Below are 85729 nucleotides of genomic sequence, written 5' to 3'. Positions count from 1 at the left end.
GCGGCTCTGAAACGCGCGGCGCCTCCTACCGTGTTCTACCCATGCACTTCGGCGAGCATTACCACTACAAGCCGGACGCGCGCCGCACCAGAATGTCTGAAGGGCGTATCGCCGCATGGCGCGGTGACGTGGGAGGAGCCATGAGAAGGGTCTATTTTCTGTTGCCGACGACACAATGCGCGCAGTCGGTCATCGGCGAACTGCTGTCGCTGCGAATCGAGTGGCGCCATATCCATTGCCTCGCGAATCACGACGTGATGCGCGACGGGTTGCCGGAGGCGACGCTCGCGCAACGCAGCGACCTGCTGCCGTCGCTCGCGCGCGGCACCGCGGTCGGCTTCGGGACCGGCATGCTGCTCGGGCTGCTCGTGCTGGTGTTCCCGCCCGACGGTTTGCGGATCGGCGGCGGCATCGTCGTGGCGATCACGCTGTTCGGCGCGGCCTTCGGCGCATGGGTGGCGACGATGATCGGCGTCGACGTGCCGAGCACGCGCCTGAAGCGCTTCGAGGACGGCATCGAGCACGGCGAATTGCTGATGATGATCGACGTTCCGACCGATCGCGTTCACGAGATCGAGGACGCGATCAAGCTTCATCACACGGATGCACATCTGCAGGGCGAAGATCCGACCATCCCGGCATTTCCCTGATCGTCACCTGACCCGTCGGCCGGTGTCGTGCCGGCCGCGGATCGTACGCGCGGCGCCGGCGTTTCAATTCGCGGCGAGGAGCCGTTTGTAGCGCGCAAGTACGCGAGGCACGTACTCGCGTGTCTGCGGAAACGACGGAATGCGATAACCGGCTCGAATCACGGCGTTCTCCCCGGCATTGTAGGCAGCGAGCGTGAGCTCGACGTTTTCCTTGAACAGGTCGAGCAGGAAGCGCAGATACCGCGCGCCGGCCAGCACGTTGTCGCGCGGATCGAGCATGTCGCCGCCCGAAAAGCGCCGGGCCGTGTCCGGCATCAATTGCATGAGCCCGCGCGCGCCTTTGTCCGAGACCGCCTTCGGGTTGTATCCCGATTCGACATCGATCACCGCGCGAAGGAGTTCGGGCGGAACATTGAACGACCGGCTCGCCTCGGCGATCACGTCCGCGAACGACGACGCGACCGCCGATTTCGGCGCGGCACGCTTCGCTTCCGATGCGGCCGGCGCTGCGGCCGCGACGATCACCTTCAGATTGGCCGTGCCGGGTTCGTTGGTCAGGACGATGGCACCATTGCTCGCCACCGCGCCGAAGATCTGCGCGTGCGCGGCGCACGACCATGCCGAGCCGAATCCCACGCATGCGGCAACGAGCGCTGTTCCCAATCCGGATGAACGGTGGCGGTGCATCTTTCTGGCCTCCTGCACTTGCATTGTTGTGGCCGGTTCATCGGATCGGCAATGGGGCGACCTCCTACACTTCGATGCCGCAAGAGCACCCCGCGGCGGCGATGCAAAACTGTTACGCAAGTAATCGCAGGTAACGCCTGGTAACCGGGAGAAGTTGACGATTCTTACGCGGAACAGTTGTTTTCTGCTCAATGCGCGCGTCGTCGCGGAATGAATCGTTTCCGGCGCGACGGAAGCGATCGGATAGTCCCGCTATCCGTAGTCCTACCGATGCGACGCACAACGTCAAATCGATTCAACTCTGAAACATTCAGGCCGTTGCGCCGCATGTAGGCGGGCGCATGTCGGTCGCGGATGCTCGCGCGCGGCGCACTGGCGCGATCCTTGCTCCGAGCACGAGTGTGACCCGTCGCTCGCGAGATGGGGCGCCAGACCGGATGAAGCAACGAACGAGCGTCCGGCACCGTGCAAACGAGGCGTCGAGATCCGGCGTGGTGCAAGCGCGGAAAAAACTTGGGGGAAGTCGTGAATACTAAATATCGCGTCATGATTGCAGAGGATCACGATCTGCTGAGAAACGGGCTGCGGTCGATGCTTTCCGCACAAGGCGATTACGAAGTCGTCGGCGAAGCGCGAGACGGCAAGGAAGCGTGCCACCTGGCCATGACGCTCGCGCCGGACCTGATCCTGATGGATCTGTCGATGCGCGGGATGAACGGTATCGATGCGAGTGCGACGATCAAGCGGCGGGCGCCGACGATCCGGATCGTCGTGCTCACCGTGCATCAGAACGAGGAGTACGTGCGCGAGGCGCTGCGTGCAGGCGTCGAAGGCTACGTGCTCAAGGATGTTTCGTTTGACGAATTGCTGCTCGCGATGCGCATGGTCATGCAGGGAAAGCGGCACCTGAGCGCGGATGTGTACGGCTACATGGTCGACTCGTTCGTGACCGGCCGCGAAGCGCCCGCGCCCAAGAAGGCGTGGGACATCCTGACCGCGCGCGAACGCAGCGTGCTGAAGCTGATCGCGGAAGGGCGTACGAACCGGCAGGTCGGCCAGTACCTGAACCTGAGCCCGAAGACGATCGAGAAGTACCGGGCGAGCATGATGCACAAGCTCCATCTCGCGAATCTGACGGAACTGGTGCTCGTCGCGATGAACATGGGTCTGCTGACCACGCTCGCGTCCAAGTGCGCGGAACCGAACGTGACCGACCTGCCGGCTCACCCGATCGTCGACGGCGTGCAGGCGCCCGATGCCGTCGCGCGGCTGGACGACTATCCCGCCGGCGGGGCAAAACACTGAGCGTCGCCGGTGTCAGAGCGGCCAGGTTGCCGAGACGCGCGTGCCCGTCGTGGCGGACGACTGGATCGCGAACGTGCCGCCGTGCGACTCGATGCGATGTTGCATGCCGATCAGCCCGAGCCCCGCCGCGCGCGCGTCGTCCGTCGCAAGTGGATGACGCTCGTAGCCGGCGCCGTTGTCGTCGATCGTCAGCAGCAGCCCGCCTGTATCGTGTCGCAGGCCGAGCACGATTTCGGTGGCCTGCGCATGTTTGACGACGTTGTGCAGCGCTTCCTGCGCGACCCGGAACATGTCCGCCTTCAGATGCTCGGGAATGTCGTCGTCGTCGACGTCGCAATTGAACTCGACCGACAGCGGGCTCGCGTCGCGCTCGATGCGGCGGCACAGCGACGCGAGCGCGGCCGGCAGCCCGAGCCGGTCGAGCATCGGAGGCTTCAGTTCGCCGCAGATCTGGCGCACTTCGCCGATCGTCTCGCGAATCCGCAGCACCGCGACGTCGAGCAGATTCGTCGCGTCGGCGATCTCGCCGCGACGAAGCCGCATGAGTGCGTCCTCATTCATCAGCTTGATCAGCGTCAGTGCCTGGCCGAGCCCGTCGTGCAATTCCGCGGCGAGCCGATGGCGTTCCTTCTGCTGGCCCATCAGCAAATAGGTGTGGCATGCATGCACGCCCGCATCGTTGGCCGCGTCGCCGCGTCGTACGGGTTCGGGCATTGGCGGTTCTTCGAACAGCGTCAGCGACAGTCGGGTGCCGGGCAGTGCCTGCTGATGGATGACGAATTGCACGGGATGGCCGCTTCGCCCGCCGAGCATCGCCGTGAACGAATGATGCTGAAGAGCCGCGCTCGTGGACAGCTCGTTCGCCAGCCCGAGATGGGCGTCGTCGGGTGCCAGGTCGAGCAGGTGCCGGCCGACGAGTTCGGTGGTCTTGTAGCCGAACAGCGCAGCGGCGCTGCGATTGACCGATACGAACGCGCCGTCGTCGGCGAGAAGGGCGAGCGCGGCGCCCCGTGCATCGGTGACGACGGTGGTGCGGCGATCGTCGTGACGAAGCGCACTGCGCAGCTTGCGCATCGCATCGATCAGATCGAGCAGCCTGATCCGTGGCCCGTCGGGCTGGCGTTCAGTCATGGTGGCTCCCGAGGTGCATCTTCAGGAAAACGTAAGGTTTCGATCATTCTAGGACGTGACCGACACGGGCCGCAACATGGGGATTTCGCGCGTTCGTCATAGGGAAATGCCTGCCGCCCGCATCGGGGAACGCGCCGAGCGGGCATGTCCTACCGGCCTTTGGGGGGCGTCATCCCATGACGCTCGCGGGCAACTTCATGACACTTCATGGACGGGGCACGGAATTGTCCGCTGCCTGGCTCGTGTCATGGAGGCTGGTATGAACAGGATCGCCAGATCGACGATGGGCGCATTCGTGGTCGCGAGCGTCGCGCTTGCCGCGGCGCCCGCGTGGTGTGCGTCCGATGGCGGCGCGATGGAGAACGCCGGGGCAGCGGCGGCCGAAGGTGCGGCGGCGAACATGAGCGCGACGGAAAACCCGGCGCCGGATGCCGTCGACAGCCTGATGGGAAAGGACATGCAGAACGGTGCCGAACATCCTGCCGCAAACGCGGTGGACAGCGCCGCCGGGGATGCCGCCGGGAGCGCCGCCGACAGCGCAGCGATGCCCGCGATGGGGCACGGGATGGAACACGCGATGGAGCCGGCGGCCGAGCCTGCCGCCGAGCCCGCAGCGGGATCCGCGATGACGCCCGCCATCGACGTCCCGGCACAGCCCGCTCAGCCCGCACCGGCCGCGCCTGCCGGTAACGCGGTCGACAAGGCCGGCACACCCGGCACACCCGGCACGCTCGGCACCCCCGTGACCGAGGGCGCGACGGAAGCCGCGGGCATGCACATGCATCACGCGATGATGCCGGGCACCCTGCACACGATGGTCCAGTATGCGACGCCGACGGTTCAGCTCGTGCGCGACGACGGTCAGTCCGTCTCGCTGGCCAAGGAACTCGACGACGGCCGGCCGGTGATCCTGACGTTCGTCTACACCAGCTGCACGACCATCTGCCCGATGATCAGCCAGACGCTCGAGCAACTGCAGGGTGAACTCGGCGCCGACCGCGACAAGGTCCACATCATGTCGATCTCGATCGATCCGGAGGCGGACACGCCCGAGCGGCTCAGGACCTACGCGGCGCGCTTCGATGCCGGCCCCGAATGGCAGCACTACACCGGGACCGTCGATGCGAGCGTGGCCGCGCAGCGCGCGTTCAACGTGTATCGCGGCGACAAGATGAACCACACGCCGGTGACGTTCGTGCGGGCCGCGCCGGGCCAGGCGTGGCTGCGGATCGACGGTTTCGCGACGCCCACCGAGCTGCTGGCGGCCTATCGCGACGTCGTTGCGTCCAACTAGGGCCCGCTCCCGCGAATCACGGGTTTGCGCCGGCCCCACGAATGAATTTTTCCAGACAGGGAGACGTATCTTTCCGCCCGCACGGCGGCATCGTTCGTCGTTGCAATGGCTACGGCTGTTGCGACCGCTTTCTCCTTGCACGCGCCCAGCTGAAGTCCCCTCGGGGGACGCGCGGAAAGGCACGTTCGCAAGCCCGTCATTAGCGGGAACCGGCCCTGGGCGCCGCGTTTCTGCGAGGGAGCGTCGAAATTGGACAACAAGCATCGTGTGCTGATCGTCGAGGACCAGCATCTGTTGCGGATCGGCCTGAGTCACCTGGTTTCCGAGCTGGCCGACTACTGCATCGTCGGCGCGGCGAGCGGCGGGGTCGAGGCCTGTCATCTCGCCGAGAAGACCCGGCCCGACCTGATCCTGATGGATCTGTCGATGCCGGGCGGCAGCGGCTTCGAAGCAATCGCGACGATCAAGCGCGACGTGCCGCATGTGCGGATCATCGTCCTCACGGTTCATCGCAGCGAAGATGACGTGAGCGACGCTTTCGCCGCCGGTGCGGACGGCTACGTGCTCAAGGACGCGCCGTTCGCCGACCTGGTGCGCGAGATGCGCTTCGTGATGCAGGGCAAGTGCGTGGTCAGCCTCGACGCCTATCGCGCCCGCGTCGGCCTGCATGGGTTGCGCGACGCGAACGCGCACAAGGCGCGCCTGTGGGGTGCGCTGACCAGTCGCGAGCGCACGGTGTTGCGCCTCGTCGTCGAGGGGCACACGAGCCGGCAGGTCGGCGAGTGCCTGAAGGTCAGTCCGAAGACCGTGGACAAGCATCGCGCCAATCTCATGCGCAAGCTCGGCATCGCCAACCTGACCGGCCTGGTTCACTTCGCGATCGACATCGGCGTGCTCGCGCTGAACGACGACGACCATGTGTGAATCCCCTCCATCGGCAGGTTTCCCAACTGGGGGGGAACTACCCATGGGGATGGACGGCACCTCCTACTTCTGGCGCGTACCGGCGTGAACAAGAATGCAATCAACGGCATCGGCAGCGCCGACGCCGCGGGTCGATACAGGGAGGGAAGCCGTGAGCCATGAATCGTCCTCGATACCGGCCGGCGGGCCGGGCCGGCGGCCGCGCGACGAACGAAGCGTGTGCCGTGCATGCGCGAGCCGCGGCTTCACGTTGCTCGAATTGCTCGTCGTGATGGTCATCATCGGGTTGCTGGCAGGGCTCGTCGCGCCACGGTACTTCGAACAGGTCGGCAAGTCGAACGTGAAGATCGCGCGCGCGCAGATCGTGTCGCTCGGCCAGGCGCTGGATCAATACCGGCTCGACGTCGGTTCGTATCCGACCACCGAGGAAGGGCTCGATGCGCTCGTGAACAAGCCGCAAAGCGCAGCGCGGTGGAGCGGCCCCTATCTGCAGAAAGCCGTCCCGGTGGATCCGTGGGATCGGCCCTATCAGTATCGTTCACCGGGCGAACACGGCGACTACGACCTGTTTTCGCTCGGCAAGGACGGACGCGGCGGCGGTACCGGCGAGAACGTGACGATCTCGTCGTGGTAGGGGCGTGGCCACTGTGCACGGCATGAGCAGACCGCAAGGAGAGTCGACGTGAAATTCGTGCTGCGGGTATTCGATACGAGCGGCTCGGTGCAGACGCTGCGAATCGACAGCGATTCGCCGGCGAACGCCGCATCGCTTGCTCGCGCGCGCGGCCTGCGCGTCGTGTCGGTCAACGCGGACGCCGCGCGGCAGCGGCACGGCGCGAAGCGGTTCGGCATGCCGCGTGCGCGCTTCGACGTCGACATGTTCGCGCGCGAGCTCGCGGCGCTGCTCGACGCGGGTGTCGGCCTCGTCGACGCATTGCGCACGCTCGGCGGCAGCACGCGGCGCGAAGCGTCCGCGCAGGTGTATCACGACCTGCTGCGACATCTCGAGGAAGGGCAGTCGCTGTCGATGGCGCTCGAGCACGCGAGCCCGATCTTTCCGCCGGTGCTGGTGGCGTGCGTGAAGGCGAGCGAGCAGACCGGCGGACTGGCCGACAGCCTCACGCGCTATTCGGCCAACAGCGCGACGCTGCGCGAGCTGCGCGCACGGGTCGTGTCGGCGGCGATCTACCCGACGGTGCTGCTGTTCGTCGGCGCAGCCGTCGTGCTGTTCCTGCTCGGCTTCGTGGTGCCGCGGTTCGCGACGCTGCTCGAACACAGCGGACGCGAACTGCCGCTGATGTCGCGGCTGCTGATGGCGTGGGGCGGCATGGTGCACGCGCACGGCGCCGGGCTGGCGGGCGGCCTGGCCGTGCTGGCGGTCGCCGCCGGCGTCGCGCTGCGGCGGCCGGCCCTGCGGATCTGGATCGCCGACCGGCTGCTGGCGCTGCCCGGCATCGGCCAACACTTCCGCGTGTTTCGCCAGTCGCAGTTCTATCGCACGACCGCGATGCTGGTCGACGGCGGCATTCCCGCCATTCGCGCGTTCGACCTCGCGCGCGGCCTGGTCGGCCGCGCGGATCAGGCCGCGCTTGCCGCCGCGCTGCAGCAGATCCGCAACGGCGCGAAGATGTCCGATGCATTCCAGCAGGCCGGCCTCGCGAACGCGATCGGCTATCGCCTGCTGACGGTGGCCGAAAAGACCGGCGGGCTCGGGCCCGTTCTCGACCGGATCGCCGCATTCCAGGAAGCGCAGGTGTCGCGCACGATCGACCTGATTTCGCGGCTGATCGAACCCGCGATGATGATCGTGATCGGCGTGGTGATCGGCGGCATCGTCGTGTTGATGTACATGCCGATCTTCGAGATCGCATCGAGCATTCAGTAGACCGTCCTGGAGACGCACGTGGACATCGTCACTTCTCCCCTCGATCCCGATCCCGACGCGGATGCCGGCCTGCGCGACCTGCTTCGGACGCTCGGCGAACGCCACGGTTCCGGCATTCGCGCACTCGAGGCGTTGGCGGCGCACACGGCGCTGGGCGCGGACGACATCCGCGAGCGGCTCGCCACGCAGTTCCGGATGAAACCGATCGGCATCCGCGAGCTGAACCGCCTGGAGCCGGATTTCGAGCTCGTGCCGTTCGTCGAGGCGATGGCGCGTCTCTGCGTGTGCCTGCGCGATCCCGACGGCGGCGCGCTGCTGTTCGCGATCGCCGATCCGCTCGATGCGCGCACGCGCGGCTGGATCGAACACCGGATGCGTGTGCACCCGGCACTGCCGTACGGATGGGCGCTCGCGAGCGCGGGCGACCTGAGCGCGTATCTTGCGGTGCGCGAGAAGGACATCCGCGCGATGGATTCGCTCGCGTTCGACGACCCGATCCAGTGCGCGCCCGATCCGGCGTCGCTCGCGCTGACGCTGCAGGGCATCAGCAGCGACGACAGCCCGGTGGTGCGCCTGCTCAATTCGACGATCTACGATGCGCTCAAGATGCTGGCGAGCGACATCCACCTCGAATGCCGGGCGGCCGGCCTGATGATCAAGTGCCGCGTCGACGGCGTGCTGACGGTGGTGGGGCGCGTGGAGGGCCGCGACGTCGCGGATCAGGTGCTGTCGCGCGTGAAGGTGATCTCCGAGCTCGATATCGCGGAGCGCCGCATCCCGCAGGACGGGCGCTTCAAGGCGATGTACGCGGGACGCGAGATCGATTTTCGCGTGTCGATCATGCCGAACCAGTTCGGCGAGGACGCGGTGTTGCGGATTCTCGACCGCTATCAGCTTTCCCAGGCGTCGGGCGGCCTGACGCTCGAGGCGCTCGGGTTCCAGCCGGCCGACACGCGCTTCATGCGGTCGGTCGCGTCGATGCCGTACGGCATGCTGCTCGTCACGGGCCCCACCGGCAGCGGCAAGACCACGACGCTTTACGCAATCCTCACCGAAATCAACAACGGGCTCGAGAAGATCGTGACGATCGAGGATCCGGTCGAGTACCAGCTGGGCGAGATCCTGCAGATCCCGGTCAACGAGGCGAAGGGCCTGACGTTCGCGCGCGGCTTGCGGTCGATCCTGCGGCACGATCCGGACAAGATCATGGTCGGCGAAATCCGCGATCCCGAAACCGCGCAGATCGCCGTGCAGGCGGCGCTGACCGGCCATCAGGTGTTTACCACCGTGCATGCGAACAACGTGTTCGACGTGATCGGCCGGTTCACGAACATGGAGGTCGATCCGTACAGCTTCGTATCGGCGCTGAACGGCGTCATCGCGCAGCGGCTGCTGCGCCAGTGCTGCACGGACTGTCTCGACGAGGACACGGTGGACGCGGATGCGCTCGTCCGCTCGGGCATCGACCCCGATACGGCCGGCAGCTACCTGTTTCGACGCGGTACCGGGTGTGCGATGTGCCGCGGCAGCGGCTATCGCGGCCGGCGGGCGATCGCGGAGGCGCTGCGCATGAACGATGAACTGCGGCAACTGCTGTCCGAGCGCGCACCGCTCGGGCATATCAAGGCCGCGGCGCTGCGCTACGGGATGACGACGTTGCGGGCGTCGGCGATCGACCTGGTGAAGCGCGGCGAAACGACGCTCGAGGAGATCAATCGTGTCACCATGGTCGAATGAATCGCTTGCCGTGGGCGTCGGTACGCGCGAGATCGTCGTCGGCGTCCGTACGCGCGCGCCGTGGCGGCCGGGCCGTCGCGGGTTCGTCGCCGAGCCGCTGAGCGTCGTCATTCCCGACGACCAGTTCGGCAGCGAGGCGGGGATGCTCGACGCGCTGCGTGCCGCGCTGGCTCCCGCGCTCGGTGCCGATGCCGATGCTGGCGCGAAGCGGGCGCCGGCGCGCGGTGCGCACATCGTGCTCGACGACTTCTGGTGTTGTCACGCGATCCTGCGCGGAGACTTCCGCGCGCTGCACGCCCGCGAGCTCGAGGAAATCGCACTCGCGCATTTCTCCGACACGTACGGCGTCGCCGCCGAGTCGCTGGTCGCGCGCTTCGACGTGCGGCACGGCGGCCGTGCGCTCTTTGCCAGCGCGCTGCCGCGCACGCTGTACGACGGCATTCTCGGTACGGGCGCGTCCGGCGACGTGCGGATCTGCTGCCTGCGCGCGGCGCTGCCGGAGACGCTCAACCGGTTCGCGGCGAAGCCGGACGGCGACGCGATGCTGCTCGTCGTCGATGAAGCGCTGCTGCAGGCCGTCATGATCGAGCGCGGCGAGTGGATCGCGTACGACACGCAGCGCCTCTTTCCGGGCGAGTCGGGCGACGCGTCGCGGCTCGCCGAGCTCGCCGAGCAGCTGTTCGAGCGCTCGGCGATGCGCACGGGCCTGAAGCGTGATGCCTGCAAGGTCTATCTGTCCGGCGTCGACATGGATGCCGCGCCGTTCGACGCGCGTTTCGCCGCGGTCGCGCTGCCGGGCCGCGCGGCGCTCGATGGTTCGCCCGCGCGCCGGTTGCTGGAGTACGCGCCATGATCCGCACGCTCGACATCGATTTTTGCCGGCGCCGCGCGCGCATCGGCACCCGCGGCGCGATCCTCCTCGGTATCGCCGCGTTGCTGTGGGGCGCGTGCGCCGTCCGGCTCTGGTACGCGTACGCGGAGAACGATCGCGTCAGGGACAGCCAGGCGGTCGTCCAGCATCGCATGTTCGTGCAGCAACACGTCGCGAAGGCGCCGCCCACCGCGGCTGCCAAGCTCGCGGAAAAGCAGAGCCAGGCCGTGCTGCGCGAATTGACCGTGCCATGGCAGACGCTCTTCTCGATCGTCGAGGACTATCCGGGCCACGACGTCGCACTGATCGGCATCGACCAGAATCCCGCGCAGGGCCAGATTCGCATCACGGCCGAAGCGAAGGACCCGGACGCGATGATCGCGTACCTGAAGTATTTGCAGACGAGTGTCGTGCTGCGCGAGGCGACGCTCAACGGCCATCTCGTCGAGGAGAACGTGGCGGGCAAGCCGGTGCGTTTCCAGATCACGGCCGTCTGGAGGAAATCATGAAAGCCGATCGTTTCGCGGACCGCCTGCTCACGCTTCGCTTCGAGTGGCGGCGCGCATTCGGCCTGCCGGGCCTCGCCGGGCTGCTGATGCTCGGCGCCGCCGGCATCACGTGTGCGGCGATCGCGGGCGTCGAGTCCGACACGCACGCGATGCTGGCGCCGGCCGGGGTGGTGCGCGCGGCCCACGGCCATCGTCCCGCCGAGGTGCGCGACACGGCCGCGGATGCGACCACGCTCGACGCGCTGCCGACGCTCTTTCCGGCTTCGTCGCAAAGCGCGGACGACATCGCATCGATCTTCGAACAGGCACGCGACAGCCATCTGACGCTCGGGTCCGCCGAGTACCAGATGACGACGGAGTCGGGCGGACGCTTCGCGCGCTACCAGGTGCTGCTGCCCGTGAAGGATCAGTACGGCGCGATCCGGCATTTTCTCGCATCGGTGCTGAACAACGTGCCGAACGCGGCGCTGCAGGAAATCCACGTCGAGCGTCCCGCGGTGGGCAGCAGCATTCTCGACGCGCGGGTGCGTTTCGAACTCGTCTATCGGAGCGCCCAGCCATGATCTCCGCCGTCATGAAGCCTGCTTCGCGCCATCGGCTCGCACTCGCGCTCGCGCTGGGTTGCCTCGTCGTCGCCGGCGCCGGATATCGCGTGCTGGTGGCGGCGATGCAGCAACCGGCACCGGTTGCTGCAAGCATCGTGGTCCATCACGACGGTGCGCACGTGGCGTCCGCGCCGACCCGCGCGCGCGTCGCGCCGGCCTCTCATGCCGCGGCGCCTGCGCCCGCGTCGCACGCAGCGGCGGCGACGCCGCGCGACAGGCTCGCCGCGTTGCGTGCGCCTGTGTCGGTCGAAGCCGCACACGATCCGTTCACGGCGTCGTCGTGGCTGCCGCCGCCGCCCGTCGTGCCGCCGCCGCCCGAAACGCGTCCGGCGCCGCCTACCGCGCCACCGGTGCCGTTCGTCTATCTCGGCCAGCAGGATGCCAAGGCGGCGAAGCCGCAGGTGTTTCTCGGCAACGGAGACCAGTTGCTGATCGTTTCGCCGGGTGACGTGATCGGCGGCCAGTATCGGGTCGATTCGGTATCCGAATCGAACGTGGTGCTCACCTATCTGCCGCTGAACCAGGTCCAGATGGTGCTCATTCCAGTGGAAGGAAAGTAAATGAAAACCATACGCACACGGGATGCGCGCCGCGACGGGGACGACGGCCGGTCGACATGCCTTTGCTCCGCCCCCGCGGCCGACGCGCGATCGGTGCCGCCGGTCAACCGGTGCGCGACGAAGCGCGCGCTGGCGATCGCCGTGGCGCTGCTCGCCTGCGGCGGCTGTGCGCATGTACCGAACCTGCACGACGATCCGACCAATGCGCAGGTGAAGATCGACGCATTGCACGACCGCAAGGAAGCCGTCGACGAGCTGCTCGACAATGCGGACGCGTTTCGCCAGAAGAACGAGTTCGACGACGCGGCGCGCTCCGTCTACATGGCGAAGCAACTCGATCCCGCCAGCGAGCGCGCGCGCCGGATCGGCACGATGATCGACCAGGACCGCAAGCATCTTGCGATCCTGCAGGAAGCCGACCGCATGATGAAGCGCGGTTCGTACGCGCAGGCGGCCGAACGCGTGCATCGCGTGCTGGTCGAGGATCCGGCCAACACGATGGCGGCGCAGATGCAGGCGGAGCTCGACGAAAAGCGCCGCCAGCAACATGCGGATCGCGACGACAAGCTCGCGGCGTCGTCGATCATGCGCACGCCGGTGTCGCTGCAGTTTCGCGACGCGAACGTGCGGATGGTGTTCGAGGCCTTGTCGCGGACGTCCGGGCTGAACGTCATTTTCGATCGCGACGTGCGCGCCGATCTGAAGACGACGATCTTCGTGCAGAACGCATCGCTGCAGGACACGGTCGACATGATCCTGTTGCAGAACCAGCTCGACAAGAAACAGATGAACGCGAACACGCTGTTCATCTACCCGGCGACGCCGGCCAAGGAGCTCGAATACCAGGAGCTCAAGGTGCGTACGTTCCAGCTGTCGAACGTCGACGCGAAGCAGGTCCAGTCGCTCCTGAAGAGCCTGTTGAAGGTGAAGGAGGCCGTGATCGACGAGCACGCGAACACGGTGACGATCCGCGGCACGCCGGACATGATCAAGGTCGCCGAGGAGATGATTGCCGCCCAGGACTTGCCGGAGCCGGAAGTGATGCTCGAGGTCGAGGTGCTGGAGGTCTCGCATGACCGGATGTCGCAGCTGGGCATCAACTGGCCCAGCTCGTTTACGGTGTCGACGCCGAGCTCGGCCGATACCTGGGGTGTGCTGCACCATCTGCCGATCAATGCGCTGAACGTCAGCAGCCTGTCGGCCACCGCGGACTTCAAGCTCACCGATACCGACGCGAACCTGCTCGCGAGTCCGCGCATCCGTGCGCGCAACAAGGAAAAGGCGCGCATCATGATCGGCGACAAGGTGCCGGTGATCTCGAGCTCGAGCACGCCGAGCACCAGCGGCCCGTCATTCACGCAGATGATCCAGTACCTCGACGTGGGCATCAAGCTCGAGGTCGAGCCGCAGGTCTATCGCGACGGCGACGTCGGCATCAAGCTGAATCTCGAAGTGAGCAACATCACCAACACGATCTCGAGCGGCAACTCGCAGGGGCTGAGCTCGCTCGCCTATCAGATCGGTACGCGCAGTGCGTCGACCAGCCTGCGGCTTCGCGACGGCGAAACGCAGATCATGGGCGGCCTGATTTCGGACGAGGACCGCCGCAACGCGAACAAGGTGCCGGGTCTCGGGCAGCTGCCGGTGCTCGGCCGACTGTTCTCGGATCACGGCGGCGATCACAAGAAGACCGAGATCGTGCTGCAGATCACGCCGCATATCGTCCGGCCGCAGGTTGCGGCGGATGCGGACACGCAGGAAGTGTGGTCGGGCACCGACGTCAACGTGCACGCCGACCAGCTTCGACTCGATCCGGTGATGCTGAGCGCGGAGGCGGCGCCCGCGGCGCCGGAGGCCAAGGTCGTTCCGGGCAGCGTGGGCGGCGGGACCTCGGGTCGTGCGGCGCCGTCGCCGCTGGAGGCCGCGGCGAACCGCACGCAAGCGTCGCCGGGGACCGGCGCGTTCGGGCAGCTGCCGGCCGCCCCGCGCACGACGCCGCCGCCTGAACCTTACGGCGGGCGGTTCTCGCGTCCTCAGCCGGCGCTCCCCGCGCCGGCCGCCGGGACCGGTGGGGCCGCCGCGGCGGAGCAGCCGGCCGCATCGGCGGGCAACGAAGTCGCGCCCGCGCCGGGCACCACCGTGACGCCGGTTGCGTCGCCTGCGCCGGCCGAGCAGGCTGCCGCGGCGGCCAATGCACCGGCCGCCGCACCGGCGGCCCCGCCCCCGACGCTGCAGATGCCGGCGGGCGACATTCCGAGCGAAAACCCGCTTCGCCCGGTCGGGAAGTGAGCCGTGGCCGCGCGCAATGCAGCGACTTGCGTGGGCCGCGCCAGCCGCATCGGCCAGCGCGGCTTCACGCTGATCGAGATGGTCGTCACGCTCGCGCTCGTGGCGATCCTCGCGCTCGCGGTCATGCCGTTCTCCGAACTGCTCGTGCAGCGGCAGAAGGAGCAGGCGTTGGGTGCCGCGTTGCGCGAGATCCGCACGGCGCTCGATGCGTACAAGGAGGCGAGCGACGCGGGGAAGATCGAAAAGGAAGCCGAAGCGTCCGGCTATCCGCCGTCGCTCACCGTGCTCGTGACGGGTGTGAAAAACGCCCGCGACCCGAAGGGCGGCATGCTGATGTTCCTGCGCCGCGTGCCGCGCGATCCGTTCTTCACCGGCGACGCCGATACGCCGGACGAGGACACCTGGGACGTGCGTGCGTACGGCACGCCGCCTGAGCCGGCGGCCGACGGGCCGCCTGGCGGCATCGAGCCCGGCAAGGACGTGTTCGACGTGACGTCGAAATCGGCGCGTATCGGCATCAACGGCATTCCGTACAAACAGTGGTGACGGGGTTCATCATGAAACTCGCTCGCATCCGCCGGATCCGCGGCTTTACGCTGATCGAAATCGTGGTCGTGATGGCCATCATCGGACTGCTTCTGACGTTGGCCGTGCCGCGCTACATGCACAGCATCGAGCGCGGCAAGGAGCAGGTGAGGCTGCAGAACCTCGCGGTCATGCGCAATGCGATCGACCAGTATTACGGCGACAACGGGCAGTATCCCGAGACGCTCGACGAACTGGTCGCGAAACACTATCTGCGTGCGGTGCCGGTCGATCCGGTCAACGGCGACGACAAATGGGCGACGATCGCATCGCCGGACGAGACCAAGCCCGGCGTGTACGACGTCGGGCCCGCGAGCGACGCGCAGGGCGTGCCGCCGGGCGTCGCGGCAACGGCAACGGTTGCGGCCGGGGCGGCGAAATGAAGTGGGCCGGGCGCCGCGTCGCGCGCGCGCCGCATGCCCGCCGCCGCGGGCGGCAGCGCGGGCTCGTGCTGCTCGCACTGCTGATCGCGCTGATGCTGATGTCGATCGCACTGGCCGGCGCGCTGGACGTCTGGTCGCTGCAGCGGCGCCGCGAGCAGGAGCGGCAACTGCTGTTCGTCGGCGACCAGTACCGGAAGGCCATCATCGGGTATTACCGGCTCGCGCGCGCATACCCGCAAACGGTCGACGATCTGCTGGAAGACACCCGCTTCGCGAAGCCCATGCACCACCTGCGCCGTGCGTATCCGGACCCGGTCAGCGGCAAGAACGACTGGTCCTTCCTGTGGCGCGCCGACCGCTTCTACGGCGTGTTCAGCAGCTCGGACGACACGACGATCAAGCGCGCGGGATTTCCCGATCGATACATGGACTTCGAAGGGGCCGAGACCTATCGGCAATGGAAGTTCCTGTACCTCGCCCCCGGGCTGTCCGCGCCGGTCGCCGACGCACCGGCGGGGGCCCCGGCGATGCCGGCCAGTGCGCCGAGCCTGTCCGGTTTTCCGGGCGGTGCGCTGCCGGGGCGGAGCCCGGCCGGCCTGCATTGACGCGCTGGCCACACGCAAAAAAGCGCGACGCCCGTCACGGGCATCGCGCGTCAAACGGCGTGGAGCGCCGACGAATGAAACGTGATGAAGAAAGCGCGCCGGGGGCACGCGGCCCCACGGTGCCGCGGGTCAGGCCTTCGCGAGCTTGATGCCGGTCTGCTCGGCCGTCAGGTAGCCGACGCTGGCGCCGAAGCGGTCCTTGAAGTTCGCGCGCACGAGCGGATCGAGCGTCGGCTTGACCTTGTCGTGCAGCGGCGACTCCCAGTCGCCGGCGTGCTGGAAGTTGCTCATGATGTAGGTCCAGCCGTTGATCTCGTCGACCGCGTGCAGGCCCGTCGATTCCGCGCCGGCCGGGCACGACAGCACGCGCGCGAGCGTCTTCGTGTCGACGTTGTACGCCCACAGGAAGTTGTTCACGTGCATGCCCGAGTCTTCGCCGATGAACAGCGTGCGCAGCTTTTCGGAGAACTTCAGGTTGTCCGGGTTGGCGATCCTGTCCGGGTTCGCGAGGTTGCCGAGGCCGTCGGCCGCGGCGAGATCCTCGCCGACGAGCGCGGCCGGCGCGCCCATGTCGACCGGCACCCATTCGCTGTCGATCGAGCCGCCCGTCGTGTCGCGCTGGCCAGCCTTCAGGTTCAGCGCGTAGACGGCGCCGGCAGCGATCTTCTTGTCGACCGCGACGTCGCGCGACACCGCGTTGCCCTTGACCATCGACGTCTCGATCCGCGACATCGCCGTGTAGACGATCTTGTCCTTCGCGTTCACCGTCGTGCCCTCGAGCTTCGTGAAGGCCATGCTGCCGCCGAGCAGTGCCGCGTAGCGGTGCGTCTCGAGGAATGCGGCTGCCTTTTCCATCCCCGGCTTCACGCGCATCCAGTTGAACTTGCCGCCGAAGTGGATCTTCGTGTAGCTCGCGTCGTTCGGGTCGGCGGTCACCAGGTCCATGATGTCCGACGCCTTCAGCGTGTTCGCGAGCGCTTCGATCTCGCTGCTGGTCGCGTGGCCGATCCTGATCCACGTGAGCGTCGCGGTGCCGGCGCCGGCCGACGACGTCTGCGTCCACTTCGCGACGTACAGCGTGCCGGCCGACAGGTCGGCCGCCTTGTCGGCGACGAACATGAACAGGCCGCCGTTGGTCGCATCGTCGCCCATCATCACCGTGCGCTGGTCCGGCATCACCTGGATCAGCTCGTGCGAGATGCGGCCGAGGCAGTAGTGCTTCTTCACGGTGCCCGTGCCGTCCGGGTTCACGGTGATCTCGGGCAGGTGGCCGTAGTGGTAGGGGTTCGCCTTCGTCTCGTCGCCGAACGTGTTCTTGCTGAACGCCTTGAACTGCGCGTCGGTGGCAGCCTTCGTCGCGTCCGGCTCGTATTCCTCGCTCGACAGGTGGGTGCCCCACGGCGACAGGCTCGCGCCGCAGGTGATCCACAGGCCGTGCGCCTTCGACGTGTCGACGTTGTGGTACTTCACGACCTTCAGCGCGCCGGTGGCCGGATCCTGGTCGAGCGTGAGCACCGCGATCGGCGACGGCAGCTGGCCGTACTGCGACGCGCTCGCCTGGTCGCGCGTCGTGTATTCGAACTGCACGACCGCGAACACCGTGTTGCCCTTCACGCCGGGCACGTTCGCGTTCTTCAGCGTCAGCAGCGAGCTGCCGTCCGGGCAGTCGGAATAGAACTGGCGTTCCTTGCCGGCGACCGAGCGATCGATGATCGGCTGGTTGTTGATGTCGTAGTAGCCGCCCGCGAGCGTCGTGCCGCCCTTGCCGTCCGGCACCATGTCGCCCGTCACGAAGAACGGCCGGTACGCGAGCTTGAAGTTGCGCGACGAGCCGTCCGAGAACGACACCGACAGCGTCGAGCCGACCGTCGTCGTGGCCATCGCGGCTGCATTGTCGAGCGTCGGCGCGGCCATCGCCGAGAAGGCGGCCGACGTATAGGCGGCGGCCACCGGGGCCGGCGTCGATGCGGGATTGTCGTCGCCGCCGCAACCCGTCAGCAGGGCCGGCAGCGCGAGACCGGAAAGGGGAAGCATCGGCGCGCCGGCAAGGATCTTCAGGGCCTGACGACGGGCAGCATTGGGCAACGCGGGCATGTGGAGTCCAGTTTCAGTTGTTGGAGGAATGGCCGACGCGAAGCAGGCGGTCGGCAAGCTTCGCGAAGGCAAATTGAAAACTGGACCGAAGTGTAAGGACGCTATATGAAAGTTTTTTGAATTGAAAATGTAATGATGCGCCGGGTGTTCGTCGGCGGATCGCGGATCAATCGCGCTCGGGCGTCGCCGAGATGCGATGGAGCGACAGGTCGGCACCGTCGAACTCGGCTTCGCGGTCGAGGCGCAGTCCGACGGTCGCTTTCAGCGCGCCGTAGACGAGCGTGCCGCCCGCGGTGGCGATCACGATGCCGCCGAGCGTGCCGACGAGCTGCGACAGGAACGACACGCCGCCGAGGCCGCCGAGCGCAGGCAGGCCGAACACGCCGGCCGCGAGGCCGCCGAGCGCGCCGCACATGCCGTGCAGCGGCCACACGCCGAGCACGTCGTCGATGCGCCACCGGTTCTGCACGCAGGTGAACATCGCGACGAACAGCGCGCCGGCGGCCGCGCCCGTGACGAGCGCGCCGATCGGATGCATCACGTCGGAGCCCGCGCAAACCGCGACGAGGCCGGCGAGCGGCCCGTTGTACGTGAAGCCCGGGTCGTTGCGGCCGGCCATCCATGCGGCGAGCGTGCCGCCGACCATCGCCATCAGCGAGTTCACGGCGACGAGGCCGCTGATCTTGTCGAGCGTCTGCGCGCTCATCACGTTGAAGCCGAACCAGCCGACCGCGAGCACCCATGCACCGAGCGCGAGGAACGGGATGTTCGACGGCGGATGCGCGGCGATCCGGCCGTCCTTCGCATAGCGGCCGTGGCGCGCGCCGAGCAGCAGCACGGCCGGCAGCGCGACCCAGCCGCCGAACGCGTGCACGACGACCGAGCCGGCGAAATCGTGGAACGGCGCACCGAACGCGTGCGTGAGCCAGGCCTGTACGCCGAAGCGCTCGTTCCACGCGATGCCTTCGAAGAACGGATAGATGAAACCGACGATGATCAGCGTCGCGACGAGCTGCGGGTTGAACTTCGCGCGCTCGGCGATGCCGCCGGACACGATCGCGGGAATCGCCGCCGCGAAGGTCAGCAGGAAGAAGAAGCGCACGAGCGCGTAGCCGCTGTGCTGCGACAGCGTGCCGATGTCGTCGAAGAACTCGACACCGTACGCGATCGTGTAGCCGATGAAGAAATACGCGAGCGTCGACACCGAGAAGTCGACCAGGATCTTCACGAGCGCGTTGACCTGGTTCTTCTTGCGGACCGTGCCGAGTTCGAGAAATGCGAAGCCCGCGTGCATCGCGAGCACCATGACGGCGCCGATCAACAGGAACAGTGTATCGACGCCGGATTTCAGACCATCCATGCCGTGGCTTCCTTGCGCAAAAAACGGGCAAGGAATGCAAGTATCGAGCCAACTTGGTGAGCGGCTGCGTGGAGTTGGTGCTCAGGTGCCGTGCGGTGCGGTATTTCGGTGAATCGTGCACGGGATGGGGGCGTGGCCGGAGGCGATCGGCGACCACACGCGGTGCACGCGCATGGTGCAGCGCGTGCTGAACTGGTGCGTCGTGCGGGCGAGGTGATGCGGTGTGGTGCGCCGATGCGCACCGACCTGGCGCGTCAGTGGCGGGCGAACAGCGCGGGCGGCCGGCGCAGCCGCAGCGCGCATGCCGACCAGTAGGCGGCGACGGTCGACAGCCCGAGCGCGGCGAACGCGAGGGCCGCGAAGCCCACAAGCGACTGGCCGTCGCCGTCGGGGCCGAGGATGCCTTCCGCGACGATCAGCGCGGCCGTCCAGAAACCGATCACGGCCTGCACGAGCAGGCGCGCGGACGCGACGCGGCGCGGGCGTCCGGATTCGGCCAGGCGGCGCGCTGACGGCGCGCGCAGGCACAGGAACAGGGTGGCGGCCAGCAGCGCGGCGAGGACGATGAACCAGTCGACGAGGAAAGCCATAAGAAAAAGGGGACGCGTACGAAACGGATTGGAGCGTGCCCACTTTAGTCACGTAGCGCCTGCGATTGAATCAGACGAGTCCGAAATTGAAAGGCATTTTTAATAACGGGTCGTTATTTGGCCTGTTCCACAGGCGGTATCATCGACACCGGTCCAACCCACCATAAGGCTGTGCGATGCGCGGCCGGAGATTGCTGATGAACATGAAGACATCGCGGGCGCGTCGCGTGCCCGGGTCCGTGCTGGCGGCCGTGGCCGCCGGCGCGCTGCTGTTGCTCGCGGGCTGCGAGAAGTCCGGCACGCCGGTCGCCCAACCCGATACGGCCGCGAGCGCGGCCGCCGATGCCGCGAACAATGCGGCCAAGGCGCTCGATCAGGTCGCGAGCACCGTCAACCAGCAGATCAATGCCGCAAAGGCCGGCATTGCATCCGCGGCGTCGGCCGTGCCGCCGCTGTCCGCGAGCGGCATCGCGTCGGCCGCGCAGGCGCAGATCGACGCGGCTGCCTCCGCGGTCGTCGCGCATGCGGCTTCCGAAGCGGGCGCGAAGATCGCGGAAGCCGGCAAGAAGCTCCAGCAGTGGAGCCAGCAGAACGCGTCGGGTGCCAAGCCCGCCAGCGGCGAATGACGCGGGCTTGCACGATCCGCAAAATGTAATTATCATGGTTACACATGTCGCCGGTTGCGGGTCGGACCGGCGTCGCCGAGTGAGTGAGCAATGAATACCAGCAGCCGGTTCGCGTTTGCCGTCCACGTGCTCGCCTTGCTGTCGATGCAGGAAGGCGTGCCGTTGTCGTCCGACATCATCGCGGGCAGCGTGAATACGAATCCGGCGCTGATTCGCCGGTTGCTGTCGATGCTGGCAGCCGCGGGGCTGACCACGTCGCAGCTCGGCGCCGGCGGCGGCGCGCTGCTGGCGCGCGAGCCCGGCGAGATCACGCTGCTCGACGTGTATCGCGCGGTCGACGATGCGCAGCTGTTCGCGCTGCATCGCGAGGCACCGAATCCCGCGTGCCTCGTCGGGCGGCACATCCAGGGCGTGCTGACCGGCTATATCGGCGATGCGCAGCGCGCGATGGAGGCATCGCTCGCCACGCGCACGCTCGTCGACGTGACGGCCGACATGCTGGATCTCGAGCAGCGCACGCAACAGGCAGCACGCGCCGCCGGCAGATAGCCGGCAGCAGGCAAGGCAGGAAGCCGGACGGCGCGCGGCGCGGTGTCCGGTGCAACGGGGGCTTCGCCCCGTTTTTTTCGGTCTTATGTGTAATTAATTGTGTTACATATTTTTCTTACTGGAGAATCGTCATGACGCAACGTTCCTTGAATATCGCGCTGTTCGGCGCCACCGGCATGATCGGCTCGCGCATCGCGGCGGAAGCCGTGCGACGCGGCCATCGCGTGACCGCGCTGTCGCGCCATCCGGGCGCATCGGATGACGGCATCACCGCGAAGGCGGCCGACCTGTTCGACGCGGCCAGCATCGCGGCCGCGCTGCCGGGCCACGACGTCGTCGCAAGCGCGTACGGCCCGAAGCAGGACGACGCGGCGAAGGTCGTCGCGGCTGCGAAGGCGCTGGTCGCCGGCACGCGCCAGGCCGGCCTGAAGCGTCTCGTCGTGGTCGGCGGCGCCGGCTCGCTCGAAGTCGCGCCGGGCAAGCAGCTCGTCGACACCGAAGGTTTCCCGGACGCGTACAAGGCGGTCGCGCTCGCGCACCGCAACGCGTTCGACTACCTGGAGACGGTCGCCGATCTCGACTGGACCTTCTTCGCGCCGGCCGCGCTGATCGCGCCGGGCGAGCGCACGGGCACGTTCCGCACGGGCGTGGGCAAGCTGATCGTGGACGCGCAGGGCAACAGCAAGATCTCGGCAGAAGACTACGCAGTCGCGTTCGTCGACGCGCTCGAGCAGGACAGCTTCGTGCGCGAGATCGCGACGGTCGCGTATTGAGCGGCGCGACGGCCGGCGGCGCATGCGCGCCGGCCCGGCCGGAACGCTGCCGGCAGGCTGCAGCGCGCAGCGATTTCAGGCGACTCCACCTTGACGGGCGGAGTCGCCTGTTTCGTTTGGCGACGAAAGGTTGGCGGCGGAATCGTTCAGGATTGGTATTTATACCGGTCGACGCACGGAAGCCGTTTTCATATTGTTCCCCGTTGTGCAAGATGAATAGAATAAATTTCTATCTACGAGGGACTGGAGAAATGGACGCCATCGATCGCAAGCTGCTGGAACTGCTGCAGGCGGATGCCACACTGCCGATCGCGGAACTGGCGCAGCGCGTGAACCTGTCGCAGACGCCATGCTGGAAGCGCGTGCAGCGGCTCAAGGAAACCGGCGCGATTCGCGCGCAGGTTGCGCTGTGCGATCCGCGCAAGCTCGGCGTCGGCACGACCGTGTTCGTCGCGATCCGCACGAACCAGCACACCGAGGAATGGGCGCAGCGCTTCACGCAGGCCGTGCGCGACATGCCGGAAGTGGTCGAGGTCTACCGGATGAGCGGCGAGACCGATTACCTGCTGCGCGTCGTGGTGGCCGGCATCGACGACTACGACCGCGTCTACAAGCAGCTGATTCGCACGGTGCCGCTGTTCGACGTCAGTTCGTCGTTCGCGATGGAGCAGATCAAGTATTCGACCGCGCTGCCCGTGCGCGATCTTGCCGAGCCGGCGTAGCCTGCTTCAGCGGCCGCGCGCCAGGGCGCGCGCGCGTTCGTCGGCCAGCGCGTCGCGGCGCACGAAATCCGCGACGAATGCGCTCGCCGGATGATGGTGCAGCGCGTACGGCGTGTCCCATTGCGCGAGCCGGCCGTCCTTCATCACGCCGATCCGGTCGGCGATCGCGAACGCTTCGGCCTGGTTGTGCGTGACGAGGATCGCGGTGTGGCCCGTCCGCTTCAGGATGTCGCGCAGCTCGAACGCGAGCCGCTCGCGCGTATCGACGTCGAGATTCGAGAACGGCTCGTCGAGCAGCAGCAGCTCCGGCGACGGCGCGAGCGCACGGGCGAGCGCGACGCGTTGCTGCTGGCCGCCCGACAACTCGTGCGGATAGGCGCCGCCGGCATCGGCGAGGCCGACGAGGTCGAGCATTTCGGCGATCCGCATGCGCCGTTCGGCCTTCGGCATGCGCCGCAAGCCGAACGCGACGTTGTCGGCCGCGCTGAGGTGCGGGAACAGCGCGTAATCCTGGAACATCATGCCGATGCGCCGCCGCTCCGGCGGCACGTCGAGCGACGGCGCCGCGACGGGCGCGCCGTCCAGCACGATGCGCCCCATGCGCACGGGTTCGAAGCCCGCGATCGCACGCAGGACGGTCGTCTTGCCGCAGCCCGACGCACCGAGCAGGCAGCCGATGTCGCCGCGCGGCAGCGCGAGGCTCAGCCCGTCGACCACCATGCGGCGGCCGTGCGGCGTGTCGTAGGCGACGCAGAGATCATCGAGTTCAAGCAGGTTCACGGGTTCAGGCTCCGATCTTGTGGCGGGTGCGGGCGAGCAGGATCACGGGCACGAGCCCGGCCAGCACGATCGCGAGCGCGGCGACCGCGCCTTCTTCGTAGGTGCCGCGTGCAGCTTCCGCATACAGCCAGGTCGCGAGCGTGTCGAAATTCAGCGGGCGCAGCAGCAGCGTGGCCGGCAATTCCTTCATCGCGTCGACGAACACCAGCAGCGCGCTCGTCGTGAGCGCGGGCCGCAGCAGCGGCAGGTGGACGCGGCGCAGCGTGCCGCCGGCCGTCTCGCCGAGCGAGCGCGCCGCGTGTTCGAGCGACGGCGGGATGCGCGCGAGGCCGGCCTCGATGCTGCCGGCCGGGATCGCGAGAAAGCGCACGGTATACGCGATCACGAGCGCGGCGACCGAGCCCATCAGCAGCAGCCCGTCGCGGCCGAGCGCCGCACCGAACAGCCGGTCGGCCGCCGCGAACGGGATCAGCAGGCCGATCGCGAGCACGGTGCCCGGCACCGCATAGCCGAGGCTCGCGATCCGCGCACACAGGCGGGCAGGGCCCGCACGGGCGCTGTCGCGTTGCGCGCGAGCGGCCCACGCGACGACGAGCCCGCACGCGAGCGTCGCGGCGGTGGCGGCGGTAGCGATCGTCAGCGTGTTCGCGAGCCCCGTCATCAACTGGTCGGATACGCCGCCGACCAGATGCAGCCGCTTGCCGGTCTCGACCGCGAGGTACGCGGCCGGTGCGCCGAAGCCGAGCAGCACGGGCAGCCAGCCGAGCACGGCGGCGCCGAGCGCGGCCGCGCCGGTGAGACGACGCGGCGAGACCGGCCGCATGCGCCGGCCGTGCGCGTAGCGCTGGCGGCGGCGCCCGTAGCGTTCGAGTGCGATCATGCCGACGACGATCGCGAGCATCGCCAGCGCGATCTGCGCGGCGCCGGCGAGGTCGGAGCGCGTGATCCACGTCGTGTAGACGGACACGGTCAGCGTCTGCACGCCGAGGAATTCCGACGCGCCGATGTCGTTCAGCGTTTCGAGCAGCGCGAGGCTCACGCCGACCGCGATCGCGGGCCGCGCGAGCGGCACGACGACGCGCCAGAACGTCGCGATGCGTCCCGCGCCGAGCGTGCGCGCGGCTTCGAGCAGGCTCGCGGACTGCGTGACGAACATCGCGCGCGTGCTGAGGTACACGTACGGATACAGCACGAAGCCGAGCACGAAGATCGCGCCGGGCAGCGAGCGCAGGTCGGGCAGGCGGAACTGGCGCGGGCTGTCGAAGCCGAGCAACCAGCGGATCGTGCCCTGGACGGGGCCGATCGGGTGCAGCAGGTCGAGATACGCGAATGCGACGATGTAGGTGGGCACCGCGAGCGGCAGCAGCAGTGCCCACGTCAGCATCCGGCGGCCGGGGAAATCGTACGCGGTGACGAGCCACGCGCAGCCGGTGCCGACGATTGACACGATCGCGCCGACCCCCGCGAGCAGCAGCAGCGTATTGACGAGCGCCTGCGGCAGCACGAATGCGGCGAGATGGCGCCAGTGCGCGAGATCGGCATCGAGCGCGGCGGCCACGAGCACCGCGAGCGGCGCAGCGACCGCCGCGGCGATCACCAGCGCCGTGAGCAGCCACAGGCTGCCCGCGCGCGGCCGCAGGCGCGGCCGGGATGGCTCGCGGCATGCGCCGGCCGGCGACGCGTCAGTTGTCAAAGCCGACCTTGTCGACGAGCTGGCTGGCCTGCTGGCGATGCTTCGCGATGTCGGCCAGCGGCAGCGGATCGACCTTCAGCGTACCGAAGCTCGCGATCACCGGATCGAGCTTGACGTTCGCGCGCACCGGGTATTCGTAGTTCGCCTGCGCATACAGCGCCTGCGCTTCCGGCGACACGAGGTATTCGAGCAGCTTCACTGCGTTGGCCTTGTGCGGCGCGTGCTTCGCGACCGTCGCGCCGCTGATGTTCACGTGCGTGCCGCCGCTCTTCGCGTTCGCGAACGTCGGGCGCACGACCTTGATCGCGTCGCCCCACTTGCGCGCGTCGCTGCCGGCTTCCGCGTTCTTCATGTGACCGACGTAGTACGCGTTCGCGAGGCCGACGTCGCAGATGCCGCCGAGGATGTCGCGTGCGACATCGCGGTCGCCGCCCGTCGCCTTGCGCGCGAGGTTCGCCTTCACGCCGCGCAGCCACTTTTCGGTCGCGGCTTCGCCGTCGTGCGCGATCATCGCCGCGACCAGCGCCGTGTTGTACGGATGCTGGCCCGAGCGGATGCAGACCTTGCCCTTCCATTTCGGATCGGCGAGGTCTTCATAGCGGAACGCATCGACCTTCAGGTCCTTTTCGACGTACAGCACGCGGTCGCGCAGCGACAGCGCATACCAGTCGCCGTTCGCGCCGCGCAGGTTCGCGGGAATCGCGTCGTCGAGCGCCTTCGAGCGCACCGGCTGCGTGAGCCCGCCGTCGACGAGATCGAGCAGGTTGCCGACGTCGACCGTCATCAGCACGTCGGCCGGCGACTGCGCGCCTTCCGCCTTCACGCGTTCGAGCAGGCCGTCCTTCACGAACACCGTGTTGACCTTGACGCCGCTCTGCTTCGTGAATGCATCGATGAGCGGCTGGATCAGCTTGGGTTCGCGGGTGGTGTACAGGCTCACTTCCTCGGCTGCCTGGGCAAGCGGCGCGAAAGCGGCCGCAGCCAGGGCGAGGGCGCCGGCGAGCGGCAGCAGGCGGGTGCGCGGATTCGACATGGAGACTCCGGTGGGACAGGTGGACGAAGAAAATATTACAAAATGAAAGACTTTGGATTCTAGATCGAAATGGGAATGATTACCAACTGAAAGCTCGCGGAAAGCGGCGGGATCGATGAAGGCGGGGATCGGAAACGGCGCGTCGCAGCGGCGGCGCAAGCGCGTAGAATGCCCGCTTCGATGAATTTGACGAGACGCACCGACCATGAACGATCAGCGCAAGAAGAACCCTGTCCGCAACGTGAGCATCCTGATCGTCGTCGCCGTGCTGCTCGTGATCGGGACGATCCTGTACAACGCGATTTCGCAGAAGCGCGCGTACGACGAAGCCCATCCGGCCGAGGCCGCGAGCGCGGCATCGCACTGACGTGCCGGTGCGCGGCCCGGCCGGGCCGCGTGCGCGAGGCATGAGAAGGGAGGCCATCCGCGGCTTCCGGCGCGGTTGACGCCGCGCGGAGCCGGGGCAGCAGCGGGCGCCGATGAAGGCGCGCCGCGTATTCAGGTCAGCCGTGCGTCAACGTGACGCAGGTGCAAATTTCGGGCGGATCCGTGCGTAGAACACGGCCGCGAGCAGCGCGAGCCACGCCGCGCCGACATACAGCGCGACGCGCGTATCCTCGAACCAGCCGAGCATCACGATCACGAAACCCATGAACGCGATCGTCAGCGCCGGCGCGACCGGCCACAGCGGCACCTTGAACTTCAGTGCGGCGACTTCGGCGCTCGACAGGCGGCGACGCATCGCGACCTGCGACAGCAGGATCATCAGCCAGACCCACACGGTCGCGAACGTCGCGATCGCGGCGACCACCAGGAACACGTCCTTCGGCATCAGGTAGTTCAGCACCACGCCGACGAGCAGCGCGCCGGCCATCACGAGCACCGTGACCCACGGCACGCCGTGCCGCGAGGTCGTCGTCAACACGCGCGGTGCCTGGCCCTGTCGTGCCATCCCGAACATCATCCGGCCCGCGCCGAAGATATCGCTGTTGATCGCCGAGATCGCCGCGCTGATCACGACCAGGTTGAGGATCGTCGCGGCCGACTTCACGCCGAGCGCCGAGAAGATCTGCACGAACGGGCTGCCGTCGCTGCCGACGCCCGTCCACGGGCTGATCGACATCAGCACGACCATCGTCAGCACGTAGAACAGCAGGATGCGCGCGGGCACCGCGTTGATCGCGCGCGGAATCACGCGTTCCGGGTCCTTCGCCTCGCCGGCGCTCATTCCGATCACCTCGATCCCACCGTACGCGAAGATCACGACCGACAGCGACGCGATCAGCCCGCCAATGCCGTTCGGCAGGAAACCGCCGTGGTTCCACAGGTTCGCGAACGTCGGGACATCGGCCGAGTGGCCGAAGTGCATGCCGGCCAGCAGAATTGCGACGCCGCCGCCGATCATCGCGACGATCGCGCCGACCTTGATGATCGACAGCCAGAATTCGAGCTCGCCGAACACCTTGACGTGGCACAGGTTCAGCCCGCAGATGACCGCGACGACGCCGAGCACCCAGATCCATTGCGGGACATCCGGAAACCAGAAGCCCATGTAGATGCCGAACGCGGTGATGTCGGCGATCGCGACGATCACCATTTCGAGCGTGTAGGTCCAGCCGGTGACGAAGCCCGCGAACGGGCCGAGGTTTTCGGTCGCGTAGTGGCCGAACGAGCCGGCGACGGGTTCGCGCACGGCCATCTCGCCGAGCGCGCGCATCACCATGTAGACGGCCGCGCCGCCCAGGATGTACGCCAGGATCACGGCCGGGCCCGCGAGCTGGATCGCGGACGCCGAACCGTAGAACAGGCCCGTGCCGATCGCCGAGCCGAGCGCGAGAAAGCGGATGTGCCGCGCGCTCAGGTGGCGCTGCAAGTTTTTCATCGAGTCTCCGATATCGTTATGCGACGAACCGGGCGAGTGGAACCGGCCCGATTGCGCCAAGTTGTCTATACAACTTGAATGTGAACGAATGATAACAAGCCGGGCGCGGTGACCGGAATCGGGTATTCCCTGACTGGCGCGGCGAGCGGAATGGGGCATGGGGCGGTCGCGCGATACTGGCGCGGGCCGCATGGAACAGGCAGGTCATGCTTCGGGGATCGTTGAATCGCGGTGCGCCGGTGGCCGGTCCGCGGCGTGCGCGGGCCGGGCCACCGGCGCGGACATTCGGGTTCAGGCGGGCAGGCGGATCACGCTCGCATCCTTGCGGATCAGCAGCGACGACGCAAGCATCTGCTTGCACTGGTGCGCGAGCACCTTCAGGTCGTGCGTGAGCTCGGCGCCGACCGCATCGGATTTTTCCGCGGACACGACCATGGCGTCGAGATCGCGCGTGATCTGTTTCGATGCGTCGATCTGGTCGGCAGGCGGCGGCTCGCCGGCTTCGGCCTTCTCGAGATTGTCGAGTACGGCGGCAAGGCCGCGCTGCAGCGCGTCGTCGTGCAGGATGCCGCCGTCGGCCGCGCACGCGGTGCGGATCAGCGGTGCGGCGGCCGTGATCTGCGCGCCGAGCACGTGCGTCTGCACGAGCAGGTCGTTCAGTTCGGGCACGAAGTGCTGGTGCGCCTTCGGCTCGATCATCATGCGCTGGAACGCCTGCCCGAGGTTCGCGAACGCGATGTGCACGTCCTTGCGGGCAAGGCGGTAGCGATAGTCGTCGTCGAGGCTCGCGGCCGGCGACTCGACCACGGCCGCCACGCCCGGGACGACGGCCGCGCCGTCGGCAGCCGGGACCGGCGGCGGCGACATGCCGCGCCCGGCGCGCCACACGGCTTCGAAATACTTGCGAGTGGACGTCAGCATGTCGGTCACGAGCTTGCCCATCAGCCGGTATTCCCAGTACGGGAACAGCCGGCTCGCGGCGATCGCGATCATGCAGCCGACCACCGTGTCGATCGCACGCTCGCCGATGATCCGCATGCTGCCCGGCGCGAGCAGGTGGAACATCAGCAGCACGTACGACGACGTGAAGACCACGCTCGCCGCGTAGTTGAACAGCAGCAGGCTGTAGCTCATCACCATCGACCCGAACATGATCGCGATCAGCAGGTGCGTATCCTTGACCGTGTAGATCAGCGCGACGCTCGCCGCGCAGCCGATCAGCGTGCCGACGATACGCGCCGCGTTGCGCTGCTTGGTCAGCGAATAGCCCGGCTTCAGGATGATGATGGTCGTCATCACGATCCAGTACGCGTTCGTGAGCGGCAGCAGGCGGCCGATCCAGAAGCCGACCGCCACCGCGATCGTCACGCGCAGCGCGTGGCGAAAGCTCGGCGAGCGCATGTTCAGGTTCGAGAAGATCAGGAGCGGCGACATCCGGCGGCGCTGCAGGAAGCGCGTGAGCGCCTTGTCGATCTTCAGTTCGGTTTGTTGCGGATCGGCGTGGCCCGACAGGTTGCGGCGCATCCGGTCGATCAGGCGCGTCGCACTCCAGATGCGCCGGAACGTCGCGAGCACGGCCGCATACGCTTCCGCGTTGGTGGCCGCGAAGTTCTTCTTGCGCATCAGCTCGATCTCGTACTCGATCGCGCGCAGCTCGGCCTTCACGCTGATGTGCGAATGCGGCGCGCGGTTCTCGAGCACCGCGAGGCCGACCTCCTCGAGATCGGCCGCGGCCTTGCGGATCAGGTCGCGGTAGAAGATGATCAGGTCCGAACCGCCGAACGTGTTGCGCACCAGCGGGTAGTCGGTGTGCGCGCCGACGAACAGCTCGTGCAGGTCGACGCTGTTGATGAACAGGTTGTACATCGCCGTGCGGCCGGGATCGAGCTTGCCGCGCCGCAGTTTCGGCAGGTTGCGCAGCACGATGTCGCGCGCGGTCTCCTGCGTTTCGACCGCGGTGATCTGCCGGGCGACCAGATTGCGGTAGCACTCGTCGAGATCGGCGTCGAGATCGTAGAACTGCGCGCGTGCGAGCAGGTAGTCGGCACAGGCGAACAGGCTCTCGGCCAGCGCCTGCTGCTCGATCCGGCGTGCCTGCCATTGCGACACGAGCGTGGCCCAGTACGTGTACCAGAGGCCGCCCGCGAGAATCCAGCCGGCGTTGACGAACGCCTGCAGCGGCGTGAACTTCTCCTCGAGCGTCATCACCATCATGAACAGCGTCGCGAAGCTGATCTGCGGCCAGCGGTTGCCGTAGACGACGATCAGCGACAACACGAACGTGAGCGGCACGATCGTGAGCCACAGCGCGAAGATGTTCGGGGTGGCGAGGCCGGTGGCGAGCGCGGCCAGGAAGCCGATCACGCTGCACGCGAGCATTTCGTTGTGCTTGTACTTGAGCGGGCCCGGCATGTCGACGACGCAGGCGCCGAGCGCGCCCGTCGAGATCGTGAAGCCGAGTTCGCGGTTGTGAAACACGATCAGGCACAGCACGGCCGGCAGCGAGACGCCGACCGCGATCCGCAGGCCGCCGAAAAAGTATTGGCTGTAGAAAAACTTTCTAATTTCGACCGAATAGCGCATCGATGGGCTGAATGGCAGACGAAGAGGCCCGGGGGCGGCGTATTGACTGGCGACGAGTCTATCGTATTTCGCGGTCCGCAAAACCTGGCTTTCCGGCCGAGGTTCGCGGCGGCGGTCCATTTGCTATCCTTGGTGATCCTGTTCGCCCGGTCCGGCCGGTGCGAGGTTCCGACGCCTGCTTCATGCTCCATCTCTTCTATTCGAATCGTCACGAAACGCTGGCCGACGCGCTGCTCGAGGATCTGGCCGCGTTCCCGGCCCGCAACGGCCCGTGGGCGCCGCAACAGGTCATCGTGCCGAGCGCGGCGCTGCGCCGTCGCCTCGAGCTCGACATCGCCGCGCGCAACGGCGTGTGCGCGAACGTCGAGTTCACGTATCTCGCGCAATGGCTGTGGGCGCAGATCGGCCGCGTGATGGAGGTCCCCAAGCGTTCGCCGTTCGCGCCCGACCGCCTCGTGTGGCGCTGCTACCGGCTGTTCGCGCAGGCGGCCGGCGGCGCGCCGTGGCTCGCGTCGCCGCGGCTGGCCGCGTATCTGTCCGCATCCGACGATGCGATGCGCTACGAGCTCGCGCACCGCGTCGCGGCCGTGCTCGATCATTACCTGACCTATCGTCCCGAATGGCTGGCCGCGTGGCAGGCCGGCGAATCCGTGCTCGCGGGCGACGCCGCGCCGCGCGGGATCAGCGACGCCGCGCGCGACGACGAGCGCTGGCAGGCCGCGCTGTGGCGCGCGCTGCTCGCCGAGCTGAGCGACAGCGGTACGCCGCCCGCGCACCGCTTCCTCGTCGAGGCGCGCCATCTCGACGCTGAAACGATCGCACGTGCGGACTGGCCGGAATCGGTCAGCGTGTTCGCGCTGCCGACGATGCCGCCGCTGCACGTCGCGCTGCTGCGCGAGCTGTCGCGCTGGATCGACGTGCGCGTCTATGCGCTGAATCCGTGCCGCGAATTCTGGTTCGACATCGTCACGGCCGCGCATGCCGAGGCGCTCGACGCGGCCGGGCGCCTCGACTACCAGGAAGTCGGGCATCCGTTGCTCGCCGAGTGGGGCAGGCAGACGCAGGCGCAGCTGCACATGCTGCACGAACTGACTGAAAGCGCCGCGTCGGGCGATGCATCGCGCTTCGTCGAGAATCCCGGGTCCACGTGGCTTGCACGCGTGCAGAACGCGATCCTCGAACTGGAGCCGGAGGCCGAAACCGGCGGCACGCCGGCCGAGCGCGGCATCGAGGTGCACGTGTGCCACAGTCTCGCGCGCCAGCTGGAGGTGCTGCACGACCGCCTGCTCGCGTGGTTCGACGCCGACGCGAGCCTGCAGCCGTCCGACGTGGTGGTCGCGGTGGCCGACCTTGCGGCGGCCGGGCCGCTGATCGATGCCGTGTTCGGCACGGCCGGTGCCGGCGGCGCGCGCGTGCCTTACCGGATCACCGGCCTGCCGCCGTCGCAGGCAAACCCGGTCGCCCGCGTGCTGCTCGACTGGCTCGCATTGCCGGAACGGCAGGTCGGCGCGCCGGAGCTGGTCGAGTGGCTGCGCGTCGACGCGGTGGCCGCGCGCTACGACATCGACGCGGCCGCGCTCGAGACGGTGCAGACCTGGCTCGCGGCCGCCGGCGCGCGGCGCGGACTGTCGCCGCTCGCAAGCGACGACGCGGCCGTGCCCGCGCCGCGCCACACGTTCTCCGATGCGCTCGCGCGGCTCTTTCTCGGCTATGCGATGCCGGAAGGCGCGGCGCCGATCGGCGCGTGGCTGCCGATCGAGGCGGCCACGGGCAGCGAGGCCGAACTGCTCGGCCGGCTTGCACGCTTTACCGACGATCTCGACGGCTTTGCGCGTCGCCTGGCCGAATCGCACACGCCGGGCGGCTGGAGCGAACTGTTCGCCGACACGCTCGCGCGCTTCTTCGATTCGGGCGCCGCGCATGCGGATGCGCTGGCCGGCGTGCGCGACGCGCTCGATGCGATGCTGGCCGCGATGACGGAGGGGGCGCCCGACGAAGCGTTGCCGGCTGCCGTCGTCCGCGCGGGGCTGGCCGCGGCGCTCGACGATCCGGCGCGCGGCGGCGTGCCATGGGGCGGTGTCACGTTCTCGTCGCTGACGAGCCTGCGCGGGCTGCCGTATCGCGTCGTCTGCCTGCTCGGGATGGACGACGGCGTGCTGCCGAGCCTTGCGCGCGCGGACGAGTTCGACCTGATGGCCGTGTTGCCGAAGCTCGGCGACCGGCAGCGCCGCGACGACGAGCGCAACCTGTTTCTCGACCTGCTGCTCGCCGCACGCGACCGGCTGCTGATCGCCTATACGGGGCGCAGCATTCGCGACAACGCGCCGTTGCCGCCGGCCGCACTCGTCGACGAATTGCTCGATCATCTGGCGATCGTCACGGCCGGCCCCGACGCTGCCCCCGACGAGGTCGATGCCGCGCGGCGCGCGTTCATCGTCGAGCATCCGCTGCAACCGTTCGCGGCCGCGTATTTCCAGCCGGGCAGCGCACTCGTGTCCTATGACGCCGAGCGGGCGACGCTTGCGTCGCTGCTCGCCGCCGAGGCGTCGCGTGACGGCCCGCGCGAGTTGCCGTTCTTCGCGCAACCGCTGCCGGCCGAACCGGTCGAGCCCGTCGCGTTCAGCGAATTCGAGCGCTTCTGGCGTCATCCGGCGCGCGCGTTGCTGCGCGGCCGGCTCGGCATCGTGCTTGCCGACGCGCAGGCCGAACTGCTCGATACTGAGCCGTTCTCGCTCGACTTCGCCGGCAGCGATGCGCTCGCCGAGCGCGTGTTGCCGCTGTTGATCGAATCGGACGAGGGCGGCGTGCACGATCATGCGTTGCGCATTGCCGACGCGAGCCCCGAACTGCCGGGCGGTGCGACGGGCGCGGTGTGGCGCGACCAGGCGCTCGGCTCGATGACGCAGCTTGCGTCGAGCGTACGCCGCGCGCTGGCCGACGGCATCGAGCGGCGGCCGTACTCGCTCACGGTCGTACCGGCGTGGCCCGATACCGAGCAGGCGTTGTTCGGCACCGACGACGCGATGCTGTCGGCCGATGCGGTAAGCGCACCGCTCGAACTGCACGGCACGCTGAACCGGTTGACGCCGGCCGGCCAGATCATCTATCGCTATGCACGGCCGAGTGCGCGCGACTATCTGTCCGCGTGGCTCGCGCATCTCGTCTATTGCGCGGTCGAGCCCGACGGCCCGCGCCGAACGCTGTGGTTCGGCAGCGGCGGTGCGTTCGAACTGACGCCCGTCGCGGCGCCGCTGGAGCGGCTTGCGCCGCTTGCCGCGCTGTTTCGTGCGGGGCGGCGCATGCCGCTGCGGTTCTTTCCGCGCAGCGCGTGGGCGAGGGTGTCCGACGGCGACGCCAAGGCCGCGAGTGTCTGGATCAACGAGCGCGTCGTGAGCGAAGCCGACGATCCGGCCATCGCGATCGCGTGGCGCGGTGCGCACCCGTCGCTCGACGAGCCGTTCGGCACGCTCGCGCGGCTCGTGTTCGAACCGCTCGTCGAGCATCTGAAGGAGGTCGCATGAGCGCCGTGTCGCAGCCGCAGCAGGCGCTCGAACTCGACGTGTTCGCGTGTCCGCTCGACGGCGTCAACCAGATCGAGGCGTCGGCCGGCACCGGCAAGACCTGGAACATCTGCGCGCTGTATGTACGCCTGCTGCTCGAGAAGGATCTCGGCGCGGACGAAATTCTCGTCGTGACCTTCACGAAGGCGGCGACGGCCGAGCTGCACGAGCGGATTCGCAGCCGGCTCGCGCAGCTTGCGCATGCACTCGACACGGGTGACGACGGCGGCGATCCGTTCATCGCACGCCTGCTCGACACCACGCTCGGCGCTGCCGGTGCGCTCGATCCCGAGACGGCCGCGAAGCGGATCCGGCGTGCGCTGCGTGCGTTCGACCAGGCCGCGATCCATACGATCCATGCGTTCTGCCAGCGTGCGCTGCAGGAAGCGCCGTTCGCGGCCGCGATGCCGTTCGCGTTCGACATGGAGGCCGACGATGCATCGCTGCGCTTCGAGCTCGCGGCGGATTTCTGGCGCACGCGCGTCGAGCCGACGGCCGCACGCTGGCCGGGTTTCGCGACCTGGCTCGTCGAATCGGGCGCCGGCCCGGCCGCGCTCGATGCGCAGCTCGCGCGCCGGCTGAAGAAACCGCTCGCCGCGCTGCGCTGGGACGGCGTGACTGAGCCGGACGAGTCGGCCGAGGCCGCCGCGGCCGAATGCTTCGCCGAGGCGGCGCGGCTGTGGGCGGCCGAGCGCGATGCAATCGATGCGTTGCTGCGCACCGCGCAGCCCGCGCTCAACCAGCGCTCGCACAAGCCCGATGCGCTCGCCGATGCGCTGGCCGCATGGGCCGCGCATTTCGCACAGGGCGATGCGACGGCCGCGCTGCCGAAAGCGGCCTTGAAGCTCACGCAATCCGCGCTGGTGAAAGCGACGAAAAAAGGCGGCGCGACGCCCGAGCACGCGTTCTTCGATGTCGCCGACGCGCTCGAAGCCGCGGTGGCCGCCGCCGAGGCCGCGCAGCGCGCGCGCTGGCTCGCGCTGATCGCCGACTGGCTCGACGTGGCGCCGGGCGAGCTGGCCGAGCGCAAGCGCACGCGGCGCGTTGTGTCGTTCGACGACTTGCTCGCGAACCTGTACCACGCGCTGCATGCGCATCCGTGGCTCGCCGAGACGCTGCGCGCGCGCTATCCGGCAGCATTGATCGACGAGTTCCAGGACACCGACCCGCTGCAGTTCGCGATCTTCGACCGGATCTTCGCGCCGGGCGGCCCGCTGTTCCTCGTCGGCGATCCGAAGCAGGCGATCTACAGCTTCCGCGCGGCCGACCTGCATACCTATCTCGCGGCGCGCGCGCGGGCGAGCGCGTGCTACACGCTCGCGGTCAACCAGCGCTCGACGCCCGCGATCGTCGAGGCGTGCAACCGGTTCTTCATGTCGAATCCGCGTGCCTTCGTGCTCGACGGGCTCGACTATTACGCGGTGCGCGCCGGCACGCGCGTGCGCGCGCCGTTCGTCGACGAAACCGATCCGGGCCCGGCCGGTGACTTCCGGGTCTGGGCGTTGCCGGGCGGCGAAGGCACGTTGCTCAAGCGCGATGCACAGGCACAGGCCGCGCAGGCCTGCGCCGCCGAGATCGCGCGGCTGATGCGCGGCGCGCGCGAAGGGCATGTGCGGCTCGGCGAGTCGCCGCTGTCGCCGGGCGACATCGCGGTGCTCGTGCAGACGCACCGGCAGGGCAGTCTCGTAAAGCGCGTGCTCGCCACGTGGGGCATCGGCAGCGTCGAGCTGGCGCAGGCGTCGGTGTTCTCGACCGGCGACGCCGAGCAGCTCGAGCGCGTGCTGGCGGCGATCGATGCGCCGGGCGACCTGCGGCGCCTGCGCGCGGCGCTCGCGTCCGACTGGTTCGGCCTCGATGCCGGCGCGCTGTGGCGGATGGAGCAGGGCGACGGCGACGCACGAAGCGAAGCATCCGACGGCACCGACGCGATGAGCTGGGTCGAGCGCTTCTCGCGATATCGGCTGCTGTGGCGCGAGCGTGGTTTTGCGGTGATGTGGCGCACGTTCACGCGCGAGCTGCGGATCGCCGAGCGCCTGATGGCCGGTGCGGACGGCGAGCGCCGCGTGACCGACATCAACCATCTGGCCGAGCTGACGCAGGCGCGCGCGTCCGCGCAGCCGGGCATCGCGCCCACGCTGCGCTGGCTCGCCGCGCAACGGCTCGACGGCGGCGGCGAGGAAGCGCAGTTGCGGCTCGAATCCGATCGCAACCTCGTGCAGATCGTGACCGTGCACAAGTCGAAGGGGCTGGAATACGCAATCGTGTTCTGTCCGTTCCTGAACGACGGCGGATTGCGCGAACCGCCTTCGTCCGCGCTGCCCGATGCGCGCGAGTATCACGACGAGGCGGGCGACGCCGTGCTGCATTACGGATGCGACGACGAGGCGGCCGCGCACGCGGCGCGGCAGGCGTTGCGCGAGCAGGCCGCGGAACGCGCGCGGCTCGTCTACGTGGCGCTCACGCGCGCGGTCTACCGTTGCTATGTCGTGGCCGGCCCGTACCTGTCGTCGCGCTCGACGCGTGAAGCGCGGCGCAGCGTGCTCAACTGGCTCGTCGCCGGCGCCGGCCAGTCGTTCGATGCGTGGCTCGACGAACCGCCCGACGAAGCGGCGCTCGAAACGGCGTGGCAGGCGCTCGCGGGCGGCCCCGTGAGCGTCGCGCCGCTGCCGGCGCCTGCGCGCCGCGAGCGTCTCGCGGCCGGGCACGATGCGTCGCAGACGCTCGCGGCGCGTCATGCGACGCGCGTGCTGCGCGACGCGTGGCGGATGGCGAGCTTCAGCTCGCTGACCGCGTCGATGGCGCGCGAGGAAGCGGGCGTCGCGGCCGTCCCCGACGACGAGCTGCGGCCCGATCACGATGCGCTTGCCGAGGTGACGCCGGACGGCGAATGGATCTTCGCCGAGCCGGCCGCGGCCGAACCGCCGGACGACGACATCCTCGTGTTCCCGCGCGGCGCGGCAGCCGGCGAATGCCTGCACCGGCTGTTCGAGCTCAGCCGCTTCACCGAGCGCGAGTCGTGGCACAAGGCCGCGCTCGGTGCGCTGCACGACCGGCCGGTCGAGGCGGTGCCCGAGCTCGCCGCGCGGTTGCCGGCGATGATGGCGCAGCTGGTCGACGACGTCGTGCACACCGAGCTCGTGCCGGGCATGCGGCTCGCCGATCTCGATCCGGCGAAGCGGCTCGACGAAATGGGCTTCCTGTTCCCGGCGCCGTCGCTCGACCTGATGGCGCTGCGCCGCTTGCTGGTCGCACACGGCTATCCGGACGTTGCACTGGAGGCGGGCATGCTCGCCGGTTTCATCAAGGGTTTCATCGACATGATCGTCGAACACGACGGCCGCTTCTGGATCGTCGACTGGAAGTCGAACCATCTCGGCACGACGCCGGATGCCTACGGCCCGCGCGCGCTCGACGTCGCAATGGCCGATCACGCGTATCACCTGCAGGCGCTGCTCTACACGGTCGCGCTGCATCGCTACCTGCGCGCGCGGCTGCCCGACTACGACTACGACACGCACATCGCGGGCTACCTGTACCTGTTCGTGCGCGGCGTGCGGCCCGACTGGCGCAGCGGCGGCGAGCCGTCCGGCGTGCATGCGCGCCGGCCCACACGTGCGCTCGTCGATGCCCTCGACCGGATGATGGAAGGGGGGCGCGCATGAAAGCGTCGGACGACACGCTCGAATTTACCGGCGGCCTCGTCGCGCGGCTGCCCGAGCCGGCCGATTTCGGCATCGCGCTGGCGGAGGGCTTCGCGCGTCGCATCGGCGACCTCGCGCGGCGCGCCGGCGCACCGTCCGCAGCGGCGCGCTGGGCGGCACGCGCCGCGTTCGCGGCGAGCCGTGCGACGGCCGGCGGCCACGTCTGCGTCGCGCTCGGCGCGCTCGCGCAGCGCTACGAAGCACCGCTCGACGAGGTGCGCGCCGCGCTCGCCGCGAGCGTCGTCGTCGCGTTCGGCATGCTTGCGCGCGGCGACGAGCGGCCGCTGATCGTCGACCGGCACGATCACCTGTATCTGTCGCGCTATTTCGATTACGAACGGCGGCTCGCCGATGCGCTCGTCGCGCAGGCCGGTGTGGCCGTGCCGGACGAAGGCCTGTCGCCCGACCGGCTGCGCGACAACCTGGCGCGCTACTTCGGGCCGGCCACCGGCGAAGTCGACTGGCAGCGCGTGGCGGCGATCGTCGCATTGACCGGCCGCGTGACGATCGTCAGCGGCGGCCCCGGCACGGGCAAGACGACGACCGTCGTCGGCGTGCTGGCCTGTCTGCTCGACGCGCACCCGGGGCTGCGCATCGCGCTGGCCGCACCGACCGGCAAGGCCGCGCAGCGGATGCAGGAAGCGCTGCATGCGCGGGCCGGCGACCTGCCGCCCGAGCTGGCCGCACGCCTGCCCGACACGTCGTATACGCTGCATCGGCTGCTGGGCGGCGGCGGGGCGGCCGGCTTCCGCCATCATCGCGACAATCCGCTGCCGTACGACCTGATTGTCGTCGACGAGGCGTCGATGATCGACGTCGCGCTCGCCGCGCACCTGCTCGACGCGCTTGCGCCGGGCGCGCGGCTCGTGCTGCTCGGCGACAAGGACCAATTGGCCGCGGTCGAAGCGGGCGCCGTGTTCGCGGAACTGAGCGCGCGGCCTGCCTTTACGGCCGCGGCGCGCACGCGTATCGCACAGGCGCTCGGCATCGACGAGGCGGCGTTCGTCGCGGCGTTGCCGGTGCCGGACGAAGCGGCAGCCGCAGCGATTCCGGCTGCGAGTCCGGCTTCTGCTTCAGCCCCGGCCTCGGCATCGGTTTCCGTTGCACGCAAACCGGCGCTCCGATCGAAGGCCGATCCGCGACAGGCGTCGCTTTTCGACGACGAGCCGCAGGATGACGAAGTTTCGTCGGCCGGAATCGCGTCGGCGCTACCCGTTGCGCCGATGCCGGCCGATACCGGCACGGCGGGCGACACTACCGCATGGATCGAAGCCGACGAACTCGCGTGGCTCGATGCCGTCGAACTGCCGCCGTTCGACGCGGGCGACGCGGCGCTTGCGTCGGTGACGGCGGCTGCATCGGCATCGATATCGAGCGGAGCAACCGCCGCCGCGTCCGCCGTCGCCGCGCCGGCCCCGCTCGCGGACTGTGTCGTCTGGCTCGAGCGCAATTACCGTTTCGGTCTCGATTCGCCGATCGGGCGGCTGTCGCTCGCGATCCGCCGCGGCGACGTGCAGGCCGCGCTCGATGCGCTGCCCGCCGACGACGCGGCCGCCGCGTCGTTCGTCGACGATGCGGGCGATACGCTTGCCGCGTCGACGGTCGAGCGGCTCGCGCGTCGCTTCGGCGCGTACCTCGACGCGTTGCGCGACGCGCTGGCCGCGCCGGTGCCCGATCCGCTGCCGCTGTTCGACGCGCTCAACCGGTTCCGGATCCTGTGCGCGACCCGCAACGGCTCGCGCGGCGCGGAGCACGTCAATGCACTCGTGGCCGCCCATGTGCGGCACGCCGCGCGCGTGCCGCTCGCGGTCGGCGCGCACTGGTTCACCGGGCGGCCGATCATGGTGACGCGCAACGACTATGCGCTCGGGCTGTTCAACGGCGACATCGGCATCGCGTTACCCGATGCGCACGGTGTGCTGCGCGTGTGGTTCAGGCGCGCGGACGGCACCGCACGTGCGGTGTCGCCGGCTGCGCTGCCGCCGCACGAAACGGCGTTCGCGCTGACCGTCCACAAATCGCAGGGCTCGGAATTCGACGAAGCCGCGCTCGTGCTGCCGGCCGCGTTCAGCCGGGTGCTCACGCGCGAGCTGGTCTACACGGCCGTCACACGTGCCCGCACGCGGGTCCAGGTGATCGGGCCGAGGCGCGTACTGGCGCAGGCGGTCGCGACACGCACGCAGCGCGATTCGGGGCTCGCGGCGCGCGTCGACGAAGCGCTTGCACGACGTCGCACGGAGATTTCGCGATGATGATCCGCTATACGCTCGATCCGGCCGAGGTCGAATGGACGGCCGTGCGCGCGCAGGGCGCGGGCGGGCAGAACGTCAACAAGGTGTCGAGCGCGATTCACCTGCGTTTCGACATCCGTGCGTCGTCGCTGCCGCCGGTCATCAAGGAGCGGCTCCTCGCACTGTCCGACCAGCGCATCACGCGTGACGGCATCGTGGTGATCAAGTCGCAGGAATACCGCACGCAGGAGAAGAATCGCGAGGCCGCGCTGGCGCGGCTCGACACGCTGATCGGCAGCGTCGCGTTCACGCCGCGCGCACGCGTGGCGACGCGGCCGACGCGTGCGTCGAAGGAGCGGCGGCTCGAGCACAAGTCGCGCCGCAGCGTGGTGAAGTCCGGAAGAGGGAAGGTGACCGACTGACGCAGGAGCGGCCGGCGGCCCGCGCAGGCCGACGTCCGCGGCTCGCGCTCGCTAGCGCATCACCGTGCCCGCGCTGTCGAGCACGAAGTCGACGCAGAACACGACGAGCCGGCTCTGCGCGCGGATCGCGACGGCGGCCGTATAGCAGTCGCGGCCCTCCGTCAGCGAGAAGTGCGGGCCCATCAGCGCGACGCGCCCGGGCGCGGCGATCGCGCGCTGGAAATACGGGCGCCGCGACCAGTTGCTGTGGGTTTCGGGGAACAGCGGCGCGAGGCGGGTGGTGCCCGCCAGGCCGTCGTCGGTGCGGGCGCCGATCGACGGCAGGAACTGCTCGCCGGTCTCGTCGGTGACGAACACCCGGCGCGCGGTCGGTACCGCGAATACGCGTTGCGCGGCGTCCTGCAGGTCGCCGCTCGCGGAAAACGCGGCCGCACCGGTGAGCACGAGCCGTTCGATCGCGTCGAAGCCCGGCTGTTCGGCGACGACCGGCGTATGTCGCTGGCCGATGAAGCGCCGCCACGCGGCGTCGAGCATCGCGGGCGCGGCCGCGCTCGCGTGCGCGATCGACGCATCGGGCTGGCCGAACCGGAAACCCTGCACGAAATCGATATCGGCTTCCATCAGCGCCTGCAGCGCGTCGTCGCTTTCGACGCCTTCGGCCAGCACCATCGCGCCGGCCTGGTGCAGCATCGACACGAGGTGATGCATGATGCGGCGATCTTCGGCCGACCCGGTCGAGCGCTCGACGAGCGAACGGTCGAGCTTGACGATATCGGGCCGCGCGCGCCATACGCGGTCGAAATTCGAGAATCCGGTGCCGAAATCGTCGATCGCGATCAGGAAATCGCGATGCTGAATCATGTCGATCGTGCGGGCGAGCGCGGCTTCGTCGCGCGCCGGTTGCTCGACGACTTCCAGCACGATGCGGTTCGGCGGCAACGAGAAATGCCGGCACAGCGCCTCGACGAACTCGCGCTGCACGAGGCCCGTATCGAGCACGCGCGGCGTCACGTTCAGGAACAGCCAGCCGTCGCCGATGCCTTGCGCGACGAAGTTGGCCGTGTGCAGGCAGCGCGCGAGCCGGTCGAGTAGCAGCGCGTCGGCGTCGCCGCGCGTCCGGTCGAACAGCGCAGTGGGCGACACCAGCGCGCCGTTCGCGTCGACGACGCGCAGCAGCGCTTCGTAGCCGACGACGCGCTTGTGCGTGATCGACAGCACGGGCTGGAACACGCTGCGCAGCGTCGTGGTGCGATAGGTGGCGAGCCAGCCGCCGGGTGTCGGCGTGAGGCGTTCGAGCAGGGAGTCGAGCGACAGGTCGCGGGCGGGCTTCATGTCAACGGTGCCCGGGGGCGAGCGGCGGGGCGGGAGCGAGCCGCCACGCCGATGCAGTCGCATGCGCAGGCGGACGCGAAAGAACGTGGAGCATCGAGGCCGCCTTCTGCGGATAAGTGTTTCGAGTGTAACGGGATTGCAGCGTCGCGCGTATCAGGGTAACTCCAGACGCAAACGGTATACGCGCGTCCGCGGCCTGCGCGCGGCGCCTCAGGCCGCTTCTCCGCCGCGCGGCCGCAGGCCGGGAATCCGCTTGATCACGCCGGTCGCGAGCGCGGTGCCGACGAGCACGATCGCGCAGCCTTCGATCATGACGGCCGACACGTGTTCGCCGAGGAACAGTGCGCCCCACAGCAGCCCGAACACGGGAATCACGAACGTGACGGTAATTGCGCGGGCGGGGCCGACATGCGCGATCAGGTGGAAGAAGATGAAGTACGCGACGCCCGTGCATGCGATGCCGAGGGCGAGTACCGCGCCCCATGCGTGTGCACTGACCGGCGCGGCCGGCCAGGTGGCGATCGCGAACGGCAGCAGCAGGATGGACGAGCCGATCATGCTGCCGGCCGCGTTGACGAGCGGATCGACGCCGCCGAGCTTGCGCTTCGTGTAATTGGCCGCGATGCCGTACAGCAGCGTCGCGCCGAGCGCCGCGGCGGCAGCGAGCGCGGTCGCGCTGGCGCCCGTGTCGCCGTGCGCGTTCGCGATCTGGTTCCATACGAGCGTGAGCACGCCGGCAAAGCCGATCACGAGGCCGAGCGCGCGCGGCAGCGACAGCTTGTCCTTCAGCCACAGGTACGCGACGAGCGCCCCCCACAGCGGCGTCGTTGCATTGATCACCGACGTCAGGCCGGCCGACAGCGTCAGTTCGGCGAACGCGAACAGGCAGAACGGGATGCCCGAGTTCAGCGCGCCGACGACGAACAATGGCCACGCATGGCGGCGCAGCCGCGCGCCGAGGTCGGCGGGTTTGAAGCGCGTCAACGCGAAGCCCGTGAGAAACAGCGCGCCGATGCCCACGCGCAACGCCATCAGCGGCGCGACGCCTAGATCGATCACGCCGATCCGGATGAACAGGAATGACGCGCCCCACAGGGCAGCGAGCACGGTCAGCAGGAAGGCGTTCTTGGGCGACATCGATCGTGAGGGCGGGGACGGGATGCGATGAATCTTACACCGCGTTACCGCGCCGTCGTTTCACGATCCGATGAAATGACAAGAAGCGGGAAAGTCGCCGGTGGCAGGGGCCGGGCGGCCGTCCGTCGGCGGCCGCGTCCGGTCAGTGATGGTGGTGCCAGCCGCCGCGTCCGCCGAAGCCGAAATTGAGCGACAGCGCCGGTCCCCAATAACCTCCCCACGCGGGCGCATAGGCCGGCGCCGGGTAGTAGTAGGCGGGGGCCGGATCGACGTACACGGGTGCCGGCTGCACCGGCGCGGCCGTGTAATAGCCGCCAGGATAGTACCCGTACGGGTAGTAGCAGCCGGCGAGCGTCGTGCAGGCGAGCGCCGCTGCGACGAGGGTCCTGTTCATGATGTCTCTCCGGCGGAGCCGGCAATCGGCAGATGCTTAAGCTTAGGCCGCGCGCGGATGACACGGTGTGCGAAACGGTAACCGATCATTTCCGGGGCGCTGCCGGAGATATTGCGGTGCCGCATGCGAAAACGGCGCTTCCGCTTCGCGGAAACGCCGTCTGGACGAAGGTTGCGCCGGGTCCGGCCGGCCGCTTACTTGCCGACCTGGTTGCCGATGATGCCGCCGGCTGCCGCGCCGCCCAGCGTCGACAGCGCGTTGCCGCCGATCGCCGCGCCGGCGACGCCGCCGACACCCGCGCCGATTGCCGTGTCGCGCTGGCGCCGCGTCATCGAATCGCAGGCCGACAGGCTGGCCACCGTCGTGACGAGGAGCGCGCATACCCCAATACGCCGAATCGAAATCATGATCGTTGTCCTTGTGGTAGTGAACGGAGGACGCGCGACCGGCTGGCGGCCGCGCATGTCCCCAATCTACGCGCCGCTCCGCGGTGCTGCTGTAAGGACTTGTTAAGGCTCGCGCGGTTTCGTAATCAATTGTTTCCCGTGCGTCGGCAGGCACGCGACATGCGCAAAAAAGCCCGCTCGAAAGCGGGCTTCGTGCATCGCGAAGCGACCCGCGGCGGGTCGCTGTCTGCGCTTACTGACGGTGGTAGATCTCGGCGCCGGTCTTGACGAACTCGACCGCCTTCACTTCCATCCCTTTCTTCAGCGCTTCGGTTTCCGACACGCCCTGCTGCGCCGCGAACTCGCGCACGTCCTGCGTGATCTTCATCGAGCAGAAGTGCGGGCCGCACATCGAGCAGAAGTGCGCGACCTTCGCCGAATCCTTCGGCAGCGTCTCGTCGTGGAATTCGCGTGCCTTGTCCGGATCGAGACCGATGTTGAACTGGTCTTCCCAGCGGAATTCGAAGCGTGCCTTCGACAGCGCGTTGTCGCGCACCTGCGCACCGGGGTGACCCTTGGCGAGGTCGGCGGCGTGCGCGGCGAGCTTGTACGTGATGATGCCTTCCTTCACGTCGTCCTTGTTCGGCAGGCCGAGGTGTTCCTTCGGCGTCACGTAGCACAGCATCGCGGTGCCGAACCAGCCGATCATCGCCGCGCCGATGCCCGACGTGATGTGGTCGTAGCCCGGTGCGATGTCGGTGGTGAGCGGCCCGAGCGTGTAGAACGGCGCTTCCTTGCACCAGTCGAGCTGGAGATCCATGTTCTCCTTGATCAACTGCATCGGCACGTGGCCGGGGCCTTCGATCATCACCTGCACGTCGTGCTTCCACGCGATCTGCGTGAGCTCGCCGAGCGTCTTCAGTTCGCCGAGCTGCGCTTCGTCGTTCGCGTCGTAGATCGAGCCGGGACGCAGGCCGTCACCGAGCGAGAAGCTCACGTCGTACGCCTTCATGATCTCGCAGATCTCTTCGAAGTGTTCGTACAGGAAGCTTTCCTTGTGATGCGCGAGACACCACTTCGCCATGATCGAGCCGCCGCGCGACACGATGCCCGTCATCCGGTTCGCGGTGAGCGGCACGTACTGCAGGCGCACGCCCGCGTGGATCGTGAAGTAGTCGACGCCTTGCTCGGCCTGCTCGATCAGCGTGTCGCGGAAGATTTCCCAGGTCAGGTCCTCGGCCTTGCCGTTGACCTTCTCGAGTGCCTGGTAGATCGGCACCGTGCCGATCGGCACCGGGCTGTTGCGGATGATCCACTCGCGCGTTTCATGGATGTGCTTGCCGGTCGACAGGTCCATCACCGTGTCGCCGCCCCAGCGGATCGCCCACGTCATCTTGTCGACTTCCTCGCCGATCGACGACGTGACGGCCGAGTTGCCGATGTTCGCGTTGATCTTCACGAGGAAGTTGCGGCCGATGATCATCGGCTCGGATTCCGGGTGGTTGATGTTCGCGGGAATGATCGCGCGGCCGCGGGCGATTTCGTCGCGCACGAATTCCGGCGTGATCTCGGCCAGCGCATTCGCGCCGAAGGCGGCTGCGCCGAACGCCTGGCCCGGGTGCTGGCGGCCCATCATCGCGGCGAGCTTCGCGCCGTTCGGGCCGCTCGACTTCAGACTCTCGATGTACTCGGCGCGGCGCTGGTTCTCGCGGATCGCGATGTATTCCATTTCCGGCGTGATGATGCCCTGACGCGCGTAGTGCATCTGCGTGACGTTCTTGCCGGCCTGGGCGCGGCGCGGATTGCGGTGCAGGCCCGGGAAACGCAGGTCGGCCGTGGCTGGATCGGCCGCGCGCTCGAGGCCGTACCGGCTCGACAGGCCGGAGAGCACTTCGGTGTCGCCGCGCGCTTCGATCCAGCGCTGGCGCAGCGCGGGCAGGCCCGCACGGATGTCGATCTTCGCGTCCGGGTCGGTGTAGGGGCCCGACGTGTCGTATACGTAGATCGGCGGGTTCTTTTCGCCGCCGAAGCCGGTCGGCGTGTCGGCCTGCGTGATTTCGCGCATCGGCACGCGGATGTCGGGCTGCGAGCCGGTGACATAGACCTTGCGCGAATTCGGCAGCGGCGCGACAGCCGCGGCGTCGACGTGGGCGTCGGCGGACAGAAACTTCGGATTGGCGTTCATGCAATCTCCTGTGTGAGCGCCGGACAGGCGCTTCGGCGCTTGCCCGGAGCCCTTGACGAATGTGGGGCTCGAGCTAAGCAGGAGACGAGGCTTGGTGAGGCGGCGGATTTCGTCAGAAGGATGGCGGCGAAATCCGTACGCTTCCCTGCGCTGGCATTATCCAGATCAGGTTCAAAGGGTATTTCTCACCCGCAATGCCGGTAACTTGACCAAGCGCATTGCAGGACCCCCGCGTTAGCAAGGGCACACGATACACCGGCTTGGCGGCGGTTTCAACCGGGAACGGATCGGATGCCGCCGCGCAATCGCCGTGCCGCCGCCGGCGAACCGGCCAGGGTGCGGCGCAGCAAGCGCGGCCGCCGATCCGCGTCCCGGCCGAGCCGGAAAGCGCCGAGCGGTGCAGCATTCCGCCCTTTCATTTCAGGCGTCTAAAATTTTTTCTACATCGCTGTCATTTCCGGCGATGTGCTCCGTCTATTCGGCTCCTAAACCCATGTAGTGGAGAGATGTCATGAAAAACGTATTCCTGGTTGCCTGTGTCGCCGCACTTGCCACGATCGCAACGGGCGCGTATGCGCAGAACGATGCGATGTCGAAGGATGGCATGTCGATGTCGAAGGACGCGATGGGCCACGACGAGATGGCCAAGGACGGCGCGATGAAGAAGGACGGCATGAAGAAGCACGCGATGAAGAAGGACGCCATGAAAAAGGACGCGATGGGCCACGACGCGATGTCGAAGGGCGACGCGATGAAGAAGGACACCATGAGCCCGTCGAACTGATCGATGCGCGCGGGGCGCGGCCGGCCGGCTGCGGGCGCATCGCGTCCCGTCGCATCATTCCGGGAGTCTTCATCATGCAAACGGTTCCTGTCACGGATCGCGCGAGTACGACGCCGCCCGCGCCCACGATCCATCCGCCGTGGGTGCGCGTGAGCCACTGGCTCAACGCGCTCGCGGCGATCCTGATGGCGCTGTCCGGCTGGCGCATCTACGACGCGTCGCCGATCTATCCGTCGTTCACGTTCGCGCACGGCATCACGCTAGGCGGCTGGCTCGGCGGCGCGCTGCAATGGCATTTCGCGGCGATGTGGCTGCTGGTCGGCAACGGGCTGTTCTATCTCGCGATGTCGATCACGACGGGGCGCTTCGCGCGCAAGCTGTTGCCCGTCACGCCGGCGTCGGTGTGGCGCGACGTGCGCGCCGCGCTCGGCGGGCGGCTGGCGCACGACGACCTGAGCGTCTACAACGCGGTGCAGCGCGCCGCGTACCTGACCGCGATCGTCGATCTCGTCGTGCTCGTGCTGTCCGGGCTCACGATCTGGAAGTCGGTGCAGTTCCCGCTGCTGCGCGAACTGTTCGGCGGCTACGACAATGCGCGCGTCGTGCATTTCTGGGCGATGTCGCTGCTCGTCGCCTTCTTTGTCGTTCACGTCGCGATGGCGCTGCTGGTGCCGCGCTCGCTGCTCGCGATGCTGCGCGGTCGCTGACCGCCCCATCGCGGGCGAAGGAAATCATCATGTCGGAATCCGAAAAAAGCCGCGACGAGCCGCGCTGGACGCTCGACCGGAAGTCGCTCGAACTCGACGTGCGCCGCGAGCTCGAGATGCCGTCGCGGCGGCTCTTCAACCGGCGCGTGCTGACGCTCGGCGGCCTCGCGATGCTGACCGGCTGCACGTTGCAGGACGATGCGTCGGTCAACACGTTCCTCGAGAAAGTGTCGCGCATGAACGATCGCGTGCAGGCGTGGCTGTTCAACCCCGACCGGCTCGCGCCGACCTACACCGAAGCCGACATCACGCGCCCGTTCCCGTTCAACGCGTACTACGGGATCGACGAAGTGCGGCACGTCGACGAGTCGACCTATCGCCTCGTCCTGTCCGGCCGTGTGACGGGCAAGCGCGTGTGGACGCTCGACGAGCTTCGCGCGCTGCCGCACGCGGAGCAGATCACGCGACACATCTGCGTGGAAGGATGGAGTGCGATCGGCCGTTGGGGCGGCACGCCGTTCGGCGCGTTCCTCGCGCGTGCCGGCGCCGACACGCGCGCGAAATACGTCGGCTTCAAGTGCGCGGACGATTACTACGAAAGCATCGACATGCCCACCGCGCTGCATCCGCAGACGCTGCTCGCGCTCGAGTACGACGGTCGCCAGTTGCCGCCGGAGTACGGCTTCCCGATGAAGCTGCGGATGCCGACCAAGCTCGGCTACAAGAACCCGAAGCACATCATGGAAATCTTCGTGACCGATACGTTCCCGGGCGGCTACTGGGTCGATCAGGGGTACAACTGGTTCGGCGGGTCGTGAGCGGCGCGCGAGGCGCGCTCGTCCGTCACGCGGATTCGCGCACCTGCAGATCGACGCGCAGGCCGACGGCCGCAGCCATGTTCACGAGCGCGTCGAGCCCGAACAGGTTGATCTTGCCGCGCAGCAGATCGGACACGCGCGGCTGCGTGACGCCCAGCTGCTTCGCGGCCTGGGCCTGACTGAGTTCGAGCTGCGCGATGCGCTGCTTGAGCGCGATCATCAGTTCGGAGCGCAGCTTCATGTTCTCGGCTTCGGCCGGCCGGCCCTCGATTGCGTCCCAGACGCTCGTGTAGCGTTCGTTGGTCGTCACTTCTTCAACTCCATCGTCAAGGCGCGATAGCGCCGGGCGGCCAGGTCGATATCGGCCTGGTTCGTGCGCGCCGATTGCTTCCGGAAGCAATGCAGCACGTAGATCGCTTCGGCGAACGTCGCGACGTAGACGATCCGGAAAGCGCCGCTCGTATCGCGCACGCGGATTTCCCGCACGCCGGCGCCGATCGTGCGCATCGGTTTCCAGTCGTCGGGCGCGAGGCCGCGCTGTACCTGGTCGATCTGGTGGCCGGCTTCGCGCCGCGCGGGCAGCGGAAAGCCGCGGAGATCGCCCAGTGCGCTGCCGACGAACACGACGGGCTTCGGCGGAAGGATGGTGGAATTATACAAAATTTTGTATGGATGTGCGGGTTTCGAAAAGCGGCTCTGGACGGCAAGAGGCGGGCACGTCGCCCATCACGATAGGCGTGACGGGAAGCACCGGCGTGCATGACTGGCCGTTCGGCCGACGCCCGATCCGACGCCTGCGGGTGGCGATCGCGTGTGTGCGAAACCGGCGCCGGCAACGTGTGCGTCCTGCGCATCCGGCCCCGGATTTCACGCGCCCGCCGGCCGAATAATGTCGCGCCGAAACGTCAGTCGTTATCCTTTCAGACAGGTCTGACGATGCTTTCGAATCCTTGGTGCCATAATGCCGAGCGTGTGCAGCCGAAGTGGCTGCGCACGTTTTTTTTGTCCCGTTTTTTGCCCCATTGCCGCCGCTCGCCGGTTCTCTTTCGTCGCCGTTCGCACTGCCATGTCGTCCCGCACGTTCGCTCTGCCTTCCCGGTCCCGCCAGGACCGTTTGCCGGCATGGCCGGCGCCTTTCAGCGGAGCACGCGGCGTGACGTGCGGGCAGGCCGCACGATGACGCCGCTCGACCGCCTCCTCGATTTCTTCGCGCGCTTTTCGTTCCGGATCCGCCTGCCGCAAAGCCGCGGCGGCCGCGTCGCGCTGGCGCTCGTGTTCATCTATTTCGTATGGGGTTCGACCTACAGCGGCCTGCATTTCGCGCTGCAGTCGTTCCCGCCGCTGCTGCTGTCGGGGCTGCGCAACCTGCTCGGCGGGATCGGCCTGTTCATCTTCGCGCTGCGGCGCAAGCCCGAATGGCCGACGCTGCTGGAAATCCGCAACGCGGGGATCGTCGGCACGATGCTCGTCGCGCTGTCGTCGGGCACGATCGCGCTCGGGATCAGTTCGGTCAGCAGCGGCTCGGCCGCGGTGATGGTGGCCACGGTGCCGCTGTTCGCGACCGTCATCGCGGCGGTGGCCGGCCGGCCGGTGACGAAGGGCGAATGGGCGGCCGTCGCGCTGGGGATGGTCGGTATCGTCGTGCTGAATTCGGGCGGCGCGGCCGCCCAGAATTCGGCGCTCGGCACGATCTGCGTGCTGGCCGGCGCGCTGTTCTGGGCAGGCGGCGCGCACCTCGCGACGCGGCTCAAGCTGCCGTCCGACCTGTTTCTGTCGACGTCGCTGCAGATCGGCCTCGGCGGCCTGATCTCGACGCTCGTCGCCTGGCTGATCGGCGAACGCATCGAGCACGTGATGGCGGGGCCGGTGTTCGCGTTCCTGTACCTGATGGTGTTCTGCACGATGGCCGCGTATGTCGCGTACGGCTACCTGATCCGTCACACGAGCCCGATCATCGCGAGCAGCTGCATGTACGTGAACCCGATCGTCGCGGTCGCGCTCGGTGCGCTGCTGCTCGGCGAACCGGTGACGATGGCGACCGTGGTCGCGACCGTCGCGATCCTCGGCAGTGTGGGGCTGTCGTTCGTGTTCGATCCGGCCCGCCGGCCGGCGGCGCGCGCGGCTGCTGCCGGTCCGACGGCCGCGACGGCCGCGGCGGCCGAGCAGGTGTCGGCAGCGGACCCTGCGTCCGCCCCCGAGCAGATCGCGATTCCCGAAGCGGCGCCGATCCTCGCGCCGTCCGCCGTCCCGCTTGCGGTGCCGACGCCGGCGGCCGTGATGGATCCCGCCGCGGTGGTGGATCCGGCACCGGCGTTCGCGCCGCCGCCCGTCGACGAACCGGTCGCGCCGCGCGCCGACGCGTAACGCCGTCGTGGCCGGCCGCGCTCAGCCGTGCCGTCCGCCGCGAAGGTGGGACCCGCCCGCGAGCGCGGCAAACAGCAGCCCTGTCGCGCACATGCCGGTCCAGCCGAACACATGCCATGCGGCAACGCCGGCCGATGAGCCGAGCGCGCCGCCGATGAAGTAACACACCATGTACACCGTGTTCACGCGGCTGCGCGCGTCGGGCTTCAGCGCGTAGATGCGCGACTGGTTCGAGATCTGCGCGGCCTGTACGCCGACATCCAGCACGATCACGCCGATCACGAGCCCGACGAGGCTCGACGCCGACAGCGCGAAGATCACGAACGACAGTGCGAGCAGCGCGATCGCGACCGAGATGGTCGCGCGCGGGCCGCGCTTGTCCGCGGAGCGGCCCGCGTACGGTGCGGCGAGCGCGCCCGCTGCACCGACGATCCCGAACAGGCCGGCGGCCTGCGGGCCGAGATGGAACGGTGCGCCGGCGAGCAGCAGCGTCAGCACGGGCCAGAACGCGCTGAACGCCGCGAACAGCGCGGCGCCCGTCAGCGACGCCTCGCGCAGCCCGCGCAGTTCGACCGCCAGATGCCACATCGAGCCGAGCAGCCTGCCGTACGACAGCGTCGACGTCGGCGAACTGCGCGGCAGCCGCATCACGATCACGGCGGCGAGCGCGACGAGCGCCGCGACCGACGCGGCGAACACCGCGCGCCAGCCGAAATACTCGGCGACGAAGCCGGCGGCCGTGCGCGCCAGCAGGATGCCGAGCAACAGGCCGCTCATCACGGTGCCGACCGCCTGCCCGCGTTCGGCGGGCGGTGCGATTTCGGCGGCGAACGGCACGGCCTGCTGCGCGATGGTCGCGAGGATGCCGATCGCAAGGCTCGCGACGGCAAGCACGGCCAGCGACGGAGCGGTGGCCGCCACGATCAGCGCGACGGACAGGCCGGCGATCTGCATCAGGATCAGCCTGCGGCGATCGAACCGGTCGCCGAGCGGCGCGAGCAGGAACATGCCGGCGGCATAGCCGAGCTGCGTCGCGGTCGGCACGACGCCGATCCATGACGCGCCGTCCGGGAAGGCCGAGCGGAAGCTGTCGAGCAGCGGCTGGTTGTAGTAGATGTTCGCGACCGACACGCCCGCGATCGTCGCGAGCAGCAACAGCAGGCTGCGCGAGTAATGGGGCGAGGCGGCGTCGGTCGGACGGTCGGTGGAGGCGGTGGACATGGCGGCGCGGACGAAGTTGGGCGGCGTGGCAAGCGGCGCACGCGTCGGGTGCGCAGGCGGGCCGGGCGCCGGTCGAGGCTGCCGATCATACCGGAGCGTCGCGAATCCTGCCGGGCGCGCGGCGAACCGGCCGGCGGCCGTCATCGTGCGCGCCGCCAGCCATCAGCCACCAGCTATCCGCCGCCGGCCATCAGCCGCCAGCCGTCAGTCGACCAGCTCGCCCGTCGGTTCGTAGAACGGATACGGGCCGGCGCCTTCGTCGACGTACACGTGGTGCGACGTCATGCCCGTTTCGGGCGTGTAACGATGGACCGCGAACGCGGGCGGTTCGAGCCGGAATGCCGACGGCGCGTCGGTCCGCAGGTCGAATGCGACCTGGTGCGCGGGCGACGGCACCGCCGACGCAAGCGTGCCGCCGAAGCGCGTGAACATCGTGCGGTGCACGTGACCGCACAGCACGCGCTCGACGTTCGGATGACCGCGCAGCAGCGCGTCGAGTTTCGCGGAAGCGGCGGGCGCGAGGCGCAGCTTGTCCATGTGGCCGATGCCTGCCACGAACGGCGGGTGATGCAGCGCGACGATCACCGGCCGGTCGCGTGCGGCGTCGAGCTGGGCGGCGAGCCAGGCGAGCCGTGCGTCGCACAGGTCGCCGTGGCTTGCGCCGGGCACCTGCGAGTCGAGTGCCAGCACGCGCACCGCGCCGACGTCGAGCGCGTACTGCACGAATTCGCCGTCGTGCAGTTCTGCGCGCTCGGCAAACGCGCGGCGCAGCCCGGCGCGGTCGTCGTGATTGCCGATCATCAGGTAGTACGGAATCTCGAGCGCGGCGAGCAGCCCGCGCAGGTTGCCGTACTCTTCATCGTGGCCGAAGTCGGTGAGGTCGCCGGTGACGAGCACGGCGTCGGGGCGCGGCTCGAGTGCGTTCAGCTTCGCGATGCAGCGCGCGAGCGCGGCCGCCGTGTCGACGCGCCGGTACGCGAGCTGGCCCGGCCGCTTGATGTGGAGATCGCTGATTTGAGCAAGCAGCATCGAAGTTTCTCGGAATCGTCTGGTTGTTGTGGGGGCGGCGTCGTGCGCCGCCGTGGGGTGCTGCATGAATGATGCCCGAACGACGGATTACGCGCCGAGCGCGATCAGGCCTTCCGGCGCGATCGTGAGGCCGACCGCCGTGCCGCGTGCGAGCGCGATGCGGCCGGGCACGTCGATCACGAGCGCGTCGGGCGCCGCATGCTCGATCGTGAGCCGCGTGCGCTCGCCGAGGAACGCACACGCGCCGACCGCGCCGCGTAGCGGCGCATGCGCGGGATCGGCGAGCTGCGCGTCCTCGGGGCGGAAGAACCATTCGTCGGCGGCATGCGGCGTTGCGATCGCGCCGCCTGTCGTCACCAGCGCGCCGTCGCGCCATTGTCCGGCCAGCCGGTTCAGCGTGCCGATGAACTGCGCGACCGTGCGGTTCGCCGGGTGGTAGTAGATGTCGCGCGGCGTGCCGATCTGCTCGATGCGGCCCGCGCCCATCACGACGATCCGGTCGCCGAGTTCCATCGCCTCGGCCTGGTCGTGCGTCACGTAGACGGTCGTCACGCCAAGCTCGCGCAGCAGCGCGTTCATCTCGCGGCGCAGCACGTCGCGCAGCTTCGCATCGAGCGCGGTCAGCGGTTCGTCGAGCAGCAGCACGCGCGGCCGCACCGCGAGCGCGCGCGCCAGCGCGACGCGCTGCCGCTGGCCGCCGGACAGCTGATCGACCGGTTTGTCCGCATGTGCGTCGAGCCGCATCATCGCGAGCAGCTCGTCGACGCGTTCGCGCAGCGCGCGCGGCTCTGTCTTGCGGATCTTCAGCCCGTAGCCGACGTTGCCGCGCACCGTCAGGTTCGGAAACAGCGCGTAGTTCTGGAACACCATGCCGACCTGCCGGCGCTCGATCGGCAGCGCGGTGACGTCGTCGTTGCCGAACGCGATCGTGCCGCCGGCGTCCGGCGTGTCGAGGCCCGCGATCAGGCGCAGCGTCGTCGTCTTGCCGCAGCCGGACGGCCCGAGCAGCACGAGTGTTTCGCCCGCGCCGATCGACAGGTCGAGCGGTTCGAGCACGCGGATGCCGCGGAACGTTTTTGCGCAGCGGGTCAGCGTGATGGGAGTGGAATCGAGTTTCATGTCTGCGAAAAATTCAGCGCGGGCGCTTCTTGAGCGCGCGCGTGCCGGACGGATCGACGCCGAGCCACTGCATCGCCACGAGCAGCGGCAGCGTCATCAGCAGGAACAGGATCGTGTACGCGCTGCCGACTTCGAGGCGCAGCGACGCATAGGTATCGGCGAGCCCGACCGGCAGCGTCTTGGTATCGGGCGTATGCAGCATCCACGTCAGGTTGAATTCGCCGATCGACAGCGTGAGCACCGCGAGCGCGCCTGCCACGATGCCGGGGCGCAGGTTCGGCAGCACGATCGTGATAAAGCGCGTGACGAACGACGCACCGAGGCTCGCCGCGCCTTCCTCGAGCGTGCGCAGGTCGGCACCGGCCGCGACGGCGGCCACCGCGCGCACCATGAACGGCAGTGTGAACACGACATGGCCGACGACGATGAACCACAGGCTCATCCGGAACGCGGTGAAGCCGCCGTACACCACCAGCAGCGCGAGCGCCGAAGCCAGCCCCGGCAGCGCGACCGGCAGCACGAGCGCTTCCTCGATCGCACGGGCGACGCGGTGCTTGCTGCGCGCGAGCGCATAGCCGGCCGGTACGCCGGTGACGAGCACGATCGCGAGCGTCGCGAATGCCACGTAGAACGACAGCGCGACCGAGCCGTGATACTGCTGCCACACCTGTTCGAGCCAGCGCAGCGTGAGGCCGCTCGACAGGCCGCGGAAATAGTTGACGGTCAGGCCCGCGAGCACGGACATCACGACAGGCACGATCAGGAACGCGCACAGCAGCAGCGTGACGCCCCATTGAAGCGCGGCGATCGCGCGTGCACCCGTGACGCGCGGCGCGCGGCGCGCGACGCCGTTCGCCTGCGCGGGAGCGGGCGCCGGTGACGGTGACGGTGACGGCGCGGAAGAGCCGGAAAGCGATTGCATGCGTAAATCCTCAGGCCGCGGCGGCGGCGGTGTGGCCGGTGAAACGGCGCGCGAGCGCGAGCACGGCCCAGGTGACGATGCCGAGCACGATCGACAGGCCGGCCGCCGTCGCGATGTTCGCGTTGAGCGTGAACTCGGTATAGATCGTCATCGGCAGCACGTTCAGGTCGGTGGCGAGCGTGAACGCGGTGCCGAATGCGCCCATCGCGGTCGCGAAGCAGATCGCGCCGGCCGCGATCAGGCCCGGCGCGAGCGCGGGCAGCACGATGTCGACGAAGATGCGCCATGGCGACGCGCCGAGCGAACGGGCGGCTTCCTCGAGCGACGCGTCGAGCTTCGACGCCGCCGCGATCACGGTGACGATCACGCGCGGAATCGAGAAGTACAGGTAACCGATGAACAGGCCCGCAACCGAGTACGCGAATACCCACTTGTCGCCGGTGAGTTTCGCCGACAGCATCCCGATCAGCCCCTGGCGGCCGGCGAGCATGATCACCATGAAGCCGACGACGACGCCCGGGAACGCGAGCGGAAACGTCAGCAGCGCGAGCAGCACGCGCTTGCCGGCGAATTCGCGGCGCGCGAGCAGGAGGCCCGAGATCGTCGACAGCGCGAGCGTCGCGAGCGTGACGCCCGCGGACAGCGCCACCGTCTCGCCGAGGCTCCTCATGTAACGTGCATTGCCGAGCAGCGCCGCGTAGTGCGAGAAGAACGCGCCGTCGGCGGACACTTGCACGAGCGACGCCATCGGCAGCAGCCAGAACGCGGCGAACACCGCCAGCGCCGGCGCGACGAGCGCGATGCGCCAGCGCAGCGGGAAAGTCAGGTCGAGCATCGGTTGCGTCCCGCGGCTTACTGCATGATCTGCAGGTACTGCTGGCCGAACGCTTGCTGGCCGGCCGCCATCTTGCCGAAGTCGACCGGCTTCGCCCGTGCGTATTCGCTCGCCGGCAGGAACTTCGCGGCGATGTCGGCGCCGAGCGTCTGCGCGCGCACCGGGCGCAGGTAAGCGTTGGCCCACTGCTTCTGACCTTCGTCGGACAGCACGAAGTCGAGCACCTTCTTGCCGTTCGCATCGTGCGGCGCGCCCTTCACGAGGCTCATCACATACGGCACCGCGATCGTGCCTTCCTTCGGAATCACGAACTCGACGTTCGCGTTGTCCTTGTACTTCGCGCGATACGCATCGAAGTCGTAGTCGAGCAGGATCGGAATCTCGCCGGACAGCACGCGCGCATAGGCCGTTTGCTTCGGCACGATCGGCGCGTTCGCCTTCAGCTTGTGGAACCAGTCGAGGCCCGGCTTGAAGTTGTCGAGGCTGCCGCCGAGCGCCTGGTTGACGGCGACCGCACCGGCGTAGCCGACGAATGCGCTCGACGGATCGAGATAGCCGACCATGCCCTTGTATTCGGGCTTCAGCAGATCGGCCCACGAACGCGGCACCGGCTTGCCGTCGAGCGCGTCCTTGTTCACGAAGAAGCCGAGCGTGCCCGAGTGGATCGCGAACCAGTAGCCTTGCGGATCCTTCAGGTTCGCGGGGATGTCGTTCCAGTGCGCGGGCTTGTACGGCGCGATCACGCCCTTGTCCTTCGCCTGGAACGCCGACGACACGCCGAGGTAGACGACGTCGGCGACCGGGCTCTTCTGCTCGGCGATCAGTTGCGCGATCGACTGGCCCGAGTTCTTGTTGTCGAACGGCACGCGGATGCCGGTCTTCTGCTTGATCGCCGCGATCTGCGCGGCCCAGTCGGCCCATTCGGGCGGGCAGTTGTAGCAGATCGCCGTTTCGTCGGCGTGGGCGGCAGGCGCGCCGGCGATGAGCGCGGTGCAGGCGAGCGGCGCGGCGAGCGCGCGCAGCAGCGAGGTCAGGCGAAAGGACACGGTGAATCTCCGGGCGAGTGGGTGTGACGCTGGGGTGGTGTGGTTATTGGGTATGTGTGGCCGCGCGGCGCGTGCGTTCGGCGCTCAGGCGTTGCGCAGTTGCAGGTCGGTGGCCGGCGGCGCAATCGTCGCACCGTCGCGCACCGTGTGCGGCAGGATCGTCGACGTGCGCTCGATCGCCGCGCCGCCGATACATTCGACGAGGCGCTGCCACGCGTGGCGGCCGATGTCGCGGTTCGGCGTCGCGACGCTCGCGAGCGGCGGCGCGAGCAACTCGCCGATCGCGATGCCGTCGAAGCCGAGCACCGACAGGTCGTCGGGAATCGAGAAACCCGCGCGGCGCAGGCCGCGCATCACGACCATCGCGAGCAGGTCGTTGCTGCAGAAGAGGGCGGTCGGACGCGTGGCGTGCGCGGTGAGATGCGCGAGCACCGCATCGGGCAGCTCGGGCGCGTTGAAGTCGACTTCGACGGGCGGCAGCGCGGCCACGCCGACTTCCTCGAGCGCCTGCGCATAACCGAGATGACGCTGGCGTGCGCGGTCCGACGCGGCGAGCGAGCCGGCCAGCATCAGCACGCGGCGATGGCCGTGCGCGGTCAGCCGTTGCACGCCGTCATACGCGGCGCGGCGGTTGTCGACCGATACCGACGGGCGGCGTTGCGTGTCGTTGTGCATCAGCACGTAGTGCGGCCCGTCGCGGTCGAGCATGTCGAGCAGCGGGTGCGTGTCCGCATCGGCGACGGTGAGGATCAGCCCTTCGACGCGCTGCTCGCGCAGCGTCTCGATCGCGTGACGCTCGCGCGCCGCGTCGTATTCGGTCGTCATCAGGATCAGCTTGAAACCGGCCGCGGTCGCGAGCGCGTCGATGCCTTGCAGGCAGTCGGCGAACACGGGGTTCGACAGCGTCGGCACGACGACGCCGACGAGCCGCGTGCGCTCGCCGCGCAGTTGGCGGCCGAGCGGGCTCGGGCGGAACTGCAGCGTTTCGATCGCGGTGCGGATCGTTTGCAGCGTGGCGGGGCTGACGGTATGCGGGGCATTGATCGCACGCGAGACGGTGGCGATCGAGAAGCCCGCGAGGGCAGCGACGTCCTTGATGGTCGAGGTCATGAAGTCATGCGATGTAAACGTTTTCGGCCGGGAAATTATCGAAAACGTTTGTGACTTCGCGATGACGCAAGCGACGCTTGTTTCGCAAGAAGCACGATACAAACGTCAGACGGTTGGGGCCGTCGGACGACGCGGACCCGATTGTATCGGGGATGTTGCGGCGCGGGAGAAAATCGGCGGATGTGTCGTATCGGTGGTGATGACACGCGCCGGGCGCGAGGAGCGCGGCGGAATAAGGGAACGCATGCGCAAGCAATGGTAGAATCGCGTCCGCCCTCTTGCCGGGGTGATGAAATTGGTAAACATAGCGGACTTAAACGATTGAGTGCCCGGTCGGAAACGGTCGGTGCAGAACCCTTCAAATTCGGCGAAACCCCTGATGTGCGCATCGAGGCAACGCCGAGCCAAGCCTCGCGGTATTCGCGAGGAAGGTGTAGAGACTAGACGGGGGGCGCCTAAGGCGCACGGGCAGCGGTCACGCCCGCGCGCGACGGTGAAGGCATAGTCCAGCGCACGAACGGCATCGCTCACGCGACGCCGGCTTTGAAAGAAGCAGTGTGACGAAAATCCGCCGCCTTAACTGGCTTGCCGGTTCAAGTCCGGTCCCCGGCACCATCGATTGCGTTGACGCGAATCGATTCGATGTAGGTGAAAAAACCCGCGAGAAATACAGCGCTCGCGGGTTTTTTTATTTGGCGCAGGCATCTGCCGCGGCACGCCAGCGCGGTTCACGATGCACTTCACTGCGCCGAAAGCGACACCATGTGATACTGGCACGCACGTCGCACCGGCGCCTGCGTCGCCACCGCCAAACGCGTTCCGCCGACGGCTTCCCCGTCGTTCGCCTCTCGCCATCCGATCCGTCATGACCGACTCGACCCATCACTATTACGAACCCTCGCAAGGCCACGGGCTGCCGCACGATCCGTTGAACGCGATCGTCGGTCCGCGCCCGATCGGCTGGATCTCGTCCCGCGGCAGCGACGGCACGCTGAACCTCGCGCCGTACAGTTTCTTCAACGCGTTCAACTATCGCCCGCCGATCATCGGTTTTTCGAGCACCGCCGCGAAGGACAGCCTGCGCAACGTGCAGGAAACCGGCGAGTTCGTGTGGAACCTTGCGACGCGCGATCTCGCCGAGCGGATGAACCAGACCTGTGCGGCGGTGCCGTACGACGTGAACGAATTCGAACTCGGTGGCTTGACGGCGGTGCCGTCGCGCCTCGTCGACGTGCCGCGCGTCGCGGAAAGCGGTGTGAATTTCGAATGCAAGGTGACCGACGTGATCCGCCTGCGCGATCATCGCGGTGTCGAGACGCCGGCCACGCTGGTGCTGGGCGAGGTCGTCGCCGTCCATATCCGCCGTGATCTGCTGAAGGACGGCATCTTCGACACGTTCGGCGCGGGCATCATTCTTCGTGCGGGCGGCCCGTCGGCCTATGCATACGTGACGCCCGACAGCCGCTTCGACCTCTTGCGCCCCGACGCATGATCGATCGCGCGCCGCAATAAGCGGGCAGGCAGGAGCATGCCTCTTTCGCACGCATGACGACCCGATTCAGGCGGGCGGCGTACCGGACACCGGGCCGTGCGGCTAGCGTCGTCGACGCAAACCGGCGCCACGCCTTCAGATCAGGCCCATTGACGATGCCTTGAGCGTCGCTGCTGCGCGCGTCGAACAGCCAAGCTTGCGAAACACGCTTTCGACGTGCGTGCGTACCGTGCTCGGGCTGATGGTCAGTTCCCGCGCAGCCTCCTTGTTGCTCGCTCCGCGCGAGATCACACGCAGCACGTCGATCTCTCGCTCGGACAGGCCGGCACCGGCCGGCGCGTTTCTGGATACGCGTCGGGCGACGGGGATCGATGCCGACGTCAGCACGCCGACCGCTTCGCCGCATAGCCGGCCATTGGCCGCTTCGTCCCGCAGCAGGCGGGTGGCCGCGTCGTCGGGCAGCGCGGCGCGCCAGGGGCGCGGCGATCGCAACGCGACCCACGCGACCGACGCCGCCAGTACGCGCGCTTCCAGCGTCAACGCCGGGGCGTGAGCGCCGCGGAAATATCCTGAACCGTCCAGCCGCTCGTACGCAAGCGACGCAAGCAGGGCGGCCTGGCTCAGCGCGCCGGATTGCTTGCCGGCGCGTTCGGTCCAGTACGGTACCAGCCGCACCTTCTCCCACGCGCTTGCCGGCAGCGTCGCGGGCAGGTTCCATACGTCGTTCGGCACGGCGGCCCTGCCGATGCCGTGAATCAGTCCGGCCAGGTAAACGAGCGAACGCCCCGCATCATCCGGTTTGAGTCGCGCATGACAGTCGGCCGCCGTCGTCGCGACGGCACGTGAAAACCCCGTCATCCACGGCAATTTCAGGTCGACGATGTCGGCGATCAGTTCCGCGGATGTCATCCGCTGCATATCGGACGTTGCCAGTGCGATATCGAACTCGGCCGGCGACGAGCGCGCCAGTTCCGCCAGCCAGGCCTCCGCGTGACGAACCGTCGTATCGACGAGGTGCGCCGGATACCGCGAGTCTGCACGCTGCCTGATCAGCCCCAGGGCCGGCTCGACGCCATATGTGCGACTCAACACCTCCAGATCGCCGGCAAGCGCAACGACCGGCACGGCAACGGGTACCTGTTCGCGTGCGAGTTGTGCCGGGAAGCCGTTGCCGTCCCACGCCGCGAAAATATGGCGCAGCGCCGTTTCCGTCGCTGTCGAGAGCCCCAGTATTTGCGCGACCTCGCCGGATACTTCGCAGTGAATCCGTGCGAGTTTCATCATCGACGCGCCGGCGCTTTCGATTGCCTCGGCCATGCCGGCCCTGTTCTCGAGCATCGCCGTGCGGATCGCGATGTCGTCGCCGAACACTTCCGCGAAACCGGGTGCATTCGCCGTGCAACCCGACCAGCGAAGCAGCGACGCCTCACGAACCGTATTGCAAACCGATGCGCCCAGTCCTGCTGCGTCCGCGAGGCGTACCCCCAGCCACGCGGTGCGAAGCGAGTGGTCGGTCGGTTGTCCCATGCTCAGGTCGCCGATGAAAGCGATGGCCTTCACGGAATCGAATATGCGCAGTGCGGCGTGGCTGGCTTCGGTGTTGAACATCGGGTTCGGCTTGGAAAATCGCGGGGACGAGTGACCGATCATACGCGACAGCGCGGGGCCCCCAGTTGCGTGACGCTGTCCGGGGTCGGTCATTTGACCGATCCCGGAGAGCCCGCACGATCGGGACAATCTGGCTGCATGCGGAGCAAGTGAAATGCAAGGCCGCTCGAATGCTTCCGTGTGCCGTGGGGGCACCCGTGTCGCGGCGATCGGGGCCGATTTTTTCAGAAGGAGTCGTCGTCTTATGCCTCATCCCATTTCCACTCTGGGTGCCGGTCACACCATCGTCAGCCTCGCGACGTTCGCCGCGGGCCTCTACAGCTTCGCCCGATATCAGAAGATCGACAGCACGACGCGGTCAGCCAGGCTTTACGTCGCAGGAATGGTGATATCGGTGTTCACGTCGTTTGGCTTGTCCAGCACGGGCGGCTTCAATGCCGGGCATGCCCTCGGCATCCTGGCGCTGATCGCGACAGCGGGCGGACTCCTCGTTCCGCGCATCGAAATGCTGGGGCGCGCGCGGCCGTACCTGGCCCAGTTCGCATTTTCGTTCAGTTTCTTTCTGTTGCTGGTTCCCGGGATCAACGAGACGCTGACGCGGTTGCCGATCGGTCATCCGCTTGCGGACGGTCCCGAATCTCCCATCGTGCGCGGGTCGCTCGTCGCGTGGCTGGGCATCTTCGTGCTTGGTGCCGTGTTGCAGGGTGTGCAGTTGCGGTCGCGCCGCAGCACCTGAACGCGCGGCGAGCGGGCTCCCTATCGTTTCGTTATTCGGGGCGCCCGGCCGCGCGGCGTTCCGGACCGGCGCTTGCCGACTGAACCCTCAACGTGTCGATCAGCGCGCGCAACCCGCCGGAAACATGGCGATGGCCGGGGTAATACAGGCACAGTCCCGGCATGACCGGACACCAGTCGGTCAACACACGTTCGAGATGCCCGTCGCGCAGTGCATCGTGGACGAGATGATCGGGCACGAACGCGATCCCGATGCCGTCGATCGCGGCATCGACCATCAAGGGCTGGTCGGTCAGCGTGAGCGGGCCGCCGACATTGACCGTTTCAACGACGCCACGGCGCTCGAACTCCCAGCGGTAGATCGCGCCGCTGTCGAAGCGAAAGCGAATGCAGTCGTGCCGGTGCAGATCCTGCGGGACGCCGGGGCGCCCGCGCGCGGCGAAATAGGCCGGTGAAGCGACGGCGGCGAACCGCACCGGTTCGGACACGCGAACCGCGATCATGTCTTGCGGCACGGCTTCGGCCAGCCGGATCCCCGCATCGAATCCGCCGGCGACGATGTCGCCGAGTTTCCCGTCCGTCACGATGTCGAGATGAACCTGCGGGTAGTCGCGCAGGAAGCGCGCGAGCACCGGCTTCAGCACCATGCGGATCGCGCCTTCGCTGGCGTTGATGCGCACGGTGCCGCTGGGCGTGTCGCGCATCCCGTCGACCGCGAGCATCGCGTCGGCCACCGACGAGATTGCCGGACGGAGTTTCTCGAGGAGGCGCTCGCCGGCATCCGTCAGCGACACGCTGCGGGTCGTGCGGTTGAACAGGCGAACGCCCAGGCGCTGCTCGAGGCTCTTGATCGAATGGCTGATCGCAGACGGCGTGACGTCGAGCTCGATCGATGCCGCGCGAAAGCTGAGGTGCGTTGCCGCGGCAAGGAACACGTTGAGCGAGAGGAGATCGCCGCTTTTCAATTGATGAGCGGAATTCATCGTGACGTAAAGATTGGCGAGATTGTCATGATAATGCGCCTTATTTAGACTAGGGCGTCCGTCAACGCAACGGCCGGCTGCGGCGCCCGCGCCGCGGCGGCTGCGTGCGCAGGCGGACCAATGCACCCTACGTTCGGTTGAAAAGGAGCAAGCAATGAAGATGAAGGCGGTCGTGATGACCGGCGCCAATCGCCCCTGGGAAGTGTGGGAAGTGCCGGTGCCGGTAGCCGGGCCGGGGCAGGTGCTGGTGAAGGTTCATGCGTCGGGGATGTGCTACACGGATGTCTGGGCAACGCAAGGTTACGGCGGCGACATTTACCCGCAGACACCCGGCCACGAGGTCGTCGGCGAAATTGTCGAAGTCGGTGCCGGCGTCCATGCGCGCAAGGTGGGCGACCGGATCGGCACGACGTGGGTGCAGTCCGCATGCGGGCGCTGCGCGTACTGTCGCGAGAATCGTCCGCTTTCCGGTCAGACGGCCGTGAACTGCGACGCGCCGCGGACCACCGGGTTTGCTGCGCAGGGCGGACATGCGGAGTACATCGCCGTCGCGGCCGAGGGGACGGTGCTGCTGCCCGACGGACTGACCTATGTCGATGCCGCGCCGATGATGTGCGCCGGCTACACGACGTGGAGCGGCTTGCGCGACGCGGCGCCGCAACCGCATGAGAAGGTCGCCGTGCTCGGCATCGGCGGATTGGGACACGTGGCGCTGCAGCTGTCGCGGGCCTGCGGTTTCGAGACCATCGCGATCACGCACTCCGAGGACAAGCGCGAACTGGCGATCCGGCTGGGCGCGGACCAGGTCGTCGCGAACGGCGAAGAACTTCGCGAGGCAGGCGGCGCAGACGTGCTGCTCGTCACGACCAACGAATTCAGTACTGCAGAGGAAGCGATGGCCGGGTTGCGGGTCGACGGCCGCGTGATCCTCTGCGGGCTCGACTTCACGAAGCCGTTCTCGATCGCGTCGGCGCGCAAGCCGTTCCACATGATGCGTCAGCAGGTCATCGGCTCCACGCATCGCGGTTTGCGCTATCTGAGCGAAGTGCTGGAGCTTGCCGCCAAAGGCCGGGTCAAGCCGATCGTCGAGACATTCGCACTGGACGACGCGACCGAAGCCTACGACCGCCTCGCGTCGGGGAAGATGCGCTTTCGCGGCGTATTCACACCTGCACAAGGACACTGAACCCGAAGTTTGCCCGGAGGCGGGGAGGTATCCCCCCGGGCAAGCTCGAGATTCGTCCGACCTGGCCGCCACCGGCTGCGGCACGCTCATTGTCTGCCCATTCCCGTCAACGCTCGATGCAGCGCAGCATGGCATCGAGCGGCCGCCAGCCGGGACAGGCCCGCCGGGCCTCCCTCCCGCGCCCGACATGGCAAATCTGCTCACTGCAATCGAGCGGCTTGGACATCGACGTCCGGCGCCGCAAGGCATAGATTTCCAAGGTTGACGTGCTTATCCGCGCGTCAGCCCGCGCGCAGGCCGGCAACCGGCCGCGCGTTCCTAATCAGCGTGAGACACAATCGAGCGTGGAGACGACACGATGAGCCTGTCAGAGCCATTGCGTCTGCATGTGCCGGAGCCCACCGGGCGCCCGGGCTGCAAGACGGATTTTTCCTATCTGCATCTATCGCCGGCCGGCGCAGTCCGCCGCCCGCCGATCGACGTAGCCGCGGCAGACACCGCCGACCTCGCCCGCAGCCTGGTGCGCGTGCTCGACGACAGCGGCAAGGCCGTCGGCCCGTGGGCGCCCGATCTCGACGATGCGCGACTGATCGCCGGGCTGCGCGCGATGCTCAAGACCCGCATTTTCGACGCGCGCATGATGATCGCGCAGCGCCAGAAGAAAATCTCCTTCTACATGTTGAGCCTCGGCGAAGAGGCGATCGGCACCGCGCACGCGATGGCGCTGCGCGACGGCGACATGTGCTTCCCGACCTACCGGCAGCAGAGCATCCTGATCGCGCGCGACGTATCGCTCGAGCGGATGATCTGCCAGCTGATGTCGAACGAGGGCGACCCGCTGAAGGGCCGTCAGCTTCCGGTGATGTATTCGGATCGCGAAGCCGGCTTCTTCTCCATTTCCGGCAACCTCGCGACGCAGTTCATCCAGGCGGTCGGCTGGGCGATGGCGTCGGCGATCAAGGGCGACACGAAGATCGCGTCCGCGTGGATCGGCGACGGCGCGACGGCCGAAGCCGACTTCCACACCGCGCTGACGTTCGCGCACGTGTACCGCGCACCGGTCGTGCTGAACGTCGTCAACAACCAGTGGGCGATCTCGACGTTCCAGGCGATCGCGGGCGGCGAGGGCACGACCTTCGCCGGGCGCGGCGTCGGCTGCGGGATCGCGTCGCTGCGCGTCGACGGCAACGATTTCCTCGCGATCTACGCGGCGTCGAGCTGGGCGGCCGAACGCGCGCGCCGCAATCTCGGCCCGACGCTGATCGAGTGGGTCACCTACCGTGCGGGGGCGCACTCGACGTCGGACGACCCGACCAAGTACCGGCCGAGCGACGACTGGTCCCATTTCCCGCTCGGCGACCCGATCGAGCGCTTCAAGCGTCACCTGATCGTGAAGGGCATCTGGTCGGACAGCGCGCACGACGCGCTGACGGCCGAGCTCGAAGCCGAGGTGATCGCCGCGCAGAAGGAAGCGGAGAAATACGGGACGCTGGCCGACGACCGGATTCCATCGCCGGCCTCGATGTTCGACGACGTGTACAAGGAGCTGCCCGCGCACCTGCGCCGTCAGCGCCAGGAACTGGGAGCATGATCATGGCGCAACACGAGACAGGTACGGCGACGCAGCCGATGACGATGATCCAGGCGCTGCGCTCCGCGATGGACGTGATGCTCGGCCGCGACAGCGACGTGGTCGTGTTCGGGCAGGACGTCGGGTACTTCGGCGGCGTATTCCGCTGTACCGAAGGACTGCAGAACAAATACGGCAAGTCGCGCGTGTTCGATGCACCGATCTCAGAAGGCGGGATCGTCGGCGCGGCGGTCGGGATGGGCGCGTACGGGCTGCGCCCCGTGTGCGAGATCCAGTTCGCCGACTATTTCTACCCTGCGTCCGACCAGATCGTGTCGGAAGGCGCGCGGCTGCGCTATCGCTCGGCCGGCCAGTTCACCGCGCCGATGACGATCCGCATGCCGTGCGGCGGCGGCATCTACGGCGGCCAGACGCACAGCCAGAGCCCGGAGGCGATGTTCACGCAGGTGTGCGGGCTGCGCACGGTGATGCCGTCGAATCCGTACGACGCGAAAGGGTTGCTGATCGCATCGATCGAAAACGATGACCCGGTGATCTTCCTCGAGCCGAAGCGGCTGTACAACGGGCCGTTCGACGGTCATCACGAACGGCCGGTCACGTCGTGGCTCAAGCATCCGGCGAGCGCGGTGCCCGAGGGCTACTACACGGTGCCGCTCGATACGGCCGCCATCGTGCGGCCCGGCAGCGACGTGACGGTGCTGACGTACGGCACGACCGTGCACGTGTCGCTCGCCGCGGCCGAGGAGACGGGCATCGATGCGGAGGTGATCGACCTGCGCACGCTGTGGCCGCTCGACCTCGACACGGTCGTCGCGTCGGTGCGCAAGACCGGGCGCTGCGTCGTCGTGCACGAGGCGACGCGCACCTGCGGTTATGGCGCGGAACTCGTGTCGCTGGTTCAGGAGCACTGCTTCTATCACCTCGAAGCGCCGGTCGAGCGCACGACAGGCTGGGACACGCCGTATCCGCATGCGCAGGAATGGGCGTACTTTCCGGGCCCGACCCGGGTCGGTGAAGCGTTGCGACGCGTGATGGAGGCGTGAGATGGGGATTCATGTCATCAAGATGCCGGATATCGGCGAAGGGATTGCCGAGGTCGAGCTGGTGGCCTGGCATGTGGAAGTCGGGCAGGTAATCAAGGAAGACCAGCCGCTCGCCGACGTGATGACCGACAAGGCGGCGGTCGAGATTCCGTCGCCGGTGACGGGCAAGGTGCTCGAACTGGGCGGCCGGATCGGCGAGATGATGGCGGTCGGCAGCGAGCTGATTCGGCTCGAGGTCGAAGGCAGCGGCAACCTGAAGGCCGGCGCACCGGTGCGAGAAACAAAGGTGGAAACCGCACCGGTCGCGGTCGCGGCGGCGCCGTCGAAGCCGGCGGCCGAGGTGCCGGCCGAACCGCCCGCCCGGCCCGCGCCGCAGCGCGCACCCGCGGAGCCGCGTCGTGCGGCGCAATCTACGACGCAGCCGCGCGCGGCGCTCGCGCCGGGCGAACGGCCGCTCGCGTCGCCGGCCGTGCGTCAGCGCGCATGGGACATGGGGATCGAGCTGCGCTATGTGCGCGGCACCGGTGAAGCAGGGCGGATCCTGCATGCGGATCTCGACGCATATGCGGGCTCCGGCGGTGGCGCGGCGCGTGCGTCGCACACGCATGGCTACGAGGAGCGCAACGACGAAACGGACGTGCCGGTGATCGGCTTGCGGCGTGCGATCGCGCGCAAGATGCAGGAAGCCAAGCGCCGCATCCCGCACTTCAGCTACGTCGAGGAAATCGACGTCACCGAGCTCGAATCGTTGCGCACGGAACTGAACCGGCGCCACGGCGATACGCGCGGCAAGCTCACGCCGCTGCCGCTGCTGATCCGCGCGATGGTGATCGCGCTGCGCGACTTCCCGCAGATCAACGCGCGCTTCGACGACGAAGCGGGCGTCGTCACGCGCTACGGTGCGGTGCACATGGGCGTCGCGACGCAGACGGACGGCGGCCTCACGGTACCCGTACTGCGGCATGCGGAAGCGCGCGACGTGTGGTCGATCTCGGCGGAAATCGCACGGCTCGCCGATGCAGTGCGCGCGAACCGCGCGCAGCGCGACGAGCTGAGCGGTTCGACGATCACGATCTCGAGCCTCGGTGCGCTCGGCGGCATCGTGTCGACGCCGGTCATCAATCATCCGGAGGTCGGCATCGTCGGCGTGAACCGGATCGTCGAGCGGCCGATGATCCGCGACGGCGCGGTCGTCGCGCGCAAGATGATGAACCTGTCGTCGTCGTTCGATCATCGCGTCGTCGACGGCGCGGACGCGGCCGAATTCATCCAGGCCGTGCGCGCGGTGCTCGAACGCCCGGCCCTGCTGTTCGTGGAGTGAGCGCGATGAAGAACGAACACACCACCTTGCTCGTCATCGGCGGCGGCCCGGGCGGCTACGTCGCCGCGATCCGCGCCGGCCAGCTCGGCATCCCGACCGTGCTGGTCGAGCGCGAACGGCTCGGCGGCACGTGCCTGAATATCGGCTGCATTCCGTCGAAGGCGCTGATCCACGTGGCCGACGCGTTCGAACAGGCGTGCGGTCATGCGGGCGAGGGCGCGCTCGGGATCCGCGTGCGCACGCCCGAGATCGACATTGCGAAAAGCGTCGCGTGGAAGGATGGCATCGTCGACCGGCTGACGCGCGGCGTCGGCGCGCTGCTCAAGAAGAACGGCGTGCGCGTGCTGCATGGCGATGCACACGTGGTGGACGGCAAGACCGTCGATGTCGTCACCGGCGGCCATTCGGTGCGGATCAGTTGCGAACACCTGTTGCTCGCGACCGGTTCCGAGCCGGTCGCGCTGCCGACGATGCCGTTCGGCGGGCACGTCGTGTCGTCGACCGAGGCACTGTCGCCCGCGACGCTGCCGAAGCGGCTGGTCGTCGTCGGGGCCGGGTATATCGGGCTCGAACTCGGGACCGTCTATCGCAAGCTCGGGGTCGACGTCAGCATCGTCGAAGCGGCCGACCGCGTGCTGCCTGCGTACGATGCGGAACTCGGGCGGCCGGTGGCCGATTCGCTCGCACGGCTCGGGGTCAGGCTGTGGCTCGGCCACAAGGTGCTCGGGCTGGCGGAGCACGGCGCGGTGCGCGTGCAGGCTGCCGACGGCGCCGAGCAGGTGCTGCCGGCCGATCGCGTGCTGGTGGCCGTCGGCCGCCGGCCGCGCGTCGACGGTTTCGGGCTCGAGACGCTGCAGCTCGATCGCAACGGCCGCGCGCTGCGGATCGACGACGAATGCCGGACGTCGATGCGCAACGTGTGGGCGATCGGCGATGTTGCCGGCGAGCCGATGCTCGCGCATCGCGCGATGGCGCAAGGCGAGATGGTCGCCGAGCTGATTGCCGGCCGGCGCCGCCAGTTCGTGCCGGCGTCGATCCCGGCCGTGTGCTTCACCGATCCCGAGATCGTGACGGCCGGTTGGTCGCCGGACGATGCGCATGCAGCCGGCGTCGATTGCCAGAGCGCGTCGTTCCCGTTCGCGGCGAACGGGCGCGCGATGACGCTGCAGGCGACCGACGGGTTCGTGCGCGTCGTCGCGCGGCGCGACAATCACCTGATCGTCGGCTGGCAAGCCGTTGGGCGCGGCGTGTCGGAACTCGCCGCGGCGTTCTCGCAGTCGCTCGAGATGGGCGCGCGGCTGGAGGACATCGGCGGCACGATCCATGCGCATCCGACGCTCGGCGAGGCGCTGCAGGAAGCCGCACTGCGTGCGCTCGGCCACGCGTTGCACATCTGACGGGCAAGCCTGACAGGCGCTGCCGATGCGTCACGCACGCATCGGCGGCGCTTGGGCCGTCCATGCCGATTCGTGCTGCGGCGGCGGCACATTCGATGACCATGCACTCGCCGCGCAATGCGTGAATGCGCGCGACACGCGGACCGGTGCGCATGTCACGCCAGCCAAGCCGCATTCCATCGCGCCGGCCCCCACCTGATGGCGCCGTAATTTTTCGAGACGAGGGGAGGGTTGCCGGCGCTGCGCCAGCCGACGATCATGTCGATAGCCGGAAACCGGGCCGCATCGGGCCCGCCAACGCAGGCTTCACACGGAAGAAGCGGACATGAAACTGCTGCTTGTCGGCGCGACCGGACTCGTCGGGCGCCACGTCCTCGAAGTCGCGCTTGCCGATTCGCGGGTCGATCAGGTGGTCGTCCTCGCGCGCCGGCCGCTGTCGCCGCATCCGAAGATGCGCGCGCTGGAGGTCGATTTCGACCAGTTGCCCGACGCGGCCGACTGGTGGCAGGCCGATGCGGTCGTTTGCACGCTCGGCACGACGATGCGGGCCGCCGGCTCGCAGGCGGCCTTCCGGCGCGTCGATCGCGACTATCCGCTGGCGGTCGCGCGCCACGCGCACCGGCACGGCACGCCGACCTATGTGCTGAATTCCGCACTCGGCGCGGATGCCGCGTCGCGTATCTTCTACAACCGCGTGAAGGGCGAGGTGGAGCAGGCACTGGCCGGCGTCGGGTTTGCATCGCTCACCTATGTGCGGCCGGGCCTGATCGGCGGCAGCCGCGATGAATTCAGGTTCGGCGAACGGCTGTTCGTGTTTGCGCTGAACGCGCTCGGGCCGGTGCTGCCGGCGAAGTGGCGCGTGAACCCCGCGTCGCGGATCGCGCGTGCGCTGGTCGATGCCGCGATCGACGCGCGGCCGGGCGTTCACGTCGTCGCATCGGACCGGCTCGTCTGACGCGCAACGGGCTGCGCGCGACGGCATCGAGCGGCCGGCGCGCGGGTCGTCGTCGGTTTGTAAAACTGTTTCGTCATACAAAGCGATAGTGCCGTCCCTGCATGTGCGCTGATCTACGATGGAGACATTGCGTCCATCGTCCGCCCGACCGTGTGCACTCACTACCGCGCTCCCGGTGAAGACCCGGGCATCAGCGAACTGAAGATCGGCATCGGCGATCTGTATCGTCGCGACCCGTGGGCACCCGACGTGTATCCCGATTACGCGGCGCCCGTCGCCTGCGCCGACGGCAATGGTCTCGCGGTCGTGGCGGCCGTGTTCGGCTTCTGGCCGAAATTCATGCAGCCCGAGCGGCTCGACGAGCACGGCCGGAAGAAAAAGAAGCTCGACACGGTGAATGCGCGCACGGAAACGGTCGGCACGTCGCGTCTCTACGCGAATGCCTGGCGCAGCGGCCAGCGCTGCCTGATCCCGGTGCGCTGGATCTGCGAGCCGTGCTACGAGACCGGCCGCAACGTGTGGCACCGGATCGGCATCGACGGCTGGCAGCCGTATTGCGTCGCCGGTATCTGGCGCCGCTACGAAGACGGCGACGGGCGCGCATGCATCGGCATGACGATGCTCACGGTGAACGCCGACGCTCATCCGCTGTTCGCGCGAATGCATCGGCCCGGCGACGAGAAGCGCGGCGTCGTGATCCTGCGCAGCGACGATTACGACGAATGGCTGCACACGCGCGACGTCGAAGCCGCACGGCGCATGCTGAACCTGTTTCCCGCCGGCGACATGACGGCCGAGCCTGACCAGGCAGCACCGGCCGGTACCTGACCTTTCGTTTTCACGATGCCCGACTGGCGGCGAAATGGCCCGCCTGCGCGACGCTTGCTCGGACGATTTCGAAAATCGGTCGATTCCGGGTAATTACCGATATCTCGCAAGTTGTATATACAAGATCATCCGCTGGCAATGTCGGCACACGTCGTGCCGCTTGCGCGCCAGCGTGCTGACCGTGCGTGCGTGGCGCATGCCGGCGATCCACGGCGCCCCGCACCCGCAGAGCCGAAAGGGCGGCTCGCAGCATCCTGTCCCGTTCAAACCATGTGTGGTCCTGAGTATTTTGGAGATTGACCCGTGTCAACGAATTCCAGTGGAAAAGCCGGCGGACTGATCGAGGTACGCTCGATCGACTTCATTCCCGATTCCGAGCGCCATGGCGGCCTGCTGAGCCAGTTCACGCTGTGGCTGTCGGCGAACATGCAGATCACGGCCATCGTCACGGGCGCACTCGCGGTCGTGCTCGGCGGCGACGTGTTCTGGTCGCTGGTCGCGCTGCTGCTCGGCCAGCTCGTCGGCGGCGCCGTGATGGCGCTGCACGGCGCGCAGGGGCCGCAGCTCGGGCTGCCGCAGATGATTTCGAGCCGCGTGCAGTTCGGCGTATACGGCGCGATGATCCCGATCGTCCTGGTGTGCCTGATGTATATCGGTTTTTCCGCGAGCGGCTCGGTGCTGGCCGGGCAGGCCGTCGCACAGCTGCTGCACGTCGACGACGCAGCCGGCATCCTGCTGTTCGCGGCCGTGATCGTCGTGCTGACCGTGTTCGGCTACCGCGCGATCCACTTCGTCGGCCGGATCGCCAGCGTGGTCGGCATCGTCGCGTTCGTCTACATGTTCGCGCAGCTGTTCGCGAACCACGACGTCGGCGCGTTGCTCGCCAACCGTCATTTCTCGCTCGCGAGCTTCCTGCTGTCGATGTCGCTGTCCGCGTCGTGGCAGATCGCGTTCGGCCCGTACGTCGCCGACTATTCGCGCTACCTGCCGCGCTCGACGTCGTCGGTCGCGACGTTCCTCGCGGTCGGCCTCGGCTCGGTGATCGGCGCGCAGGCGGCGATGGTGTTCGGCGTGTTCGCGGCCGCGCTGGCCGGCAGCCAGTTCGCGCACCATGAAGTGTCGTATATCGTCGGGCTCGGCTCGACGGGCGCCGTGGCCGCGCTGCTGTACTTCAGCATCGCGTTCGGCAAGGTGACCGTGACGGCGCTCAACGCGTATGGCAGCTTCATGTCGATGGCGACGATCGTCAGCGGCTTCCGCGGCAAGGGCGCGGTGTCGTCGAAGAGCCGCCTCGTGTACATCTTCGGGATGATCTGCGTGTCGACGCTGATCGCGCTCGCGGGCCGTCATTCGTTCCTGAAGGAATTCACCGCGTTCATCCTGTTCCTGCTCGCGTTCTTCACGCCGTGGAGCGCGATCAACCTGGTCGACTACTACTGCTTCACGCGCTCGCGCTACGACGTGCCGGCGCTGTCCGATCCGGACGGCCGCTACGGCCGCTGGAACGTGATGGCGATCGCGATCTACGTCATCGGCATCCTGGTGCAGCTGCCGTTCATGTCGACGCACATCTACACGGGGCCGCTCGTCGATGCGCTCGGCGGTACCGACATCTCGTGGATCCTCGGGCTGATCGTGCCGGCCGTGCTGTATTACATCGGCGCGCGTGCGTCTCGTCGCAGCATTCCCGAACGCCTGATCCTGCCGCTCGAACGCGGCGAAGTTCACCACTGACCGCGCATCTCGCGCATCGGGCCGGCGCGTTGCCGGCCTGAGCGTCGAGCCCGGCGCCGTCTGCGCCGGGCCGACCCGACCGATTCCCATTCCCGCGATACCGGTACGGCGTGATTGCCGCGCCCGGCATCGTTTCATTCTTCGTTTATTAAATAGTATGACTAAATATATTGAAGCGCACGGCAGCGATTGCCGAGCGCGGCCGGTGCACGCCGGTCTTCGCACGACGGTCGCAGCCGCGTGCCTCGCCGCATCGGGAACCGCGCTCGCGCAGGACGGCGTCACGCTGTACGGCGTGATCGACGAATTCGCGCAGGTCGTGAATACGGGTAACGGCTATACGGCGGCGCTCAACTCGGGTGGCCAGTGGGGCAGCCGGTTCGGATTGAAGGGCGGCGAGGATATCGGCGGCGGCCAGAAGATCGAGTTCGCGCTGGAGAACGGCTTCAACCCGAACAACGGCTCGCTCGCGAGTGCGGGCAGCTTGTTCAACCGGCAGGCGTGGGTCGGCATCGCAGGGCAGTGGGGCAAGGTGCGCGCGGGCCGGCAGAATTCGCCGCTGTTCAACGACCAGGGCGGGCAGGATGCGTTCGGCGGCGTCACGCAGGCGTCCGGCATGGACAACCTGACCGTGTTCGCGTTCCGCACGAGCAACACGCTGTCGTACCAGAGCCCGGAGATCGCCGGTTTCCAGGGCGGGTTGTACTTCGGGTTCGGCGATGCGGGCGGCGTGCGCTCGGCCGGCTCCAGCCAGCAGTTCGACCTGACCTACGAACACGGGCCGTTCGGCGCGTTCGTCGCGGGGCAGTGGTTGAAGAACGCGACGGCGACCACGACCGATCGCACGATCATGGCCGGCGCATCGTACGAGATCGGCAAGGCCACCGTGTACGGCGGCTTTTCGGCAGTGAAGTGGGCCGACCTCGGCATCGATTCGCGCGTGTACGGGCTGTCGGTCAAATACCAGCTCAACCCGGCGAACACTGTCGCGCTCGGTTATGCGTACCTGCACGACCAGTCGTCGCAAGGCAACAATGCGGACCAGCTCGGGCTGATGTACGAGTACGACCTGTCGAAGCGCACGAGCTTCTACGGCGCGCTGTCGTACCTGCGCAACCGCAACCAGGCCGGCTACACGCTCGCCGGCGCAGCGAACCCCGGCTTGCCGCTCGCGTATCCGGGCGCGAATGCGCGCGGCGTGCAGCTCGGCATCGTGCATCGCTTCTGACGTTGCCGACGGGCCGGACCGCGTGCGCCCGGCGCCTTCCGCCGGCGCATGCGCGCCGTCATTTCCCGAGCCGTTCCGCGAGCGAATAGCGCTGCATGCAGCGCTCCATCGCGTCGAGAAACGCATGCTCGGCCGCATTCATCTTGCGGTCGCGATGCCACAGCAGGAACACGTCGACGTCGACGAGCCCGTCGTCGGGCGGCAGCCGCCACAGCCGCTGCTGCGCGATGTCGTCGCGCACGATGTGCTCGGGCAGGCAGCCGATTCCGTAGCCCGCGAAGATCAGCCGCCGCACTTCCTCGAGGCTCGGCGACGACGCGACGATGCGGCCCGTGAAGCCCTTCTGGTCACGGAACACGGTGAGCGGCGACAGGCTGTCGCCGATCTGGTCGCTCGTGAACGACACGAAGTTCTCTGCGAGCAGGTCGTCCATCCGCAACTGCGTCTGCCCGAACAGCCGGTGATGGCGGCCGCAGTAGATCGCATAGCGCTGGCGCAGGAAACAGCGCATCTCCAGCTTGTCGTGCGGCGTGCGGCACAGGCCGAGCCCGGCCGTGGCCGTCTTCTGCAGCAGCGACGACAGGATGTCCGACGAGCGCATCACTTCGATCTGCAGGTCGATGCGCGGATACGCGCGATGAAATTCCGCCAGGAACTCGTCGTAGACGGGCGATTCGATGCGGCTCACCGTCAGCAGCCGGATCGAGCCGGTCAGGTCGGCCGTGCTGTCGTCGATTTCGGTTTCGAGACGCGAGATGCCGCCGTAGATGTCGCTCGCGATCCGGTACACGGCTTCGCCGGCCGGCGTCGGCGCGAAGTGTGCGCCGCGCCGCTCGATCAGCCGACGCTCGAGCGTCTCCTCGAGCCGCCGCAGCGCCTGGCTCACGGCCGGCTGCGTCACGTGCAGGCGCGCGGCCGCACGGCTCACGCTGCGCTCCTGCATGATCACCAGGTAGGTGCGCAGCAGGTTCCAGTCGAGGCGGTCGTTCAGGAATGGGGCGAGGTCGGGGCGCATCTGGTCTCCGGGCGAGGCGTGAGGCAGTCATTAGTTGAATTTATACAGAGAATAATAACTTGAAATTTGACTAATGATTTGCGGCCGCCGATAAAGGAGGGGCGCCGCAGCGTGCGGCGCGAGGCCGCGACAGACGGCCATCACCCGATATTGCGTGTCGCCCCGCCGCGGCGCGCGTCAGGAGCCCGCATGACCCAGTCCCTTCCTTCCGCCCGCCAGCCGGCACGCGCCGCGACGGCCGCGTTCATCGGCACGATGATCGAGTGGTACGACTTCTACATCTACGCGACCGCCGCCGCGCTCGTGTTCGGCGAACTCTATTTCCCGTCGCACGACCCGTTCGTCAGCACGATGGCATCGTTCGCGACGTTCGCGGTCGGCTTCTTCGCGCGTCCGCTCGGCGGCGTGATCTTCGGCCATCTCGGCGACCGCATCGGCCGCAAGAAGGCACTCATGACGACGCTGATGATGATGGGCGTCGCGACCGTCTGCGTCGGGCTGCTGCCCGCTTATTCGAAGGTCGGCATCCTCGCGCCGGTGCTGCTCGTCGCGCTGCGCGTCGTGCAGGGGATCGCGGTCGGCGGCGAATGGGGCGGCGCGGTGCTGATGGCCGGCGAGCATGCGCCGCAGGGGCGCCGCACGTTTTTCGCATCGTTCGCGCAGCTTGGCAGCCCGGCCGGACTGATCCTGTCGCTGATCGCGTTCCGCGCGGTCACGTCGATGGACAAGGCCGACTTCCTCGCGTGGGGCTGGCGCCTGCCGTTTCTCGCGAGCGCGGTGCTGCTCGTGGTGGGCATCCTGATCCGGCTCGGCGTGAACGAGTCGCCGGAATTCGCGCGCGTGAAGGAAACCAACCGCACGGTGAAGCTGCCGGTCGCGGAAGTGTTCCGTTCGGCGTCGGGGCTCGTGCTGCTCTGCATCGGCGCGAACACGATCGGCATCGCGGGCGTCTATTTCACGAACACGTTCATGATCGCGTACACGACGCAGTACGTCGGCGTCTCGCGTTCGCTGATCCTCGACAGCCTGTTCGCGGTTGCGATCATCCAGTTCATCGCGCAGCCGATCGCCGCCTGGACCGCCGAGCGGATCGGCGGCGCGCGCTTCCTGAAGCTCGCGGCGCTGCTCGCGATGCTGTCGCCGTATCCGATGTTCATGCTCGTGCAGGGCGGCACGTCCGCATCGCTGATTGCGGGCATCGCGCTCGCGGTCGTCTGCATGGCCGGCTTCTATTCGGTGATCGCGGGCTTCGTCAGCGACGTGTTTCCCGCCCACGTGCGCTATTCGGCGATCTCGCTCGCGTATCAGATCTGCGGCGCGGTCGCAGGCGGCCTGACGCCGCTCGTCGGCACGTGGCTCGCGCATCGCTTCGCCGGCCAGTGGTGGCCGCTCGCGGTGTTCTACACGAGTCTCGCCGGCATCTCGCTGCTCTGCATCGTCGCGCTCGACGCGCGCCGGGCAGCGCGGCCGGCCGCTGCCGAAGCGCTCGGCTCGCACTGAACCTCAACGAACGAATTCATCCGGAGTGCACATGAAAGACCTGCTGGAAATCGACGGCGCCCGCTTGTGGCAGAGCCTGGCCGACATGGCGCGCGTCGGCGCGACGCCGCGCGGCGGCGTGCGGCGCCTCGCGCTCACCGATGACGACCGGCGCGGGCGCGACCTGTTCGCGCAATGGTGCCGCGACGCAGGGATGACGGTCAGCGTCGATGCAGTCGGCAACCTGTTCGCGCGGCGCGACGGCGCCGATGCTCATGCGGCGCCCGTGCTGATCGGCAGCCACCTCGATACGCAGCCGGAAGGCGGCCGCTTCGACGGCGTCTATGGCGTGCTCGCCGCGCTCGAACTCGTGCGCACGCTGAACGACGCGGGCATCGCGACCGGCAAGCCGCTCGAAATCGTGTCCTGGACCAACGAGGAAGGCGCGCGCTTCGCGCCGGCGATGCTCGGGTCGGCCGTGTTCACGGGCGCGTTGCCGCTCGACGAAGCGCTTGCGAAGCAGGACGCCGACGGCGTCACGCTCGGCGCCGCACTGGACGCATGCGGCTATCGCGGCACGCGTGCGACGGGCGGGGCGGTCGACGCGTATTTCGAAGCGCATATCGAACAGGGGCCCGTGCTCGAGGCGAACGGCACGACGATCGGCATCGTCACGGGCGGGCAGGCGATCCGCTGGCTCGACGTGACCGTGACGGGCGTGGCCGCGCATGCGGGCACGACGCCGATGCCGTATCGCAAGGACGCGTATTTCGCGAGCGCACAGATCGCGCTCGAACTCGAACGGATCGTCGCCGGCCATGCACCGCGCGGGCTTGCGACGATCGGGCAGGTCGGGATCCGCAATGCGTCGCGCAACACCATTGCCGGCGACCTGACGTTCACGGTCGACCTGCGCCATCACGACGATGCCGAAGTCGATGCGATGGAGCGCGACCTGCGCGATGCGTGCGCACGTATTGCCGCCGTGCGTGGCGTGCAGGTCGCGATCGACACCTGCTGGCGCAGCCCGGCGACGCCGTTCGACCGCGGCTGCGTCGAACTGGTTGCGCAGGCGGCCGAAGCGTTCGGCTACACGAACGAGCGGATCGTCAGCGGCGCCGGCCACGACGCGATCCTGCTCGCGCGCCGTTTCCCGACCGCGATGGTGTTCATCCCGTGCGTCGACGGCCTGTCGCACAACGAGGCCGAGGACGCGTTGCCCGACGACGTGACGCGCGGCACGAACGTGCTGCTCCATGCGGTGCTGGCGCGCGCAGGCATCGCGGCGCGCGTCGAGGCGGCGGCCGCCACGCACGACGCGTGACGCGGGGAATTGACGAGGACGAACGATGAAAACCTATTTCCATCCCGAACAACTGCTGCACCATCCGCGCAGCTATCTGTCGCGCGGCCGGATGCGCGAACCGCAGGAAGTGCCCGAACGCGCGGCGCGGCTCGTCGCGGCCGTGCGCGCGCTCGACTTCGACGTGCGCGAACCGGCCGACCGCGGCACCGCGCCGATCGCGGCCGTGCACGACATGAACTACCTGCGCTTTCTCGAGGAGGCGCATCGCGACTGGAAGCGGATGCCCGACGACTGGGGCGACGAAGTGATGTCGAATGTGTTCGTGCGCGACCCGAACCCGTTGCGCGGCGTGCTCGCGAAAGCCGCGCGCTATCTCGCCGACGGCAGCTGCCCGGTTGGCGCGAATACGTGGCGCGCCGCGTACTGGTCCGCGCAGGACGCGCTCGCGGCCGCGGCCGACGTCAACGACGGCGCGCGCGCGGCCTACGCGCTGTGCCGGCCGCCCGGCCATCACGCGCGCCGCGATGCAGCCGGCGGCTTCTGCTACCTGAACAATGCGGCGATCGCCGCGCAAGCGCTGCTCGGTCGCCATCGTCGCGTCGCGATCCTCGACACCGACATGCATCACGGGCAGGGCGTGCAGGAGATCTTCTACGGCCGCGACGATGTGCTGTACGTATCGATCCACGGCGATCCGACCAACTTCTACCCGGTCGTCGCGGGCTACGAGGAAGAGACGGGCGCGGGTGCCGGCGACGGCTTCAACCTCAACCTGCCGATGCCGCACGGTGCGCCGGAATCGGCATTCTTCGAGCGGCTCGACGACGCATTGCGTGCCCTCGCGCGATTCCAGCCCGACGCGCTCGTGCTCGCGCTCGGCTTCGACGTCTACAAGGACGATCCGCAATCGCAGGTTGCCGTCACGACCGACGGGTTCGGGCGGCTCGGCGGCGCGATCGGCGCGCTCGGGGTGCCGACGGTGATCGTGCAGGAGGGCGGTTATCACCTCGACAGCCTCGACGCGAACGCCCGTGCGTTCTTCGGCGGGTTTGCCGCAGGGCGCTGATCGAGCCGTCGGAGACGTTCGTCGGATTTCGTCATGAAAAACACCCCGAAGGTTGGATCCAGGTCCACCCTTTGGGGTGCAGTTCAATCGCGCGGCCGTAAAAATGCGTGCGGAACGGGCCTCGGCAGTCCGGGCCTTGCCCGCGCTTACGAGTTCGCGGCAGCCGGCGAGCGGCGGCGCTGCGCGACCTGCAGCATGACGAGCGCAAGTCCGGCCGCGGCGATCAGCCCGCCGACAAGCGGCACCGCCGCGTAGCCGAACCCGGCCGAGAGCGCCGCACCGCCGGCAGCCGCGCCCACTGCATTGCCGAGGTTGAACGCACCGATGTTGACGGCGGACGCGAGGCCCGGCGCTTCATGAGCGGCGCGCATCACGCGCATCTGCAGCGGCGGTACGACCGCGAACGTCGCGACACCCCACACGAGCAGCGTGACGGCGGCGCCGACGTGCGTGCTGGCGAGCAGCGGGAACGCAGCCATCGTCGCGATCAGCAACAGCAGGAAGCCGATCAGCGTGCCGTCGAGCGAACGGTCGGCGAGGCGGCCGCCCGCGATGTTGCCGATCGAGAAGCCGACGCCGATCAGCACGAGCATCGCGGTCACGAAGCCGGGCGTCGCGCCGGTCAGGTGTTCGAGCGTCGGTGCGACATACGTGTAGAGCGTGAACATCGCGCCGGCGCCGAGCACCGTCGTCGCGAGCGCGCCGAGTACGACCGGGCGCGTCAGCACCGAGAGTTCGGCGCGCAGGTCGGGCATCTTGCCGGCTTCGCCCTTCGGCAGCGCGGCGAACAGGCCGGCGATCGCGATCAGGCCGAGGCCCGCGGTTGCCGCGAACGACATGCGCCAGCCGATGATCTGGCCGAGCCAGGTCGCGGCCGGCACGCCGCCGACGTTCGCGATCGTGAGGCCCATGAACATCGTCGCCACCGCGCTCGCCTGCTTCTCGCGCGGCACGAGGCTGGCCGCGACCACCGAGCCGAGCCCGAAGAACGCGCCGTGGTTGAGGCTCGTCACGAGGCGGGCGAGCAGCAGCGTCGTGTAGTCCGGCGCGACGGCCGACAGCAGGTTGCCGATCGTGAAGATCGACATCAGCGCGATCAGCGCCGAGCGGCGCGACCAGCGTGCGAGCAGCAGCGTCATCAGCGGCGCGCCGACCATCACGCCGATCGCATACGCGCTGATCAGCATGCCGGCCTGCGGAATCGACACATGCACGCCGTCGGCGATCACGGGCAGCAGGCCCATCGGCGAGAACTCGGTCGTGCCGATGCCGAACGCACCGGCGGCGAGCGCCAGTAGCGGCAGCGCGGCGCTGCCGCCCGGGCGGGAAGGAGAAGATGTCGTGGCGTTCACGCGATGGGCTCCTGTAGTCGAGGGGCAACGGCACGGGACCGTTGCGGACAGGGCGAAGTGTGCCTGCATTACTTTTGCGGAAAAAGCTGCGCGCTGACGAAATTATCTTGATTTCATGTCAACAATGCGGACGGTGAGCCGTGCGCTCGAGAGGCCCGTGGGCGGTGTGCCGGCGCGGTTGGCTAGCGACGGTGTCTTTTGTGAAAGGTATTGGTAATGCAGGCGACGGATCCGTCCGCCATGCGGTCGCGATTCGGAGGCGGGTTGCGGCGGGAGGAGGGGCGTTCGGCATGACACGCCGGACGTTGCCCGGCGACGTGCCGCCATCCCGCTCGGGCTCGTCGTCCCGGCGCCTTCCATCACGTAGAGCCGGAATTGCGCGAGGGCCGGAAACCCTTTCAGGCAAGGCACCAAAGCAAAAAAGCCCCGACCACAGGGGGACCGTGACCGGGGCGGAAACGCATCCTCTCTTTGGCACGAGGGTTGGATGCGGGCGCAGTATATTTCGGCCCGCGGCAATTCGAATCGGCGTTAAACGACCGTTTTTGGTGCCAATTTGAAAATTCCGGGGCCGCAATGTGAATCGTCGGCTTTTGAAAGATTTTTTGCCAGCACGGCAGGCTTGTCCCGACCCGAAGCCGGACCCGGCACAGGGCTCACGATCATCTCGTCTCGCCGGCCGCATTGCGCACGGCCGCGAGAAACCGCGCGACGATCGGCGACGGTGCCGCCGCCGCGCCGTCGAACACGAATTCGATATCGAAGCGGCTCGCCAGCTCGTCGAGCGCGACGAGCCGGACCGTGTGCGGGCAGGTCGGAGACGCGCTTTCCGGAACGAACGCGCAGCCCATCCCGGCCGCGACGAGGCCGATCAGCGTCGGGATGTCGCTGCCGACCTGCGCGATGCGCGGCGTGAAGCCGGCCTGCTGGCACTGCGCCATCAGGAACCGGTGGTGCGCGGCCGAGCGCTGCGCGTCGAACCAGACGAACGGTTCGTCCGCGACGTCGGCCAGCGTGCGCGGCGCATCGAAGCGGCGGCCCGGCGGCGCGGGCATCGCGAGCACGAAGCGGTCGCTCAGCAGCCGCACGCCCGACAGGTGCGGCGCCTCGTCGCGACGCCACGCCATGATCCCGGCGTCGAGCTGGCCGCGCATCAGCGCGCTCGCCTGTTCGGCAGACAGCATCGGCGCGATCGACAGCTTCACGTCCGGGCACGCGTCGCGAAACGCCTTGAGCACGTTCGCGACGATCGGCAGCGGCAGGCAGTTCGGCAGCGCGCCGAGCCGCAGTTCGCCGAGCTGGCCGGCCGCGCTGCGCAACGCGCGTTCGCGGCTGTCCTGCAGCGTCGCGAGCAGGCCGGTCGCATCCTTCACGAAGCTCGCGCCGGCCGCCGTGAGCGTGACGCCCGTCGCGCGGCGGACCAGCAGCGGCGTGCCGATCGCGTCCTCAAGTTCGCGGATCTGCCGCGACAGCGCGGGCTGGACGATGCCGGCCGCGCGGGCGCCGGCCATCACGCTGCCGGCTTGCGCGACGGCCACGAAGTAGCGCAAGTGACGCAGTTCGATCTGGCGCATGCGGTGTTCGCTCCGGTTTGCAGATATACCTGACAAGCATATCAAACGCTATTCGATGGTATTGGAAAGCATGACTAGCCTGCCGTACGATGACCGTCATTGCCGCACGCGCTTGCTCGCGAGTCGCGTGCGCGTCGTCCGTTCCTACTGCGCCCCGTCCCATGCCGCTTCATATCCCGACCCCTTATGTCCGCTCGCAAATCATGTCCCGCCGGCTCGGCCGCACCATCCGCCTGAAGCTCGATGCGCTGCAGCCGTCGAGCTCGTTCAAGCTGCGCGGCATCGGTGCCGTCTGCGAAGCGCGGCACGCGGCCGGCGCGCGGCGGTTCGTGTCGTCGTCGGGCGGTAACGCGGGTATCGCGGTCGCGTATTGCGGCCGCGAACTCGGCGTGCCGGTGCTTGTCGTCGTGCCGGAAAGCGCATCGGCCCGCGCGCGCGAACGGATTCGCGTCGAAGGCGCGGAAGTGGTCGTGCATGGCGCGAGCTGGGCCGAGGCGAACGCGTTTGCGCAGTCGGCGCTCGGCGAGCACGACACGTTCGTCCATCCGTTCGACGATCCCGTGCTGTGGCAGGGCCACGCGACGATGATCGACGAGATGGCGGCGGCCGGACCGAAGCCCGCTGCGGTCGTGCTCGCGGTCGGCGGCGGCGGGCTGCTGTGCGGCGTGCTCGAAGGGCTGGCGCGCAACGGCTGGCACGACGTGCCGGTCGTCGCGGTCGAAACGGAAGGCGCCGACTGCTATGCGCGGTCGCTTGCGCAGGGGCGCCCGGTCGAACTGGCCGCGATCGCGAGCATCGCGACATCGCTCGGCGCGAAGCGGCCGTGCGATGCGGCGGTCGAATGGGCGACACGGCACGAGATCCATCCCGTCGTCGTGTCCGATGCGGACGCGGTGGCCGCATCGCTGCGGTTTCTCGACGAACACGGGATCGTCGTCGAACCCGCATGCGGCGCTGCGCTGGCCGCGCTCGAGCGGCCGGTGCCCGTGCTCGAGAAAGCGTCGGACATCGCGGTGATCGTCTGCGGTGGCGTGACGGCGTCCGTCGAGCATCTGCAGACGCTGCGCGCGACGTTGCGGTAAATCGCTGCGCAAGCGAGCAGGGCGGTCGGCAAATCGCGGGCGGTCAGTGACGCTCGGGTTGCGGCCGCCGCGGGCAGCGGCTGCGCATGGTGTGGCGCGTCGCGTCGGCGTAATTTCTCCGTCGGCACTGCGCGGCCCGGCCGGAAGTGCGGAAATCGCTTTGGAGAATGATGCGCAGGGAGCGCGTATCGTCGCGCTGTACCGCGTGCGGCCGGGCGCGACGATACGGGACGGCGGAGCCGGTCAGTTCGCGGCCGGTGCGCTCGCGCCGGACGGCGCCGACGATGCAACCGGGTTGGCGGCGGCAGGCGCGGGCGAGGTGCTCGATGGTGCGGACGCCGAAGCGGGTGCGGAGGTTGCGGACGCAGGCGCGGGCACGGACGAGGCCGGCTTGGCAGCGGCCGGTGCCGAAACGGCGGGCGTCGATGCCGCGGCGGCAGGCGCCGCCGGGCTGGAAGCCGATGCAGGTGCGGAAGCCGGTGCGGCAGCCGCTGCCGGCGCGGCAGCATGCGTCGCAGCCGACGCCGCGGCAGGCACGGCAGTCGCACCCGATTCGGGCGCGACGCCCGGCACCGACAGCGGGACCGGCGCCGCGGGCGGCGTCGGCACGACCGGCGTCGTCATCTTCATCGGCTCGCCTTGCGGCGTCGGCGCGGGTTCGGGCAGCGGCGCGACGGGTTCCTTCTCGGCAGCCTTCACTGTGGCGCGATCGCGGCGTGCCGGGTCGATCTTCAGGAAATGGTCGACGAGATTGAAGAAGCGCTCATAGAACACGCCGGCCGGAATCGTCTCGCTCGCGGTCTTGACGAGCGCATCGTCGCTCGACCCGATCGGCAGCGACAGCGAGCCGAACACGCTCAGGCCCACGCTGGCCGACGTATTCGACTTCTTCAGCGTGTAGCGGTCCTGCACGGCGTTCACGTACGCGATGCTCGACGTGCCGTCGGCATTCGCATCCGCGCACACGACGTGAAATTCGATCACGACGTGCATGTCGTTGCTCGGCTGGAAATTCTTGCTGCCGTCGACCGCGTCGTTGCGCGACGACGACACCACATAGCCCTGGCTCAGCAGCGCGCGCCGCGCGGCCTCGCAGGCCGCGTCGGATTTCGAGTGGAACGTATGCGCATACGGGCTGCTGGTCGCGTCGAACTGTTCCTGCTGGTAGATCGGCTTGGGCGGCGACGAGCACGCCGCCAGCACGGCCGCGGCAGCGAGCGCGCACGAAACGGAAAACAGGCGAAATCGGTTGTGCATGGCGTCTTTCAGAAGGCTTGGCGAGAGGTCGCGCAATGGCGGTGCCCGCGATGATGCGCGTGCACATCTCGTAAGGCCGGGGCGTCATTATAGTTTCGTTTGATGTCGCGCTCGCTTCAGTCGGCCGGCGCAACGCGCGCCGCGGCCAGCAATTGCGACGCCAGCGGGTGATGTTCGCCGCGCCGCGAGCGGATCGCGTGGATCTCCTCGGTCACGTCGCCCGCGCGCCCGAGCCGCCGCAACCCGCGCAGCAGCGACGCATCGTTCGCGCCGAGTTCGCTCAGCGGAAACACGCCGAGGCCGCGCGCCGCGAACACGGCCATCAGCGCACTGTCCTCGAATTCCCCGGCCACGCGCGGCACGATCCGTTCGCCTTCCAGCCACAGGTCGAGGCGGGCGCGCAGCGCCGAATGCACGGTCGGCAGCAGCACGGGCAGGTCGGCCAGGCACTGCGGAAAGCGTTGCCGCGCGGCCGGCGTGACGAGTGCCGCGGGGCCGTACCAGTCGACCGGCGACGCGACGAGCCGCTCGCTCGTCACGCGCAGGTTCGACCCCGACGGCGCCCCCTGGCCGGCGAGCACGAGATCGAGATGATGCAGCGCGAGTTCCGCGAGCAGCGCATCGTGCTCGCCCTCGTGGCACAGGAGCCGCAGCGTGGGCGTGTCGAGCACGGGAGCCAGGATCGCATGCGCGGCGAGCTTGGAGATGCCGTCCGCGAGCCCGACCGCGAGCCGCACGGTCGGCCGGCTGGCCGCCGCGCGCACTTCGTCGGGGATCAGCCGCCCCATCTCGAAGATGGCCTCCGCACGCGCAAACGCGGCCTGGCCCGCGTCCGTCATCGTGACACCGCGCCCGGCCGGGCGCAGTAATTGGTGCCCGAGCGATTTCTCGAGCTCGCGCACCTGCGCGCTGATCGTCTGCACGGCCATGTCGAGCCGGCCGGCCGCGCGCGCGAAGCCGCCTTCCTTCACGACGACCCAGAAATAGTACAGATGTCGAAAATTGAGCATCGGATCGATATATCGTAAAAACCGAACCTAAAGTCAGATTCTCTCTGATTTTTTCGAAGTTCGGGGCGGCCTATCATCAGGCTTTCCACTTTCGTATCGGCCCATTTCATGGACTACCTGCTGACGCTTGCCGTCGATCCCGCCGTCTGGGCTGCGCTCCTGACGCTCGTCGTGATGGAAGTCGTGCTCGGCATCGACAACCTGATCTTCATCTCGATCCTCAGTAACAAGCTGCCCGAAGCGCAGCGCGCTCGCACGCAACGCCTCGGCATCGCGCTCGCGCTGGTGATGCGCCTCGCGCTGCTCGGCAGCGTCGCATGGATCGCGAGCCTCACCGAACCCGTGTTCACGCTGTTCGACCATGCGTTCTCGTGGCGCGACATGATCCTGCTGTCCGGCGGCCTGTTCCTCGTGTGGAAGGCGACCACCGAGATCCATCACCACGTGTAGATCTCAAGAGCGTCCTGAACATAAAAAGA

The 85729-nt window shown here is 68.2% G+C and carries 74 protein-coding genes, 1 pseudogene and 1 riboswitch; of the genes and pseudogenes, 44 read left to right on the top strand and 31 right to left on the bottom strand.

The window, feature by feature from the left end:
• Window positions 1–140 precede the first annotated feature (140 nt).
• Window positions 141–650: a DUF1269 domain-containing protein gene (locus tag U5798_RS32260; protein WP_124454135.1), complete on the top strand. Its 510-nt coding sequence runs from the start codon at window positions 141–143 to the stop codon at window positions 648–650.
• A gap of 63 nt (window positions 651–713) precedes the next feature.
• Here the strand turns inward: U5798_RS32260 and U5798_RS32255 are convergent, their stop codons facing one another.
• On the bottom strand, window positions 714–1337 hold the full coding sequence (locus tag U5798_RS32255) for a lytic transglycosylase domain-containing protein (protein ID WP_124454133.1): 624 nt from the start codon (window positions 1335–1337) through the stop codon (window positions 714–716).
• Window positions 1338–1862: 525 nt separating this feature from the next.
• Between U5798_RS32255 and U5798_RS32250 the strand changes: the two genes are divergently transcribed.
• On the top strand, window positions 1863–2642 hold the full coding sequence (locus tag U5798_RS32250) for a response regulator (RefSeq protein WP_124454131.1): 780 nt from the start codon (window positions 1863–1865) through the stop codon (window positions 2640–2642).
• A 12-nt stretch (window positions 2643–2654) separates the two neighbouring features.
• Here U5798_RS32250 and U5798_RS32245 read toward each other — a convergent pair whose 3' ends face one another.
• A complete protein-coding gene (locus U5798_RS32245) occupies window positions 2655–3773 on the bottom strand; it encodes a PAS domain-containing sensor histidine kinase (RefSeq protein WP_322084356.1) in 1119 nt (372 codons plus the stop codon).
• A gap of 637 nt (window positions 3774–4410) precedes the next feature.
• On the opposite strand from U5798_RS32245, the gene U5798_RS32240 reads away from it, so the two are divergent.
• The 13 genes from U5798_RS32240 (at window position 4411) to U5798_RS32180 (ending at window position 16020) form a co-directional block, all read left to right on the top strand.
• On the top strand, window positions 4411–5067 hold the full coding sequence (locus U5798_RS32240) for an SCO family protein (RefSeq protein ID WP_415859526.1): 657 nt from the start codon (window positions 4411–4413) through the stop codon (window positions 5065–5067).
• A gap of 249 nt (window positions 5068–5316) precedes the next feature.
• Window positions 5317–5991 carry a response regulator gene (locus tag U5798_RS32235; RefSeq protein ID WP_124454127.1) on the top strand — a complete coding sequence of 225 codons (675 nt, stop codon included), beginning with the start codon at window positions 5317–5319 and terminating at the stop codon, window positions 5989–5991.
• Window positions 5992–6208: 217 nt separating this feature from the next.
• Window positions 6209–6625 carry a type II secretion system major pseudopilin GspG gene (gene gspG / locus U5798_RS32230; RefSeq protein ID WP_185658196.1) on the top strand — a complete coding sequence of 139 codons (417 nt, stop codon included), beginning with the start codon at window positions 6209–6211 and terminating at the stop codon, window positions 6623–6625.
• A 48-nt stretch (window positions 6626–6673) separates the two neighbouring features.
• Window positions 6674–7876 carry a type II secretion system F family protein gene (locus U5798_RS32225; RefSeq protein WP_322084355.1) on the top strand — a complete coding sequence of 401 codons (1203 nt, stop codon included), beginning with the start codon at window positions 6674–6676 and terminating at the stop codon, window positions 7874–7876.
• Window positions 7877–7894: 18 nt separating this feature from the next.
• Window positions 7895–9613: a GspE/PulE family protein gene (locus U5798_RS32220; RefSeq protein ID WP_322084354.1), complete on the top strand. Its 1719-nt coding sequence runs from the start codon at window positions 7895–7897 to the stop codon at window positions 9611–9613.
• Window positions 9594–10466 carry a hypothetical protein gene (locus U5798_RS32215; protein WP_322084353.1) on the top strand — a complete coding sequence of 291 codons (873 nt, stop codon included), beginning with the start codon at window positions 9594–9596 and terminating at the stop codon, window positions 10464–10466. Before U5798_RS32220 ends, U5798_RS32215 begins: the two co-directional genes overlap by 20 nt.
• Window positions 10463–10993 (top strand): hypothetical protein, encoded by a 531-nt coding sequence (locus U5798_RS32210; RefSeq protein ID WP_124454119.1) that lies wholly within the window; start codon window positions 10463–10465, stop codon window positions 10991–10993. The genes U5798_RS32215 and U5798_RS32210 overlap by 4 nt, the downstream gene beginning before the upstream one ends.
• Complete coding sequence (locus U5798_RS32205; RefSeq protein ID WP_124454118.1) at window positions 10990–11556, top strand: hypothetical protein; 567 nt, start codon at window positions 10990–10992, stop codon at window positions 11554–11556. Before U5798_RS32210 ends, U5798_RS32205 begins: the two co-directional genes overlap by 4 nt.
• The gene (locus U5798_RS32200; RefSeq protein WP_322084352.1) at window positions 11553–12158 is read left to right on the top strand and encodes a hypothetical protein; all 606 of its coding nucleotides are present in this window, start codon (window positions 11553–11555) and stop codon (window positions 12156–12158) included. Before U5798_RS32205 ends, U5798_RS32200 begins: the two co-directional genes overlap by 4 nt.
• The gene (locus U5798_RS32195) at window positions 12159–14447 is read left to right on the top strand and encodes a secretin N-terminal domain-containing protein (RefSeq protein ID WP_415859524.1); all 2289 of its coding nucleotides are present in this window, start codon (window positions 12159–12161) and stop codon (window positions 14445–14447) included.
• Between the two features lie 3 nt (window positions 14448–14450).
• Window positions 14451–14993 carry a type II secretion system protein gene (locus tag U5798_RS32190; protein WP_124454112.1) on the top strand — a complete coding sequence of 181 codons (543 nt, stop codon included), beginning with the start codon at window positions 14451–14453 and terminating at the stop codon, window positions 14991–14993.
• Window positions 14994–15004: 11 nt separating this feature from the next.
• Window positions 15005–15415, top strand: a complete 411-nt coding sequence (locus U5798_RS32185; RefSeq protein ID WP_322084350.1) for a type IV pilin protein — start codon at window positions 15005–15007, stop codon at window positions 15413–15415.
• Entirely contained in the window at window positions 15412–16020 is a 609-nt protein-coding gene (locus U5798_RS32180; protein WP_322084349.1) for a type II secretion system protein, read from the top strand. The genes U5798_RS32185 and U5798_RS32180 overlap by 4 nt, the downstream gene beginning before the upstream one ends.
• A 129-nt stretch (window positions 16021–16149) precedes the next feature.
• Here the strand turns inward: U5798_RS32180 and U5798_RS32175 are convergent, their stop codons facing one another.
• From U5798_RS32175 to U5798_RS32165, 3 genes are all read right to left on the bottom strand, one after another.
• Window positions 16150–18114, bottom strand: a complete 1965-nt coding sequence (locus U5798_RS32175; RefSeq protein WP_322084348.1) for a PhoX family protein — start codon at window positions 18112–18114, stop codon at window positions 16150–16152.
• Window positions 18115–18280: 166 nt separating this feature from the next.
• On the bottom strand, window positions 18281–19474 hold the full coding sequence (locus U5798_RS32170) for an ammonium transporter (protein WP_124454104.1): 1194 nt from the start codon (window positions 19472–19474) through the stop codon (window positions 18281–18283).
• A gap of 254 nt (window positions 19475–19728) precedes the next feature.
• The gene (locus U5798_RS32165) at window positions 19729–20064 is read right to left on the bottom strand and encodes a hypothetical protein (protein ID WP_322084347.1); all 336 of its coding nucleotides are present in this window, start codon (window positions 20062–20064) and stop codon (window positions 19729–19731) included.
• A 197-nt stretch (window positions 20065–20261) separates the two neighbouring features.
• Here U5798_RS32165 and U5798_RS32160 point away from each other — a divergent pair, with 197 nt between their 5' ends.
• The 4 genes from U5798_RS32160 (at window position 20262) to U5798_RS32145 (ending at window position 22734) form a co-directional block, all read left to right on the top strand.
• Window positions 20262–20690 carry a hypothetical protein gene (locus tag U5798_RS32160; RefSeq protein WP_322084346.1) on the top strand — a complete coding sequence of 143 codons (429 nt, stop codon included), beginning with the start codon at window positions 20262–20264 and terminating at the stop codon, window positions 20688–20690.
• 90 nt (window positions 20691–20780) lie between these two features.
• Window positions 20781–21239 (top strand): Rrf2 family transcriptional regulator, encoded by a 459-nt coding sequence (locus U5798_RS32155; RefSeq protein ID WP_124454098.1) that lies wholly within the window; start codon window positions 20781–20783, stop codon window positions 21237–21239.
• A gap of 131 nt (window positions 21240–21370) precedes the next feature.
• Entirely contained in the window at window positions 21371–22012 is a 642-nt protein-coding gene (locus U5798_RS32150) for an NAD(P)-dependent oxidoreductase (protein WP_322084345.1), read from the top strand.
• A gap of 251 nt (window positions 22013–22263) precedes the next feature.
• Complete coding sequence (locus U5798_RS32145; protein ID WP_006484401.1) at window positions 22264–22734, top strand: Lrp/AsnC family transcriptional regulator; 471 nt, start codon at window positions 22264–22266, stop codon at window positions 22732–22734.
• Window positions 22735–22740: 6 nt separating this feature from the next.
• Here U5798_RS32145 and U5798_RS32140 read toward each other — a convergent pair whose 3' ends face one another.
• From U5798_RS32140 to U5798_RS32130, 3 genes are read right to left on the bottom strand one after another with little or no spacing between them, the layout of a single operon-like run.
• Window positions 22741–23514 (bottom strand): ABC transporter ATP-binding protein, encoded by a 774-nt coding sequence (locus U5798_RS32140; RefSeq protein WP_415859523.1) that lies wholly within the window; start codon window positions 23512–23514, stop codon window positions 22741–22743.
• Window positions 23515–23518: 4 nt separating this feature from the next.
• The gene (locus U5798_RS32135) at window positions 23519–25207 is read right to left on the bottom strand and encodes an ABC transporter permease (RefSeq protein WP_415859522.1); all 1689 of its coding nucleotides are present in this window, start codon (window positions 25205–25207) and stop codon (window positions 23519–23521) included.
• The gene (locus U5798_RS32130) at window positions 25197–26240 is read right to left on the bottom strand and encodes a Fe(3+) ABC transporter substrate-binding protein (RefSeq protein ID WP_322084344.1); all 1044 of its coding nucleotides are present in this window, start codon (window positions 26238–26240) and stop codon (window positions 25197–25199) included. Before U5798_RS32130 ends, U5798_RS32135 begins: the two co-directional genes overlap by 11 nt.
• A 205-nt stretch (window positions 26241–26445) precedes the next feature.
• Here U5798_RS32130 and U5798_RS32125 point away from each other — a divergent pair, with 205 nt between their 5' ends.
• Window positions 26446–26607, top strand: coding sequence for a hypothetical protein (locus U5798_RS32125; RefSeq protein WP_009688068.1), 162 nt, complete (start codon window positions 26446–26448; stop codon window positions 26605–26607).
• A 147-nt stretch (window positions 26608–26754) separates the two neighbouring features.
• Here U5798_RS32125 and U5798_RS32120 read toward each other — a convergent pair whose 3' ends face one another.
• A complete protein-coding gene (locus U5798_RS32120; protein ID WP_124454086.1) occupies window positions 26755–28122 on the bottom strand; it encodes an amino acid permease in 1368 nt (455 codons plus the stop codon).
• Between the two features lie 291 nt (window positions 28123–28413).
• On the bottom strand, window positions 28414–30705 hold the full coding sequence (locus U5798_RS32115) for an FUSC family protein (RefSeq protein WP_124454084.1): 2292 nt from the start codon (window positions 30703–30705) through the stop codon (window positions 28414–28416).
• 182 nt (window positions 30706–30887) lie between these two features.
• Between U5798_RS32115 and recC the strand changes: the two genes are divergently transcribed.
• Genes recC through arfB form a run of 4 tightly spaced genes read left to right on the top strand, consistent with a single transcriptional unit; the run spans window position 30888 to window position 40619 of the window.
• Window positions 30888–34226 carry an exodeoxyribonuclease V subunit gamma gene (recC, locus tag U5798_RS32110; RefSeq protein ID WP_322084343.1) on the top strand — a complete coding sequence of 1113 codons (3339 nt, stop codon included), beginning with the start codon at window positions 30888–30890 and terminating at the stop codon, window positions 34224–34226.
• Entirely contained in the window at window positions 34223–37927 is a 3705-nt protein-coding gene (gene recB / locus U5798_RS32105) for an exodeoxyribonuclease V subunit beta (protein ID WP_322084342.1), read from the top strand. Before recC ends, recB begins: the two co-directional genes overlap by 4 nt.
• Window positions 37924–40218, top strand: coding sequence for an AAA family ATPase (locus U5798_RS32100; protein WP_322084341.1), 2295 nt, complete (start codon window positions 37924–37926; stop codon window positions 40216–40218). Before recB ends, U5798_RS32100 begins: the two co-directional genes overlap by 4 nt.
• The gene (arfB, locus tag U5798_RS32095; RefSeq protein WP_124454076.1) at window positions 40215–40619 is read left to right on the top strand and encodes an alternative ribosome rescue aminoacyl-tRNA hydrolase ArfB; all 405 of its coding nucleotides are present in this window, start codon (window positions 40215–40217) and stop codon (window positions 40617–40619) included. The genes U5798_RS32100 and arfB overlap by 4 nt, the downstream gene beginning before the upstream one ends.
• A 51-nt stretch (window positions 40620–40670) precedes the next feature.
• Here the strand turns inward: arfB and U5798_RS32090 are convergent, their stop codons facing one another.
• From U5798_RS32090 to thiC, 5 genes are all read right to left on the bottom strand, one after another.
• Window positions 40671–41951, bottom strand: a complete 1281-nt coding sequence (locus U5798_RS32090) for an EAL domain-containing protein (RefSeq protein WP_124454074.1) — start codon at window positions 41949–41951, stop codon at window positions 40671–40673.
• A 210-nt stretch (window positions 41952–42161) separates the two neighbouring features.
• Window positions 42162–43088 (bottom strand): DMT family transporter, encoded by a 927-nt coding sequence (locus U5798_RS32085; protein ID WP_322084340.1) that lies wholly within the window; start codon window positions 43086–43088, stop codon window positions 42162–42164.
• A gap of 142 nt (window positions 43089–43230) precedes the next feature.
• The gene (locus U5798_RS32080) at window positions 43231–43482 is read right to left on the bottom strand and encodes a hypothetical protein (protein WP_322084339.1); all 252 of its coding nucleotides are present in this window, start codon (window positions 43480–43482) and stop codon (window positions 43231–43233) included.
• A gap of 194 nt (window positions 43483–43676) precedes the next feature.
• Window positions 43677–43889, bottom strand: a complete 213-nt coding sequence (locus U5798_RS32075) for a glycine zipper 2TM domain-containing protein (RefSeq protein WP_124454068.1) — start codon at window positions 43887–43889, stop codon at window positions 43677–43679.
• A gap of 232 nt (window positions 43890–44121) precedes the next feature.
• A complete protein-coding gene (gene thiC / locus U5798_RS32070) occupies window positions 44122–46053 on the bottom strand; it encodes a phosphomethylpyrimidine synthase ThiC (RefSeq protein ID WP_322084338.1) in 1932 nt (643 codons plus the stop codon).
• A gap of 124 nt (window positions 46054–46177) precedes the next feature.
• A riboswitch (TPP riboswitch) is annotated at window positions 46178–46294 on the bottom strand.
• A 270-nt stretch (window positions 46295–46564) separates the two neighbouring features.
• Between thiC and U5798_RS32065 the strand changes: the two genes are divergently transcribed.
• The 3 genes from U5798_RS32065 to U5798_RS32055 all read left to right on the top strand — a co-directional run bounded on the left by U5798_RS32065 (window position 46565) and on the right by U5798_RS32055 (window position 48362).
• Window positions 46565–46837, top strand: a complete 273-nt coding sequence (locus U5798_RS32065) for a pentapeptide MXKDX repeat protein (RefSeq protein WP_124454064.1) — start codon at window positions 46565–46567, stop codon at window positions 46835–46837.
• A gap of 74 nt (window positions 46838–46911) precedes the next feature.
• Window positions 46912–47544 (top strand): cytochrome b/b6 domain-containing protein, encoded by a 633-nt coding sequence (locus tag U5798_RS32060; protein ID WP_124454062.1) that lies wholly within the window; start codon window positions 46912–46914, stop codon window positions 47542–47544.
• A 29-nt stretch (window positions 47545–47573) separates the two neighbouring features.
• A complete protein-coding gene (locus tag U5798_RS32055; RefSeq protein WP_322084337.1) occupies window positions 47574–48362 on the top strand; it encodes a molybdopterin-dependent oxidoreductase in 789 nt (262 codons plus the stop codon).
• A gap of 25 nt (window positions 48363–48387) precedes the next feature.
• On the opposite strand, the gene U5798_RS32050 is transcribed toward U5798_RS32055, so the two are convergent.
• Entirely contained in the window at window positions 48388–48672 is a 285-nt protein-coding gene (locus U5798_RS32050) for a helix-turn-helix domain-containing protein (protein WP_322084336.1), read from the bottom strand.
• A complete protein-coding gene (locus tag U5798_RS32045; protein ID WP_322084335.1) occupies window positions 48669–49022 on the bottom strand; it encodes a type II toxin-antitoxin system RelE/ParE family toxin in 354 nt (117 codons plus the stop codon). Before U5798_RS32045 ends, U5798_RS32050 begins: the two co-directional genes overlap by 4 nt.
• A gap of 516 nt (window positions 49023–49538) precedes the next feature.
• Here U5798_RS32045 and U5798_RS32040 point away from each other — a divergent pair.
• Window positions 49539–50726, top strand: coding sequence for an EamA family transporter (locus U5798_RS32040; protein WP_322084334.1), 1188 nt, complete (start codon window positions 49539–49541; stop codon window positions 50724–50726).
• Between the two features lie 21 nt (window positions 50727–50747).
• Here U5798_RS32040 and U5798_RS32035 read toward each other — a convergent pair whose 3' ends face one another.
• The 7 genes from U5798_RS32035 to U5798_RS32005 form a co-directional block, all read right to left on the bottom strand.
• Window positions 50748–51947: an MFS transporter gene (locus U5798_RS32035; protein WP_322084333.1), complete on the bottom strand. Its 1200-nt coding sequence runs from the start codon at window positions 51945–51947 to the stop codon at window positions 50748–50750.
• A gap of 204 nt (window positions 51948–52151) precedes the next feature.
• Entirely contained in the window at window positions 52152–52976 is an 825-nt protein-coding gene (locus tag U5798_RS32030) for a phosphodiesterase (RefSeq protein ID WP_124454052.1), read from the bottom strand.
• An 87-nt stretch (window positions 52977–53063) separates the two neighbouring features.
• Window positions 53064–54095 (bottom strand): ABC transporter ATP-binding protein, encoded by a 1032-nt coding sequence (locus U5798_RS32025; RefSeq protein ID WP_322084332.1) that lies wholly within the window; start codon window positions 54093–54095, stop codon window positions 53064–53066.
• A gap of 13 nt (window positions 54096–54108) precedes the next feature.
• Window positions 54109–55017: an ABC transporter permease gene (locus U5798_RS32020; protein ID WP_322084331.1), complete on the bottom strand. Its 909-nt coding sequence runs from the start codon at window positions 55015–55017 to the stop codon at window positions 54109–54111.
• A 10-nt stretch (window positions 55018–55027) separates the two neighbouring features.
• Complete coding sequence (locus tag U5798_RS32015) at window positions 55028–55852, bottom strand: ABC transporter permease (protein ID WP_124454046.1); 825 nt, start codon at window positions 55850–55852, stop codon at window positions 55028–55030.
• A gap of 17 nt (window positions 55853–55869) precedes the next feature.
• Window positions 55870–56898 carry an ABC transporter substrate-binding protein gene (locus tag U5798_RS32010; protein WP_322084330.1) on the bottom strand — a complete coding sequence of 343 codons (1029 nt, stop codon included), beginning with the start codon at window positions 56896–56898 and terminating at the stop codon, window positions 55870–55872.
• An 84-nt stretch (window positions 56899–56982) separates the two neighbouring features.
• On the bottom strand, window positions 56983–58008 hold the full coding sequence (locus U5798_RS32005; RefSeq protein ID WP_124454042.1) for a substrate-binding domain-containing protein: 1026 nt from the start codon (window positions 58006–58008) through the stop codon (window positions 56983–56985).
• An 865-nt stretch (window positions 58009–58873) separates the two neighbouring features.
• Here U5798_RS32005 and U5798_RS32000 point away from each other — a divergent pair.
• Complete coding sequence (locus tag U5798_RS32000; protein WP_124454038.1) at window positions 58874–59500, top strand: flavin reductase family protein; 627 nt, start codon at window positions 58874–58876, stop codon at window positions 59498–59500.
• Window positions 59501–59635: 135 nt separating this feature from the next.
• Here U5798_RS32000 and U5798_RS31995 read toward each other — a convergent pair whose 3' ends face one another.
• Window positions 59636–61108 (bottom strand): HD domain-containing phosphohydrolase, encoded by a 1473-nt coding sequence (locus U5798_RS31995; protein ID WP_124454036.1) that lies wholly within the window; start codon window positions 61106–61108, stop codon window positions 59636–59638.
• Between the two features lie 244 nt (window positions 61109–61352).
• On the opposite strand from U5798_RS31995, the gene U5798_RS31990 reads away from it, so the two are divergent.
• Entirely contained in the window at window positions 61353–61844 is a 492-nt protein-coding gene (locus U5798_RS31990) for a hypothetical protein (RefSeq protein WP_322084329.1), read from the top strand.
• A gap of 31 nt (window positions 61845–61875) precedes the next feature.
• Here the strand turns inward: U5798_RS31990 and U5798_RS31985 are convergent, their stop codons facing one another.
• Window positions 61876–62826: a LysR substrate-binding domain-containing protein gene (locus U5798_RS31985; protein WP_415859525.1), complete on the bottom strand. Its 951-nt coding sequence runs from the start codon at window positions 62824–62826 to the stop codon at window positions 61876–61878.
• A gap of 154 nt (window positions 62827–62980) precedes the next feature.
• Between U5798_RS31985 and U5798_RS31980 the strand changes: the two genes are divergently transcribed.
• The 9 genes from U5798_RS31980 to U5798_RS31940 all read left to right on the top strand — a co-directional run bounded on the left by U5798_RS31980 (window position 62981) and on the right by U5798_RS31940 (window position 74109).
• Entirely contained in the window at window positions 62981–64012 is a 1032-nt protein-coding gene (locus tag U5798_RS31980; protein WP_221623695.1) for an alcohol dehydrogenase catalytic domain-containing protein, read from the top strand.
• Between the two features lie 358 nt (window positions 64013–64370).
• Window positions 64371–65603, top strand: a complete 1233-nt coding sequence (locus U5798_RS31975) for a 3-methyl-2-oxobutanoate dehydrogenase (2-methylpropanoyl-transferring) subunit alpha (protein ID WP_124454032.1) — start codon at window positions 64371–64373, stop codon at window positions 65601–65603.
• Window positions 65604–65605: 2 nt separating this feature from the next.
• Window positions 65606–66646, top strand: coding sequence for an alpha-ketoacid dehydrogenase subunit beta (locus U5798_RS31970; RefSeq protein ID WP_124454145.1), 1041 nt, complete (start codon window positions 65606–65608; stop codon window positions 66644–66646).
• A 1-nt stretch (window position 66647) separates the two neighbouring features.
• A complete protein-coding gene (locus U5798_RS31965) occupies window positions 66648–67967 on the top strand; it encodes a dihydrolipoamide acetyltransferase family protein (protein WP_322084327.1) in 1320 nt (439 codons plus the stop codon).
• Between the two features lie 5 nt (window positions 67968–67972).
• Window positions 67973–69364 carry a dihydrolipoyl dehydrogenase gene (lpdA, locus tag U5798_RS31960; RefSeq protein WP_322084326.1) on the top strand — a complete coding sequence of 464 codons (1392 nt, stop codon included), beginning with the start codon at window positions 67973–67975 and terminating at the stop codon, window positions 69362–69364.
• A gap of 325 nt (window positions 69365–69689) precedes the next feature.
• Window positions 69690–70319 carry an NAD(P)H-binding protein gene (locus U5798_RS31955; RefSeq protein WP_322084325.1) on the top strand — a complete coding sequence of 210 codons (630 nt, stop codon included), beginning with the start codon at window positions 69690–69692 and terminating at the stop codon, window positions 70317–70319.
• A 150-nt stretch (window positions 70320–70469) separates the two neighbouring features.
• Window positions 70470–71147: an SOS response-associated peptidase family protein gene (locus tag U5798_RS31950; RefSeq protein WP_322084324.1), complete on the top strand. Its 678-nt coding sequence runs from the start codon at window positions 70470–70472 to the stop codon at window positions 71145–71147.
• Window positions 71148–71450: 303 nt separating this feature from the next.
• Window positions 71451–72881: a cytosine permease gene (locus U5798_RS31945; protein ID WP_322084323.1), complete on the top strand. Its 1431-nt coding sequence runs from the start codon at window positions 71451–71453 to the stop codon at window positions 72879–72881.
• 157 nt (window positions 72882–73038) lie between these two features.
• On the top strand, window positions 73039–74109 hold the full coding sequence (locus U5798_RS31940) for a porin (RefSeq protein WP_322084322.1): 1071 nt from the start codon (window positions 73039–73041) through the stop codon (window positions 74107–74109).
• 58 nt (window positions 74110–74167) lie between these two features.
• Here the strand turns inward: U5798_RS31940 and U5798_RS31935 are convergent, their stop codons facing one another.
• Window positions 74168–75124, bottom strand: a complete 957-nt coding sequence (locus U5798_RS31935; RefSeq protein WP_175842843.1) for a LysR family transcriptional regulator — start codon at window positions 75122–75124, stop codon at window positions 74168–74170.
• 189 nt (window positions 75125–75313) lie between these two features.
• Here U5798_RS31935 and U5798_RS31930 point away from each other — a divergent pair, with 189 nt between their 5' ends.
• The 3 genes from U5798_RS31930 to U5798_RS31920 are packed head-to-tail and all read left to right on the top strand — an operon-like array spanning window position 75314 to window position 78975.
• Entirely contained in the window at window positions 75314–76624 is a 1311-nt protein-coding gene (locus tag U5798_RS31930; RefSeq protein ID WP_322084321.1) for an MFS transporter, read from the top strand.
• A gap of 31 nt (window positions 76625–76655) precedes the next feature.
• The gene (locus U5798_RS31925) at window positions 76656–77927 is read left to right on the top strand and encodes a Zn-dependent hydrolase (protein ID WP_322084320.1); all 1272 of its coding nucleotides are present in this window, start codon (window positions 76656–76658) and stop codon (window positions 77925–77927) included.
• A 25-nt stretch (window positions 77928–77952) separates the two neighbouring features.
• Window positions 77953–78975, top strand: coding sequence for a histone deacetylase family protein (locus U5798_RS31920; RefSeq protein WP_322084319.1), 1023 nt, complete (start codon window positions 77953–77955; stop codon window positions 78973–78975).
• Window positions 78976–79121: 146 nt separating this feature from the next.
• On the opposite strand, the gene U5798_RS31915 is transcribed toward U5798_RS31920, so the two are convergent.
• Together U5798_RS31915 and U5798_RS31910 are read right to left on the bottom strand one after the other, a co-directional pair.
• Window positions 79122–80327 (bottom strand): MFS transporter, encoded by a 1206-nt coding sequence (locus U5798_RS31915; RefSeq protein ID WP_322084318.1) that lies wholly within the window; start codon window positions 80325–80327, stop codon window positions 79122–79124.
• 662 nt (window positions 80328–80989) lie between these two features.
• Window positions 80990–81901, bottom strand: coding sequence for a LysR family transcriptional regulator (locus tag U5798_RS31910; RefSeq protein WP_322084317.1), 912 nt, complete (start codon window positions 81899–81901; stop codon window positions 80990–80992).
• A gap of 161 nt (window positions 81902–82062) precedes the next feature.
• On the opposite strand from U5798_RS31910, the gene U5798_RS31905 reads away from it, so the two are divergent.
• A complete protein-coding gene (locus U5798_RS31905) occupies window positions 82063–82983 on the top strand; it encodes a pyridoxal-phosphate dependent enzyme (protein WP_322084316.1) in 921 nt (306 codons plus the stop codon).
• 243 nt (window positions 82984–83226) lie between these two features.
• Here the strand turns inward: U5798_RS31905 and U5798_RS31900 are convergent, their stop codons facing one another.
• Both U5798_RS31900 and U5798_RS31895 read right to left on the bottom strand, forming a co-directional pair.
• Window positions 83227–84240 (bottom strand): DUF2242 domain-containing protein, encoded by a 1014-nt coding sequence (locus U5798_RS31900; RefSeq protein WP_322084315.1) that lies wholly within the window; start codon window positions 84238–84240, stop codon window positions 83227–83229.
• 116 nt (window positions 84241–84356) lie between these two features.
• Window positions 84357–85250, bottom strand: a complete 894-nt coding sequence (locus tag U5798_RS31895; RefSeq protein WP_322084314.1) for a LysR family transcriptional regulator — start codon at window positions 85248–85250, stop codon at window positions 84357–84359.
• 108 nt (window positions 85251–85358) lie between these two features.
• Between U5798_RS31895 and U5798_RS31890 the strand changes: the two are divergent.
• Window positions 85359–85697 (top strand): annotated as a pseudogene (locus tag U5798_RS31890) (TerC family protein); the annotation flags it as partial.
• Between the last annotated feature and the right edge of the window lie 32 nt (window positions 85698–85729).

It is taken from the genome of Burkholderia sp. BCC1972, assembly GCF_905339605.1.
Classification (GTDB): domain Bacteria; phylum Pseudomonadota; class Gammaproteobacteria; order Burkholderiales; family Burkholderiaceae; genus Burkholderia.
Note: the sequence above shows the minus strand (reverse complement) of the source record. Positions and strands in the feature narration are given on the sequence as shown.

What these genes read in the sequence shown, in the direction of transcription:
- U5798_RS32260 (WP_124454135.1), top strand. Translation starts at nt 141, where the DNA reads ATGAGAAGGGTCTATTTTCTGTTGCCGACGACACAATGCGCGCAGTCG.
- U5798_RS32255 (WP_124454133.1), bottom strand. Translation starts at nt 1,337, where the DNA reads ATGCACCGCCACCGTTCATCCGGATTGGGAACAGCGCTCGTTGCCGCA.
- U5798_RS32245 (WP_322084356.1), bottom strand. Translation starts at nt 3,773, where the DNA reads ATGACTGAACGCCAGCCCGACGGGCCACGGATCAGGCTGCTCGATCTG.
- U5798_RS32210 (WP_124454119.1), top strand. Translation starts at nt 10,463, where the DNA reads ATGATCCGCACGCTCGACATCGATTTTTGCCGGCGCCGCGCGCGCATC.
- U5798_RS32205 (WP_124454118.1), top strand. Translation starts at nt 10,990, where the DNA reads ATGAAAGCCGATCGTTTCGCGGACCGCCTGCTCACGCTTCGCTTCGAG.
- U5798_RS32200 (WP_322084352.1), top strand. Translation starts at nt 11,553, where the DNA reads ATGATCTCCGCCGTCATGAAGCCTGCTTCGCGCCATCGGCTCGCACTC.
- U5798_RS32195 (WP_415859524.1), top strand. Translation starts at nt 12,159, where the DNA reads ATGAAAACCATACGCACACGGGATGCGCGCCGCGACGGGGACGACGGC.
- U5798_RS32185 (WP_322084350.1), top strand. Translation starts at nt 15,005, where the DNA reads ATGAAACTCGCTCGCATCCGCCGGATCCGCGGCTTTACGCTGATCGAA.
- U5798_RS32180 (WP_322084349.1), top strand. Translation starts at nt 15,412, where the DNA reads ATGAAGTGGGCCGGGCGCCGCGTCGCGCGCGCGCCGCATGCCCGCCGC.
- U5798_RS32175 (WP_322084348.1), bottom strand. Translation starts at nt 18,114, where the DNA reads ATGCCCGCGTTGCCCAATGCTGCCCGTCGTCAGGCCCTGAAGATCCTT.
- U5798_RS32170 (WP_124454104.1), bottom strand. Translation starts at nt 19,474, where the DNA reads ATGGATGGTCTGAAATCCGGCGTCGATACACTGTTCCTGTTGATCGGC.
- U5798_RS32165 (WP_322084347.1), bottom strand. Translation starts at nt 20,064, where the DNA reads ATGGCTTTCCTCGTCGACTGGTTCATCGTCCTCGCCGCGCTGCTGGCC.
- U5798_RS32160 (WP_322084346.1), top strand. Translation starts at nt 20,262, where the DNA reads ATGAACATGAAGACATCGCGGGCGCGTCGCGTGCCCGGGTCCGTGCTG.
- U5798_RS32155 (WP_124454098.1), top strand. Translation starts at nt 20,781, where the DNA reads ATGAATACCAGCAGCCGGTTCGCGTTTGCCGTCCACGTGCTCGCCTTG.
- U5798_RS32150 (WP_322084345.1), top strand. Translation starts at nt 21,371, where the DNA reads ATGACGCAACGTTCCTTGAATATCGCGCTGTTCGGCGCCACCGGCATG.
- U5798_RS32145 (WP_006484401.1), top strand. Translation starts at nt 22,264, where the DNA reads ATGGACGCCATCGATCGCAAGCTGCTGGAACTGCTGCAGGCGGATGCC.
- U5798_RS32130 (WP_322084344.1), bottom strand. Translation starts at nt 26,240, where the DNA reads ATGTCGAATCCGCGCACCCGCCTGCTGCCGCTCGCCGGCGCCCTCGCC.
- U5798_RS32125 (WP_009688068.1), top strand. Translation starts at nt 26,446, where the DNA reads ATGAACGATCAGCGCAAGAAGAACCCTGTCCGCAACGTGAGCATCCTG.
- U5798_RS32120 (WP_124454086.1), bottom strand. Translation starts at nt 28,122, where the DNA reads ATGAAAAACTTGCAGCGCCACCTGAGCGCGCGGCACATCCGCTTTCTC.
- U5798_RS32115 (WP_124454084.1), bottom strand. Translation starts at nt 30,705, where the DNA reads ATGCGCTATTCGGTCGAAATTAGAAAGTTTTTCTACAGCCAATACTTT.
- recC (WP_322084343.1), top strand. Translation starts at nt 30,888, where the DNA reads ATGCTCCATCTCTTCTATTCGAATCGTCACGAAACGCTGGCCGACGCG.
- recB (WP_322084342.1), top strand. Translation starts at nt 34,223, where the DNA reads ATGAGCGCCGTGTCGCAGCCGCAGCAGGCGCTCGAACTCGACGTGTTC.
- U5798_RS32100 (WP_322084341.1), top strand. Translation starts at nt 37,924, where the DNA reads ATGAAAGCGTCGGACGACACGCTCGAATTTACCGGCGGCCTCGTCGCG.
- arfB (WP_124454076.1), top strand. Translation starts at nt 40,215, where the DNA reads ATGATGATCCGCTATACGCTCGATCCGGCCGAGGTCGAATGGACGGCC.
- U5798_RS32090 (WP_124454074.1), bottom strand. Translation starts at nt 41,951, where the DNA reads ATGAAGCCCGCCCGCGACCTGTCGCTCGACTCCCTGCTCGAACGCCTC.
- U5798_RS32085 (WP_322084340.1), bottom strand. Translation starts at nt 43,088, where the DNA reads ATGTCGCCCAAGAACGCCTTCCTGCTGACCGTGCTCGCTGCCCTGTGG.
- U5798_RS32080 (WP_322084339.1), bottom strand. Translation starts at nt 43,482, where the DNA reads ATGAACAGGACCCTCGTCGCAGCGGCGCTCGCCTGCACGACGCTCGCC.
- U5798_RS32075 (WP_124454068.1), bottom strand. Translation starts at nt 43,889, where the DNA reads ATGATTTCGATTCGGCGTATTGGGGTATGCGCGCTCCTCGTCACGACG.
- thiC (WP_322084338.1), bottom strand. Translation starts at nt 46,053, where the DNA reads ATGAACGCCAATCCGAAGTTTCTGTCCGCCGACGCCCACGTCGACGCC.
- U5798_RS32065 (WP_124454064.1), top strand. Translation starts at nt 46,565, where the DNA reads ATGAAAAACGTATTCCTGGTTGCCTGTGTCGCCGCACTTGCCACGATC.
- U5798_RS32060 (WP_124454062.1), top strand. Translation starts at nt 46,912, where the DNA reads ATGCAAACGGTTCCTGTCACGGATCGCGCGAGTACGACGCCGCCCGCG.
- U5798_RS32055 (WP_322084337.1), top strand. Translation starts at nt 47,574, where the DNA reads ATGTCGGAATCCGAAAAAAGCCGCGACGAGCCGCGCTGGACGCTCGAC.
- U5798_RS32040 (WP_322084334.1), top strand. Translation starts at nt 49,539, where the DNA reads ATGACGCCGCTCGACCGCCTCCTCGATTTCTTCGCGCGCTTTTCGTTC.
- U5798_RS32035 (WP_322084333.1), bottom strand. Translation starts at nt 51,947, where the DNA reads ATGTCCACCGCCTCCACCGACCGTCCGACCGACGCCGCCTCGCCCCAT.
- U5798_RS32030 (WP_124454052.1), bottom strand. Translation starts at nt 52,976, where the DNA reads ATGCTGCTTGCTCAAATCAGCGATCTCCACATCAAGCGGCCGGGCCAG.
- U5798_RS32025 (WP_322084332.1), bottom strand. Translation starts at nt 54,095, where the DNA reads ATGAAACTCGATTCCACTCCCATCACGCTGACCCGCTGCGCAAAAACG.
- U5798_RS32020 (WP_322084331.1), bottom strand. Translation starts at nt 55,017, where the DNA reads ATGCAATCGCTTTCCGGCTCTTCCGCGCCGTCACCGTCACCGTCACCG.
- U5798_RS32015 (WP_124454046.1), bottom strand. Translation starts at nt 55,852, where the DNA reads ATGCTCGACCTGACTTTCCCGCTGCGCTGGCGCATCGCGCTCGTCGCG.
- U5798_RS32005 (WP_124454042.1), bottom strand. Translation starts at nt 58,008, where the DNA reads ATGACCTCGACCATCAAGGACGTCGCTGCCCTCGCGGGCTTCTCGATC.
- U5798_RS32000 (WP_124454038.1), top strand. Translation starts at nt 58,874, where the DNA reads ATGACCGACTCGACCCATCACTATTACGAACCCTCGCAAGGCCACGGG.
- U5798_RS31995 (WP_124454036.1), bottom strand. Translation starts at nt 61,108, where the DNA reads ATGTTCAACACCGAAGCCAGCCACGCCGCACTGCGCATATTCGATTCC.
- U5798_RS31990 (WP_322084329.1), top strand. Translation starts at nt 61,353, where the DNA reads ATGCCTCATCCCATTTCCACTCTGGGTGCCGGTCACACCATCGTCAGC.
- U5798_RS31985 (WP_415859525.1), bottom strand. Translation starts at nt 62,826, where the DNA reads ATGAATTCCGCTCATCAATTGAAAAGCGGCGATCTCCTCTCGCTCAAC.
- U5798_RS31980 (WP_221623695.1), top strand. Translation starts at nt 62,981, where the DNA reads ATGAAGATGAAGGCGGTCGTGATGACCGGCGCCAATCGCCCCTGGGAA.
- U5798_RS31975 (WP_124454032.1), top strand. Translation starts at nt 64,371, where the DNA reads ATGAGCCTGTCAGAGCCATTGCGTCTGCATGTGCCGGAGCCCACCGGG.
- U5798_RS31970 (WP_124454145.1), top strand. Translation starts at nt 65,606, where the DNA reads ATGGCGCAACACGAGACAGGTACGGCGACGCAGCCGATGACGATGATC.
- U5798_RS31965 (WP_322084327.1), top strand. Translation starts at nt 66,648, where the DNA reads ATGGGGATTCATGTCATCAAGATGCCGGATATCGGCGAAGGGATTGCC.
- lpdA (WP_322084326.1), top strand. Translation starts at nt 67,973, where the DNA reads ATGAAGAACGAACACACCACCTTGCTCGTCATCGGCGGCGGCCCGGGC.
- U5798_RS31955 (WP_322084325.1), top strand. Translation starts at nt 69,690, where the DNA reads ATGAAACTGCTGCTTGTCGGCGCGACCGGACTCGTCGGGCGCCACGTC.
- U5798_RS31940 (WP_322084322.1), top strand. Translation starts at nt 73,039, where the DNA reads ATGACTAAATATATTGAAGCGCACGGCAGCGATTGCCGAGCGCGGCCG.
- U5798_RS31935 (WP_175842843.1), bottom strand. Translation starts at nt 75,124, where the DNA reads ATGCGCCCCGACCTCGCCCCATTCCTGAACGACCGCCTCGACTGGAAC.
- U5798_RS31930 (WP_322084321.1), top strand. Translation starts at nt 75,314, where the DNA reads ATGACCCAGTCCCTTCCTTCCGCCCGCCAGCCGGCACGCGCCGCGACG.
- U5798_RS31925 (WP_322084320.1), top strand. Translation starts at nt 76,656, where the DNA reads ATGAAAGACCTGCTGGAAATCGACGGCGCCCGCTTGTGGCAGAGCCTG.
- U5798_RS31920 (WP_322084319.1), top strand. Translation starts at nt 77,953, where the DNA reads ATGAAAACCTATTTCCATCCCGAACAACTGCTGCACCATCCGCGCAGC.
- U5798_RS31910 (WP_322084317.1), bottom strand. Translation starts at nt 81,901, where the DNA reads ATGCGCCAGATCGAACTGCGTCACTTGCGCTACTTCGTGGCCGTCGCG.
- U5798_RS31905 (WP_322084316.1), top strand. Translation starts at nt 82,063, where the DNA reads ATGCCGCTTCATATCCCGACCCCTTATGTCCGCTCGCAAATCATGTCC.
- U5798_RS31900 (WP_322084315.1), bottom strand. Translation starts at nt 84,240, where the DNA reads ATGCACAACCGATTTCGCCTGTTTTCCGTTTCGTGCGCGCTCGCTGCC.
- U5798_RS31895 (WP_322084314.1), bottom strand. Translation starts at nt 85,250, where the DNA reads ATGCTCAATTTTCGACATCTGTACTATTTCTGGGTCGTCGTGAAGGAA.